Source organism: Bacteroidota bacterium (assembly GCA_016183775.1).
Lineage (GTDB): Bacteria > Bacteroidota > Bacteroidia > JABDFU01 > JABDFU01 > JABDFU01.
This window is the reverse complement of the sequence record JACPDY010000023.1, coordinates 57672-153596: the sequence shown is the minus strand read 5'-3', so window position 1 is coordinate 153596 and position 95925 is coordinate 57672. Positions and strand designations below refer to the sequence as shown.

Sequence of the window (95925 nt, the reverse complement as noted above, 5' to 3'; positions counted from 1 at the left end):
TTGTTTGCTTAAATGTGGTTTTACTTTTAACTGTAACATGTGGCTTTTTGTCCACAATATTACAAAATTATTTTATATATCTTGATAGCGGTTTAGTATAAGGACTGAAATTTTCACCCTCTCAAAATTATTGGGACATTCTGAATTAAAGACTACGCAGATTTATGCAAAGATTATTGACTCGAAAAAGCGTGAAGCTGTTAATAAAATTCCAAGCATTTCCATATAAGCCATCATCACAATTTATGATGATTGAAAAGCTATATGGTGACAATTTGCAACCTTAAATAAAAGCAACATTATGCAACTGCAAAAAATTGAAACAAAAATTTACGAAGTGAGAAAACAAAAGGTAATGTTAGATTTTGACCTTGCGGAACTCTATGAAGTAGGAACCAAAAATTTAAACCTTGCCGTCAAAAGAAATATAAAACGCTTTCCAAAAGATTTCATGTTTCAGTTAACTAAAGCTGAATGGGAAAGTTTGAGGTTGCAAATTGAAACCTCAAAGAGCAGAGGAGGCACAAGATATTTGCCGTATGCTTTTACTGAACAGGGATTATCCATGTTAAGCGGTGTGCTGAACTCCACTAAAGCCATTGAGGTGAATATAGCAATTATGAGAGCCTTTGTGTTTGTTAGACAGTATGCGTTAACTCACAAAGATTTGACCGATAAACTAAAGGCGTTGGAACGCAAGTACAACAAGCAGTTTAAAGATATACATGCGGCTTTAAATTATCTGATTGATCCTCCGCAACCGAAAAGAAAACGGATAGGGTTTAAAACAGGAAGCGGTAAATAAACTCCAGATTTGAGAGTATGGAACAGGAATTTATTTTTGAAAAGGATTTACAAACCGCTGATGAAATTAGTGGCGAAGCAAATCAAATTGTTTATTATAAAGCACAGTTGGTTAAGTATAAGAGGCTCATAGTCATACTAGTACTGACTGGACAAAAGAAACTCCAAATTATGTAAGCTTAATTGATTTTATGTTTGAACTCACACGAGCCAAATGGAAACTTCTAACATCACAAATTGGGATCTTTGAAAAAGGACAAGGAAAGGGAAAAGTACCCAAAGTATTCATAAATGTATGCGGGGTGTTTTTTAAATAACGGTAAATGCAGGGGTTTGTTGTAAGGGGGGGGTGTCTGCCTCCACTTTGCATTTGGGCAGATAAGAAATTATTCCTTAAATTAGTTTGAATAATGACAAAAATAGGTGTTACATTAGAAAAATAATTTATTTGTTTTTATTTTTGTTTTTGTATTATTTTTTTTGAAATTCGTATCAATTATAGAAATTTACACATGAAAAAAGCAAACAGCTCAAAGAAGGCATCTGCTAAGAAAGCAACGAAAAAGTCAGCTGATGAACCAAAGAAGAAGTCGGTAAAGGTTGCAGCCACTGCCGCTAAATCAAAAAAGGTATCGAAGGCCAAAGTAGCTGATGACGATGAATTCGATGAGTTTGGAGGAGAAGATGATATTAAGTTGGATGATATCAATACCAGCTTTGATGATGACGATGATGACGACGATTTCTATCCCACTGACGATCTTTAATTATAAATGTTGTTATACTAACGAAAGCTGCATTCCGCAGCTTTTTTTATAAATATATACAACCTCCGATATTATCAGCCGCGGCACCTGTAACCGATCTCAGGCAATTTATCTCATTACGCCAGCGCAGCACTCCCAGGAAAGCAAATATCAATGCTTCTTTAAACTCAATGGTATTTTTATCGGGTATAATAATTCTGTTACTGCAGTGAGCTTTTATCCGCTCAATGAGAAAGTTGTTATAAACTCCGCCTCCTGTTATTAAAAGAGGCCCGTTATTTTTGGCTGATACCTCGCATCCTTCCTCAATCTGCATAGCAGCATGTTCAGTATATGTCCGTAAGAGATCAAAAGGATTTACGCCTGATCTCTTTAATATGGGTAAAATAGCAGCCAACACCCATTCTTTGCCCAATGATTTTGGCGGCTTTTGTTTGTAATAGGACAGGGAATTCAATTGTTTTAGTAATAGCCCATTTATTTTTCCCTTGCGTGCAAGGGTTCCTCCCGCATCATATCTTTTACCAAGTTTTTGACTCAGCATATTCATTACAATATTGACCGGGCAAATATCATATGCCATTCGCTTATTTTTGCGGCAGAAGGATATGTTGGCAAATCCGCCCAGATTAAGACACAATGAGTATTGAGAAAACAATAATTCATCACCTATTGGCACCAGCGGGGCGCCTTGCCCTCCCAACGCTACATCTTTTGAACGAAAATCACAAATAACCGGAATGCCGCATTCAGCTGCAATTGCGGCTCCATTTCCAATTTGCGCAGTTAATCCGTTTTCCGGTTGATGAAATATTGTGTGTCCGTGCGACGCGATAAAATCAGGGTTTGCGCGATATTTGTTAATAAATGATCTTACCAGGCTGCCAAGATAATGTCCGTATTTGTGATCGGTAACTGCAAAGTCAAGAGCAGAGGTTTTCTCGGTGTTTTGTAAGCGTTGTAGCCATTTGCGGTCATATTGTATTGTTTCAGCAACCTTAATCTTATATGTCCATTTGTTTTGGTTGTAGGAAAACCTGCAGAACGCTATATCTACCCCATCAAGTGATGTGCCTGACATAAGCCCGATAACATTATATGCTGATGATTTGTTCATTTAAGTGGCCGTAAATCTATAAACAAGATTAGTGATTTTTGACATAAAAAGTTAAATTTGTTTTTCATAATACCATATATGGTTTCAAAACAACTTGTGTGAAGGAAATCATAGATGGTATTATGCCCGGGGGAGTAGAAGTATTAATCATTTAACCGAAGAATTATGGTGTTTGAATTAACAGAAGAGCAATTAGCGGTACAAAAGGCAGCGCGCAATTTCGCAAATGAAGTATTAAAACCCGGCGTTATTGAACGTGATAACCTGCAGAAATTTCCCTCTGAAGAGATAAAGCAATTAGGTGAGCTTGGTTTTTTGGGAATGATGGTCGACCCTAAATATGGTGGAGGGGGCATGGATACTATATCTTATGTGTTAGCCATGGAAGAGATATCAAAGGTAGATGCTTCAGCCTCTGTGGTAATGTCTGTGAATAATTCATTGGTGTGCTGGGGACTTGAAAAATACGGGACCGAAGAACAAAAGCAGAAGTATCTGGTTCGCTTGGCAAAGGGTGAAATTATCGGCGCCTTTTGTCTGTCAGAACCTGAGGCCGGATCGGACGCAACATCACAGCGAACAACTGCAACAGACAAGGGTGATCATTACTTGCTGAATGGCACCAAAAATTGGATAACCAATGGTGGTTCGGCTTCTGTTTACATCGTTTTTGCACAAACCCATCCCGAAAAGGGATCCAGGGGTATCAACGCCCTGATCATAGAAAAGGGGATGCCCGGTTTCCAGGTGGGACGTAAAGAGGATAAACTTGGTATTCGTGGTTCGGATACACATTCTTTAATGTTTACCGATGTAAAAGTTCCTAAAACAAACCGCATTGGAGAAGATGGTTTTGGTTTTAAATTCGCTATGAAAATTCTTTCCGGAGGCAGGATCGGGATCGCGGCTCAGGCTCTGGGTATTGCCAGCGGTGCGTATGAACTTGCACTTGCCTATTCAAAGGAAAGAAAAGCATTTGGCAAACCGCTTTCACAGCATCAGGCCATTCAATTTAAACTGGCCGATATGGCAACTGAAATTGATGCAGCCCGCCTGCTTTGTATAAAGGCAGCCTGGCTCAAAGACAAAGGTCTTGACTTCTCTACTGCAAGCGCTATGGCAAAATTATTTGCCTCACGGGTTGCCATGGAAACCACAACCGAGGCTGTCCAGATACATGGCGGTTATGGTTATGTAAAGGAATATCATGTTGAACGTCTTATGCGGGATGCGAAGATCACACAGATATACGAGGGTACTTCCGAAGTACAGAAGATAGTTATTTCCCGTGCTGTGTTGGCCTAGTATTTAAGATTACTTGCCCTGGTCGTAGTCCACCGTCAGTGTTGGTGTTATTGCATGCGACTGGCAGGTCAGTATATAACCTTCCTCAACTTCCGAATCAAGCAGGGCATAGTTTACATCCATGATCACTTTGCCTTCAATCACCTTTGCCCGGCACGTGCAGCATGAGCCGGCCCTGCAGGCAAAGGGCGCGTCCAGATTGGCTTCAAGTGCTGCTTCAAGTACATTCTGATGTGGTTCAAGAAACACCACGCGCTCATCTCCATCACAGATAATGGTCACTTCGGCCGGAACAATAAGACTTTGACTTACATTGTCCTTTGCGGCATCAGGAGGAGTTCCGAAATATTCAAGGTGAATATTTTTTTTGGGAACTTTCAGTGATTCAAGCGCTTCTTTTGTATTGGTCATCACGTCAGTTGGTCCGCAAACAAAAAACTCATTGAGAAGATACAGATTCACATAATTCCCGATCAGTGTTTTTATTTTTTCTTTTGTCATGCGGCCAGTATGCAGATCGCTCGTGGTATTTTTTGGCCGGCTGAACAGGTAAACTATCTTAAGTCGTTCGCCAAATGTGGCCTGGAGGTTGTCCAGTTCTTTTTTAAAAATGATCTTATTTTCATTGCTGTTGCCATAAAATAAGTTCACTGTCGATTGTAATTCAGAAGCCAACGTGGTTTTAAGTATAGATAGTATGGGAGTTATGCCGCTTCCTGCCGCAAACAGGTTATATACCTTTTTATTATATTGATTAAGGGGGGTGAAAAAATTACCCACAGGTACCATTGTTTCAACCATATCACCGGCTTTAAGTTTATCGTTGATATAAGTTGATACACGCCCACCGGCTACTTTTTTTACGGCAATACGCAGGTCCTGTTCAATTGGCGATGTACAAATGGAATACGATCTGCGCAGTTCTTCACCGTTTATCCTGAAACGTAGTGTAAGGTATTGTCCCTGGATGTAACTGAATTCTTTTTTTAAGGCTTGTGGAACTTCAAAACCCACCGACACGCAGTCGGCGGTTTCCTGTTTAACATCAACAACTTTTAGCGAGTGAAATTTCGACATAAATACTATGGTTTCTTTTCAATTAATACTACTGCATATGCGCAAATACCTTCTTCGCGTCCAACATACCCCATTTGTTCATTAGTGGTGGCTTTGATCGAGACCTGATCTTCCGAAATGCTCATTGCCTGTGCTAATACTTTTTTCATTTCAGGAATACTCGGATTTATTTTGGGTTTTTCGAGTGTCAATGTGGAATCAATGTTGCCGATTGCGTAACTTTTTTCTGATATAAGAGCGACAACCCGCTTTAAGAGCACTTTACTGTCAATGTTTTTAAACTCAGCGGATGTGTTTGGAAAATGCTGGCCTATATCGCCCAGGTTGGCAGCTCCAAGAAGCGCGTCACATATGGCATGGATCAATACATCGGCATCTGAATGACCAACAGCACCCTTGCTGTGCTGTAGTTTTATTCCGCCCACCCAAAGGTCTTTCCCCTCATGAAGCTGGTGTACATCAAAACCAAAACCAATCCTCGTTTTCATATTTATAAACGAATAACCTGCCTGGCTGGGCATTAGCTTGCGCAACGGCAGGCAGGCGAATAAAAAACGAATATACAAATTGCCTGCAAATACAAGTGCGCAAAAATGAAGGGAGATGGTGATTTTATCCGGTATCCGCTGTGACTATTGTGCTGTTTTTGAGGAATCATCATTCTGCGATTTGAAAGCATCGAAGTCGAAGAATAAGGTAAAGCGCAGGGTATTCTCAAGGGGATTGCGTTGTTGAGTGGGAATAAGGTAAGCGAAGTCAAGGCCGAATACATTATATTTAACGCCGGCACCCAGCGTAAAAAATTGACGGTTTCCTTTGGTGGCATCTTCATAGAAATATCCTATACGAACCGCAAATTGCTTGTCGTACCAATATTCAATACCGGTAGCATAATTGATTTCTTTTAATTCTTCCTTGAAGCCTCCCGGTGCGTCACCAAACGAACTGAACATAGCGCTTGGAACACTGCGGTTCGGGTCCTGCCCCGCAAGGATCTGCCTGTTACCTCCTGCATCATATAAAGGGCCGCCACTGGAGTCGGTTTTATAAACGGGTGGAGTAGGCACTAATAATTTATTGAAGTCGAACGCAAACGCAATAGAATTATAATCATCCAGGTTTACAGTAAGTGCGGTTCCCAATCGCATATTGATCGGAAGGAAATCGCGTTTTGCGCTGCTGGAATAAGAGATCTTAGCGCCAATATTGGAAATGTTCATGCCAACAGAAAGTATACTTTTTTTATCACCGAGCTTTAGGTCATCTTTACGGTAAGTTGCCGAAATATCAACGGCTACTGATTTACCTGCATGTGTGGCAGCCCCCAATACATCAACGCCATTGGTTAAGTTGGAGTAAATGTAACGTACAGTCATTCCTCCTGATAGCTCCTTCGATAACTTACGGGCATAAGCCGCATCCAGAGAAAACTCATTTGGCCGGAACTGACCTATCGTATTGCCCACAACATCAGTGAATGTAATATCACCCAACGAAAAATAGCGCAGTGAACCCGCGAAAATCTGGTCTTTCTTCGCTTTGTAATAACCCGACAGGTAAGCCAGATTAATATCGGGCACAAGCGTCCTTAACCAGGGAGTATAAGAAACGGCAAAACCCATTTTTTTATCAACAAAAGCGAGTTTCGATGCATTCCAATGAATTGAGTTGGCATCAGCGCTTGTGGCTACGCCTGCATCTCCCATTCCTCCCGCACGTGAGTCAGGGGTTATAAGTAAAAAGGGAACAGCGGTTGTAATGGTGTTTATACCTCCGGTAATTTGATTGGTGGTTAAATTCTTTTGCTGCGCAAAAGATGAGCTGTTTCCGGTTAGAATACTTCCAGCAGTTAAAAAAACTGATAGTGTAAAAAAGGAATATTTAATAAGTATGTTCATTTTTCCGGACCACTAATGTAAAAAATTAATTTAAGATTACCAGTTTTTCATACTTGTCGGCTATACTGCCATCATCGGATCGGATCTTCATCCGATAAACGTAAACTCCTCTGCCTATATTGTCACCAAAATCATCTTTCCCGTCCCAAACAATAGCATCCGAGCGAAAACCTTCAGTGGTAACCCTTGCATTGATGCTTTTCACAACTTTCCCGGTAATGGTAAATATTTGTATTTGCACATCCAGTTGTTCGCAACACCTGTTGTGTTCAAAGTAAAAGGATGTTTTCGTGGTAAAAGGGTTGGGGAAATTAAGAACGTGTTTAAGTGCAAGTTTTGCGGTTTCAGCAACAACAAACTCTGTATTCACCATGGTTGAATTGTTGTATATATCCCATACTTTAAGCGCGAGAGTGTGTTTTCCTTCACTGAGGTTACGATAAGGATAGCGAATAATTCCGCTTTTGTAACTGTTCAGATCGCTTTGGTAATAATCGTTGAGCACAGCGATCTTTTCATTGTTCCCGTCAAGTGTTGCAACGAGGTCGTGCCCGATACCATTTCCAACTGTATTGATTCCGCTGGTGTCTTTTACAATAGCATAGAGCAGGGGGTTCTCGTTGGTGGTACCTCCCAAAACGAATTTAGTATCGTTCATATATAATCTAACTTCCGGCCCGGCAGCGTCAGTAGCTGCAGTCAGCGATGAGCCGCCGATATAAAAATTTTCACAATAACCGTTCGCGTCATCAACTCCGTTTTCGGCATAATAGCTTATGCGTCCGATACCATATTGGTAGGCAATATCTTTGGGAACAACAAATGTGAAACTGAACAACCCGTTGGTAACACTTATTTTGCCTTTATATAATATATTTTTTTGCAGTTTAAATGTAAATGGAGGACTTGCTGTGGTTCCATCATTTGACAAAGTGGTTATACTTACAGGCTTATCATACACTGTAGGATAAATGACCCCATTAAATGAATCCAATGTGTCGCCGTATTTGTCGGTGAGATGCCCGTGTACAGTAAACGTGCTCAACGCTTTTAGCGTATCAACGGCAGCTATCAATTTCTTTCCATTTATACTGTCAGTGACCACATTATACTTAGGATAAGACAAACGAAGGGCGGGATCTCCAAGCAATGTAAAATTGCGGTTATTTACATTGGGGCCGCTTGCAACTTTTGTGAGGCGAAACAGGTCGCCGATCCGGGCTTTTTGTCCGTCGGGTAAGGTGTCAAAAGCGTGAGCATAAAAATTCATATTCAGGGTGAAGTTAGGCGATGAATAAACCAACCGTACCGTGGTTAATAACCCTATCCCTCCGCCTTTAGGGTTCAGTAAAACAATTTCGCCTGCCGATGTTAATGCCGGATTGTCAAAGCGGCTGAACTCGCAGGTGGCGGTAACAAACAATGGCAATCGATAGAGGTTTTCCCAGTTTTCAATAGTGCTAATTTCAACTACCCTTTCGTGTGATAAACCAATTTCTCCTCCATGGCCGGTATAATTCATAATAAGGGCTCCTTTGGATACGCGTTTGTTGATGGCATCAGTAGCGTCAGGGTAGCGGTTCCCTCCCGGGGTGGCCTGCTGTGCAGTGGCATCGAAATAAACTTTGTCAATGTTGTAGTTTTTGTAATTGGTATTGACAACTGTAGCCATCTGGTCAGCCTGGCTTTCATGCGTGTTGTTGTCCTCATCGTCTCCTATAAAGCAGATCATATTACGCCAGTCGCCATAGGCAGAAGTGTTTTCAAGGTTGTTGCAGGCGGCTCCCTGCCCGGCTGTTGCAGGCGCCTTGCTTGAATATAAAATTATTTTATTGAGCATATCCCGGGCTTCCTTTACACTTTTTGCAGGAAGGCGGCCAACGCCAATGTCAATGAGATCTGTCGATGTTTCGGACCAGGTCCCTTCGTTATTATCGAGTAAGCCATAAAAATCGTCTGATACATATGATCCGGTCGGGTCATGCGAATTGTCGGATTGATAGGTCGGAATAAAGTTGGAATTGTTTAAAAGGCGAAATTTGTTATCATACGATCCGTCACCGAAAAGCAATAAATATTTAGGCAGGTCGGTATAGCCGGTTGATCTGTCGTAGAACATTTTCATAAAATCACGGATGGCCGATACATCCTGTGCGCCGGAAGAAAATTCATTGTATATCTGCTGGGGAGTTACAACCACAACACTCATGTTGTCGTTGGTGCGATGGTGATCCGCAAGTGCAAGAGCTTCATTGAAAAACAAGGGATGTGAAACAATAACAAGGTCGGATTGCGGAAGACTATGCAGATCCTGGTTAGGTACCACCCCAATTGCGGTTGGGGTATAAAAACTATTTCCATTAAAGGCAATGAACTCGCGCAAGGAATCGGAAGCCAAAGTAAATTGAAAAACACCTCCGCTGTTTGCTGCAGACTGAAGTTTGACATTGGTTGGGTCGGTGACTTCCCATATCTGTAAATTATCAAAACTCGATAAATTGAATTGAGCTACTTTACCGGCGCCAACCGATTTTGAATCGCGGAATTGCATTTGATTGCCGGTCATGCTTAATATCCTTCGAACATTCACTTCAATGTAATTCATCCATCCCACGGCATCAGCTGTTTGTTTGGTTGTAGTAACATTAAGGGGGGAAGATGGGCTGTTGACGCTGAGGCAAGTGCTTCCGGCTGCGGCATAGTCGCCATAATAAAGGCTCACAGGCACTGAAGGAGCAGTCAGGGTTTGTGAGGCAGAACCGCAGGTTACAAGATAGGTGCTATTGTTGCTGCAGCGGCTTATCAGGTCCGCCTTGACAACCGCCGGAGTTGAAGTATCCATATTGGGAAAGTTGTAAGCGACATTAAATGTAGTGAGGATATCAAAGTTAAAGCCATACCACTCCCGTCCGGATTTGATCAGGTTAGTCGCATCATCTTCGGTGAAAGCATAATCGTCAAAGGATGTAACATTGTCGGTTGAAGATGATAATGAGGATTGCGGGGTTATTCGTTTTCCGCCTCCAAGGTCGGCTGTAATAAAATAATAGGTAGTATCAGAATATAAATTCTTATTGTGCTGAAAGGCGGGACAAAATCCGGGTTTGTAATTCCATCGGTTAGGGCCCTGACCGTAAAATAAAATGTAGTCGGCAGAGTCAAGTTTTCCGTCGCTTTCGCCTGTTACCTCGATCGCGTTCTCGGCAAGATCATCTTTTCTGTATATGGCATTAGCGAAGGGCAATTGACCGCCTCCGTTTCCATAAATACGAATGTTGCGCGGATCAATGGTAGTTACATCCAGTCCTGCATTTTTCAAAAAATCATAAGTTAGTTTATAGACACCGTCACGTGTCAGTCCTATTCTGAACCATTTGCCGGTTGCAAGTACTGAGTTTGAAGCATAAATTTTTTGATCCGGTGAATATGATTTTGCTGTTGCATTCGCTGTTGTATTGTTTGAACTTGTGCTTAACTGCAGCTTAAACGAAACTAATTTTTCATATTTACCAGATGATGGGTTTTTGCGAATGGGTATAAAACGTATCAGTGCATATGGTACTTTCCTGTCGTAAGCAATTGCCACGTTTGGCTTAATTTCATTGTTGCTGATCGACACCAATTCAATTTCCTCGCTGCTCAATTCTTCATAAACGGCATTCGATAGCTCAGCCCCTACATGAGCTGTACCGTCCGGCAACTTTATGCGTTCAAAATATTCGGGCAAATGGTTTGAATTGTATACAGCACCCTTAAACGACAGGAAGCGATTACTTTCATTCTCCGAGAATTTATTTACTTGTATGGCTTCCCACGCAATTTTTCGGTCCTGAGGAGAAGTACTACCTGAAAAAGCAATAGAATAACTCAAAAACAATATAAAAACGAATAATAATCTCATTTTTCTAAATCATTTAATGTAACGAATATAGTTGCTTAAATCTATATTCCAGGGCATTTTTATACTTTTTACAGACTAACTCATAATGCTTTTCAAAGATTATTTTATTTTGCATTAACATATAGTCATTTATCTCATTGATTAACAATAATTTAAATTATTTTTTGGCAATAAATTGTCTGTTCGGGTTCAATTATTCACGGGTGTATTGAAATTGTAAGTTTTCTTTATCATTATATGTAACAAGCTAATAATTAGCTAATTATTTATTTGTTGGTTGTATACAGGACTTCAAAATTATTTTATTATATTTGTGTTTATCGTTGTTTGGTTTTGTGTGTTAAGTCCGTGTTGATAACTTAGTTATTTTTGGTTTATTGCATAAGTTGATAATTAATAAGAATTAAAGAGGGGAAGTTTTGTAACGAAGCGTGACCGGTCAGCGTTAAATTCACAATAACAAAACTCTATTGCTCATGTTAAAACGAATTACATTTTCAATGGTCTTATTGCTTTCACTGGTATGTGGTGAAGAAGCATTTGCCCAGGATCCGGAGTTCACTCAATTTTATGCTAATCCGTTATATCTTAACCCCGCGTTTGCGGGTACATCCCGTTGTCCGAGGTTTATTTTAAATTATCGCAATCAGTGGCCCGGTATTTCAGGAACTTATGTTACTTATCATGCTTCTTACGATCAGCATATTGATGCGCTTTCAGGTGGGATAGGGCTTATGGCGATGAATGACGTTGCAGGAGCGGGTGGAATTTTAAAAAGAACATGGCTGAGCGGAATATATTCCTATCAACTAAACATTACGCGAGAATTTTCAGTTAAAATGGGTTTCCAGGCAACCTATGCTCAGGTGAGTGTTGATTGGAGCAAACTCACATTCGGAGATCAGATAGACCCTAAGCGTGGGTTTGTTTTCAATACTCTCGAAACAAATTATATTGGTAAACGTTCTTACCTTGATATATCGGCCGGAATGCTTGGATATAGTAAACGTTACTTTTTTGGTTTTGCTGTCCACCACTTAACAACACCCGATGAAGCGCTGGTTGCGGGTCCAAGCCCGTTACCCATGAAAATAACAGCTCATGCCGGTGCGGTAATTCCACTGGACATTGCCAAAGATGCCGAAACTTCAATTTCCCCGAATATATTATACATGAAACAGCAGGATTTCCAGCAAATTCTGTTGGGTATTTACCTTAATAAAGGTCCTGTAGTAGGTGGTTTGTGGTATCGTAATCAGGATTCCTTCATTGCGCTTTTAGGGTTCCAGAAAGATGTGTTTAAGTTTGGTTATAGTTATGACCTTACCGTTTCAAAACTCACTAATATAACAGCCGGTTCACATGAGGCGTCTATGACCTTGCAGTTTGCATGTAAGCCTAAAAAGAAAAAATTCAGAACAATAAGTTGCCCATCGTTTTAGTTTATGTAAGTTAACAAGTACCCGTAAAAAAACAACATAATATGAAAATGAAGAAACTATCAAAGCTGGCTTTTATTACAGGAGCGGTAATTATCGTTTCATGTTCAAAGGAGCGTTCACCGGTTACAGGCTGGGCTTATAACGAGCCCAAAAATGGTGGTTTTGAAGTAGTGCCATACATGGAACAGGAAACCGGGCCCGGACTGATCCTGGTTGAAGGCGGAACATTTACAATGGGCCGTGCTGAGCAGGATGTAACATATGATTGGAATAATGTTCCCCGCAGGATCACGGTTTCATCATTCTATATGGATGAAACAGAGGTGCGTAATCTCGATTATCTTGAGTATTTGCACTGGACCTTCCGGGTGTTCAATGCAAACTTCTATGAGATCTATAAGAAAGCTTTACCCGATACACTTTGCTGGCGCGAGAGAACCGCTTTCAATGAGCCTTATGTAGAATATTACCTGCGTCACCCTGCATACAGGGATTATCCTGTGGTTGGAGTAAACTGGCTGCAGGCAAGTGATTTCTGTGCATGGCGTACAGATCGCGTGAACGAATTTGTTTTAATACGTGAAGGTATATTGGATCATAATCCAAACCCATCTGAGGCCGATTACTTTAACACCGATCAGTATTTTGCAGGTAAATGGACGGGCCAGGTTGTAACTAACCTGCCATCTATTGATCCAAATGGTTCAGGTGAACGTCAGGTACGCATGGAGGATGGTATATTATTACCCCGTTACCGCCTGCCCACTGAAGCGGAATGGGAATATGCATCAGCTGCTTTGATTGGTAATACAATAGGTGAGCGGATCACTGAAAGACGGTTATATCCATGGAACGGACACTCAGTACGTAATCCTGAAGATAAGTTTATCGGACAGTTTTTGGCTAACTACAAACGCAGCAATGGTGATCAGATGGGTGCCGCCGGTTACCTGAATGATGCCGGTGATATAACAACTCCTGTATTCTCTTATTGGCCGAATGATTATGGATTGTATAACATGGCTGGTAACGTCAGTGAATGGGTGATGGATGTGTTTCGTCCGCTTTCTCCTGAAGATAAAGAAGATTTCCGCCCGTTCCGTGGTAATGTGTTTAAAACACAGGTTAAAGACCCTGCTAACGGACCAAACGATATTGTGATCAATACCGATTCGGTATTATATGATAAAGACAGTAATATTGTTAATATTCCGGGCATGGTAAAATGGAGGGATGTAAGTATCTCTAACAATGAGGACAACCTTGATGAACGCAGGAATTATAAGTATGCCGATAACATTAACTATCTTGATGGTGATATAAACTCGAGTGTATATTATGGGGAAGGTGAAGATGCCGCTCAACGGGGAAATAAGATCATGTATGAATATGCAGTGTATTCAATGATCAATGATAAAGCCCGTGTGTTTAAAGGCGGTAACTGGCACGACCGTGCATATTGGATGAATCCGGGCACACGCCGCTACCTCGATCAGCGCCAAACTGCGCCTTGGTTAGGTTTCCGTTGTGCAATGACACGCGTTGGCAGTCCAATCGGCTTAGGCAACTAAAATTATTGTAATAAATTATTTGGCAAAGCCCCGGGTTAGTTTTTAACTTGGGGCTTTGTAATTTATTAACTTGCTTAAAGCAATTTTTGTAAAAATTGAATTGTGAACATTCGAACAATTGAATACCGAATTAAGAAGTAAATTTCGTTTCCTTAATTTTATATTTCTTTCAATTGCTTCACTATTCGTTATTCAAATCTATTATTCATCAAGACTGTTGAGACAGAGGCTGCTGGAATATACAGAGTAATTTTAAATTCGCTTAAACATGTTCACACCTATCGCGCTTCTGTACAAAATTTTTGAACAGCATCCTGTTGTATGTACCGACACGCGTGATATTAAAAAGGAAACCTTGTTTTTTGCATTGAAGGGCGCCAATTTCAATGGAAATACGTTCGCAGAACAGGCTGTTAAGGGCGGATGCGCCTATGCTATAGTTGATGAAGAGCAATATGTGAAAGGTAAACAATTCTTATTTGTTCCGGACGTATTGGAAACCCTGCAGGCCTTGGCTAATTATCACCGGCGAATGCTTAACACTCCTGTCATAGCTATAACCGGCAGTAATGGTAAAACAACAACCAAGGAGCTGATCAGCCTGGCACTCAGCAAAAAATACAATACACTTTCTACAAAGGGCAATTTAAATAATCACATTGGTGTTCCGCTTACGTTGCTTACTCTTACCAACACACACGAAATGGCAGTGATCGAAATGGGCGCGAACCATATCGGGGAGATCGCAGGATTGTGTGCCATTGCAGAACCTGATTATGGAATAATTACAAATATCGGGCGGGCTCACCTGGAGGGCTTTGGAGGACCAGAAGGAGTGATAAAGGCGAAAAGCGAACTCTACGATTATATTAAGAAAAAGAACGGGTTATTGTTCGTGAATGCCGATAACGATCTGCTTGTAAAGCAGGCCGCCGGAAACCGTGTTTTGTTGTATGGTACTACTAACCAGGTAAATGTTCAGGGGACACTTGTTAAAGCCGACCCATTTGTAAAAATGCGTTGGAAAAGAACAGAAACAATCACCCCGTTGATCGACCGGCAATTATTGAATACGCACCTGGCCGGCAGGTATAATTTTGAAAACATTCTCGCTGCTGCATGTATTGCAAGTCATTTTGGTGTTGATGAGCAAAAAATAAATGAAGCGCTTGAAGGATATGTGCCATCGAACAGCCGTTCTCAACTGATAGAAAAAGGTACAAATAAAATTATACTTGATGCATACAATGCCAACCCGACCAGCATGAAAGCGGCCATTGAAAATTTTTCGGAGTTGAACTGGCCTGAAAAGATCCTCATATTAGGTGAAATGCTTGAACTCGGCAATGAGACTGTGGGAGAGCACCAGGCGATCATCGATCTTGTAAAAGACAAAGAGTTTAAAAAAGTGTATTTGGTAGGTAAAAATTTTAAGAAGGTGAATAACACCGTTAGCGCGCAATTATTTGAAACTGCCGATGATTTATGCGTTTATTTTAAAGAATACCCTTTGAAGAATGCCTCCATACTTGTGAAAGGCTCTCGGGGCGTGAAGCTGGAGAAAGTAGTGGAAGTTATAAATTAAAATACATGAGATATGCTTTTCTTTTTTCATGCAGCCTAATTGAACTCGTTTCTTTTGGTAAAAAGATTTTGAATATGATCAGATTTTGTTTCTTTCTTGCGTTTTGTGTTTTAGCTGTGATCAATGCCTTTGGTCAAAATGAAATGGCGACGCTTCCTTCTGCTTCTGTTGACAAAGTGACTTCAATAGACCCGACTGTTTTTATTGTGAATGCATTCACGTATAAAAGGGTCGAGGAGAAGAAAGATAATAACACCCTGCGTTTAGGTATTCATACAGATAAAATTTTTGTTATTGATAGTACTGGAAATATTCAGCCATATATAATTGACAATTTTGATTGTTCTGTATCACTGAAGGGTGGAGGGATAGAAATATTCAGTTGTGTCGGCAATTCAATTGCCGACGAAATACATACTGTGATGGCAAAAAGCGATATTGGTTCAAAAGTTTATTTTGATGGAGTTGTTGTGCGCGACAGCGATCGTAAAAGCCATAAGGATATTGTCAGGCCTTTGGTTATACAGCGGGTAAAGTAATTAAACTTAACCTATTTAGGGTCTGCTGAAAAGACAAGCCCATAGAAAACGTTCGGAAAATGATATTATTTACCCGAGCGCCGGCCACGACAAAACGCGGTGCCGTGTAGCCTTGTGTGTAAGCAATCGTTTTGTCTTGATTTCTTTTGTTACTTTTCTTCATCAAGGAAGAAAAGTAAATGAACGATTTTTTAAATATATGTGATTAAAAAGCTTGCACCTAATTTGATTGTATAGGTGTTCAATGGTTTAATTTTATTGAGGTTTGTACTTTTTCAGTAGCCCCTATTTAATGAAACGACATATTTTATTTTCTGTTTTTTTTATAGCATCAGTTTGTGGCTATGGTCGCCAAAGTTACAGGCAAACAACCACCGACTCAGCCGAAACCGTTACTCGCATTAATCCTGATCTTTTCCCGTTTGGTGTTCATATTTTCAAGCGTGTTGAAAATAAAACCGGAAAAAAAATGTACAAGCTGGGTTTAAAATCGGATAAGCTCTACGTGATTGATGCCAAGGGGAATGTTCAGGACTTTACATTTTTAAGCAGCAACCTGTTGATTCCGGTAAATGGAGGAAATGCGGCAAAAAAGATACAAAACAGAAAACTTAACAACGTAGTAAAAGACATACTTACTCAGGCAGGTACCGGTGTTAAATTCACTTTCGAAAACATTGTTGTGCAGGATAAGGCAGGCAAACAAATGACCGGGTTGGTTGAACCTCTGCAGATGGTGAAGATAAAATAGCCGGAACATCAAAATCCTTATAGATTTACAAATTGCGTATAGTCAGTTATTTAAAATATAATTATCCAAATTAATATTAATTTGGATAATTTATATATTATATTAATATTATTTAGTATATTTATATGTATAAATTAATAATAATCTAGTATATTATGGAAAATGTTGTTCAAGTAGAACGATATATTCAAAAACAATTGGAAAGCCGTATAGGCCAGCAAAAGGTGCTTGTGCTGTACGGTACACGCAGAGTGGGTAAGACTTTTTTATTGGAGCAGTTGGCGAAAAAATACGCAGCAGATAGTTTGTTTCTTTTGGCAGAGGATATTAATGTGCAGGAAAAATTAGCACAACGTACTGTTGCCAATTATAAGGGGTTGTTTGCCGGAAAAAAATTAATAATTATTGATGAGGCACAGAATATTCCGGAAGTTGGAATGGCATTAAAGTTAATGATCGATGGTATAAAAGGAATAACGATTATCGCATCCGGATCTTCCTCTTTCGACCTGGTTAATAAAGTTGGAGAACCTTTAACGGGTCGCAGCTATACACATTTGCTGCTGCCGGTAGCACAATGTGAATTAAAGAAAAGGGAGAATGTATTTGAAACTATCTCAAATCTTGAGAATCGTCTTGTGTACGGCAGCTATCCGGAATTGATCTATTTGGATTCTAATTCAGAAAAAGAAGAATACCTGAAGGACCTGGTTCAATCGTATTTGCTGAAAGATATTTTTATGTATCGCGGTTTGCGTAATTCAGATAAAATTTTGCAGCTGTTAAAATTATTAGCCTTTCAATGTGGACAGGAAGTTTCATTGAATGAATTGGCAAATACTTTGGGTCTTAATAAAGTTACTGTAGAAAATTACCTCGATCTGTTAATGAAAGTATTTATTATATATCCTCTGGGCGGCTACTCCGGCAATTTGCGCAAAGAGGTTGTAAAAAGCAAGAAATGGTATTTTTATGATAATGGAATTCGTAATGCCATCATTAATAATTTCAATATACTCGCCTCGCGGATTGACCATGGGCAATTGTGGGAAAATTATTTCATTAGTGAGCGGATCAAATACAATCAAAGCAGAAAATACAGCCCTGAATATTATTTCTGGCGTACGTATGATGGGCAGGAGATCGATCTTATTGAGCTTGTGAATGGTGGCTTAACAGCTTTTGAATGTAAGTGGGGTATTAAGAAGAAAAAAATTCCCGGCGCTTTTCATAAAGCATATCCGGATGCCTCGTTTACTTTAATTAATAAAGAGAATTATTTAGAATACATTTCGTGATCTTCATAACCACTTCTTCTGCAAAATATCTTTCGCGTGGTAAGTTATAATAATATCCGCACCCGCGCGTGCGAATGCGTACATATTCTCTAGCACTATTTTTTGCTCATCCAGCAGCCCTTGTTTGGCCGCTGTTTTAACCATGCTATACTCGCCCGATACATTGTAGCAGGCCACCGGTAATAGCGTGTTTTGTTTCAGGTTGCGTATAACATCTAAATACGCCAGGGCCGGTTTAACCATTAAAATGTCGGCGCCTTCCTGTTCATCCAGCAGTCCTTCTTTCAATGCTTCATTACCATTTCTGAAATCCATCTGGTAGCTTTTCCGGTCGCCTTTTTGAGGTGATGAATCAGCGGCTTCGCGGAATGGCCCGTAATAAGCAGAAGCGAACTTTATCGCGTACGACATGATCGCAGTGTTCTCAAATCCTTTTTGGTCAAGGAGTTTACGCATAGCACCTATCCGGCCATCCATCATATCGGATGGGGCGACCATGTCGGCGCCGGCTTGAGCGTGGCTCAATGCCATTTTAGCTAATACTTCAACGGATTCATCATTGTGAACATAATCCCCATGCAGAATGCCGCAATGGCCATGAGTGGTATAGGCACACACACACACATCAGTTATTACATACAGGTCATCACCAAATTGTTTTTTCAGTTCAGTTACTGCTTTCGATACAATTGAATTTTTGCTGAAGGACGAACTCGCGTTTTTTGTTTTTTCTTCACCTACGCCAAACAGCAATATTTTGTTGATACCATGTTTTAAACCCTGTTCAACATCTTTGATGAGTTCATCAACCGAAAAGTGGTTGATACCCGGCATAGCCGCAATGGGGTTTATTTGCTTTTTTCCAGACCTGACAAAGTAAGGATAAATGAACATGTTCTTTGATAAACGCGTTTCAGCCACCATCTCACGGATGATAGGTGTTTTACGGGTTCTTCGTGGTCGTTGGTTCATAGTAAATAAATTTTAACCGCAGAGGGCGCGGAGTGTTTTCGCAGAGAAACGCGGAGCGATTTCCGATCGCGTATAAATTTTATTTTTCTTTTCAATTTTCCTGACATTTTAATTTTTCTCTGCAGCCCTCAGCATGTTTTTTCTCCACATTATCTGCGGTTATTTTACACACTCATCACTGCCTGTACCAATCCCAGATCATCAAAAGCAGGTGGCATTGCATTGGCTTTTACTCCCATTTTACGCAATGCGTTAGCTGTAGCATCGCCCATAGCCACAGTTTTTTGCGAAGGGGAGATGTTGTGTTTTTCAAAATAGGCTTCTACATTCGATGGACTTGTAAATACCACTATTTCCGCTGCTTCGAGGTCGTCAATGCTGTTTTTTATTGTTTCATAAACAACCATATCTATTACTTGTCCGGCTTTGAATTGTTGCTGTATGGTTTTCATACTGCCTTTTGCCTGAGGGAACAATACCGTTTTGCTACCAACCACCGAGGCAAATTGTTTGCCGGTTAAGCGTGTATCCGTGGAATAACCTATAAATTCAGCCTTTTTTCCGAATTTGCGCAATTCTTCGGAAGTGCTTTTGCCAACAGCCGCGAATTTTACCTGCTCTAATTGCGGCTCCTGTTCAAAAAAATGTCTTACCGCGTTTTTGCTGGAAAAGAACACCCAATCTGTTTTAGGTAATTTACGTATAGCGATCTGTTTTATTTCTATAAGTGAACGCGCCTGCACTTTAAATCCATTTGCACTGAGTGCTTTTTGAAAATAATCATATTTTTTTGGGTCCCTGGTAATGAATACAGATGAGGGTTTTAGCTCGTTTAGTTTTTTGACTATTTTTTCGGCAAGGCCTTCTGCTTTTCTCGATTCAAAATAAATTTGTTTTGGAAAATTATTCCAGGTTTCGGCTTTTGAAGCCCATACTTTGTAAATGGGGTCTCCATCTTCATTTTCATCTTTCTCACAATAAGCGCCTAAAGGCAGCTGGCAGCCCCCGTCAAACAGGTTAAGTATTTTACGTTCCACACCTGTTGTTTCACGTACTTCGGCTTCATTCAACTGTTGAAGCAGTTGATAAAGCTTTTTATCCTGTTCACGTATCTGAAGAGCAAGTACGCCTTGTGCCGGGGCAGGAATAAATTCTTTGGGACTTATTTTTTCGGAATAAAATTCAGACAGATCAATATTCAGGCGTTCAATACCTGCAACGGCCAGCATAATGGCATCGTATTGTTTGTCGCGTAGCTTTTGTATGCGGGTAGGTACATTTCCCCTGAGATCGTGCAGGGTAATATCATCCCTGAAAGCCAGGAGCTGTGACTTTCTGCGTGCGGAAGAGGTACCCACGCTGGCATTTTTTTTGAATCCGTATTTCAGCCGTTCATCCACCGCGCTTTTATGTACCAGTATTAATTCCGAGGGGTCTTCGCGGTATGATACAGCTGCAATAGTTAAACCTTTTGGATTCTCTGTAGGGAGATCTTTGTGTGAATGTACTGCCAGATCAATTTCGCCGGCCAGCAGAACATCCTCAATTTCCTTGGTGAAAAAACCTTTGCCTTCCAGTTTATCCAGGCTCAGATCCTGAATTTTATCGCCTTGAGTTTTTATTATTTTTATTTTAGCTTCAAGGCCGATCTCTTCGAGTTTTTTTTGAATAAAGTTAGCTTGCCATAAAGCAAGGTCGCTGCCGCGGGATCCAATTATGAGGGACGAGGGGCCATGCCTGCGTGAAAAAGCTTCGGCAGGCTGACGGGGAACGCGGGACGAGGGGGAAAGTGATTTTTTTGACAAATGAGGAGCTTTTTATGAAGGGAAATACTTAATTCTACATTCTTAATTTTTAATTTCTTCAGAGAGAATGTCTTTCGCCATTTTCATGGGTACGCTGATGTATTTTTTTTCAACGTAGGAAAGTATTTTGTTGAGTACCTCTTTCGATTGTTCATCAAGACTTTCAATGTCTTTCGCGAATACGTGATTAAGTGCTGTGTTGTGTATCTCTTTTACTTTTTTTGGCACCTCGCTCATGGCCAGCTCTATTTTGCGTGTTTTCAGAACCTGACGGAACTCCGCAATGTTGCTCGATACAATTTGTTTACAGTTGTCGAGTTCTTTTTCGCGTTCGGTCATGTTTTTATGCGCGATATCCTGTAAATTATTCACGGCAATAAGGTTAATGTCGAAACTGTTAAGAACTTCGGCATCCAGGTCATTGGGGACTGCCAGATCGATCACAATTTTTTTAGAAGTATCATTGCCAACCAGTGCCGTATAAATGGCTTTGTTAATGATGCTTTGAGCGGCACCTGTGCATGTTAAAATAACATCAAAGCCTCCTGTATAATTTTTTAATTCGGTTAAGGCGTATGCTTTGGCATTCAATTCGCCTGCCAGTTTTTGCGCATTTGACAGCGTACGGTTAAATACAACAAAGTTTGTGAACCCGTGTTTCTTCAGGTATTTAGCCATTGTTGTATTGGTAACTCCCGATCCGATGATAATAAAGCGGGCGTCTAATTTTACATTCAGTTCTTTCAGTTTACGATAGGCAAGGGACACAACGGATACAGGATTGCGTGCCACATTGGTTTCCGTATATACCTGCTTGGCAGTTTCAATGGTACGTTTAATGATGATGCGAAGCAGGTCGCCTGTTAAGCCAATTTGTCTGCATTTATCATACGCATTACGCACCTGTGTTATTATTTCACGTTCACCTACAACAAGTGAATCAAGGGAAGAAGCAACATTGAACAAATGATCCAATGCCTGTTCGCCTTTCCATATAAGTACGTTTTTGGCCGCCCAATTTAGTTCTTCATTGTTCCATGTAGGAGCAAACGCTGAAAAGAAACGGGAAATAAATGCTGTATCAATTTCTGTTGAGTTCACCAATAAAAATTCAACGCGGTTACAGGTGGAGAGGTACATCAACTCACTTAATCCGCATTGCTCTTTTATGGCCGAAAGGCGTTCGGCAATTGTGTCGTCCTGCAAATGCAGTTTTCCTATGGCATCTATGCCAGTAGTTTTATGTGTAAACGCGATGATCTTGAAATGATCCATACAAACCCCTCTCTGACTCTCCCAAACGGGAGAGAACTTATTATACTCAGGCAAATATGAGGAATGAACGATTTATAATTGTCATGGAATTGTCAGAAGGGGCCGAAATATGATGAAAATCAGCTTTTTTTATCGAAAGGAGGTATTCCCTATGGTAAAGGAATATTATTCTTTAAAGGTTTTTGGCACAGCTGGATCAGTATATATTACATAATCACCGAGTATTTTATTTTTACCAGAATCAATAGCGTTGGGGAAATCTTTATCGCCGTTGATACATGAAATAACAAGAACTCTCAGTTTGGGGTTATGTTTTTTTAAGTGAGTAACAATTCCCAGTCCTTCATCGCTATGAAAACGTCCGTTAAGCTGGAGTACTTTCGCATTTTTGTTTTTCATAAAAATTCTGCTGATCGAATAGGCCATAGTAGCGTCCCACAGCGACTGCGAGTGTACCACATATTTGGGCATCATGCCGTTGGAGACCGGAACAATTTTATTTGATGTGTCTTTAGACGTGGCTCCTGTACTTCTGCCATCTGCCATTACACTCATGAATTTTTCGTAATATTTACCGACGGCGGTATCATATGGCAGGGGCGGCAAAAATGATTTTGCTGTTTTTGATAGTTCATTGAGTGAATTTCGTCCGTTCCTGGCTGCCATGTTTACATATCTTGCGGGTGAATTTGCGGCAATTACATTTAATTTTTTCTCTTTTGCGAATTCAATTAGTGGTTTATAATCTCTGTAATTTTTCCAGGCGCGGGTTTCTTTAATAAAATTTTTTTCCCGGATAAAGCCCTGTAAATATTCATCCAACACTAACTGGCAATCGGATTCAAACATTTCCATACTTAACACTATTTGATTGCCAAATGAAGTGTAAAGGCCTTTAAAAATTTCCAGTTCGAGGAAATGTCCGACAGAGTCGTTATGTTCTTCTCCAAAAAACACAACGTCATAATTTTTCATTTCTGAAATAATGTCGTTCACAGTACTTTCTTTTAAAGTGTTTGAAGAATATATTTTGAAATTAGCGGGTTTGATGGTGTCTTTATGCAATACGAAGGATAAGAATAATGCCGCTATTATTAAGAGTAATATATTTTTCATGGAGTGAAATTAATATAGCGTATTAATTATGACAAAATATTTTTGAGATGGCCGGTAGGTAATGTAAAATAGAAGATTGCGCCCTCATTTATTTTTGCTTCCGCCCAAACCCTGCCTCCGTGTTTTACAATTATTCTTTGAACGATCGCCAGGCCAATCCCGGTCCCTTCAAATTCACTTTCGCTATGCAGTCTTTGAAAGACTCCAAAAAGTTTAGCAACATATTCCATATTAAAACCTACACCATTATCTTTGATATAATATGTGATTTCATTTTCTGATTTTGTTGAGCCTATTTCCACTACAGGATTTTCTTTTTTACCGGAATATTTTACAGCGTTAGAAATCAAGTTCACCCAGACCTGGTGAAGTAAAGATTTATCTGCATTTGCCGATAATAGCGCATTTATTTTTATGGATGTTTTAGATGGGATTAAATCTCTTATTTCATTTAAGATCAATTCAACTAATTCGTTCATATTTATTTGAGACTTATCCACTTCCTTTTTTCCTAATTTTGAGAATGAAAGTAAATCATCAACAAGCGCCCCCATCTTTTTAGCATTATGTTGAATATTTTCGAGGAGCCGTCTTCCTTCATTGTCTAATACCTGAACATAATCTTCCTCCAGCATTTTAGAGTAGCCGTCCAACGCTCTTAAAGGGGCTCTTAAATCATGAGAAACTGAATACGAAAACGACTCCAGTTCTTTATTGCTTATCTCTAAATCAATATTTTTCTTTTTCAGATTCTCATTGAGGTTATATAATTCTATTTTCTGCTGGTGTTTTTCTATGAAAAACTTCACCTTATTAATTAATATTTCAGGCTGAAATGGTTTTGTAATAAAGCTGAACGCGCCTTGCTCATATCCTTTGAAGATATTAAGATTATCAGTGTAAACGGCAGAAATAAATATGAATGGCAGGTGGGAAGTTTTCTTTTCTTCTCTTAATATACCTGCCAGTTCATAACCATCCATTTCCGGCATTTGTATGTCAAGCAAGGCAAGAGCAAAATCGTGATGCAGCGTTTCCCGGAGAGCTTCATTTCCACTGCTGGCTTTAATGAGCTCTACATCCAGGTCTTTCAGCACTACAGTCAGTGCTACTAAATTTTCAGGCCTGTCATCTACTATTAGTATTTTTGGTTTATTATCCATGACAATACATGATATTAATTACTTACTTAACCATACCCTCATTAAAGACAGTAAGCGCTCTAAGTCTACAGGTTTTGAAATATAATCATTGGCGCCTGCGTCAATACATTTCTGTTTATCTTCTTTCATCGCTTTTGCCGTAAGGGCAATAACGGGCAATTTTTTAAACCGTATTTGTGCACGTATTTTTTGCATGGCTTCATATCCATCCATTTCCGGCATCATTATATCCATTAATACTAAATCTAATTCAGGGTTGTTATTCAGGGCTTCAAGTGCTATTTTCCCGTTTTCAGCTTTGCTTATTTCCATCCCGCGTTCCGTCAGGACCTTAGATAAAGCAAATACATTCCGCATATCATCATCTACTACCAGAATTTTTTTACCATGGAAAATGGTTTCTTTGTCGTATAAGCCGGCAATAATTTTTTGCTTTGATTCAGGTAAATTACGGATGGTTCTATGAAGGAATAAAGCGGTTTCATCCAAAAGCCGTTCTTCTGATTTCACTCCTTTGATGATTATTGTTTCGGCATATTTTTGCAGCTCCTCATTTTCTTCCTTGCTCAACTCCCTTCCTGTATAAACTATAATAGGAGGCATTTGCCCGTCTTTAAGTTTTTCCAATTTATGTATGAGTTCATATCCGTTGATATCGGGAAGCCCAAGATCAAGTACAATACAGTCAATGTGATTTTCCTTAAACAATGTAATGGCTTCTTTTCCACTGGCTGCTTCGAAACATTTAACATCTCCGTTACCGATTAGTTTTTTCATGGCTTTCCTGGAGTTGCCGTCATCCTCGACAATCAGCAGATTCTTCATTTTTCGGCTAATGAAATTTTCAATCCTGTTAAAAATTTCTTCTAGTTGTTTTTTATCAACCGGTTTTGTAAGATATGCAATTGCTCCTTCTTTAATAGCATCCATTGTTCTTTCGTCAATTGAAATAATATGAACGGGAATGTGTCTTATTGAAGGATTGGCTTTTAGATCTGTCAGCACCTCATGCCCGTCAATACCAGGTAAATCAATGTCAAGCATGATCGCATGAGGTTTATACTTTTCTGCCAGCACTAAGCCGTCTTCTCCCGTTGCCGCAGAAATACATTTAAACCCTTTATCATGCGCCTGCTTTAAAAGTATTTCGGCAAATTTCAAATCATCTTCGATAACCAACACAAGTTTGTCATTCTCTTTAATTTTATCCCGGTCATCCTGCAGTGCCGGATAATTAAGAAAGCTGTTGTTTGATGGTTGTATGACGGATGTTTCTTTTTTAGCAGGTGTTCTTATAGCTGTTTCCCCTTCCTGTAATTCTACGGGAATAACCAATGTAAATGTTGAACCTTCATTTATTTCGCTGGATAATTGAATTTCTCCACCCAGGAGCTTTGCGAGTTCCCGCGAAATAGATAATCCCAGGCCTGTACCTCCGTATTTTCTTGAAGTGCCTCCGTCTCCCTGGTGAAATGCCTCAAAAATCAATATTTGTTTTTCTTTTGCAATTCCCACTCCGGTGTCAGCTACGGCAATGGCAAGACTATTATTATCATACCTGCTGATGTTTACGCTCACATTTCCCTTATCCGTAAATTTAATGGCATTTGACATCAGGTTTTTGATGATCTGATCCAGGCGCTTGGAATCTGTTCGAATAGCCTCGGGTAAATCTTTCCCAAGGGTGATACTGAATTTAAGTCCTTTCAAGTCTGTCTGATGCTTGAAATTCCGGTTGAGATTAGTGGCAAAGTCTTTTAAGGCAAGCCGTTCTATACTTAGTGTCATCTTTCCGGCTTCTATCTTAGAGAGGTCAAGCACCTCATTGATCAGTCCGAGCAGATCATGGCCGCTCTTATTAATTATATCTGCGCTTTCTACCTGGTCCTGTGTAAGATTTTTATTTCTATTATCAGCTAAATCTTTTGATAAGATAAGCAAACTGTTCAACGGAGTTCTCAGTTCATGAGACATATTGGCAAGAAATTCAGATTTATATTTGCTGCTTATTTCCAGTTGCCTGGTTTTCTGTTCAATGTCAACACGCGCGGTTTCCACTTCTTTGTTTTTTAATTCCAATGACTGGGTTTGTTCTTCCAGTTCTTCATTTGTTACCTGCAATTCTTCCTGCTGCTGTTTTAAATTTTGTGTTTGCTCCTCCAGTTCTTCGTTCATTTGCTTCAGCTCTTCCTGCTGCGATTGAAGTTCTTCGCTTTGTGTCTGAGTTTCTTCCAGCAACAATTGAATCCGTTTTCTTGCAAGGGCAGAATTAATGCTTATGGCAATACTTTCCATAGAAGAATTGATAAAGTCCTTTTCTGTGTTACTGAATGCTTTTAGCTTGCCAAGTTCTATCACTCCTAATGTTTTGCCTTCAAATATAAACGGAGTAATGAAAAGATGGGAAGGTTTGGCGTTCAGAACAGAAGATGTGATTCGTATTTGCTGCTCTTCTATATTGGCGAGAACGATTTGCTTTTGCTCGAGGGCTGCCTGCCCAATCAATCCTTCACCCAGAGTAAATTTTTCTTTGGTATCTGTTCCCGATGAAAAAGCGTAGTGTCCCGCCAGATTCAGCTCTTTTGTTTTTTCGTCAAGTAAATAAACAGCTCCTATCTGGGAATTAAGGTAATTGGATAAAAATGTTACTGTATTGTTTGTCAATGTTTCAATGCTTTGGTCTCCTTGAAGGGTTTCATTGAGCTGATTTTGGCCGGTGGTTAACCAATTATGTCTTTCATTTGCAGCCGTTGTCTCACGGAGTGAGTTGGTCATTTTTTTCAGTGAGTTGCCTAAAGCATCTTTAGCTGACTTAGGAATAATGTTCACCTCATAATTTCCGGAAGCCACCATAGTGGCATTTTCAGTTACCTCCCGGAAGCTTTCATTGATACCTATTAATGAATTAAAGATGGGTCTCAACTCATCTTTTGTATTATCTTCCATTTTGGTTTCGGTATGTTCTCTGCTTGAAATTTTTTCTGCCTCTTTGGCGATAAATAAAATTCTTTTACTGATGCTTTGTATGATCCAGTACGAAATAATTATTGCGATAATAATGCTTGCAATAGTCAGCGCAATAATCAAATTTAATGCAGAATCATAATTTTTATCATTCAGCACCTTGTCATCTGCCATAGACTTTTCGTTTTTTTCAATTAGCCTGGCCAATTGTTCTAAAGTCTGATCCCTTACTTTTAATCCTTTTTCAACAGATAAAGCAAATGCTTTTTCGTTTTCATTTTTTAGTGCCAGCAGAATAATTTCATCAAGTATGGGCTTGTATTCAAGCCAGGTAAATTTAAACTCATTTAATATTATTTTCCCCTTGAAATCTACAAGGCTTTCCAATTCCGGTATCTTTTTGTCTATGGAAGCCAGTGGGGTATAAATGCGGACTTTATAATATTCTTTTTTAGCAGGATCCTTTTCCAGGATGATATTTTTTTCATGGCGAGTGGCATCAAGTACATCTATTAATATTTCGTGCGACAGGCTTACTTTTTTTCCTGCCGAATTCACAATATTGTTTAACCGTTCGTTGGATTCTGATAATTTATTAGTCATAACCAGCGCAACTGAAACCAGCAGCAAAAGAATCACAATAAAACCGGATAATAATTTTGTCCTGATAGTTAAATTCATGTGGTGTGTGTTTTAGGGAGTTGATTTATTTTTGATAATAACTTCGCTATATTTTCTAAGGAAAGAATATGATCCACCTGCATAGAAGCAATTGCGGAGGCCGGCATATAACTTGATTCTGCGGTAGAAGGATCCTGTGCTATCGTTAAACCGCCATTTTCTTTTATTCGTTTCAGTCCGTTTGTTCCATCGCTGTTTGAACCGGTTAAAATTACACCAATCAGGTTAGCCTTATAAACATCTGCAGCCGTTTCAAAAAGCACATCAATAGAGGGGCGGGCGAAATTTACCCGTTCATCAATGCTGAGTGAAAAAGTTCTGTCTTTTTCTACTAATAGATGATAATTCGGGGGAGCTATATATACGGTTCTTGTTTCTATTTTCTCTTTTTCGTCAGCTTCCTTTATTGTCAGGTGATTTCCTTTGTCTAGCAAGGTTATCCAGGTACTGTCGGAATGCGGACTGGTATGTTGTACAATAATTATAGGCATGTTAAAATCTATATGTAAAGATGATAAAAAAATCCTCAGGGCGTTCATCCCTCCTGAAGAAACCCCAATTACAATAGCCTCGTATTTTTGTTCTGTATTCAAGAGGGATAATGGTATTAGTATTTTTTCTTAAATATTTTTTGTTTTTTGTCCACCTCTATATACTGTGCTTCAAAATCGCAGAAGCGTAAACTTTCTTTTATTCCCAAACAGAGTATACCTCCGTTTACAAGGCTATCAAAAAAAAGTTTTTGCACACGGTTTTGTAAATCTTTATTAAAATAAATCAATACATTCCTGCAAAGGATCAAATGGACCTCAGCGAATACGCTGTCGGTAACAAGATTCTGATTCGCCCATACAATATTCTTTTTCAATGACTGATCCATAATAACCATGTCATATTTGGAAGTATAATAATCTGCAAAAGATTCTTTTCCTCCGGCTCTTTGATAATTGATGGTATATTCTTTAATTTTTTCGTTGGAAAAAACGCCTTCTTTCGCCTGATTTAAGGCATGCTGATTAAAATCAGTTGCATAAATGGTGGTGCGGTCATACAGATTTTCCTCTTTCAAAATAATAGCCATAGAGTAAGCTTCCTCTCCTGTAGCGCATCCGGCATGCCATATTTTAATGAAGGGATAAGTTTTTAAAATTGGTATTACTTTTTCCCGCAAAGATTTGTAAAAGTCAGGGTCGCGAAACATTTCTGTTACCGTTATAGATAAGTCCTGTAAAAGCCGGGAAGCGAATAGTTCATCATGTAAAACCTTATTTTGTAATTCGGAAATACTTACCAATGGAGTAAGAGCGAGCCTGTTCATAATCCTTCGCTTGATATGCGCCTCTGAATATTGACGAAAATCGTAGCCGTATTTCTGATAAATGGCTTCTAATAATAAGGGAAGTTCTATTTCTGATATGTTTCTTATAGTCATAGCCTATATTTTGGGAGTAAAACAACCAAATATACGTTTTATGAAGAGGAAATTCTGTGGAAAGGTGATTTTTTGGGTGTCCATTTTTTTCTGGCTCTCCCCTCTGGGTTTAGTTTTAGGTGGGTGTCTTTAGGTGCGTTAGTCTTCACCTGCTCATTGCAGGAAGTGAACCCAATCGTTAAGGTGAGAGAAACTATCGAGATGAAGAGTTGCGTGTCAATTTATTGGTTTTAAAATTGGTTCTAACGGTTTGCAGCTATTCTTGAAGATGCCCAAATCTTTTATCTTATTTACCTTCGTAATCATTTATGTCTTTTCAGTAGTGTTTTGATATTAATAACGGGCATGTCAGATGTACTTCCCATAATGATACTTACAAGTGGTTTCATGATTTTAGGTTTTTAAATAGTGAATTTATATTTAGTTAGGTGCATACTTGAAAATGGCTTGTTTGATGATTTATATTATAATTTGGCTGAGAGCAATTCATCTTTTTTAAGAAATACCGTTACATTTTCTTTCACTCGTTTTATTACTTGCAAAACATCACATTTAATAAAAGTATCGCCAGTAATGTTTTCGTAGAGTTCAATATATCTCTCAGAAATAGAATTTATAACATTATCCGTCATCTCAGGAACTTGTTGCCCTTCCTTTCCCTGAAAGCCATTTTCCATAAGCCATTCTCTTACAAATTCTTTGGAGAGTTGTTTTTGCGATTCGCCTTTTACGTGACGTTCTTGATACCCTTCTGAATAAAAATATCTTGATGAATCGGGAGTATGTATTTCGTCAATAAGCATAATTTTCCCGTTTTTATTTTTTCCAAATTCATATTTGGTATCAACAAGTATCAATCCTTTGCGGGCTGCAAAGTCAGTTCCTCTTTCAAATAAAGCGTGTGTGTATTTTTCAAGTTGCTCATAATCGTTTTCGGAAACAAGCCCTTGTTTGATTATTTCGTTTTTGGAAATATCTTCATCATGCCCGACTGATTCTTTGGTTGTGGGTGTGATAATTGGTTTGGGGAACTTGTCGTTTTCTTTCAATCCATCAGGTAATTTTACTCCACAGAGTTCACGTTTTCCGGCTTTGTATTCTCTCCATGCGTGTCCGGCAAGATACCCTCGAACTACCATTTCTACTTTGAATGGGGTGCATAAATATCCAACCGAAACCATAGGGTCGGGAACATCTATAATCCAGTTGGGAACAATGTGCGAAGTGGTTGCCATAAATTTTGCTGCAATTTGATTAAGCACTTGTCCTTTGTTTGGAATTCCTTTTGGAAGAACAACATCAAATGCTGAAATACGGTCGCTAACAATCATTACAAGGTATTTATCATCAATGTTGTACACATCTCTTACTTTGCCTTTGTAAAATGATTTTTGCTTCGGAAATGTAAAATCTGTTTTTGTAATTGCGTTCATAGTTTGTTGGTTTTAAATGGCTGTATTTATGAAGTGTTCGTTAATAAGTTCAATAATAGTGTCGCTGTTGAATGGTTTTTTAAAAATGCCAATGGCATTATTTTTTCGTTCATTTATGATCTTATTATCAATTTCTGAAGTAATGTAAATTATTGGGAGTTTCTTTTTTCTGCATTGTTTTTTAAATTCTTCAAGTTCTTTTTTTTGTGAGGTGTCAGTGTCGCAAATAACAAGATGTGGCACATTCTCATTTGGGAGAGCAAACACCCTGAGAACAGCATTTCGGAAAGAAACATAATCAAGAATATTTTTTTTCAGCAGAGCTTGTGCCCGATGAACCGCATAACCATTGCTTTCTAATTTTTTCTGAATGTTCATCCAAAGGGTGCCACCTTGTTCAAAAATCAAAATTTGCTTGCTGTTATTTTTAAAATTTTCCAATTTTAATTGTATCTTTTGTTTGCAAATCAGGTCATTCTTTTTTTTCTAAAATCAATGTTATAAAAAACAGCTGCTTGTAAATATTGTTTTGTAGTAATATTTACTGTTTGAGCAAGGTATCCTATTTGAATATTTGCATTTGGCAAAAACTGATATCCCATTGCTCCGTATAGTCGGTTTCTATCAAATGGTAGGGCTGAAAGATTGATAAATATCTCATCATAAAAACCAAGAAACAAGGTGTTTTTTTCTATTTCTTTTTTATTGAGAGGTACAGTGATTCTAAGCAAATATCTTACCCTGTCAAGGTATCGGTTATTGTTGTTTGATTGTATCCATCTTTGTTCAAGGCGATAACGATGTTCGAATAAACATCTTCCTAAATTGTTACGCATAAGAAACTGTTGCCAAATTCGATTTTCTGTAACTTGAACTCCTGACAATTGTTCTTTATCAAAAGCATAATTTGTAACATAGGCGTATCCAATACTTGTAAAAGCAGAATTGTTTATATGATAATTAATGCCACCACGTAAAAGCATTTGTTCGGTGTTTGGAGTGATTTCAAAGCTGCGGTATTGTGCTTCTGTATGAATGCTCCATTTATTGTTCAGGCGTGTTTGCTTAAAGCACATTAACCAGTTACCGGTTGTGCCTGATGGCGACTGTCCAAACGATGAATAGTTCAATAAAAATACAATAACACAAAAAATATTTATTCGTTTATGCAACGGTTTTCTCATTTATCAATTGGTGATTTAAAAACAAAGTTTCGGAATAAAATGTTACCAAGCCCGTTGTTATGTCATGTGTTCCTCCTACAATTCCTATTGTTCCGGATTCAATCATTTCTTTTAAGATTGGACTACGTTCCATAATGGCTTTAACGGTTCGTTTTACATTGATGGCAGCGACTTTTTCTACAAATTCTGCGTTGCCCGAACTGCGATTGTTTGTTATAGTCTGTTCCTCATCAACGGCAGGTCTTATTTTGGTGAGTAGTGCTGTCAGATTACCCATTTCTACGTGGTCGCAAGCACCTTTTACTGCACCGCATTTTGTGTGTCCCAAAACAAGAATGATTTTTGAACCTGCCACTTTACAGCCAAATTCCATACTGCCCAAAATATCTTCATTGATAATATTCCCTGCAATACGAACACTAAACACATCACCAAGTCCTTGGTCAAAAATTAATTCTGCCGAAGTTCTGCTGTCAATACAACTAAGAATTACCGCAAAAGGGTGTTGTCCGTCCGATGTTTCATTTGCTTGTTGTAAAAGGTTTCGGTTTATTTTAAGATTATTTACAAATCTTTTATTGCCTTCTTTTAATAAATCTAATGCCATAGCAGGTGTAATGGCAGTTTGCATTTCTTTAGTTAATGTTTTCATTTTTTTTGTTTTTTTTAATTGTTAGTAAATCAAGTGGGTTTTATAAAATTGATTTTCTCAACGGTGATGTTTCTTGTTTTGGAATTGTCTTCGAAATTTTGAATTACTTCTATCACATCGTATGCAATTGACTTTGATTTAGAACAGTCGATAATAACTTTTGAGTTTTTAGGTATTGCATCCAAAGCTTGGATAACACTTGCTTTATTAAAAAATGAAACTTCTTCAGCTAAAACAAGATGATGCACTTCCTGCCCCTTTTCAGTTATTGCAATGTCTTTCATGTGATGTGAATTACGATAACTATGGCGTAAGGTGTAGAAGATGCCAAAAAGAACGCCTATTGTAATACCCTTTAATAAGTCGGTGACCAAAATAGCCACAACGGTAGCTGTGAATGGAATAAACTGCTCCCAACCTAATTTATACATTTGTTTAAACAAAGCTGGTTTGGCTAATTTGTAACCAACCATGAATAGAATGGCTGCTAAGCTTGCCAATGGTATCATATTCAAAACACTTCCAATTGTAAGAGCACTTACTAATAGGAAAACACCGTGTAGGATTGCCGACATTTTTGTTTTTCCACCAAAAGCTATATTCGCTGAGCTGCGGACAATTACTTGTGTAACCGGCAACCCGCCAATTAATCCAGAAATTACATTTCCCAGCCCTTGTGCTTTTAGTTCTCTATTTGTGGGTGTAATTCTTTTATCGGGATCCATTTTGTCGGTAGCTTCTACACATAGTAGCGTTTCTAAACTGGCTACAATAGCCAATACAATAGCTATCTTCCAGACCTCAAAATTTGTTATTGCTGAAAAATCAGGTAGAGTAAACTGACTGAAAAAATCTGCAATTGAGTTTGGAACTGGTATAGCAACAACTTGTTTTGCGTTTAAACTAAAATCAAGTACTCCGTTTTGATATAAATTAAACATCACAATTCCAAAAACAACAACTACAAGCGGACCGTTTATCATCCCAAATATTTTATGTTTTTTGGTTAATACGGTGTCCCCAAAAATCAGTATGACTAACGAGATGGCTGCTATTAACAATGCACCCGGGGCTATATAGTCAAGTGTCTTAAAAATTTCAGAAAATGTATTTTCTCCATCGGCTTGAATAAAAGCATCATCTCCTTCTGCATCTTTATCCCAACCCAATGCGTGAGGTATTTGTTTTAATATAATTAATAGACCTATACCTGTTAGCATTCCTTTAATAACAGAAGAAGGAAAGAAGAAGGCAATAAAGCCAGCTTTGGCATACCCCAATATAAGTTGTATGATACCTGCTAAAACTACAGCTGTTAAAAATGCTTCCCAAGAACCGCCCAGGGAAGCGATGGATGTTAAAACAATGACTGCTAATCCAGCTGCGGGACCACTCACCCCCAAGGGAGATCCACTTGCCATGCCAACTACAATGCCACCTGTAATACCTGCTATAATGCCTGCAAACAATGGAGCACCCGAAGCAAGCGCAATGCCTAAGCATAAGGGGAGTGCTACAAAAAACACGACAATGCTTGCCGGTAAATCATTTTTTAGTTCTTTAAATAAATGTTTCATAATTATGTGTTTTAAATATTTTCAGACAAAAGTAGTAATAATATTTAAATAGATAGTATTGCTATCATAAAAAATATACTTACATTTGTTATAAATTAACAAATAATGGACTTATCAATTAAGATTAAGATGAATGAAAAGCTGTTTCTTCGTAACCCTGAAGACACAGAATTAGGAAGGAAAATTATACAGCATAGCATTGTCCTTATTCATAAGATTGGATTTGAAGCATTTACATTTAAAAAGTTAGCGGAAGAAATTGCTACTACAGAAGCAGGCATTTATCGCTATTTTGAAAATAAACATCGTTTACTTATTTACATTGTTGATTGGTATTGGAGTTGGCAGGAGTATCGTTTAATATTTCAAACCAACAATATAAAAAATCCTGAAATAAAAATTAAAAAAGCTATACAGTTATTGTCTGCCCATGTTGAAGACGATATTACAACAGAATACATCAATGAAAAAATTCTCAATGAAATTGTCATGGCTGAAGGCGCTAAGTCATTTCTTACTAAGCATGTTACTGAAGACAATAAGGCAAAACTATTTAAACCGTATAAAGATTTGTGTGCAAGAATTGCAAGTTTCATAAAGGAATACAATCCGAAATACAAATACCCACACTCAATAGCATCCACCATTATAGAAATGGCTCATTCCCAAAAATTTTATATGCAGAATCTTCCATCACTGACTGATTTTGGAGCAACCAAAGATGAAAGGAAACTTGTATCGTTTCTTGAAGATTTGGTTTTTTCAAATATTAAGAGTTGAAGGTTTATAAAAAATCGAAAGGTGATTAAATTAAACCGAAGTATATATATTACAACGTTATACCTTATCCGGACAAGCTCAGATAAAAAAAGGAGCTATTGCAAAAGGAGGGATTCGATTTTAACTATTTCACCCATTACTGGAAGGCCAAAAACGGCAATGTATATTTGTTTTGCTACGGGTATAGCTATCGTGATCTGAAAGATAATGGAAAGTACACGCTTATAACCTGGCAGGATTAATATGAGTAGTAAATAAAACAGCCATCACAGCTTTATCTCATCTTCCGCCTTATTAAGGAAATGGTATTCCATAAAATGATAGGATGAGACAGCCTTGATCTTCATCTTTTTGCCGTACTTGCGTTTCCATTTTCCAAAAATTGAAGTGAACAGACCTTTGGTCAGATAAGCTTCAATAAAGGGGTGTACACAAAGGGTGATCTCTTTTTCGTTCTGTTCTGTAAGTATATAACGTAAATTGTTTTCGATCTGGTCGATAAGCAATACGCTTGCTTGTATCTCACCTGTACCACCGCAGGTAGGGCATTTTTCAACGGTAATAACATTTGTTGCAGGGCGCACACGTTCACGGGTGATCTGTACCAAACCAAATTTACTGGGAGGAAGTATGTTGTGCTTGGCGCGATCGGTATGCATTTCGTCGCGCAGCTTATTGAATAATTTTTTTCGGTTTTCGGCTGAGTGCAGATCAATAAAGTCAACCACAATAATTCCGCCCATATCGCGCAGCCTCAACTGGCGGGCCACTTCAACAGCCGCGTCGAGGTTCACTTCCAGTGCGTTCTGTTCCTGCGATGAACCCGACTTCGCGCGGTGTCCGCTGTTCACATCAATTACGTGCAGCGCTTCGGTATGTTCAACAATGAGGTAAGCGCCGGTTTTCATGGTAACTGTTTTGCCAAACAACGCTTTCATTTGTTTGTCAACATCAAAATGATCGAATATCGGTACTGTACCCTTGTAGAGCTTCGCTATTTTTTCCTGCTCCGGTGAAATGGTGCGTAAATAACTTTTTATTTCCTCAAACATCTTCGGATCGTCAACGTGTATATTCTGGAATGAGGCGTTGAGCATGTCGCGTAAAATAGCAGAAGTGCGGTCAAGTTCACCCAGCACTTTTTTAGGTGGTTGTGCCGTTTTCATTTCAACGAAGCAAGTATTCCATTTGTTGATGAGGTCTTTCAGGTCGGCATCAAGTTCGGCAACACTTTTATTTTCAGCGACAGTACGAACGATCACACCGAAGTTTTTTGGTTTAATGCTCTGCATCAGCCGTTTGAGCCTGTTCTTCTCTTCGTTCTCCGTGATTTTTTGCGATACAGAAATTTTATCTGAAAAAGGAACCAGCACTAAAAATCGTCCGGCAATTGATAGTTCGGATGTGATGCGGGGACCTTTTGTTGATATGGGTTCTTTGGCGATCTGAACAAGAATGTTTTGTCCGGTTGATACCATGCTTGATATTTTGCCATCTTTCGGAATGTCACTCTCGTTACGGAAATTACCAAGATCGGAAGAGTTCAGCTTTCCGGTTTGCGCAAGTTTTGTGTACTTCATTAATGAAGCCGCCTGCGGACCAAGATCGAGATAATGTAAAAAGGCGTCTTTTTCATAACCAACATCAACAAATGCGGCGTTAAGTCCGGGCATCACTTTTTTAACTTTTCCCAGGTAAAAGTCGCCCACGGAAAAATTATTGTTGGTTTTTTCGCGATTCAGCTCAACCAGTCGTTTGTCGCGCAGCAAGGCAATAATAACCTCGTTCGGGGTTGAGTGTATTATTAATTCGTTGTTCAATTTTTTAAAGTTTAGTTAAACATAGCGGCAAGCCATATCCTGGTTAAGGATGGTACCACAGAATAACCCAAGATAACAGATGGTTTTGTCAGAAATCCGTTACGATGTAACGGATGCAGCTTATAGTTACTTTACTATAAGTGATAGCAAAACAAAAAGCATGGTGCTAGCCCGGGGAAGTATAAACAGGTACAGGAAGACAGAGTGACTATATGAGCCCCGGGATGATTGATGCATATAAATCAATTATCCGGAGCTATAATCAGTTGTTTATTTCTTCTTGTGCCTGTTTTTTCTCAAACGTTTTTTGCGTTTGTGGGTTGCCATTTTATGGCGTTTTCTTTTTTTACCGCTTGGCATAATAAGTAAGTTTAAAGTTTAATGCTTGCCTGTCCGTCAGGCAGGTTTATAGTTTAGAGTTTGGTGTTGTACCTCGATCTAACTTTGTTTTAATTTGTTGATATAATTCTTTACTTCATTTTTAATGGTTGTGTCATCCACCAGACTTACATATTTTTCAAGTGTTGCAATTGCCTTTTGTTTATCACCTGTGCGTTCATAAGCATCTGCTAAAAAAAGATAAGCCTCCAGGTAATCGGGCTTTATTACAAGCACTTTATTAAAACGTTCAATTGCCTTTTCAAACTGACCCGATTTAACCGAGAAAAAGGCGAGATTCAGCTGTGCGTTAACATGGGTTGAATCTTTCGCGATCACTTCACGGAGAAGTCCTATTCCTTTCATCGGGTCGGAAGTGCCTTCAACGTAGCAGGCTCCAAGGTTTGTTTTGGCGTCAAGGTTACCAGGCTGTTCACTTAACGTTTTTTCAAAACACCGTATAGCATTTTGATAGAGCAGTTGGTGTTCATCTTTCTTCGCGAAACGAACTGCATTGTAATAGCGTTCACCTGCCTTGTTCCACCATTCCGGTTTGCTTTCAATCAGGGCTTTCTGTTCGGCATAATAAGCTGCTATGTCGGGACGTTTTAATTCATCCCAGGTTTTGATGAGCGAATCCGATAACATCAGTTTCTGCGGATTGGTTGCATGATCAAAAGCTTTTTTCCATTCACTTACACGGGCTTTAGGCTCACCTGTAAGGTTGTCAGAGGCTTCATCAACAATACTCACAAAACTTTCTCCTGTGTTGGCTTCGGCAACTTTAGTCTTATCAACCTTAGGGGACCGGGTATTAGCAAAAAGTAAAAGAACGAATAGGGTGAGGCTGCCTATAATGGCTATGATCTGGCCTCTGGACATAAATTTTATTGGTTATTGCCTTCAGTCGGTTTAACCGGCACGCTTTTCTTTACCTTTTCGGCAAAAGTTTTAGCGGGTTTAAACGACGGAATATAATGTGCGGGAATAATAATAGTTGTGTTTTTTGAAATATTACGACCGGTTTTTTCAGCACGTTTTTTTACAATAAAACTTCCGAATCCCCTGAGATAGATGTTCTTGCCTTCGCTCATGTGATTTTTCAGAACCTTCATGAATGATTCCACTGTAGCCTGAACAGCAACCTTCTCGATCCCTGTCTTTTCTGCTATTTCGTTTACTATATCTGCTTTGGTCATGTTTTAAACTATTTAAAATCAAACAATTGAAATTCACTTTAAGACTGCAAATATACTACATTGTTTTTGAATACATATAAAAAATATTTATTAATTGGCTGATTATGATGAATATAGCATAAATTTCGTAAAAAAGAGGTCGTACTATTGGAAATTTTAAAAAAAACGAGGGTGCCTTGGGAGCTTTGGATGCAATTACCTAGCTGAAATCCTGCCAGATCAAACTAATTTAGAGGCATACTACTGTAAATGAAGAGCTCCCGATTCCATATGGAGAACGAAACGGAAGCTGTTTTGAGAAGCGATAATTAGATATCCGGCTATAATTGTAGTGAAAACAGATGGCCGAAATTACTGAACGGTTGAAAAGTTTAAATAAGCGGCATACTTAATTTTAATAAATTAGTTCCCCCTAAAAAAAGCCTCTCCATTTCAGGCGGAAGGCCGGGTAAGGCAAATGATACCAAAAGACACTATAGATAAAATTTTTGACGCTGCCCGTATAGAGGAAGTGGTGGGTGATTTTGTTACCCTGAAAAAACGTGGAGCGAATTTGCTTGGGTTGTGTCCTTTTCACAACGAAAAAACCCCTTCATTCACTGTGTCCCCTGCCAAAGGCATTTATAAATGTTTTGGCTGCGGTAAAGCCGGCAACTCAGTAAACTTCATGATGGATCATGACCAAATGACCTATCCTGACGCGTTGCGCTACCTCGCCAGAAAATACAATATTGAGATTGAAGAAAAAGAGCAAACACCTGAGCAACTGCAAAGCCAGAACGAGCGCGAGAGTTTATTTGTAGTTTGCACACATGCGCAGAAATATTTTACAAATAATTTATTTAACACCGATGAAGGCCGCTCTGTCGGGCTGAGTTATTTTAAAGAACGTGGCTTTCGCGACGATGTCATTGAAAAATTTCAGTTGGGATATGCTCTTGAAGAGCGCAAAGCTTTTACCAAAGACGCATTGAGTAAAGGCTATAAGCTGGATTACCTGGTTAAAGCAGGACTGACAATTGATAAAACGCAGGAGAATCTGGAACCCGGAACCCGGAACCCGGAACTTGCCTTCGACCGTTTCGCCGGACGTGTTATTTTCCCTATCCACAATGTTACCGGCCGCCCCATTGCTTTTGGCGGACGTATACTGAAGACGGATAAAAAGTTAGCCAAGTACATTAACTCGCCTGAAACCGACATTTACCACAAGAGCAATGTGCTGTACGGTTTGTTCTTTGCCAAGAAATCCATTATAGCGGATGATAATTGTTACCTGGTAGAAGGATACACCGATGTTATTTCCATGCATCAGGCCGGAATTGAGAATGTGGTCGCTTCATCCGGCACTTCATTAACAGTAGAACAGATCAGGCAGATAAAACGCTATACGCAAAACATTACCATTCTTTACGATGGTGACAGTGCCGGTATAAAAGCTAGTTTCAGGGGTATTGATATGATCCTAGAGGAAGGAATGAATGTAAAGGTATTGTTGTTTCCGGACGGCGATGACCCCGATTCATTTTCCAAACGGGTGAGTTACCAGGAACTGAAAAAATTTATTGCTGATAACACCAAGGATTTTATCGCGTTTAAAACAATGATGCTTTATTCGGAAGTGTCAAGCGATCCGATAAAGAGGGCCAATCTTATTAAGGACATTGTTGAAAGTATCGCTGTTATTCCTGAAGCTATCCATCGTTCGGTATATATAAAAGAGTGCAGCCGTTTGATGGAGATGGACGAGCAGATGCTGTTGAATGAACTTAACAGAATAAGGAGAAAGCGTGTGTCGGATAAATACAGATCAGAAGACAGTCCTTCTGAAAATGTAACTTCTACTGAAGTGGTGACCGGAGTGCCGAAAGAATCCATCGATCCCAATGGAATTGAACAACAGGAAAGGAATATTATAAGAATATTGCTGAATTTTGGCGATAGAAATGTGATCGTAACAAATGAAGATGAAGACGGGGAGCCAGTTGAAACTTCGATAACTGCAGCCGAACTTATTTTGCATGAACTCGCTCAGGATAATATCCTGTTCAAAAACCAGGCTTACCAGTTCATCTATAGTAGTTATTCAGTGGGTATCACTAATGGGCAGCTTCCGAATATGAATTCATTTATAAACCAGGATGATGTTAATGTAAGTAAAACAGTCATCGACCTGGTGAGTAGTCCGTATACATTAGCAGAATGGAGCCGGCATAATATTCTGGTTGGAACTGAGGAAGAAAACTTAAAGGCGACTATTTATAAATATGTAAATACGCTTAAAGCTAAATACATTCAGCGTATGATAGATGAAAACCTTAAGCTGCTTAAGGATGCCGCTGATGAGAATGAGATAGTAATGTTTCAGCAAAAACAAAAGCAATTGGACGAAGCCAAATCCTATTTTAATAATTTATTGGGTAGGATAATTGTGAAGTAATTTTTTTTCTTTCTACACACCCCTTCTTTCACGCAATCATTCGCACCCCGGAACTTTGAACTCAAAAAGGAGACTTTACTTTTTTTGCCTTTTGTATAATGTAATCGGCCTGGAGTAATTTGATGTCGTCGATCAGTTTGTTTACATCCGGCATTGATGTGCCATCGTATATACCCCGAATGTGTTTTTCTTTATCAACCAATATCAGCTGTTCGCTATGCAGGAAACCGCCTTCGGCCTGCGCATCTTCGCCGGCAGGAAGTAAATAGCTTTTAATAGCCATATCGTAAAGAGATTGCTTGGTCCCGGTAACGAACGTCCATTTTTTAAGATCGGCATGAACGAGTTGCGCATATGCTTTAAGCACAGAAGCGCTGTCATGCTGAGGGTTTACTGTGTGCGACAAAATCAGAATGGAATCGTTATCTTTAAACTTGTCCTGCACAAGAGCCAGGTTGACCGCCATTTTCGGGCAGATACTCTGGCAGGTGGTAAAAAAGAAATCGGCTACATAAATGCAATCTTCATATTTTTTTTCGGTAACTGTATCGCCATCCTGATTAATGAATTTGAAGGGAGCGATGCTGTGGTAAACTGTATCTGTGACCTCTTTGTTGTTAACTGTTTTTGTTACAGCCTCACGCGAACCATAATAAGGCAGGTTTATGAAGTGATGCTTGCCTGTTGTTAAAAAAACATAAATGAGGGAAGGTAAAAGAAGTATTGCAATTAATATGAGATGCTGTTTCTTCACTTGTGTTCACCTTCTGCGCCGCCATGCTCCTTCATGCCTTCTTCATGGTGTTCTCCAGCAGCATCGTGATGGCCTCCGCCGCCTGGTCTTTTATGGTCGGTAGCCTGTTCAACCACATTATGATCCATATCTGTACGGTGAGGTTGTGAATATCCGCCCTCACCCACAGAAGCCATAACTGCAAGATATACTATGAACACGCAATAGGGCGCAAGTATCACCCATTTTAAGGATTTTTTTTCATCTCCAAGGTGCATAAATGAAAGAACAATGAAAGCTGCTTTGGCTATCGTAAAGAATACGAAAAATATTTTCAAGCCTGTGGTTGTTCCCCTTTGCTCATTTAATAAACCCCATGCTTCTGCTTTAAAACCTACGATCAATTCAAGTATAGTAATGCCGAACATAATCCAGAATACCTGCCATAATTTTTTGCGTTTGCCAACTCCGGCTTCTTCGCTGTGATGAGCCATCATTTCATAATTCGGATAATCATCGTGGAATTCGGACATATCTTTAAGTTTAGAGTTTAATATTCATATGTTTCAAGTTCTCGTTTATGTTTGCATTAGTTTGCAAACGGCGATTGGCAATTTGGAACACTCGTGCCCCGTCTCCTTTCCCTCGTCCCTTATAAAAGGTAAAAGAAAGTAAATACAAACACCCACACCAGATCCACAAAGTGCCAGTATAGTCCGACTTTCTCAACCATTTCATAGTGGCCGCGTTTTTCCATCACGCCTTTCACTACCATAATAAAGATCACAAGATTGATAATAACTCCGCTGAATACGTGGAACCCATGGAAGCCTGTAATAAAGAAGAAGAAATCACCGAACGCCGCAGGTCCGTATTCGTTAGTCACCAGGTTAGCGCCATAAAATATTTTATCTACAAATTTTCCGGCTTCGGGATCCCATACATTTCGCATTGCGCCATGGTTCGTTCCTACTATAAAATGATACCACTCCCAGGCCTGTGAACCAACGAACATCAAACCGCCAATGATGGTTAGAAATAACCAAATGATAACGCCTCTTTTATTGTTGCGATGACCGGCTTCAACCGCCAGTACCATAGTTACCGAACTCATGATAAGTATGAATGTCATCAAACCTACATAAGCCAATGGTATATGTTGTTCTACAAAAGGAAAATGAGTAAACACGTCACCCGGGATAGGCCATACATCAGGGTATTTATGGCGCATAAAGCCATACGCACATAATAAACCTCCAAAAGTCAGTGCATCAGAAACGAGAAAAAACCACATAAATAATTTTCCGTAGCTGGCTTTAAATGGAGAAACACCGCCTTGCCAGCCGTGCTCAACGTCATTCCCGGTAATTTCGTGTGACATAAAAACTGTTGTTAGTTAACTGTTATTAGTTGACGGTTAAAATCTCATGCAATTTTAACGAATTAAATACAAAAATAGAAATAAATATATCCAAAGTGCATCTAAAAAGTGCCAATAAATGGCACAAAGTTGTATCCCGAGGTAATCTTTTGAGCTGTATTTTCCGGCTAAAGCCTTAAAATTAACCACTATTACCGCTATTATCCCGCCAAACAAATGCAGCAGGTGCATAAAAGTGATCATGTAAAAAAAAGAACCTGATGCGTTACTTTCGCGTCCGGCAAAATAAACTTTTTGTTCAACAAGATTCTTCCATCCAAGGTATTGTGATGCAGCAAAAGCAATACCCAGCAGCAAGGTGAGCAACATAGCTGATTTAATATTTTTCAGGTTGTCATCTTTCGCCGCCGTAACTGCCCAATTCATAGTGATACTGCTTACAATAATGATGGCGGTACTGATAAAAAACATGGGAGGAATGGTAAAGTCGAGCCAATCGCCCTTTTCATGCCGCACCACGTAAGCACTGGTAAAGCCGCCAAAAAGCATTACCATACCTACAATACCCAGCCACAAAAGATTTTTAGCAGCCTTTCGCCGGGCCTGGCGCATTTCTTCATCTATTTCTATTCGTGTTGCGTCCATATTTGGTTTCAGGTTCAGGTTTCGGGTTTCGGGTTTCGGGTTTCGGGTTGGGTTTTACTTGAAACCTGCAACCTGAAACCATTTTATTTGCCTATCATTATCGCCAGCTGCACAACCGGCAAATAAACGAATGAGCCAAACATCAGGTTCTGCGCGTATTTTACAGTTAACTGGTTAAATACTTTTTGTGCCTGGTAAATAAATAACAATCCGCAGGCGGTAATAATGGTTAATGATACCGGCCCTATCATGCCGAAGAAATAGGGTGTAAGGCTTATTGGCAATAAAAATAAAGTATAGATCAGTATCTGGAAAGCGCTGGCTTTATCACGTCCGCCGGGCGATGGAAGCATTTTAAATCCCGCTTTTTTGTAGTCATCATCCAATACCCAGGCAATGGACCAGAAGTGCGGGAACTGCCAGATGAACTGGATGAAAAATAAAATCCATGCATGAAAAGTAAAGCTGCCTGTACCTTCTGTTGCAGCAACACAGCCAAGTAACGGGGGTATTGCTCCGGGGAACGCCCCTACAAAAACAGCGAACGGAGTTTTGCTCTTTAATGGTGTGTAAAATATCGTATATAATACAAGAGCTAGTATACCCAACAGGCCGCTTAAAAGGTTGATGAATAAAAACAAAATAGATGCACCGGAAATTCCAAACACTGAAGCTACCAGAATGGCTTCATTCACACTCATCCGGTTTTGCGGTAACGGCCTGTTTGCAGTACGCGTCATTAATTTGTCGGTATCGCGCTCAATAATCTGGTTGAATCCGTTTGAGGAGGCTGTGATCAAAAAGCCTCCCAAAACAAGCCAAAGGAGACGTATCCAATCTACTGAGGATGCAACGGTGATGTATGAAATAGCAGCTGAGAATACAACAAGGCTTGACAACCGGAGCTTGGCAAACTGAACATAATCAGCCATTTTGCTCATAGCAGGGACTTCTTTTTCGAGGGAATATACTTTATCTGCAGACACGGTTCGGAATTGGCGTACAATTTTACCAATTATTCAGCAAAATCCGGTCGATTTATTTCAGAAATTCTGAACAAAGTCCTCATCTCCGCCTGTGCTAAAATGGTTGTGCTGACAGGTCTGTCTGATACTCCTCTTATAACTATCGGTAAGAGAAGGACAATTAAAGTGAAAAACAGGTTGTTCAATTCTATTTTTCATTACTTTCGCCATATGATAACACTTGACCACATTAAAGATCTGAAACAACGTACTGAAGCGTTGGGGAGGCATCTTTGACATACCAGGGAAACTGGAAGAAATACGCGAAGAAGAGGTAAAAACACTCAACCCTAAGTTTTGGGATGATCCTAAAAAGGCAGAGGACATCCTGAAAGTCATACGCTCGAAAAAAATATGGACAGATGGGTTTAAGAGCATCAGCAAAAATGTTGATGACCTTGAACTGCTATTTGATTATTACAAATCGGGCGATGCTACCGAAAAGGAAATAGAAACCCAGTTTGGCATTACTCTTAAACAACTTGAAGAGCTTGAGTTTAAGAATATGCTAAGCGGTAAGGAAGACAGGTTGAATGCCGTATTGCAGATTAATTCAGGCGCCGGCGGTACCGAGAGTTGTGACTGGGCGAGCATGCTGATGCGTATGTATATTATGTGGGGCGAGAAAAACGGTTTTAAAGTAAAAGAAGTTGACAGGCAAAATGGTGATATGGCAGGTATTAAATCTGTTGTGCTGGAATTTGAAGGTGATTTTGCATACGGTTATCTGAAAGGGGAGAATGGGGTGCATCGCTTAGTTCGGATTTCTCCATTTGACGCGAATGCCAAGCGTCATACCTCATTTGCATCGGTATATGTTTACCCGTTGGTGAATGACGAAATAAATATTGAAGTTAAAGACGCAGACATTGAATGGCAAACATCCCGCTCGGGGGGTGCCGGCGGACAAAATGTAAACAAGGTGGAAACCAAGGTGCAGTTAACGCACAAGCCTTCGGGTATAGTTGTGGTATGCCAGGTAGAGCGTTCGCAAAGTGGAAATAAAGAGCGTGCGATGACCATGCTTAAATCGCAGTTGTTTGAAATTGAAATGCGCAAACGCAACGAAGCTCGTGCGGCGGTTGAAGCCGGCAAGAAAAAAATAGAGTGGGGGTCGCAGATACGTAACTATGTGTTACATCCATATAAATTAGTAAAAGATATACGCACGGATCATGAAACATCGAATGCGCAGGATGTACTGGATGGTGACCTGAATGATTTTATTAAAGCGTATTTGATGGAGTACGGGAGTAGTAATTGAAATTGACTAACCGGCCTTGAATAATATTGGTTAAAAAGCTGTAAATTTGATAATAGTAAAAAGTAATAACATGACCGCAGTAAAAATCCGTGAAAAAGTACACAGTATTATAGATAATGCTGATGAACGTATTTTAAAAGTAGTATATGCTATGCTGAAGGAATATGAAAAAGTAGAAGCAGAGCCATCGCTGTTAACTGAAGAACAAAAAGATGAAGTTGATCGTAGATGGGAAAATCACAAAAGCGGTAAGAGTAAAAGCTATACGATAGACGAAGTAAATAAGCATGTTAAAGCTCGTCTTAAAAAGTGAAGTGCAAAGTAGAAGTAAAAGAAGAGGCTCGTCGGGATATATCTGAAGCAGCGGAGTGGTATGAGCGGCAGCAAGCAGGACTTGGCCAGCGCTTCAGGGAGAATGTGATTAACTATCTTGAATACCTAAGTATATCTCCCTTAAATCATCAGCGCAAATACAAAGAAAATGGGGAAGTATTGATTAAAAAATTCCCGTATGTGGTTGTTTACAGAGTAGTCGATCATAATTTAGTTGTCATTTTATCTATTGCGCACTGTAAGCAGAGGCTTTCTAAAAAGAGGGAAAGAAAGTAAATGTAATTCCGGATTCGATCAGCTATTTCAATCAGCCTATGGCCAAACTAATCATCTATCACAACCCCCGCTGCAGTATAAGCCGTGAAGCCTGCAGCATAATTGATACAAAGGGCATTCCTTTTGAAATAATAGAATATTTAATTGCTCCATTGAATGAAAGGGAAATAAAAGTCTTGCTGAAAAAACTTGGGATGAAAGCGGAAGAGATAGTTCGCAAAAAGGAAGACCTGTATAAAACAAAATATAAGAACAAAAAATTGAGTGAAACAGAGTGGGTAAAAGTGCTGACAAAAAATCCTGTTTTAATTGAGCGCCCTATTATTGTGAAAGGTGATAAAGCTGTCATAGGCCGGCCGCCTGAAAACGTCAATTCATTAATTTAATACCTTTATTCATTAAGAACAATTTATTTGATCATGACAACAACAACCACAGCAAATTTCCGTATCGAAAAAGATACAATGGGCGAAGTAAAAGTGCCCGCCGATAAATATTGGGGCGCACAAACCGAACGGTCACGCAATAACTTTAAGATTGGTCCCGAGGCGTCTATGCCTAAGGAGATCATTTATGCATTCGCCTATTTGAAAAAGGCAGCAGCTATGGCTAACTGTGAGCTTGGTGTTTTGCCTGCGGAGAAAAAAGACATGATCGGAAAAGTGTGTGATGAAATAATTACAGGTAAGCTGGATGACCAATTTCCATTAGTGATCTGGCAAACAGGTTCAGGTACACAGTCAAATATGAATGCGAATGAAGTGATCGCGTATCGTGCACATGTGTTGAGTGGCGGCAAACTTACCGATGAGAAAAAAGTATTGCATCCCAATGATGATGTAAATAAATCGCAATCATCGAATGATACATATCCTACTGCTATGCACATCGCTTCTTATAAATTAGTTAGTGAGGTTACTATAAGGGGCATGGAAAAATTGCGCGATACACTTGCGAAAAAATCGGGAGAATTTAAAAGTATCGTAAAAATCGGACGCACGCATTTTATGGATGCTACTCCGCTCACATTAGGACAGGAATTTTCAGGATACGCGCAGCAGATCACAAACAGTATCCGTGCAATAAAAAATGCGTTGGAAGTTGTGTGTGAGCTGGCCCTGGGGGGTACAGCTGTGGGCACAGGGCTGAACACGCCTAAAGGCTATGATGTGTTGGTCGCAAAAAAGATCGCAGAGTTGACCGGTTACCCATTCGTTACAGCGCCAAATAAATTTGAAGCATTGGCGGCGCATGATGCTATGGTTGAACTTTCGGGCGCGCTAAAACGTTCGGCAGTAGCTTTAATGAAGATAGCAAATGATATACGTATGCTTAGCTCGGGCCCTCGCTGTGGTATTGGGGAAATTGTCATACCCGATAATGAGCCCGGTTCTTCCATTATGCCCGGAAAGGTAAATCCTACGCAGCCCGAAGCGCTAACAATGGTTTGCGCGCAGGTCATGGGTAATGATGTGGCTGTTTCAATAGGCGGTGCTACCGGACATTTTGAATTAAATGTGTTTAAGCCATTGATAGCCGCTAATGTTTTACAATCGGCCCGGCTGATAGGAGATGCCTGTGTTTCTTTCAATGATAATTGCGCGATAGGTATTGTGCCGAATAATGAAGTAATCAGGCGGCACCTTGAAGAATCATTGATGCTGGTAACGGCCCTTAATCCACATATTGGCTATGAAAATGCCGCAAAGATCGCCAAGAAGGCTCATAAGGAAGGAACTTCACTTCGCAAAGCCGCCATCGGTCTTGGTTTGCTGACAGATGAACAATTTACTCAATGGGTAAAACCGGAAACAATGGTAGGCTCAATGTAGCCCTGACTCAACTCTCTGAAATGAGTGCACTAATTGATCGGAATGGCAGTTAACCGGAAATATTTAATTCTTTACACAAGCCTGGCCTGCCTGTTGTCAATATCGGCTATTGCCCAAAAAAATAAGCGCTCTGAAGAGCCTGAATGGAAACAGGATACCATCATCGGTAATAATGTTTTCAGAAAACACAATAATTGGTTGAGTGCGGGAGGAGGTGTGGCGAAGAACAGTAAACTTGCAAATGCCCAGTTTGCGGGAGGGGTTGACTATAATTTCCATATCACGAAAGAATATTTTCAGTTAGGTTTGTTTCTCTCGGGTGACGAATTCGGGAATTATAATAATTACCAGTTTCATCTTTGTTATGGAAAAAGAACAGAAAGCATGAGTATAAATTTTTCTTACTTCGGTGGTCTTTCTACCTCTGTGCTTTTTGAATATACCGGAAGTAAGCCGAAAGATAAACCTGTAAGTGATATTGGTTTATATGCCAACGTACAGTTGATAAAAAAGATAAAATTTGATGTCGGAATCGGAGGGAGTTTATTCGCTGATATAAATTTTCATCAATCAATTATCGGCGCAAAGATCGACGTGTATTTTTCGGGAGCGTACAAGGGGAAAGTGGAGTAGAATTGGTATTCGGTGATCGGTAATCAGTTATCGGTAAAAAAGGTAATCAGTTGAACAATCTCACCGAATACCGATTACTGATTACCGAATACTAAGGGGGTTTATGGAAGTTAATTTGGTCATACGAATTTATCTCCCTTACTTACTTTAACATCATTCACAAAAACGCGTATTTGCTGTTCGTCTTCCTTTCGGCATATCAGCAGGATGGTATCTGATTCAACCACAATGTATCCATCGAGGCCCTGTAATACCACTAATTTATCTTTCGGAACATTCACAATGCAGTTTTTTGTATCATACAACATCACTTGTTTACCAACAACGGCATTCGTGTTATTATCGTGCTTTATATGTTCATACAGAGAACCCCAGGTGCCGAGATCGGACCAGCCAATATCTGAAACACGTACATAGACATTCGCCGCTTTTTCCATAACCGCATAATCAATGGATATATTTTTACAGTTGATATATGCACGTTTAATAAAATCTGTTTCAGTGTTTGTGAAGTAGCTTGATCTTCCTTCGGCAAATGTCGCTGCCACTTCAGGTGAATGGTTTTCAAAAGCGGATATAATGCTTTTAACACTCCAGACAAATATGCCGGAGTTCCATAAGAAGTCGCCGCTTTGAAGCAACGATCTGGCCATCTCCAGGTCTGGTTTTTCAGTGAACGTTTTAACTTTTTTAATGTGATGGTCCTGTTCTTTTATTTCCGGATCTTTAAATTGTATGTATCCATATCCCGTATCAGGTCGGGTAGGGGTAATGCCCAATGTCATCAGGCAATCATTCGCCGCCGCTTTTTTATAGCAGGAATTAATGGCTTCAACAAAAGCGTTCTCGTTCAGGATCAGATGATCGGACGGCGCTACTACGGTCACAGCCTTCGGGTTTTTCTGCGCTATTTTATAACTGGCATAAGCAATGCATGGCGCTGTATTTTTCCTGGACGGTTCCGGTAAAATATTTTCAGGTAATATACCCGGCAGTTGTTCGGTCACCAGGCTCATGTAATCAGTATTTGTAACAATAAAAATATTTTCTTTGGGACAAATGCGGAGAAACCTGTCGTATGTCTGCTGCAGGAGTGTTTTGCCGGTTCCCAGTATATCGATGAATTGCTTGGGATGATTGGTCCGGCTCATTGGCCAAAACCGGCTCCCCACGCCACCCGCCATTATTATACAATAATGATTATTCATGTGTATATATTTTTTAGCTTTAAAGGTCACAGGGAATACACCATATTCATTTTCGGTTGGTATGCCGAAGGTATATGGCTATTTCATAACTAAATTGTTGAATTGCTGAATTGTAGGATTGTTGACTTAGGGTATTACCAAGTCAACAACGTATCAATTTTTCAATTTCTTTAACGCTAATCTTAAATTTTCAATAATAACTTCCACTTCCTCTAACTTACAGGTGCCAACTGATAGTCGATACCAGGACGAATCGTCAGCTGATCCGAACGCGTAAAATGGAACCAGTGCAACTTTTGCTTCATCTAAAATATAGCTGGTAACATCTTTGGTTGAGGCAAGTATTTGTCCATTTTCTGTTTTTTGTCCGTGCAGAGCAAACTGAACTGTTAAATATAATGCTGCCTGCGGGGCAACTGCATTCACTTTAAATCCTTCTTTTTTAAGGTCCTGAAATCCTTTATAGAAACCAGCCAGCCGATCATTAAGTTGTTTACGGATATTATGCAGGAAGTTTTCGTACTGTTTAAGATCACTAAGGTATTTTCCGGTTGCAACCTGTTCCGCTTTTGGCGCCCATGCACCAATGTGTGTCAAAATGGATTTCATTTTGTCCATGATCTTTTTAGGACCCATGGACCAGCCCACGCGAACACCTGTGGCCGAAAGTGATTTGGAGATGCCATCAACATAAACGGTGTAATCCTTCATCTCAGGGCGCAATGAAACAGGATCGTAATGCTTTGTTTCACCGTAAGTGAGTTCCCAATAGATCTGATCGTACATTATGTAAAGCGGCCTGGCATCATTTCCCCTGCGATGATTCTCAGCCAACACCATGTCGCATATTTCTTCAAGTGCTTCCTTTGTAAATACAGTTCCTGTAGGATTTAACGGAGAGCACAAGGCGATCAGCGCAGCTTTTTGAATATGCGGCTTTAACTCCGCCGCAGTAGGCATAAAATTATTCTCAAGTTTTGTTTCTACCTCTATAGCTTTAGCCCCATTCAGATAAGTATAATGATTGTTGTTCCAGGAAGGGACGGGAAAAATGACAGTATCATCGGCATCAACAAGAGTCCTGAAAAGGGCGTAAATAACCGGACGGGCTCCACCGGCAATCACGATCTGGTCAGGTTTGTAATCAAGTCCGCCCCTTATCTTAAGGAGATTTGATACGGCCTGGCGAAGATCTGGCATCCCCTCAGCCACCGGATAATTTGTTTCATCGTTGGTATAGGCTGCTATGATCTCTTTTTTAAGTTCGGCAGGGATGGGGAATAGTTTGGAGTTAAAATCACCAATGGTGAGGTTATATATTTTTTCACCGGCTTTTATTTTTGCATTTATCTCCGCGGCAATTTTTATGATCTCAGAGCCGACAATATTTTCAGCCAACTTCGATACTTTAAAGTCATTCTTCTCTGTCATTACACTTGAACTCATTTTTTAGTTTTTTAAACAGTTAATAATTTATCTGAAATATTTTTTTAGCCTTCGTGCCCTCATCGACCAATTACAAACTAACCCGAATGTTTGGTTATATTGAGCTTGTCAAACGAGGTGCTAATTTAATAAAAGATAACGGTGTGGGGCGGGTTTTGAGGTTATTTAATATAACCTGTTTGACTTATTGAGCTTTCTGCTGAATATACTTCCGCCATCGCATTGAATAAATAGTCGCGTTTTGTGCGTAATTCCCTGCATAAAAAGCGGGTTCTGCGTTTTTCACCCTTAATAAAATAGCGATCAGTAGAGGTCTTAAAAACAGCGTTGATAGATAGTTGTTCAAGTAATATCACATCGGGCTTGTTGTCATGTTTTTTAAGGGCGCGCATTAAATGGGCGTCCGAGCAACTGGAGGCCGCCGGGTTTTGCATATACCGTGTGAGCGCATGCAATACATCTGAAGGAAAAATGGTTTCTGACATGAAAGGCCGCATGAGTAGTTTAAACTCCTGTTTCCATTCGGGTCCATGTGGCTTTACTGCATTTTTATACTTGTTCCAATTAACAAGATGAGCTATTTCGTGCACAAGTGTTATTAAAAATGCGTACCTGTTGAGGTCGTGATTAATCGTGATGCGGTGATTTAAACTTTTAATTGGCTGCCTGTAATCGCCATACTTGGTAGCGCGCCCCCGTTTGATCTTCAGCTTAAAATCAAACTGTACGATCCATTGAGCAATGGGGTATACGGCCTGTTCAGGAATATATTTTTTTAGAATAGATGAGTTGCGTTCTAACTGTGACAACATTTGCGGATTACGAATGAAGGCAAATTTACGAAATCGAAGATTTACGCCCCCAACTATTTTGAATAAATAAATTGTGAGTCATTACAAATACTTTCCGGGTGAGATATAGATAAGTATTTGTAATTCGGCAAATGCATAATCCGCAGCAATTTAATTTTGGCCGGTAGTTTTCTCTTTCTCTTTTTCTTTAAATTTTTCGAAGTGAAAGGGATGTTTAGGTTTTTCCACTGTAGTAAGTATTGTTTTATATTTTGCAGAATCATTCAATACGTTAATGGCTTCGCTTACCTCACGGTCACTTTTAAGAGAAGCTTCCAGACGGCCTTTTTGATAGTAGTAACGTGAAGCGATCTCCTCTTCCAGTAATTGTTTTATCTCGTCTTTGTGTTTTTTCAGGTCTTCTTGTTTACTATGGATCAATTTGTTTTTCAGCGCTTCATACTCAGCTTTAGCGGCCTCATAATTTTTTTCTTCTTCAGCGCTTTTCTTTAAATCATCCATTAGCTTTTCGCTTTTGGTTGTATAATCATATTCCTTATCATTTAAGAATGCAACAAAATCAGCATATTCAACATCGGTTAATTTAAGATCGGTCGCTTTCGAAATAGCCGGATGAGCAATGCGGTATTTGGTTGCGTAATCAAAGACGTGTGATTTTGAAAGTAAACTTCCGGCGATATTTGAATATCTTTCAGGCTCAAGAGCGATATCGGGTGCAATGCCGGCTCCATCATATACAATGCGGCCATTCTTAACTGTTTTAAAAGCGGTGATCAATGAATCCGGAACTTTGTCAACGCTGCCATCTTCGTTTTTATGAGTATAGTCAAGCGCTTGTATGCAGCGTCCGCTGGGTATGTAATATTTTGCGACAGTAACTTTTAATTGGGCGTTATAGCTCAGCGGGCGGGTTTGCTGAACAAGTCCTTTGCCAAAACTTTTCTGCCCGATGATCACCGCCCTGTCCAGATCCTGCAATGCGCCCGATACAATTTCGGATGCCGATGCCGATCCGCGGTTAATTAACACAGCCATGGGTGTTTCGGTGTCGACAGGAGGGTTAACAGCTTTGTGTACTTTATCCCACTCTTTAATTTTTCCTTTTGTGCTTACAATATCGTTCCCTTTGTCGACAAACAGGCTCACAATATCAACGGCTTCTTTGAGTAAACCGCCGGGATTTCCGCGCAGGTCAAATACAAGGAACTTGAATTTGGGATTTTTCTTGAGTTCGGTCAACGCGTCTTTTACTTCATTGGCAGCATTTTCAGTAAACCCGCTTAGTTTAATGTACCCGATGTTTTCGTGCAGCATTCCGGAATAGGAAACGCTTTTTACTTTGATCTCTTCCCGGATAACTGTTTTCTCAATGGGTTTCTTCTCTCCTTCACGTTCAAGGATGATCTTGGCTGGCGTGCTGGGTGTGCCTTTGAGCAATTTGCTTACTTCATCTGTTTTCTTTCCTTTTGTTGATATCCCATTCACTTCAATGATCACATCACCTGCACGCAAGTCGGATTTCTGAGCAGGGTATCCTTCGTATGGTTCGGCCACCATTATTTTTTCACCATGCATACGTATAAGTGCACCAATGCCCCCATACTGACCGGTGGTCATGTATCTGTAGTCTTCAATGTCCGATTCGGGAATGTAATTAGTGTATGGATCAAGGGATTCCAGCATCTGGTCAATGCCTTTTTTCATCAGGTCCCCGGGATTCGTTTCGTCAACATAATACATATTGAGTTCACGGAATAAGGTGGCAAAAATATCAAGGTTCTTCGACACCTCGAAATAATTGTCGACAAAGCTGTATGAAATGATGCCATATCCTGCCAATGCTATTATCAGCAGCCACAACTTTGCTTTTTTGAAAATGTTTTTTAGCGTACCCATAGATTTTAAATTTACAATTCTTAACTCTTCATTTATAATTCCTCTTAAGGTACAGGGTCATGTCCATGTCCACCCCAGGGATGGCAGGACAAAAACCGCTTTAAGGTTAAATACCCGCCTTTAAAAGGTCCGTATTTTTTTATCGCTTCCACACCATACTGTGAGCAGGTTGGAGTGTACCTGCAGGACGGCATCAAGTAAGGCGAAATGGCACCCTGATATACTCTTATCATGCCAACAAAAACCATGCTCAAAAATTTATTTAACAGTACTCCCATCTCCTCTCTCTCTGATCAAACGATCAATAATCGTGTTTATTTTAGTATCAATGACCGCCTGGCTCACAGGTTCTTTGGCAATATAAACCAGCATTAGTATTATCGATCTGCTTTGCTCTTTCAAATTGTCATACAGCCTGCTCTTATTCTTTCTATAGGCTTCACGTGCCCGTCGTTTTAACTTATTCCGGTCTACCGCGCGCCTGAAATTTTTTTTAGGGACAGCGAATGCGATCTGTGCGGGATGCCCCGTATTTAAAGAAAATTCAAGCCATGTGATACGAAATGGATCTGTTGTAAAAGAACGCCCGCTTTTAAAAAGTTTTTCAATTAACGTTTTGCTGCCAAGCCTTTCAGCCTTTTTAAAAGTGTATGTCATTAATGCTGTTGCAGAACTAAAGTTAGTAATAATTCATCAGAGCCAATGCTGAAATGTTACGAGTGGATTGGAAAGTTTATAAGCGGTTTGTGTGGATGAGAAGTCTTGCAGGAAATTGAGGTGAAATATTATTTCCTTTTTTTTGCTTTTTTAGATCCGGAAGACTTTCCGGCTTTCCTGGATTTTACAGGCTTTGCCGCCTTTTTAGATGTCTTTAGTTTCTTCGGGGTTACTTTTTTTGCAACCTTTTTTAGTTTTATACCTTTTGAGATCTTTTTTTCCTTCACCGGTTTTATGGTTTTATTGATCTTCAGAGGTTTCTCAACTGTAATGACCTTTTTAGCCCTTATGCTTACTACGGGATGGTCATGAACAGGTTGTACCGGTGGAACTACAATGGTCTCGTTGGGGTTCTTAATGTAATTCTCAAGCGCCATGGTCATAGATGGGGCCTGGGGAGTAGGGGCGTAAATGTTAAGCTTTAAGTGCGCATCTTCAACAGCCTTGGCCGTGGCCGGACCGAATGCGGCGATCCTGGTTTGATTTTGTTTGAATCCCGGAAAATTTTTAAACAAAGATTTGATCCCGGAAGGACTGAAAAAAACCAGTACATCATAATTCACATTTTTCAGATCCTGCAGGTTGCTTGAAACTGTTTTGAACATGACAGCTTTTGTATACCTGATATTCTGAGTATCTAAAAAATCAGATATTTCATCTTTGTGAATATCAGAGCAGGGTAATAAATAATTTTCTTCGCGATGTTTTTTTATCACTTCTGCCAGGTCATGAAAAGTTTGTTTGCCGTTAAAAATTTTACGTTTTCTGTATTGCACATACTTTTGCAGGTAATAAGCCGTTGACTCGGAGATACAAAAATACTTCATGCTTTCAGGAACGCTGATGCGCATTTCCTGGCAAATACGGAAATAATGGTCGGCAGCACTACGACTGGTTAAAATAACCGCAGTATGATCAAGAATACTTATGCGGTCCTTGCGAAAGTCTTTGGCTTCAATGCCTTCGATGTGGATAAAAGGCCGAAAATCAACCTTGATATTATATTTTTGGGCCAGATCGAAATAGGGCGATTTCTCCGTTTCGGGCTTAGGTTGGGATACCAGAATACTTTTAACTTTCATCTGTATAGATTTTAGTTACAAAGCCCGCCCTGCCTTCATAATCTATTCATGATCATTTTAAAAATCACAACAAAGGGCAAAAACTCAAGGGTGCAAAGGTACGCAAAAAAATACAATTTAGAAACCTTTCCTTCCCCGCTGCTAATACTAAATGTTCTCAGAATTCGGTATAAATATATGGAAATCAATATAATGTAGCTTATTGGGATTAGTATTGACTTGGAAGTGGTATTAAAATATTCCATAAAAATCACTATGGGTACCAGCGCTATTCCGCTGATATTGTTCATTAGAAATATATTATAAACGAAGTCGGCCACCTGCTCCGCTTTGCCAAAGAACATGATCCCAAGCAAACGTACAGCTATTAGTTTTAGCAACAAAAACAGTACGACAGCTGTTACTATTTTTGTAAAGAAAATAAAAGGAGTTGGCGTTAATGGAAAAATCAAATACCAGGCATTGATCTGGTAAATAAATACGGAAAGTGTAAGAATAAATAGCGTAACCATTGCAACAGATAAGCTGTTGATCATGGCATATTCTTCGCGAACCACCTGGTAAAACTCCCGTATATTAAAAAAAGCTTTTCCTATACGCGAAAATCTGTTGCTATGAGAATTCCTGGCCCAAACAATAATTAATAAAGAGAATAGTATGACTGAAGGCACCCAGTACTCACGATTTTGAAGATGTATCTTATCGCTTTCCTGATCCGGCTTTAGCAAATGTCCTCTAAAAACCGATACATTGTTGAATTGTTGTGTTGATGGTAATGAATCATTTTTAAGACCGAACGTATGTGATGTGGATTGTTGATTTGTTAATTGTTGACTTGCAGGTGGGTTCTTCTCTTGCTTTGATGTACTTTCTGTTTTTTCCCTGCTTTCCTTTTTCTTTTTTTCTTTTTTCTTTTTTTTACCTGAAGTTGTGTCGGGAGTTGCTGTGGCCGCGGTTTCTTTTTCCTGAGCAGGCGGTGTCTCTTCATTTATATCAAAGAGACGGTTTTTAAGGGAATCTACTTGTTGGGGAAGAAAAGAAATTATATACAGCATGCAGCTGCAAAGTTAAGGGAAAAACAGAAAACCTGTTTTTAAAAATTGAACACCCTGGAAATATTGAACCCGAATTTATAACCACCCTTGCTCCAGCTGTCGGTAGTGTTGGGAATGTAATCGTTTTCAATTATACCAAGGGCATTGGTGAAGTTAAGGTGAAATACATGCCCGCCGGTTTCAATTTCAATGCCGATTGCCAATGGGTCGTAGTAAGCCGTTTGAGGATTGTTTGTGCGATAGTCGGAAAAAATATGGTAATAATCAACCAACAGCGCCATGCGCTTTGTTATCTTGAGTCGTGCGGCGGCACCTATAGCGAAAAGATCATTGCTCTCCTCTTTACCGTTATCCGTATTAATAAGCGCTTTAACAAAGTTACGATGCTGATATGTTGGTAACAATTCGAATGAAAAAGACCGGCTGAATTTCCGGGCGATGATAAGCTGACTCACATAAGAAAAGCGATGTGCTGCTTTTTCGGTAATATTTATTGTACCGGAATATAAGGCAGCCTTATCCACAGGAGTAAAAGCAGCATTCTCATACAGTGCGACCGAAACCGGAATTTTATTATCAGCAGTTTGTTCTATAAAGCGCCATTTAAAGGTGCCGTCAATATTTTCCTGGCGCTTGCTGCGGGCTATCCCAACAGTTATTTTGTCGGTGATCCCGTAATCAAATGATATGCGGACATCCGAAATCGCGTCGAATCCGTATAATGTATGGAATCCTCCTCCTCCTTTGGCGCCTATGTTTCCAAAGCGGTGTGTGACACGGAAATCAAGGCAACGTTTTTTAACTGTTTCTGTAGATTGCGCGTTGATCACTTTAGTTGTTTTGAACGTGGCAAAGACTTTTTCGCGTGCTGCAGGCTTTGAAACCGAATCAAGCATGCTTAACAGATCAGGTTGTGCAAACGAAAATGAGCTTATACAGGTAAAAAGTAGCAGAATTTTTTCTCTCATCGGAAAGGATAAATTATTTTTTAAATGGTTCGAGTGCGGCATTCACTTTAACTTCTATATCTTCCGCAATATTTTTTACCACAACACTTGGAATTTTAATGTTGTAGTCAGCAATATGAATCACGAATTTTGATTCGATCATTACTTGTTGTCCTTTAACAGTTACAGTGCCCTCTATATTTTTATCCTTTTCCACCCCATGCATATTCAGCCTGCCCGTAACTGTGACTTTAGTGACGCCGTCTTTGGTATAATCAACTTTTTCATTGATTTTTCCTTTGTAAACCGCATCCGGATATGTATCACTTTCAAGGTAATTCTCGTTAAAATGTTCCTGCATTAAAGGTTTTTCGAATTGAAAGCCCCTTATGTTGATTTTAACCTGTACGTCGCCGGTTGCGGCATTTAAAATAGGTTTGGCTGCTTTGTTAACGGCTTCAATATTTTCCATCGGGGCCGCTGAAAAGAAGTGTATTTCACAATCTTTTGCCAGGTAAATTTGAGCATTTGCCATTGTTGCAAAAGCCAAAACCGGGAGAGAGAAAATAAAATTTCGCATATTTATATTTTATTGGTTCAGTAAAACAAGGCAACAACTATGCCTTAGTTCTGACAAACATACAGGATTTTGTAGTAAGGACAAAAAAGGGAGAGTTATGGCTAAAAAAAGGTTTTTCCCTTCGCACTAGCTACCAGTTGGCAAAAAGTAATTGGCAGTTTGCAATCCGCTTTCTTTTTCTTCCCTTGCCCCTCGTCTCCTTCACTCGTCCCCTTCTTTACTGCACCCTTATATTGCAATATTTTTCGATCAGGTCATTTGCCATAGCATTCCCCATCCCATCGGCGGCTATCAGGTCGGCACAGGAACTTTTTTTGTCGCCTGAAGCAAATTTTACAGCTGCACGGTTTATGTAGGCCTGTGAATAGTTTTGTTTCAGCTTAATGGCTTTATCGAGGTCCTCAAGGGCACCTTTGTAATCTTTTAAACCGCTTTTAGCGGTTCCCCGAAAATTGTAGATCATTGGATTATAGGGGTCCAATTCAAGCGCTTTGTTGCAATCTTCAATTGCACCTTTGCTGTCGCGTGAATTTATTTTGGCAGCAGCTCTGTTGGTGTATAATTCGGGGTCCTTATTGTTGATCTCAATGGCTTTATCAAAATCGTGCATGGCACCTTTGTAATCCTGTATCTCAAATCGCGTAATGCCGCGGAATTTAAGCAGGTTAAAATTTTTCGGATCAATTTGCTCGGCTTTATTAAAATCTACCATTGCCAGTTGATAATCACCGATTCCGTGACGTGCTTTTCCCCTGTAAATAAAGGCATCGAGGTAATTAGGATTCACCTCAAGTGCTGCGGTGAAGTCATGGATGGCATCCGGATTTTTTCTCATTTTACTTTTAATGATGCCTCTCTGAACCAGGGCATCAACATTCTTTTCATTGAACCCAACTGCTTTATCCAAATCAGAAATAGCGGCTTTAATATTTCCATTGGCAGCTTCTATGACTCCACGTTTGGTAAAGGCTTCGGAATAATCAGGTTTTATTTTTATCGCTTGAGCGAGATCTTCAAGTGCACTTTTATTTTCGCCAAGACTGTATTTTGCATTGCCTTTACCTAACCATGCCGCCGCTAATTCCGTATTTATTTTAGCGGCTTTGGTATAAAGTTTTATAGCCTCCTTATAGTTTCCGAGACTATCCTGCATGTGAGCCTTCTTCATGAGTTCCTCGGTCTCGGTTGTTTGTGCAGAACAGATGCTGAAGCAGATCAGGTTAAAGAAAAGGAATATGGAATACCTTCGGTATAAAGCGAAATCCATTTTCAAAAAACCGGTCAATATGAATTTTCCTGATAACATTGTATGAAAAGGCTGCAAGACTTAAAACGGGAAATGACTTTGCAAAGTTACAAATATCTGCTGTAAAGCGCTGAAAATCACTAAAAGAGAGGAAATAATGCGGTCAGGAGTTGAGAATAAAGCACAAAGTGTGAAAAATCGAGATTAATAGGCAACCACCCTTTTGGCAACTTTTTCCGTACTGTTGGAGATAGATATGATATAAGCTGATTTTCCATAACTCACAAGGTCAATTTCCCTGTTATAGCGACCTGCAAAAGCAGTAAGTGTTTCTTTATATATTTCCTGGCCCAGTGCATTCGCTATTTCAATTGTATAACTATCTTCTTTGTCCTTTGTAGTTTTAAAATCAAGGATATAATTTCCGCTGGTAGGATTGCGCAACAGAACCATATTGCCGAGTGATGGAAATAAAACACTTGGAATATCAGAGTATGTGTGTTTTCCCTCAAAGTCGGTTAATCTTAAACGGTAATAGGAAACACCTGATAGCGGCGCATAGTCAATTGTTTCATAGTTAAGGGTTGCGGAACTTTTAACACTTCCATTCACCCGTTTGATCGCCTCAAAATTTTCGAAGTCGGCGCTGCGCTCAAGGGTGAAATAGCTATTGTCGACCACATTCAGGGTTGCCCAATTAAGAAGTACATGATCAGATGCCGGCTTGGCTGTAAAAAAAAGTAAGCCGGGATTAATGTTGGGAATACCCAGTGCAGGTGGGAAACCAGTATCCTGCTTTACTTGTGGAAAGAGATTGAATGCGGTAATTGAAAGAGTAATACAGAGTAATAATTTCTTCATGAATAACAGTTTAAGCCACACCATTTTATCACCACAACTAATATAACACAAGAATCAACAGGAGGCCACTTTATTTGTAATAATTTTTTATTAACTGTGCTTTTCCCTTCCCAATTGCTTTTGAAATGTCAGTCAGATCCGCTTCTTTAACCCCTTTAACCGATTTGAATATTTTGAGCAGCTTGCCGGCGGTTTTATCGCTTATGCCGGGTATTTGAGTGAGTTCTGTTTTAATTGTACCCTTTGAGCGGCGCTTGCGGTGGTGTGTGATTCCGAAGCGATGAGCCTCATCACGAATATGTTGTATGATCTTTAATGTCTCGGATTTTTTGTCGAGATACATTGGAATTGAGTCGCCGGGATAATAGAGTTCTTCCAGTTTTTTAGCAATTCCTATGATGCCGACTTGTCCCATTAAACCAAGTTTTTCAAGACTATTTACAGCCGAACTGAGTTGTCCCTTACCGCCATCAATAACTATTAACTGTGGGAGAGGCTGCTTTTCATCGATAAGCCTTTTGTAGCGCCTGTAGATCACTTCTTCCATTGATGCGAAATCATCGGGACCTTCAACTGTTTTAATGTTAAAGTGCCTGTAATCTTTTTTACTGGGTTTAGCCTCCCTGAAAACGGTCATTGCCGCGACTGGGTATGCACCCTGTATGTTGGAATTGTCAAAGCATTCTATTACGTGCGGTTCTTCTTTCAGCCGGAGGTCTTTCATCATCTGCTGCATGATTCGTTTCGTGTGGCGCTCGGGGTCCACTAATAGTTCCTGGCGTTCTTTTTCTTTACGGTAGTAATGTGCATTGCGTTCAGAAAGTTCCAGTAACTGACGTTTATCACCGCGTTGAGGCATGGTATATTCTATACCGTCAAATTTCAGTTCCGGCGCAAACGGTACAATAATCTCTTTCGAATCGCTTTTGAAGCGTAAGCGTAATTCAGCTATAGCCAAAGTAAGAAGTTCTTCAGGACTTTCATCCAGTTTCTTTTTCAGCTCAAGCGTATGACCCTGTATGATGGCTCCATTCATCACTTTCAGGTAGTTTACATAGCCATGGCCTTCATCAGTAACTATGGAAAATACGTCAACATCTTCAATGGTCGGACTTACAACAGTTGATTTGCTTTGGTATTTTTCGAGCAGGTCAGTTTTTTCTTTTATAAGTTGAGCTTTTTCAAATTCAAGATTTTCGGCGTAGGTATTCATCAGCGTTTTCATTTGTTTTACAGCGGCTGAAATATTTCCTTTTAAAATAGTTTTTATTTGCGCAATATTGTTGTTGTACTCTTCTTCGCTCTGCAGATCTTCACAGGGTCCTTTGCAATTTCCTATGTGATATTCCAGGCAAATCTTGAACTTCTTCTTCCTGATATTTTCTTCCGTTAAATTAAGGCTGCAATTCCGCAAAGGATAAAGTTTGTGAATAAGTTCGAGTACAGTGTTCATCATTTTTACCGAAGCGTAGGGGCCAAAATAGTCAGAGCCGTCTTTTGTGAGTGTACGGGTTGAGAATACGCGGGGAAAGCGTTCGTTTTTTATACATATCCACGGATATGTTTTGTCGTCCTTCAGCATTACGTTATAGCGCGGCTGATGTTTTTTTATCAGGCTGTTTTCAAGCAAAAGAGCATCCAGTTCTGTGCTGACAATAATGAAATTGATGTCGCTGATCTTTTTAATCAGCACCGTAGTTTTGTTGTTCTCGTGCTGGTCACGGTTAAAATAAGAGGATACTCGTTTTTTCAGGTTTTTGGCTTTGCCTATATATAATAATTTTCCTTCCTCATCATAATATTGATAAATGCCCGGCTTGTCAGGTAGTGATTGAAGAATGGATTGTATTCGGTCACTTTTATTCATTGAGATGTAAAGTTACTAAAGGTTCTCATTTCAGAATATTTGATCATATTGATTTCCTTATTCTAACTGATTTTCAGCCATTTTAACTGTCAAAAAAATAATATATTTGTGAGATATGTTATAAGGGTAGTAGTTATTTTTTTTAACGCATAAGGCTAAAAAATAGATCATGATAAAACCTATACTTATTAATACAAAAGTGATGATCCTCGCTTCTGTATTACTTACCGCGCAATATGTCAATGCCCAAACAGGGCCGGGTGGTGTTGGGAACGCCGCCACCAATGTTATATGGTTAAAAGCCAATGCAGGCACTTCCACAACTATTGATGGCGCTGCTGTTAGTGGTTGGAACGATCAATCGGGGAATATAAAGAATGCGGCGGCCGGTGCAGGGCAAGAACCTGTCTATAAGGCGAATATTATTAATTCAACTCTTCCTGTATTGCGGTTTACTGCGGCCAGTAATCATCGTATGCTTTCAACAGGTGTCAGTTCCAGCTCAACACTGTCATTATGGGCAGTTGTTCAATATTCCTCTTTGCCTTCTGCGAATCCTGGAATAGTACAGGGTTCGCCTGCAGGCCTTGCATTTTCTACAATAGGTCCTGATAAATCTGTTGGGCTTTGGGTTGAAAATACCGGCAAGGTGTGGGGGAGAGGAGTTCAATCTGATGGTATTCCCAGGAACCTTACTAAGGTTACCACGTTGAGCCCGGGAACATTTTACATCATTAACACTGTGTATGACGGAACAAACATAAAACAATACGTGAATAATGCTATTTCAGGTACCGCTGCATATAATGGAACCTTAAAGTCGTGGTCGGATTTTGGTGTTGGAAGGCAAGGCTCGGAAACCTGGAATGGGGATATTGCTGAGGTGTTTGCATTTAATTTCGCTGCAAATACAGCACAGCGGTTAGTTGCAGATAATTACCTGTCGAGCAAGTATAACATTGCGCTTAGTTCCAATGATAAATATTCCGGTGATATAGCTGGAAATGGTGATTATGATTCGGAAGTGACAGGAATAGGACGGATGGATGCCTCCAATACATATGCAACAGCATATTCGGCCGGCTTGCATTTAGCCCAAAGTGCAAATTTTGGTGATGGCGATTATTTATTTGCAGGACATAAGACGGTTTCTAATTCTGTTAACGCAAGTGATATTGGCGGGATGAGTGGCAGTGATAACGCGCGGTGGGAAAGAATATGGTATTTTGATGTAACAGAAACAAGTGCGCCTGCAAGTGCGACCAATATTACATTTGATATGAGTGAAGGCGGAATGTCTGCAACTCCTGCAACCCCTGCAAATTATGTGTTATTATACAGGGCGGGTCAGGCCGGTAATTGGACCGAATTAGCTGTCGGTTCATCAATAGCGGGGGATCAGATCAGTTTTACCGGAGTGACGTTGAGCAGTGACGGATACTATACTTTAGGTACAAAAAATAAAGCAAGCTCGCCGCTACCCATACAACTTCTCAGCTTTGATGCCAGGCTGGTTGATAAAGTAAAAGTAGAGTTGAATTGGAAAACGGCAACGGAAGTGAATAACGATTATTTTACAATTGAAAGGAGTAAAAATGGCGCAACTTTCGAAGATATAGGTCATGTAAAAGGTTCAGGGAATAGTTCTTCTGAAAAAACATATTCACTTGTGGATGATGGTCCGTATGAGGGAAATTCATATTATCGTTTAAAGCAAACAGATTTTGACGGGAAGAATGAGACGTTTGAAATGGTCGCTGTTTATTATGAAAAACAACCCGGCGGCGGTTGCATATTAAAAGTATTTCCGAATCCTTGCGCAGGTCAATGTACGGTAGCTTTAACTGATTGTATAAGTGCGGAGGATCCTGAGATCAATGTTGAACTGATTGATGCCGCAGGAAATAAGGTATATTCTAAAATACCATATCGTGATGATAAGGGTTCGTTCAACTTTCAGATCGATACCGAGAACAATCTTACTCCCGGGGTTTATATTGTCCGCGGTATAAACAAAAAAGAAAGTTACGCTCAAAAATTACTTGTAAAATAATTTCAGCTATGAAGGTTAAGATATTCCCTCTTTTTTTTATTGCCATTTCAGTCTGCACTATGTTTTCCTGCAAAAGCAGTAAGTCTGAAGATGGTGCAGGCACATCCGATTCAACTTCGTCTGTCGGTCCCCGTCTGGATTCCAACGACCTGCGTGTATTTACTTTGCCGGCTCCACTGCAGGTCGCTACATTACTCAAGACCGAGGATCTTAAGTATAACGAAAAAATATTGATGCCTTCAAAAAAGGCGGCGGCAGTGTATTCATCACATTACTTAAGGGCTCTTAATCTGGGCATATATACGATCGATCTGGGTTATGCCACGGTTTATGAGCAGCATCAAACAGCATTGAACTATGTTAAAATAATGGAATCACTTGTTCAGGATCTGGGTATTTCAAGTGGCATAAGTGGTCAAACCGTAAGACGTTTTGAGAATAATATCCGGAAGCAGGATTCTTTGTATCACATTATTCTTCAGTCATACAGCCAGGCGAATGAATATTTCCAGACCAATAAGCGGGAGGAGATCGGGATGTATATTTTAAGCGGCAGCTATATTGAAGGATTATACCTCTCCCTGCATTTCAAGGAAATACCTGAAAACAGGGTGTTGCGCAATCTTATCGGTCAGCAGAAATTATTTTTAGAGAATATTATTGAGCTGCTCCAATATACTGAAGAAAAACCTGAAACGGTTGCCCTCCTTGTGAAACTGATGAGCATCAAAAAAGAATTTAATGCTATTAGCGTGGTGTATGATGATTCTGGTAATGGTAAAATTGCGGTAAAGTGTTCTGTCGACCTGCATCAGCTTGCCTCTTTATTGAATAAAGTAATCGAGGTGAGGAATAAAATTATAAACAATTAAAGATCCGGTTTTAGGTGAGTCAGGTGTTTTTTCGTTATTCTTCAGGATAAGGCGTCATAATTAGGTCAAAATCCTCCCCCCTCAGAATTATTTCCTTTTTAGTTCTTTTTATTGTAACCCTTTTCTGTCAGTTTCGTTAAAGGGGGAGGATATTTAACAAAGAATTGTTATGATAAAATCAGTTACAAAACAAATTGCGTTTATTTTGCTTACGGTTGTTGCAGAAATACTGAACGCACAATGCTTATTAAAAGAGGTTTCACTTGCTGATCGTGCTAATGCATCTGATCTGATCATAGAAGGTAAAGTTATTTCTAAGGAATCCTATTGGAATGCAAGGCATAGTATGATATATACGATGAATACCCTTGAGGTATATAAGATTTTTAAAGGCTCACTCAGCACAACAAGCATTAACATAATTACTGAAGGCGGAATTGTGGGCTTTGACAGGATAACGGTTGAGCCGGGGCTGGAGTTGAATGTAGGTGATATAGGGGTGTTTACAAGTGTTTCAAATACATTGCCTGTTCCGGCCTATCAAAATAATATATTCCCGCATTATAATACCTATGCAAGCGTTCAGGGATTTATAAAGTATGATCAAATCTCCGGCAGGGCAGGTGACGGATTTAAATCATATGACAATATAGATAAACAAGTATACAAGGTAATTGAAAGTCAAACGCAACAGGCTTTTAAAATAATTCAGTCCTTCAGCCTTGATATTTATTTTAACAATTCGGCCAAATTGATGGCGGGCCCCAGTATTACAAATTTTAGTCCCGCTACTATCACAGCGGGTACCAAATCGCAGTTAACAATTAATGGTACAGGATTTGGAGCAACAAGGGGTTCCGGGACTGTTGGATTTAAAAATGGAAACGATGGAGGCGGTACATATATTAATCCCATAGCAACCCAGTATATATCCTGGTCCGATACTCAGATCATTGTTGAAGTGCCATCAAATGCAGGTACCGGAACTATAACAGTAAATCAAAGCGGGACAGGAACAAGCGGCTCAACATTAACGATCAGTTATTCGGAACTTAACGCGACCTATGATCCGGGCACGGGAACGCAAAAATATAAAACACATCATGTAAGCGATAATGGAAGCGGGGGCTATACATGGCAAATGCATACGGCGTTTGATGGAAACGCTTCGGCAAAAGCAAGTTTTATACGAGCCTTTGATACCTGGCGTTGCAATACAGGTGTTAACTGGACAATAGGTTCAACAACATCTGTAAGTGCTCATTCAAGTGATGGAACTAATGTTATCGCCTTTGATGACAATGATGCCCTGGGAGCGGGTGTTTTAGGAACATGTTACAGCTATTGGTCTTCCTGTGACGGCTCGGACTGGTACGTGAATGAGCTGGATATTATATTTGACAATGGAAGTAATATTACTCCAAGAACCTGGCAGTATGGAACTGCATTGCCTTCAACAAATGAGTATGATTTTGAAACCGTTGCAGTTCACGAACTGGGTCATGGTCATCAATTGGGACACGTAATTAATGCCGGAGCCATTATGCATTATGCTATCTCTAATGGTACCTCAAACCGTTCCCTTAGTACGAACGATCTGAATGGGGGCAACGATGTTCAGAGCAGGAGTACGGCGGGTAATGCCTGCGGTACAGCAATGACAAATTACCCGGGTTGCGGAACTCCTCCGGTAGCAAATTTCACTTCCAATAAAACTTCAGTTTGTGCCGGTGGATCGGTAAGTTTCACTGATCAAAGTACAAATACACCCACTTCATGGGCATGGACGTTCAGTGGAGGTACGCCTGGTACGTCAACTTTGCAAAATCCTAGTATTACTTATAATGCAGCAGGAACTTATACGGTTTCATTAATGGCCACAAATTCAAATGGCAGCGACACCAAAACTGTTACTAATTATATAACTGTAAATATTAATCCTTCAGCGTCGTCTTCCACTACAGATATTTCCTGTAATGGAGGCAGTGACGGAAGTGCTTCTGTTTCTGCCAGTAGTGGAGCAAGCCCATATACCTATTCTTGGAGCACCGGTTCGACTGCTATTACTATTGCAAGTCTTGCAGCGGCCACCTATACCTGTACTACTACAGATAACAAGGGATGTTCTGTTACTACAACCGCGGTTGTTTCGCAGCCATCAGCATTAAGTGTTTCACTTACTCCAACCAACACAGGCACATGTGGTGGAAGTGATGGGTCTATAACCAGCTCGGTTAGCGGTGGAACACCAGGTTATACTTATTCATGGCAGAATTCGGCAACTTCTGCTAATATTAGTAGTCTTGTCGCTGCTACTTATTCTTTAACAGTTACAGATAATAAAGGTTGTGTCAAATCAGGTTCAGCTACTGTGAATAATACCGGATGCGTGGTAGGAATAACCAACCTTTCAGCCGGGTATTGTGGAATTACGATTAGTAATTTTAATCAGTTAATTTATTGCGACCAGGTAACAGGAGCTTCGGATTATGAGTATCGTTTTGTAAACGTGGGATTGGCTTTCAGTAAATCTGTTCAACGTGGAAGTGGGTTAACAGACTTCAATGTTGCTGCTATTGCAGGTCTATCGTATGCAACGGTCTACAATGTTGATGTTCGTGCTTATGTATCAGGTTCATGGGGTAGTTATGGAACTGTTTGCACAGTAACTACACCTTCGTTCCCAACTACCCAGTTATCAGGGAGTTCATGTGGGGCAGTATTTTCTTCATTGAATCAGGTGATTTATTGTGATCAGGTAAGCGGAGCCTCGGACTATGAATATCGTTTTGTAAATTCCGGTACCGCTTATAGCCAAACTGTTCAGCGCGGAAGCGGCCTGAATGACATTAACCTGCTTTCAGTACAAGGTTTAAAATATGGATTATCTTATAATGTTGATGTTCGTGCATACGTTGGAGGAGAATGGGGTAGTTTTGGAAATGTATGTGCAATTTCAATATCCTCGGTACCTTTAACACAATTGGCAAGTACTTATTGTGGTACCACATTTACTACACTTAATCAGGTGATATATTGTAACCAGGTTAGTGGAGGTTCAAATTATGAATATCGCTTTGTAAATTCAGGTACGGGCTACAGTCAGACTGTTCAACGTCAAAGTGGCCTGACCGATCTTAACCTCCTTGTTGTACCGGGATTAAAATATGGTTTAACATATAATGTCGATGTTCGTACTTATGTTGGAGGCACTTGGGGATCTTTTGGTACCGTTTGTACAATTACAATGTCATCTATACTTTCCACCAAGGTTGCAAGCTCTTATTGTGGAAGTAGTGTTTCCAGTTTTGCTCAGGCATTGTATTGTGATCAGGTTCCCGGTGCGAGTAATTATGAATACCGAGTTACTAATTCCGGATTGGCATACTCTCAAACAAAACAACGCTCCAGCGGACTCACTGATTTCTATATGGGCTGGTTTTCCGGACTTTTACCTGGAACCACATATGATGTCGAAGTGAGGGCATATGTTGGAGGCACCTGGGGAAATTTCGGTGCTATTTGTACGGTAACAACTGCAGGAGGCTACCAAATAGTGGCGCATCAACGCAATCCGGATTCTTTTGAAAATTCTGTTATAAATAGGAATCCTTCTTCGGATATGCTTATATATCCCAATCCCATATCAATAAATAACATGCTTTCAATTGATCTAGGAGATATGTTGGATGATGAATCATCAGGTGAAATAAAAGTATATAATATTTTAGGTGGAGAAATAACCGCAAAAAAAATCGTCAATGTCCGTCTTGTTGAGCTGAATATAGATGAACGTTTCACTCCTGGTTTATATTTTGTGGAAGTCGCTGCAGGAGAGAAGAGGCAGAGCAAGGTGATAGTAATTCAATAAACCTGAGTTTTTCCAATATACCGGGAGCCCGATTTATCAGGGCTTTCTGTTTTTACTGATAATAATGATATAAATATAGTATTTTAGCAGTGCGCCCGGATGAAGTTAGAGCAGCTGCTTAAGAACTATTTTGATAGTGATAACACTTTACAGATCCTTGAAAAGTTAAGATCGCCTGGGAATGCTCATGTCCAATTGAAAGGACTGGTGGGTTCCTTTCCTTCATTTGCGTTAACAGCCGTTGCCGCGCAACTAAAAAAGGTCCATTTATGTATACTTCCCGATCAGGAAGGTGCCGCCTATTTTTTAAATGATCTTGAAAATATTCTTGGTAAGGAATCTGTTTTATTTTTTCCTTCTTCAGGTCGTAAGCCTTATGAACATTCACAGGGCGATAGCTCCAGTATTTTATTGAGGGCGGAAGTGTTAAATCATCTCTTGCAGCGATCTGAAGATGCCTGTGCACCTGTTGTTGTTGTCACATATCCTGAGGCACTTGCTGAAAAAGTAGTGACCCGGTCACATCTTTCAAAAAATACGCTCCAGGTATTGAAAGGAGAAAAGTTGTCGGTTGATTTTGTAATTGATGTGTTGTTAGAATATGGTTTCAGCCGTGTTGATTATGTTGTTGAGCCCGGACAGTTTTCTGTACGGGGCGGGATTATAGATGTATTTTCATTTTCAAGTGATGATCCGTATAGAGTAGAATTATCGGGGGATGAAGTTGAATCCATTAGGTCATTTGACACTGTTAGCCAGTTGTCTGTTGAACAATTGGACAAAATAAATGTTGTTCCCAATATTCAGACTAAATTGCTCAGAGAGAGCAGGCAAAGTTTTTTAGAGTATATACCTGCTGAAACAGTTTTGTGGCTGAATGACCTTGAATTTATTTCTGAGACAATTCATAAAGAGGTTGAGCGGGCCACAGGCGCTTTTGAAAAGCTCGAAGCATTGATTGATCAGCTCCCGCCATCAGAATTGTTTATTGATCGGGAAATATTCATTAAGCAGGTATCTGCTTTTTCAACGGTAGAATTTGGTAATCGATTTTACCTGAATGCGGATCTGACCATTACGTATGACCTTTCTCCTCAGCCTGCCTTTAGGAAAAATTTCGGCTTATTAATGGCTGATCTTGATGAAAAAGGCAAAACCGGATTTAGCAACATCATATTTTTCGATACTGTAAAACAAGCCGAAAGATTACACAATATTTTTAAAGACATTGCTGTAAAAGGCGAAGTCTCTGATCCTCTCTCTGTTCAAAGCAACTGGGAAGGAGCTGATTTTTCCATCCATGAGGGTTTTGTTGACAAGCAGAATAAAATCGCCTGCTATACTGATCACCAGATATTTGAACGCTATCACCGTTTTCGGTTAAAGAATGCTTTCAGTAAAACCAATGAAGCGATTACCCTGAAGGAGATAAAGGGACTTAATCCGGGTGATTATATCACACATATTGATCATGGCATCGGTCGTTATGGCGGACTCGAAAAAATGGAAGTGAATGGCAAGTTGCAGGAAGCGATCCGATTGGTATATAGGGACAATGATATTTTGTATGTAAGCATACATTCCCTGCATCGTATTTCAAAATACGGAGGGAAAGAAGGCGCTATTCCCAAGATAGACAAGCTGGGAAGTAATGCCTGGCAAAATCTGAAGCAAAAAACAAAGAGGAAAGTTAAAGAGATCGCGTTCGACCTGATAAAATTATATGCTGAACGCAAAGCAAAAAAAGGGTTTGCTTTTGCACCGGATAATTATCTGCAGAACGAATTAGAAGCATCCTTCATTTATGAAGATACCCCGGACCAGCTTAAAGCCACACGTGATGTAAAAAAAGATATGGAAGATCCGGCACCTATGGACAGATTAGTTTGTGGTGATGTTGGATTCGGAAAAACGGAGATCGCCATACGTGCTGTTTTTAAAGCAGCAATTGATGGGAAACAATCGGCAGTGCTTGTTCCGACAACAATACTTGCCTTACAGCATTACCGGACATTTTCAGACCGACTGAAAGGGATGCCATGCACTGTAGATTATATAAATCGTTTTAAGTCGGCCAGGGAGCAGAGAGAAACATTGGAGAAACTCGCCGAGGGTAAGATCGACATTATTATAGGCACCCACAGGATAGTTGGTAAGGATGTAAAATTCAAAGACCTGGGCTTGCTGGTGATTGATGAAGAACAAAAGTTCGGTGTCGGAGTTAAGGATAAACTGAAAACTATCAAAACGAATGTGGATACCCTGACACTGACGGCGACTCCTATTCCACGTACATTGCAATTCTCGATGATGGGAGCGCGTGACCTGTCTATTATTAATACTCCGCCTCCCAATCGTTACCCTGTGCAGACCGAATTGCATTCATTCAACCATGAATTGATTCGCGACGCAATTATGTATGAAGTTTCGCGGCGCGGACAAGTGTTCTTTATTCATAACCGTGTTGGAACTCTTGCCGAGATCGAATTACTGATCAATAAGCTATGTCCGAATGTAAGGGCGTTAACCGCCCACGGGCAAATGGATGGAGATAAACTGGAAGAAGCAATGATGCATTTTATTGATGGCGACTATGATGTACTTATATCAACCACCATTGTTGAATCGGGGCTCGATATACCAAACGCCAATACAATGATCATTAATGATGCTCATACTTTCGGGTTAAGTGATCTGCACCAATTACGTGGCCGGGTGGGTCGTTCCAATAAAAAAGCATTTTGTTATTTGCTTGCTCCGCCCCATTCAGTGCTGACGAGTGAAGCTCAGAAACGTTTGCGTGCCATATCCGAGTTCTCCGACCTGGGAAGTGGTTTTCAGATCGCGATGCGCGACCTTGATATAAGAGGTGCCGGAAATTTATTAGGTGCCGAGCAAAGCGGTTTCATTACGGAGATCGGTTACGAAATGTACCAGAAAATACTGGACGAAGCTATGGAGGAATTGCGGGAAGAGATTTCTGTGAAGGAGGAGGGACAGGGGATGAAGGACAAGGGAAATACAGGGGATACAGGCTCTTCTCTTCCTGGTCCTTCGTCTCCAGCCTCTCAAAACTTTATAAAAGATTGCCAGATCGATACCGACCTTGAAATACTTATTCCGGATAGTTACGTGAGCAATATTACAGAACGGCTTGGTTTGTATCGTGAACTCGATGATAGCAAAATTGAAAATGACCTTGCTGCATTTGAGAATAAATTGAAGGATCGTTTTGGTCCCGTTCCCCTCCAAACAATGGAATTAATAAATACTGTGCGTTTGCGTTGGGCGGCACTTCAGATCGGTTTTGAGAAAATAATACTTAAGAATAATAAGCTGGTCGGTCACTTTATTTCAAAACAGAATTCGCCTTATTATCAAAGCCTTGTTTTCCATATAGTTTTAAAATATGTGCAACAAAATCCAAAAATTTGCAGAATGAAAGAAAATAATAATAAACTTACCCTGACTTTTGAAAATATTAAAACAATTGATATGGCAATAGTGGTTATCAAGAAAATAGTTTCGAATACGTAAGTGCAATTGTCCGAAGTTGGACTCAAGTATAAGTCTCCCCAAATATCGCTTTTGCGCCGTATTATTATTCGACATTGTGAAAAACAAGCAAAAGACGAACAATAATATGATGGATTCCAACAAGGAAGCCAGGAAAATACCATTGTTTAATGAAACTATATTATTGGCCGAATCGTATAACAAGTGGTTTATGAACTTGAAAATTGCGAATACTATGAAGAAAATGAATTTTGGTGCTGGTATTCATTTTTTTTGTTGCCTTTTTATCTTTGGTAGCATATCCTATAATGCATCCGCCCAATTTACAAAGGTGTATGATTTTCAGGCAGACAATTATTTAAAGGCTCCCAGGTATGGTGAGCTGGTTACAGATGGGACCTATTTGTATGGAACCGCTTCATCCGGGGGCGTGTATGGAGCCGGAGGTATTTACAGGATAAAAACAGATGGTACATCATATTTGTGTTTATATGATTTTAATGGAACAACGGATGGCGGAAGCTGTAACTCAGGTTTAGCCATTTCGGGAAGCATATTGTATGGAGCAACTACTTCAGGTGGCACTATCGGACATGGTACTATTTTCCAGGTTAACACGGACGGTACGGGATATACGGTATTGTATAATTTCAATAATAACACCCCGAATTTCGAAGGACGGAATTGTTGGACACAAATGATAATTTCGGGGAACGTACTTTACGGAGTTACTTATACAGGGGGTGCCACAAATAACGGAACTTTATACAAGTATGATCTGGGTGGAGGAGGATATACAAAACTGCGGGACTTTGATAACACTAATGGTAAGGGGCCAATTGGCACATTAGCTATTTATGGCAGTACGTTATTTGGAACAACCTATAATGGAGGAACTTCCGGCTTAGGTGTTGTTTACAAAATATTAACCGATGGAACCGGATTTACCAAATTACATGATCAGACATCTGCACTTGGGTCCAATCCAAATGGTGGAGTTGTTTTAATAGGAAATACATTATATGGATCAACTTATTTTGGAGGAGCTTCAGGTGTTGGAGTAATTTTTTCAATTGATACTACCGGTGGCAGTTATACCATTCTAAAAGAGTTTACAGGACCACCTGGACCAGACCGGAGTTTGTGTCATTTCCAGGTTTCAGGAAACGTATTATATGGTACCACAAATTATGGCGGAGCTTTCCAAAGTTCGGGTAATGGAGGTACTGTTTTTAAGTATGATCTTGGAGCAGCTCCGGGATCAGAGTTCACAAGCCTTCATGATCTGGTAGCAAGCGTTTCAGAAGGGAACTGGATATGGGGCTCTGTAAAGCTTATTGGAACCGAGTTATTCTGGATAACAGCTATCGGAGGAGCGAGCAATCAGGGCACTCTTGCAAAAATGAATACGGATGGTACCGGTTATATCAAATTACTCGACTTTAACAAGGCACCTAATGGAAGCAGCCCTTTTGGAGCTTTAACATTGGTTGGAAATGTGTTTTATGGCGTTACAAATAGCAGTGGCTCGAACGCGGCAGGGTGTATTTTTAAGTACGATCCGGCGAGTGGAGTGTATACCAATCTTCTCGATTTTACGGGTAATACCGGAGCTGCACCCGGAAGTGGTTCGCTTACAACGTTAACTCCTTCCGCGGATGGAACCATTTTGTATGGCACCACCCGGTTTGGTGGAGCTAATGGGAAGGGTGTTATATTCCAGGTAAATACTGATGGTACCGGTTACACGGTATTGCTTGATTTTAATGGTAATACGGGGACTATGAATGGCAGCAGTTGTCGGGGTTCATTGATACGTTCGGGGAGTATGTTATATGGAATGGCTTATGATGGCGGGACCAGTAACCTGGGGTGTGTATTTCAAATGGATCTTACACAGCCAGTAGGCTCACAATATACGAAATTGCTTGATTTTACCGGGGCCGCTAATGGCAGCAATCCGCGAGGTGCGTTAACAATTTCAGGAACTAAGTTATATGGAATGACACTTAATGGCGGAGCCTCAGCAAAGGGTTCTGTTTTTCAGCTTGACCTTACCCAACCTATCGGTTCACAATATACCAAGTTACTCGATTTTACAGGGACTGCAGGAGTTGCTATCGGAGCTAATCCTTGGGGAACACTACTGCTGAATGGCACAAACTTATACGGAATGACGCAGTTAGGTGGAGTTTCAAATATTGGCTGTATTTTTAAACTGGATCTTACCCAGGCAATTGGTTCACAATACTCAAAACTATATGATTTTACCGGCGCTGCCGATGGCTCTACTCCAATGGGATCATTTACTTTGGTAGGAAATGTTTTGTATGGAATGACCCAGCTAGGAGGAACGAGTGCTTATGGTGTACTTTTTCAGTACGACCTCGGGGGAGGAGGCTATACTAAATTATTCGATTTTGATGGTACCGCAAATGGCCGTTATCCGTATAGCGAAGTAACTTTTTATAATCATTATCTATATGGAATGACAAACACGGGAGGAACAGGGAATATCGGTACCATATTTAAGTTTACAAATACCCTGTTGCCGATAGAATTGGTCTCATTTAATGCAACAGGTTCTGATGGAAAAGTTTTTACTTCATGGGTGACCGCCAGCGAAACCAATAATGATTATTTTACTGTGGAAAGATCAAAAGACGGAATAAATTTCGAATCATTTGCTATTGTTAAAGGTGCCGGAAACAGCAGCCATAAATTAAGTTATTCCGCAGTTGATGAGAGGGCATACAATGGCACCTCATATTACAGGCTCAAGCAAACTGATTTCGATGGAAAATACTCGTATTCAAACATAATACCTGTAGATTTTAAGTCTAACAGTAAAGCTGAATTTTCGGTTTATCCAAACCCTGTAAAGCTATCCGATAATGATAAATACGCTCTTACACTTTCAGGTCTGAGGCAGGAAGTCCCTGTGTTGGTTGTGTTATATGATCTAATGGGCAAAGAATTTTATTCAAAAGTTTTGATGACCTCAGATAGCGGCCAAACAGAGTTTCTGATCGAAAGCAGTGAACCCCTGCCGCGCGGTGTTTATTTAATAAGGGCATCGGGTAATGATAGATTGTTGAGTAAAAAAGTTGTAGTAGAATGATTGATATTAACTGTTTCGTGCCAATTTAAATTAAAATTATTTTCTCATATCTTTTATTATGCACGCTAAATCCATTTGGAGTGATAAAGCGATACTTCACAGCGCATATCAATTACTTAAACAATTAATTCAACTCCTTCTGCTTATCACTAATCGCCTCCAGCACTTTCTTCTGGGCCTCAACTTCCTTTTTCTTGTCCTCTATTTTACTTTTGTTCACTTCAATATCGCGCTCGGCATCGGTTATTTTTTTCTTGTATTTTTCAATATCACCGGCCAGGTTCTCATTTTCCTTCACCAGGCCATCGCGCAGCTTTTCGAGTTTGTCAAATGCCTTTTGCGCGTCTTTTACCTGCTCGCCAACCGATTCACTGCTGCGCTTGTAGGCGAAGTCTTTCACAATATCTTTCGCCCCGCTCATGTACGATGAACGATCCGGAGTTTTTGATTCGGCTGTAGCAATAGGATCAAACACTACAACCAATTTAACTTCCCCGTCTTTTATTTTTTCCATGGTTGCGGTCACATTAAATTTTCCGCTCGACAAGCTCTTTATGTCAGCATCTTTCGCCTCTATTTTATTTTTGCTTACGTCAACTCTGGCATCGTACTTTTTCATTAACGATTTCCAGTCTTTGGTTATATCATCCTGTTCGGTTTCATAAATGGTGGTTACAAGTGCATCGCCCGATTCTTTAACCGTAACTTTTTGTGCAATAAGTTCTGTAAGCGTCATTACACTTAACAAGGTGATCAGTAGTTTTCGCATGGTTTATTTTGTTTGTTGATTATGGTCATCTATATCTGTAACTCCGCCCGAAACAATAAACTTCATTACTTCGGACGATCCGGCATTTAGCGGAGTTACATTTTCTTTAGGCGCTATCAATAAAACCCCCGAAAAAGCATAAGAATGGGGCATATACACCGCCACCTTGCCTTCGGAGATCGACAGGTACTTCAGGTCGGTTTGTGTGATAAAACCAAGCTGCTGGTTACCCGTTTCCTTATTAACAAGCACTAATACCGGCTTATCGAATTTCTTTTTGCTGCCCAAAAATGCCGAAAGCAGATCCTTAACAGAGGAATAGATTGTTTTTATAAAAGAGGTGCGCACAAGAGTACGGTCGATCACCAGCATAATGGATTGGAACACCAGGCTGGAAGCTAATATCCCAATCAAAATAACGAGGACAATAACGCCAAAAAAGCCAATTAAAGAATCAATATAGGGATGGATCGTAATTCCCAGTTCATGCAGTACAGAACCCACTTTATTGAACAAAAGAGCCATTATGTAAAAGGTAATGAACAGCGGCGCTGCGGTTAATATACCTTGTATAAAATATCGAACTATTCTTTTCATTTTTACATCACTATATCAACGATAGTAAAGGTAAAAAATTTGTTGATGAACCATTAAACCCTGGCTTTCATTTTGCGTCTAATAATCAGAACACAATAAAGAGCAATACATATGAAAGCAAAAATTTTAATGCTGATATTGGGCTTAATGCTTGGCACAGCAACTGTAAAAACGCTAATGCACAACGTCACAGGCATTGCAGGCCGCACCTGGGAGTTATTGTCACTCCGCACCCCGTTATCATACCAGGTCCTGTTTATCGCAGCGCATGCCGTCCACACAGGGTATGGATAGAGGGCCATTGGAGATATAACCGTTACGGGCAAGCCCGTTGGGTACCGTCGCATTGGAGAATGGCATAGAGAAAATGCAGTTTAAGATACTGAATGAAGCACGCAGGATAGTAACGATAATATGAAGTCCCTGTTCTTATTGTCCGGCATCCTGCAGCTTCATTCTATCTTTTTTGGAAAGTCCAGTTACAACCATATCATACGAATGATCGATCCATGCCATTAATAATTTATCACTTACCGATCCGTCGACTTTTATCGTATTCCAGTGCTTTTTATTCATATGGTAGCCAGGGTGAACACAATCATATTGCTCACGCAACTCAATGGCTTTTGCAGGATCGCATTTGGCATTAAATTGCAAAGGAGTTTCATCCAGACTCACAAGTAAAAACACTTTCCCCGCTACCTTATATACAACTACCGAATCACCAAAAGGCATTCCTTCCGTCACTTCTCTTTTGTCCATGCAGTAATTATGTATCTCCTCAATGTTCATTGTGATAACCCTGAAAAAAATTGTATATTTAGCTGTATAATTTCAGTTCTAAACTATGGATAAAAATCAAATCAGGAAAGATATTGAAAACCTTATCGCTAACATCAAAGAACATTTTGATAATGCCCTCGATCACGATCATATACCACAGCTTGAACTCGAAACAATTGTAAACAAGATCGAAAAACTGCATCAAAAAGCTATAATTCTTCATTTCCTGAATGAAAAAAGTCATGATGGTGCCAGGGATCATAAAACCCCGGCAGCAGATCCTGAAACCTCTGCTACACCTAATGTTCAAACCGATCTGTTTGGAGCAGCCATCAGCCCAAAACCCGTAATGCAAGTTGCTCAAAAAGCGGAAAAAATAACTGATAAAAAGGTCGATGCCATTGCTGATATCCATACTGCTATTGGTATCAATGAAAAATTTCAATTTATAAATGAACTGTTTGAAGGCATTACGAATGAATATACAGCAGCCGTTAACCAATTGAATAATTATACCTCATTTACTGAAGCCGAATCGTTCTTAAACAGCATCAAAGAAATTTACAAGTGGAAAGATGATGATCTGGTGGTTGAAAAATTTATGAACATTGTTAAGCGGAAATTGAAGTAGTTGTTTGGTTAATGAGTTATTAGTTATGGGTTATTAAGTTAATGAGTTACTAAGTTATTCAGGTAGTTTATGTTTATCAATGAACTGTACCGAATAACTACACCATCAGAATGAAATTCTTCCCAAGGTACTTCTGTCTTCTTACTTTTTACTTCTTACTTCAGATTCTTTCTTCCCAGGATATTAAGTATGCCCGCAAGATTGTTGATACTCTTGCTTCCCCTTCCATGCATGGGCGCGGGTATGTAAACCACGGGGAAAAAATCGCGGCAAAATACCTGGCCGGAGAGTTTGAAAAATTTAAGTTGAAGTTCTGGGGTCAAAACTATTTCCAGAACTTCCAATTAAACATAAACACGTTTCCCGGTAAAATGTTTGTTTCAATTGACGGAAAACAACTCAGGCCTGGCAAAGATTTTATAATTGGAGGTACGAGTGCCGGCAAAAAAGGATCGTTCGGAATTAAAAATGTTTCCGCAGCGGATTTCACAGGATCAAATTCCAGAAAAAAATCACGCGTCGCTTTTGTGATAAAGGAAAACGTACAAATTACTCCTGATTGCAGCAATTGCCTGCTTCTATTCATTGAAAAAGGCAAGCTTATCATGGATATCGCTACTGTTTCCAGTCGTATTCCAATGTTACATATCTCTACTACAGCCTTTGATTCATTATCAAAAAAAATGAAAATAAATATTGAAAACAAAATGATCAGGGATTATCCAACACAGAATGTAATTGGCTATATCCCCGGCACACAATACCCCGACAGCTTTATTGTCTTCTCAGCACATTACGATCACCTGGGTCACATGGGCAAAAATATTTATTTCCCCGGCGCGAATGATAATGCCAGCGGATGCGCGCTGATGCTTAACCTGGCCAGCTATTACTCACAACACCCGCCAGAATATTCCATTGCATTTATGGCCTTTGGCGCGGAAGAGGCAGGTTTACTCGGCTCAAAATATTATGTTGAGCACCCTTTGTTCCCGTTAAAACAAATAAAATTTCTCATCAACCTCGACCTGCTTGGCACAGGCGATGAGGGTATAACTGTAGTGAACGGTGCTGTATTTAAACCCGAATTTGATGAGTTTGTAAAGATCAACGAGGGAAAAAAATATTTGCCTCAAATAAAAATACGAGGCAAGGCCACCAACAGCGATCACTATTTTTTTTCCGAAAATGGTGTCAAATGCTTTTTCATTTACACACTTGGAGGTATAAAAGCCTACCATGATATTTACGACAAGCCGGAAACATTGCCTCTTACTAAATTTGAAGATGTGTTCAGGCTGTTGACTGATTTTACAGAATACTTGCAAAAGTAATCTGTCTAAATTCGTAATTTGTGGTGTTGAACCAGAAACCTGAAACTTGAAACTTTTTATAATCCCCACGCCCATCGGAAATCTCGAAGACATAACACTTCGGGCACTACGCATTTTAAAGGAGGTAGATCTGATCCTGGCTGAAGACACGCGTACAACAGGCAACTTACTTCGCCATTATCAAATTGAAAAACCATTGCAATCGCACCACCTGCATAACGAACATAAAACGGTAGAACAGGTGATCGAACGCATTAAAGCAGGGCAAACAATAGCATTGGTAAGTGATGCCGGCACACCTTCCATTTCCGATCCCGGGTTTTTGCTCGTTCGTGAATGCCTGAAAGCCGGAATAGATGTGGAGTGTTTACCGGGGGCAACAGCCTTTGTGCCGGCATTGGTGAACAGCGGTTTACCCAGCGAGCGCTTTTGTTTCGAGGGATTTCTGCCACAGAAAAAAGGACGCCAGACCAAATTGAACAATTTAAAAGAAGAAGAACGCACAATGATTTTTTATGAATCTCCGTTCAGATTGGTAAAAGCACTTGAAGAATTCACCATTGCTTTTGGACCTGAACGCAAAGCCTCTGTTTCCCGTGAACTCACAAAAATGTTTGAAGAAACGAAACGCGGAACATTGCAGGAACTGGTAGATTATTTTAAGAGTAAAACTGTTAAAGGCGAGATCGTGATTGTTGTAGAAGGGAAGAAATAAGTCTCACCTAAATCCTCTCCAAAGAAAGAGGACTTTAAAATCCCCTCTGTGTATATGCCAGTGCGCAAGTGAGAGGGGTAAGCGGTTTGCAAATGCGCAAGCATGGGTATATTTAGTTCTTTAATATGCCGGTACTTATTGAGTTTGCGTCGCAAACGAAATTAGAACCGGCTATACCAGCAGCGTTGGCCAGTTTGTCTTCCGCAAACTTATGTAGCCATGGTATACTGTAAAATTTCAAAATATACGCACCTTTTATTCGTAAATTAGTACAAATTCCTGCCTGCGGTCAGGCAGAAACAATTCGTTGATATGACCCCAGATCATAAAAAAGGTTTGCCTCCCGGAACTCCGGTATACTCAGGCGAAAAACATCCTGAGAAGGTCAAGATCACCCTCATTGAATACAACGAACAGGAACTTATTGAAAAAGATTTTTTTGACATTCATGAATGCATGATCCATATTAAACCCGATATGGTGAAATGGATCAATGTGGATGGTATACACGATGTAGCTCTTATTGAACGTATCGGTAAGCTGTTCAATATACATCCTCTTACCCTGGAAGATATTGTAAATACCGATCAGCGGCCCAAATTTGAAGACTACGATCATTATGTAGTTTCAATAATGAAAATGCTTTATTACAATGGTGATCTGCAATCTGAACAGTTGAGTATTCTGTTGCTTGAGAACAACACGGTTATTTCTTTCCAGGAGATTCATGGCGGAGATGCGTTTGACCTTATACGAACCCGTATACGTCAGGGCAAAGGGCGTATCCGGAAATTCGCTGCCGATTATTTAGCCTATTGTTTAATTGACGCGGTGGTTGATTGCTATTTTTCAGTTCTCGAAAAAATCGGTGACCGCATTGAAGTGCTGGAGGAAGAGCTGATAGGTGAGCCCACAAGGCATACCCTTACCCGTCTCCACCACATGAAACGGCAAATGATATACCTGAGAAAAGTTGTTTGGCCGTTGCGGGAACTCATCAACAATATTGAACGAAGCGAAACTAAACTTATCATCCATTCTACCGCCATATATTTGCGCGATGTACACGATCACACCATACGTGTTATTGATTCTGTTGAAACGTTCAGGGATCTGTTATCAGGTATGATGGATATATATCTCTCAAGCGTAAGTAACAAAATGAATGAGATAATGAAAGTGTTGACCATTATTACAACCCTTTTTGTTCCTGTAACCTTTATAGCCGGTGTTTACGGAATGAACTTTGACTATATGCCTGAACTCCGCTCTCCATGGGGCTATATAGGAGTGTGGGCCGTCATGCTTACCATTATAATCTCGCTTCTTTTCTATTTCAAGCGTAAGAAGTGGCTCTGATATTTTCCCCGTTCGGAGTATTGTAAAACCACTCTAAAATTGACATATTTGTATGAAAAAATATTAAAATAAAGTAATATGAAACGTCTATTTGTCTCTATGTATTGCTTTGCTGCAATATCAGCATCAGCCCTGAATTTTGTAAGCGGCGATACAAGTAAAACCGATGCAGCAGGTAAAAAACAAGGTCTATGGAAGGAGATCATTAACGGACTGGAGTGGTATGGAAATTATTATAACGCCCAGAAGAATGGAGCCTGGCTTAGTTATCACCCAGGTACTGATCCTCCATTGATCAGCAGAACGGACAGCTACATCAACGGAAGAAAGAACGGACCAAGTATTGAAACTGACCGCACCGGCTATATTACAAAACAGGAAAATTATGCCAACGATACACTGGATGGCACCTCAGTTATTTACGCAAATGGCGGACATGCAAAATGGGTAGCCGTCTATCGTAATGGCAAACTTAACGGAGTAAAAAAACTCTATAACCAGGAAAATTTCAAAATCCAGGAAGAAGGAAATTATGTTAACAACCTGCGTGAAGGTATAACCTACTGGTACTTCCTTGAAGGTGAAAAAAGCATTCAATACACATACAAAAATGGTTTACTTGAAGGTAAAATGAAAACATTTTACAGGAACGGTAATATCAATTCAGAAGGAACGTATAAAAACAATGAATTGGAAGGAGATTATTTTGAGTATTATGAAGATGGCAAACCCAAAAATATCGGCAAATATGTAAACGGAAAAAAAGAAGGATTGTGGAAAGAGTATGATGAGGCCGGCAAAGTAAAACAGGTAAAATATAAGAATGATGTGGTGAAGTAGAGTTTCAATTATTGGGTTATTAAGTTATTTATGCTCAATCCAATTAACCCGCGAGCCTTATAACCCAATAACTTAATAACTCATTAACTTAAAACAATGATCGAAGCAAATACAAAAACTATTACCATCAACAAACGCTGGAAAATAAAAGAGAAAGCAGACACAGCTATCATCCGTAAATTAACCGCCGAACTTGGTGTTGATGCCACATTGGCAAATATACTGGCACAACGCGGCATTAAAGACTATAATACTGCCAAATATTTCTTTCGCCCCTCACTCACTCACCTGCATGATCCACTCCTGATGAAGGATATGGACAAAGCCATTGCGCGCATAGAAACTGCAATTAAAAAAGACGAGAAGATATTGATCTATGGCGACTATGATGTTGACGGAACTACAGCTGTAGCATTGGTATTTACTTTTTTTAAAAACATTCATAAAAACATTGATTACTATATTCCCGATCGTTACGGCGAAGGATATGGTATATCTTTCAAGGGAATTGATTGGGCAAAAGAAAACGGTTACTCACTTATCATTGCGCTTGACTGCGGGATAAAATCAATTGATAAAGTTGAGTATGCCAATCAGCGCAATATTGATTTTATTATTTGTGACCACCATCGTCCCGGGGGAGAACTCCCTGAAGCCATTGCGGTACTTGATCCCAAGAGAAGCGATTGCAATTATCCCTTTAAGGAATTATCAGGCTGCGGCATTGGATTAAAATTAGTGCAGGCTTACCTCGTTAAAAACAATTTGCCTTTTGAACAGTTGGGGCCTTATTTAGACCTGGCTGTTGTAAGTATTGCTGCCGATATTGTTCCGGTTACAGGCGAGAACCGTGTATTGGCTTATTACGGACTTAAACGTTTCAACAGTGATTCCCGTCCCGGTTTTAAAGCCATGCTCGAACTGGCCAATATCAAACGTGAACTTACCGTCAGCGACCTGGTATTTATTATAGGTCCCCGTATAAACGCTGCGGGACGCATAGAAAACGGAAAAAAAGCGGTTGAGCTTTTAATATCTGACAATAGCGCTTCTGCCCTGCTTTCCGGGCAAAACATAAATATTACAAATACACAGCGACGCGATCTTGATGTAAAGATCACCGAGCATGCCCTGAGTATGATTGACAACAATGATGCCCTGATCGATCGTAAAACAACAGTGCTTTTTCATAACGAATGGCATAAAGGAGTTATCGGAATTGTTGCGTCACGACTTATTGAAAAATATTACCGTCCTACAATCGTGCTTACTGAATCCAATGGCATGGCCACCGGCTCGGCCCGCTCAGTTAAAGACTTTGATGTGTACAAAGCAATAGAAGCATGCAGCGAACTACTTGAACAATTTGGTGGCCATAAATACGCGGCCGGATTGACACTCAAGCTGGAAAATGTTGCTGCCTTCCAAAATAAATTTGAAGAGGTAGTGAACGCGACTATTGAAGATCATATGCTCATCCCTGAAATCGAGATTGATGACACACTAAAGTTTAATGATATTAATCAGAAATTTTTGCGCATACTTAAGCAGCTGGCTCCTTTCGGACCCGGCAATATGTCACCTGTATTTTTAACAACAAATGTTGTTGACTCCGGCAATATATGTATCGTCGGGAACAACCATCTTAAAATGAACATACAGGATGCTAAAGATCCAAAGGAAACATTCGCCGCGATCGCTTTTGGAATGGGACATTTATTTAACGATATCTATCAACGTAAACCATTTAATGTTTGTTATACTATTGAAGAACATGAGTGGAATGGGAAGACCACCCTGCAACTGAATGTAAAGGACATTAAATTTATGTAATACAACCAAACTCTCTTCTTTGGAAAGGGTTGGGTGATGGCGCATGGATTTCACAAAAACTATTATTTCCTGGTACAACAAGAACAAACGGGATTTGCCCTGGCGCAATACTCGTAACCCTTATTTTATCTGGCTCTCGGAAATTATTTTACAGCAAACGCGTGTTGATCAGGGCATGAGCTATTACCTGAAATTTATTAAAGAATTTCCGACGATAAAAAAAATGGCTGCTGCACCGGAAGAGCGTGTAATGAAACTCTGGCAGGGACTTGGATATTATTCGCGGGCGCGCAACTTACATGCAACAGCAAAACACATTGCATTAAAACAAAAAGGGAAATTTCCGGAAACATACGAAGAGATAATTAAATTAAAGGGCATTGGTCCCTATACAGCCGCCGCGATCAGTTCCATTGCTTTTGATCAGCCTCATGCTGTTGTTGACGGCAATGTGTTTCGTGTGCTTGCCCGGGTGTTCGGGATTAAAACACCTATTGATTCTACAAAAGGGAAAGCGGAATTTTATGAATTAGCGAATGAATTGCTGGATAAAAAACAACCTGCTCTTTTTAATCAAGCCATGATGGAGTTTGGAGCTACCTGGTGCAAACCGAAAAATCCTGATTGCGCTGATTGTGTATTTAACAGTATTTGCCTGGCTTACAGTAAAAATTCAGTCGATATACTCCCGGTAAAAGAAAAAACAACCAAAGTTCGCGACCGATACTTTAATTACATTGTATTGAGACACAAGAACGATATTGTAATAAAAAAACGTACCGGAAGCGATATCTGGAAAAACCTGTATGATTTTCCGCTTATTGAAACAAAAATTAAATTAAATGAGCAAGCTCTATTAAAAACCGCTGAATGGGAAAAGCTATTAGCTAAATATGATCATACGATTCGATCGGTTTCAAAAACATATAAGCATGTACTCAGTCACCAGAATATTTTCGCCAGATTTTGGGAAGTGGAAACAAAGAGATCACTGAAAATCACGAACGAATACTTAGTTGTCGATAAAAAAAGATTTAACAACTATGCCATACCACGGCTGGTTGATATATATATAAAAGATTCGCTAAAATAATCGAGGGTCTTTACGGCGCACTCAGATTAATATTCACGCTGCAACCATTTTTATCTTTAATATTCACGTTATAATTTCCGGGGCAAAGTTGGTTTTTATACCTGTTCGCATAACCATCCGGCCAAAGATAAGTATATGGACTTGTGCCCCCTGTGGCATTTACCACTAACCATTCTTTGCAGCCGCAGCCGGTACAATTGGCAGCTCCCTTTGCAAACTGCCCACCTAAAGGAGCGGGCGTTACAATAGTTGCAGTTGCAGTTTTTATGCAACCTTTGTTATCGGTCACTGTTACAGTATAATTACCGGCAGAGAGGCCCGTAATTGCTTGTACAGTTTGGCCATTGCTCCAGCTATATGTATATGATGGTGTACCACTGCCGGGGTTTGCAAGAGCAGTTCCGTTTGCTCCTCCGTTACAGGTTATATTTGTTGGAGTTGTTGTTACACTTATCGCAGGATTGACTGTTACAACTGCTGTCGAACTTGATGTATTTCCCCCGGAATCTCTTATTGTTACCGTATAAGTAGTATTTGATACCGGACAAGGACTTATATTCTGTGTTGTGGCACCATTACTCCACGAATAAGTATATGGTGCTATTCCACCCGATCCGGTTGAGCTTATTGTACCACATAAACCCGGACATACCGAACTACCTGTTGCTGTTACTGTTGGTGAAGAACAATTTACAACAGTAAGATACCTATACTCCGAGGCTGTACAGCCGGAATTCGTGGTAATATGCCGAATTTCGTATGTCCCGACTGATAAAAAAGTATAAGAGAAATTTGCCGTTGTACCAGTAACACTTGTTGTTGTGGGTATTGTGTTTATTAACCAGCTATAAGGTGAGCCGGCTCCCGTAGAACCGGTATTGGTAAAATTTACCGTTGTCCCCATACAAATAGTGCCGCCAGGGGATTGTGTAAATGTAGCCGATGCCGAACTACTTCCTGTTATTGTAAATGATCTCGTTTCTGTACATCCATTGCCATCAGTAATAGTAACCGTATACCCACCTGCGGCCAATCCATTTATGGCCGAAGTTACACCACCATTGCTCCATGTATATATAAAAGGAGCTAATCCGTTGGTAACAGTTACTGATGCCCTTCCGGCTTGTGTGCAGGTAATATTACCGGATGATGTTGTTATTACCATAGGTATAACAGAAACAGAGGCACTACTTGTTTTGATACAGCTCTTTGAATCAGTTATAGTTACTGTGTAAGTTCCTGTAACCAGCCCTGAAGCAATAGAACCTGTCTGCAAATTGCTCCACAAATAATTGTACCCCGGGCTTCCACCTGAAACAAGTGCAGTAGCCGACCCTAAATTTGCAGGGCATACCCATTGAGCAATGACTCCAACATTTATTTCAGAAGGCTCTGTAACGTTGAAGTCTTGTACCGATTTGCAATTATTTACATCTGTTACAGTAACAGAATAGGAACCGGTACAAAGTCCTGTTGCTGCATTTATTGTTTGAGAATTATTCCATACATATGTGTATGGCATTACGCCTCCTGTAGGATTTATTGCAATACTCCCATTGCACAATCCTTTGCATGAAGTATTGGTTATTGTATTATTTAATGTGAGGTTGCCAGCTCCGCCACCAAGGGTAAAACTTTGAATCCCTTTGGTAGCATTACAACCTGTTTCAGTAATGGTAACTGAATAATTTCCGGGACAAAGTCCGGTAACAGTATTTGACGTACTTGTTGTTAAAAGTGTTTGAGTTCCATTGCTCCACACATAATTAAGAACTGAACCGGCACAAACATTACTTACATTGACAGTTGCAGAACCATTACAAACACTGCATCCTGTCGGATCAATTTTAGATTTCGTATATGTCGGAATGGTTGGATTAAACCTTGCAATAAAGGAATCATCATTTCCATTGGGACTATTATCAAAATATGCTCCTGAGCCTGGATTAACAAAAGGAAGCGCTCCATATGTTTCGCCGCCAACAAAAAGAGTTTGGCCATCTATGGGAGAAATAGCAATTGGGCCCCTGAAATTACCGTCACCGATATAACTTGACCAGGTCAACACACCTGCATTGCTAAAGCGGGCAATAACTATATCACTGCGGCTCATTGTTCCCTTAAAATAGGTTGAACATCCGGGATTAATTGTAGAAATATCCGGAGAATCTGTTTCGAACACTGCATAAACATTTCCGCAGTCATCTACTTCAGCTCTGTCGTAATCACCTGAATTAGTAGATAAAACACTATGATTACTTCCGCCAAAAAAAACGCTTGTCTCATCATTATTGCCTCCAAAATAGGTTCCCCATATCCTATTTCCCAGGTTATCAAACTTAAGAATGAATCCATCGCTCCAACCATTAAGTAAGCCGTCGTAATAACTTCCGGCACTATTTTGTAGAGGAAAATCTGCGGAAGTTGTGATGCCGTTGATAAATATATTTGATCCGTCGCACACTATGCCGGAAATATCCTCTGTTCCGCTTCCCCCATAATAAGTTGCCCAAAGGCGATTGCCCAAATTGTCAAATTTTAAAAAAAACAAATCCCTTCCACCTCCGGGGGGTGCCCCTAGAAAAAATGTTCCTGAATTGAAGGTATCAAGACCAATGGTACCAACACCGGCAATAAATACATTGCCCGAATTATCAATTGCAATTGCTGAACCATCAGCCTGAGCGCCCGGATACTGGGTTCCCCAAATATGATTTCCGGTATTATCAAATTTTAAAATAAACAGATTAAGCCCGGTTAATCCTGACTGATAATATGTTCCTGCATTTTTTGTAGGAAAGTTAGCAGAAGCAGTCCAGCCCGAAACAAAAATATTTCCGGAAGCATCTGTAGCTAAACCATAAGCAACTTCACTGGATAATCCTCCAAAATAAGTGGCCCAAAACCTGACACCGGCATTATTGAATTTCAATATGAATGCGTCTGAACCTGATGGCCCTTGAAAGCTTAGTGTCCCTTGAAAATACGTACCGGCATTTTGAACCGGAAAATTTGTTGAAGTTGTTTGTCCAACAACAAATACATTACCAAAAATGTCAACATTCACCATTAAAGGATGGTCGATACCGTTACCGCCATAATATGTACGCCAAATCAATGTACCAGTAGCAGAAAATTTTAGAATAAATGCATCGCCTCCTCCTCCGGCAGGTCCCTGAAAATATGATCCTGCATTTAAAACCGGGAAACCCGGGTTTGTATTCGTATAACCTGTTACAAATAAATTGCCTGAGGCATCACAATCAAAAGCTGTAAATCCATCCACGTCATTTCCTCCGAAAATTGTACACCAAACCAATTGCGGGTCAATAATTATTGTCTGGGATTTTAATTTTTCTGCTTCCACGCCCAAATTAAATTTAACAAGTGCTTCATAACCATCGTCTGTTTTACCTCGCGTACACCTATTTACATTTTTAATTGCAAAAATTGTGGGGATGTTTTCTTTGTTTTCCGCAATATAACTTACAGGAGCTTGTTCGGTTAAACTACCATAAGATGTATTAATCTTAATATTGCCCTGCTCATTGATATCGAGTATCTTCTTCGATCGGTATAATAATTTAATTTGATCGGGATCTGCTCCGGGATGAACTACAAAATCATATTTAAATCCCTTTGCATCTGAATTGTAAAACACCCAGTCAATACCCTGATACACATCCTGAATAGTTAATTTATTATAGCTATGTACATCAGATATTCCATTAGGACAATTCCCTAAAAAATATTGATTAAAATATTCTGACCGACCTTCTGAAACTACTTTTTCTCTTTTGATCGAAGCTCCTTTAAGCTCCATATCGATTCGCGTCCATTTCACTTCGCGACGCTCTCTATCATATGTTTTACTTGGTTCTACTACCTCCATCTCACGATCTTCATCCGCTTCAAAGAAACAATAAGTCAGACCCTTCTCGGTAATATAAAAATTCATACCCGGTGCTTCCGCTTTGAACAAAACAAAGGGAACGGGGCTCCCATTCATATCGGTCATGTGCCCTTTATTTTCAACAAACTTAACCGGCTTATTTTTTATAAAATCAGTTGCCCTGTTTTTTAAATCCGGGTCAATGGGTTTATTGCCGGCCGCAAAAAAACTTCCTGCAATTAACAAACCAAGCAGAGTATGAATAATGTTTCTCATCATAGCAATTAACATTAAAATAATTAGGGAGTACTCAAATTAATACTCACGCTGCACCCGTTTTTATCTACAATATTAACATTGTATGTACCCGGGCAAAGCTGATTTTTATATCTGTTCACATATCCATCCGGCCATGAATAATTGTACGGACCTGTGCCGCCTGTGGCACTTACCATTAACCATTCTTTGCAGCCACATCCTGCACAATTGGAAGTCCCTTTGGTAAATTGTCCTGTTAAGGGCAGGGGATTCGTTATTGTGGTGACCGAAGTTTTTATACACCCTTTGCTATCGGTTACAGTAACAGTATAGTTCCCTGCCATCAACCCCGTCGCAATTTTGGCAGATTGTCCATTACTCCAATTATAACTATAGGACGGGCTGCCGCTTCCAACAACAGCGTCCGCCGACCCAACGCCACCACTACAGCTGATATTTGTTGCAACAACTGTAACAGTAACGGCCGGGTTGACTGTTATGGCTGCAGTAGAAGTGGCGGTCTCCCCGGTCGCATCTCTTATAGTGACCGTATAGATAGTAGTTGATACCGGACAGGTGTTGACATTTTGTGTTGTAGCACCATTGCTCCACGAATAAGTATAGGGAGCAACTCCACCAATGGCATTTGAAGTAACATTTGCACAGAAACCCGGACACATTGAACTGCCGGCAGCGGTTACTGTCGGATTAGAACAATTGACAACGGTAACGGTTGATGTAACCGTTTTTAAACAGCCGCTTGTAGTAACAGAATGCGAAACGGTATATGTTCCGGCCGTTAAAAATGTATAAGAGAAATTTACGGTTGTTCCGCTTACCGCCGGATTTAAAGGAGAAATATTCCAGGCATAAGTGCCTGTTGTACCCGTATTAGTAAAGGTTACAGCCGTACCTATACAAATTGTTCCACCCGGCGATTGCGTAAATGTGGCCGAAGAGGGGATCGAACCGGTGATACTGACCGACCTCGTCATTGTACATCCTTTATTATCAGTAACAGTAACCGAATAAGTACCTGCTGAAAGATTTGTAATTACGGGACCGGTCTGACTATTACTCCAGGTATAGGTAAACGGAGGAGTTCCGCTATTAAGTGCAACTATGGCACCCCCAGCAGTGTTACAATTAATATTTGTGCCTACCACATTTCCCGCGGGTCCCTTAGGAAGTACAATGTTTACAGCCTGGCTGGCGGTACAACCATTATTATCCGTAATAGTAACGACGTAATTACCGGCAGTCAGACCGGTAGCTATTTGAGCTGCTTGTCCGTTATTCCACAAATAAGTATATGGTGTTGCACCTCCGGCAACTGTTGTGGCAGCGGTGCCGCTTGCACTATTTGTACAGGTGGCTGGGTCGGTAGGAGTAACTGTTAATGTTAATCCATTTCCCGGACCGGTTAACGTATAATAAACAGTATCCCTGTTACAGGCTCCATCCGTTACTTCCACCCAATAATTTCCTCCGCATAATCCAATACTGTTGGTTACATTCGATGTATTAATAAGTTGGCTCCCATTACTCCACCTGTAATTATAAGGAGGAGTTCCGCAATTCACCTGTATTGTGGCACTGCCACAGGCACAGCCGGCAGGATTTGCCTGGGACTGAGTATAAGTGGGAATGACAGGGGTAAATTTCGCGACATACGCATCATCATTTGTATTAGGGAGGTTGTCATAATACGCCCCGCTGCCCGGATTTGTAAACGGATATCCTGTTCCGGAAGTCGCTCCTGATATTTCACCGGTAATAAACATATCACCCTGTTTATCCAGGGCAATTGCTGTTGCAAAATCAGAGCCCGCCCCTCCCCAATATGTAGCCCACTGAACAACACCCGATAAATTAAATTTTACGTAGAAACAATCTCTGCCTCCCCCATGGGAGCCCTGATAATAATTGCTGCATCCCGGATCGAATGTGTAAATATTTGCTGAAAGTGAATATGCTCCGAATCCCATATATATATTGCCGCAATCATCTATTTCCAGGTTGTCACCGGAATAATTATCCTCAATACCAGCTCCTCCATAATAAGTTGCCCATGTCCGAACTCCACTCGGATCGAAACGAAGAATGAACTCATCGTCATTTCCGGCATTTGATGGCTGATAATAAGCCGCACCCCAGGCCTGAACCGGAAGATCTGTTGACCCGGACAAACCGACAGCAACTATATTTCCCGGAGTGTCTGTACGTATCGTAATTATTTTATCCACTCCGGTTCCACCATAATAAGTTGACCAGATCAAAGTTCCAGTTGAATTAAAGCGGGCTAAAAATCCATCGTTATTACCCGCGTTCGCAGCCTGATTATAAGCCCCGCCCCACGCTCTTAAAGGAAGATCAGTGGAACTGGTTTGTCCACCAATATATATATTGCTCCCGACATCAGTAAAAACAGAAAGTCCCGTTTCGCCATTCGACCCTCCAAAATAAGTAGCCCATAACAAATCTCCGATATTACTGAACTTTAAAATAAAAGCATCGTTTCCTCCTCCAAAAACGCTTTGATTATAGGCCAAAGGGTTTCCCGGAAATGGCTGGGTGGGAAAAGCCGCCCCAGCACTGCCTGTGACATAAACATTACCTGAAGCATCTGTAGTAACTGATTGGGGATTGCAATTCGGATAATAGGTAGCCCATATCCTGTTTCCCATATTGTCGAACTTTAAAATAAAACCTCCGGTGTTTGTATTGTTGAAATATGCCAGTGGATTTCCGGTATGTGCCTGAGTTGGTATACTCCCGGCAGTTCCAACGACAAACACATTTCCTGACAGATCGGTTTTTATTGAATATCCTGTTGCCCAATCGGCCCCTGTACTTGCATAATATGTACCCCAGAGACGGACACCAGTATTACTGAATTTTAAAATGAAAATATTCCTGGCAATTCCACCCCCATTAGGGCCCAACGAATTATTATAATAGGAAGCCGGATTTCCAATATGTACCTGTGTTGGAAAACCATTAAACTGCTGAGTATAGCCTGAAATATACAGGTTACCATTGCTATCACAATCGGCACTTTGCGGACCGTCCGCTCCGGTACCGCCGTAACTGGTGGCCCATACTAATTGAGGATCTATTATAAGGGTTTTTGAAGGATCATATTCTTTAAAAGAAAACTTAACATGCGTATCGTATCCCGAATGTTCGTTTTTTAAAATATCATTTCGAATAAAGCGGGAAGTGATCTCCTTATTGCTTTGAAAAGAAACTGGTGAGTGCTCAGTAAGTTCGCCATCCCTTGTCTTTATCAGAATATCACCATTATCATCAATGCTTAATCCATCCAGCGAAGAATAGATCAACTCTATTCTATCGGGGTCAGCACCGGGGTGTACAATAAAATCATACTTAAATCCTTTTTCTCCCGCGTTGTAAAATACCCAATCAATACCGGGATACACATCCTTAATAGTCACTTTTGCATAACTGCGTATGTCAGTAATTCCACTTGGGCAATGGTTTAAAAAATACTGCTCAAAATATTCCGACTTCCCTTCTGCATCAATATTCGCCTTTTTTATTGAAGCGCCTTTCAGCTCCATATCGATCCGCGACCATTTTACCTCCATCTCTTCACTTTCAGGATCATATATTTTCCCTTCTCTTTTGGATTCGTTTTCCTGAGCTTCCACATGCTCATATAAACAATATGTAACTCCTTTTTCAGTTATAAAATAATTCATCCCTGACGTTTCCACTCTGAATAAAACAAAAGGAATTGGCTTGCCATCCAAATCCGTCATTTGTCCTTTATTCTCAACAAACTGAACCGATTTGTTTTTCAGGAAATTGGCGGCCTTATTTTTAAGCGCTATGTCAATAGTTTTACCGTTAAATTAAGATTCACACTACAGCCATTTTTATCTTTAAGATTTATAGTGTAGTTGCCCGGACAAAGCTGGTTCTTGTACCTGTTTACATAACCATCAGGCCATGAATAACTATAGGGACTTGTGCCTCCTGTAGCATTTACCATTAACCATTCTTTACATCCACAATTTGTACAGTTAGAAGTGCCTTTGGTGAACTGTCCTGTTAAAGCGGGCGGTGATATTATTGAGGCAGTAGAAGTCGTAACACAACCTTTTGAATCAGTTACTGTAACAGTATAAATTCCTGAACCCAAACCTGAAACTGTTGAACCTGAAACCAAATTACTCCAACTGTAAACAAAAGGTGAAGTGCCGCTTGTCGGATTAGCAAACATACTGCCATTAGTGCCTCCGTTACAGATAATGGATGAAGTTGTAATATTAACACCAACAGCAGGATTCACGGTTACTGTAGCGGTGGCGGTAGATGTGGCGCCTCCCGAATCAGTAATTTTAACCGTATATATTGTTGTTGAAGCAGGACATATATTTATATTCTGAGTAGTGGCTCCCGTGTTCCAGGAGTAGGTATAGGGAGCTGTTCCGTTACTTCCTAACGCAGATAGATTTGCACAAGTTGTGGGACAAACGGACATACTGTTTACTGATACAGTCGGTGAAGTGGAACAGGTACTAACGTTCACAGTTACAGTATCTGTTAAGATACAATTATGAATCCCGCTTAACGTAAGTGTATAAGTTGTAGTTGAGGCAGCTCCTGATCTGGGATTAGCAATAGTTGAATTACTTAAAGTTATTGGAGGAGTCCACGAATAAGTCGGGGGAGGTGTGCAAAACGTAAATAAGGTTGTTATTCCACTGCCACCTCCGGAGCTTGTAGCAGTGGAGGTTGAACAATTCACTCCTGCCCCGGAATTAGCAATATAACTTCCGACAGTACCTGAAGTGTAAACCACATCTGCTCCTGAAGTGGTTGCATTTGACCAGCATATTTGTATACTTAAATTACTTACCCCATCCCATTCATAAGGCATATCAAAAATAAATGAATTCCATCCGGTCGTCGTACTAATAGGTTTGGCGTTAAATACAGTAACAAAGGCAGGATCATTATAGGTAGCTGTCCCGCACATCATTTTAATTGTAAAATTATTGAACGGCTGTGTACTTGCTTTTGACTGAACATTAAATGCAAGTTTTGTGATGACAGAACTGCACTTAAGGCCGCTGGTAATTAATTCGCTGGCACTGATAATATGTATTTGTTTCAAACCCGTTACACTGCCGTTAAAAGGTGTGGGCGTATTAAAAGTTGATGCTAAAGTTCCTACTTGGGCTGTTTGTGTTGCCCCGGAACAACCGGAAGGCCTTGTCCCGCATTTACATAATGGACCAATAACGGAAGAATTCAACTGAACACTATCACCTTTGCACATTGAGGAAACTGCTGCGATTGCATCCACTTTATTTACTGCATCTATAGATATTAATGCGGTTGAGGAACATCCTTTAGCATCAGTAACCGTAACCGTATGATTACCCGTCGTCAGACCTGTTACTGTATTTGCCGTTTGCCCGTTACTCCACAAATAAGCAAATCCGGGAGTTCCTCCCGCTGTATTCACTATTGCCGAGCCATTACTCCCGCCTCCACAGGATGCGTTTGTAAGTGAATTTATTCCAACAGTAAGATTTGCCGGCTGCGTTAAAACAATTGACGTTTGAGGAGAACAACCGTTGGCATCTGT

Annotated in this window: 76 protein-coding genes (1 of these 76 cut by a window edge); 31 read left to right on the top strand and 45 right to left on the bottom strand. The window is 40.0% G+C overall.

Features of this window, described 5'->3' with window-relative positions; translation table 11 throughout:
* Positions 1–301: 301 nt before the first annotated feature.
* The 3 genes from HYU69_03655 (at position 302) to HYU69_03645 (ending at position 1571) form a co-directional block, all read left to right on the top strand.
* Positions 302–805, top strand: a complete 504-nt coding sequence (locus HYU69_03655) for an ORF6N domain-containing protein (protein ID MBI2269434.1) — start codon at positions 302–304, stop codon at positions 803–805.
* Positions 806–822: 17 nt separating this feature from the next.
* Complete coding sequence (locus HYU69_03650; GenBank protein MBI2269433.1) at positions 823–981, top strand: hypothetical protein; 159 nt, start codon at positions 823–825, stop codon at positions 979–981.
* A 335-nt stretch (positions 982–1316) separates the two neighbouring features.
* On the top strand, positions 1317–1571 hold the full coding sequence (locus HYU69_03645) for a hypothetical protein (GenBank protein ID MBI2269432.1): 255 nt from the start codon (positions 1317–1319) through the stop codon (positions 1569–1571).
* Between the two features lie 46 nt (positions 1572–1617).
* Here the strand turns inward: HYU69_03645 and HYU69_03640 are convergent, their stop codons facing one another.
* Positions 1618–2688, bottom strand: coding sequence for an anhydro-N-acetylmuramic acid kinase (locus tag HYU69_03640; protein ID MBI2269431.1), 1071 nt, complete (start codon positions 2686–2688; stop codon positions 1618–1620).
* 165 nt (positions 2689–2853) lie between these two features.
* On the opposite strand from HYU69_03640, the gene HYU69_03635 reads away from it, so the two are divergent.
* Positions 2854–3993, top strand: a complete 1140-nt coding sequence (locus HYU69_03635) for an acyl-CoA dehydrogenase (protein ID MBI2269430.1) — start codon at positions 2854–2856, stop codon at positions 3991–3993.
* Between the two features lie 9 nt (positions 3994–4002).
* On the opposite strand, the gene HYU69_03630 is transcribed toward HYU69_03635, so the two are convergent.
* The 4 genes from HYU69_03630 to porU form a co-directional block, all read right to left on the bottom strand.
* Positions 4003–5070 (bottom strand): 2Fe-2S iron-sulfur cluster binding domain-containing protein, encoded by a 1068-nt coding sequence (locus HYU69_03630; GenBank protein MBI2269429.1) that lies wholly within the window; start codon positions 5068–5070, stop codon positions 4003–4005.
* Positions 5071–5075: 5 nt separating this feature from the next.
* Positions 5076–5558 carry a 2-C-methyl-D-erythritol 2,4-cyclodiphosphate synthase gene (locus HYU69_03625; protein ID MBI2269428.1) on the bottom strand — a complete coding sequence of 161 codons (483 nt, stop codon included), beginning with the start codon at positions 5556–5558 and terminating at the stop codon, positions 5076–5078.
* A gap of 144 nt (positions 5559–5702) precedes the next feature.
* On the bottom strand, positions 5703–6968 hold the full coding sequence (gene porV / locus HYU69_03620) for a type IX secretion system outer membrane channel protein PorV (protein ID MBI2269427.1): 1266 nt from the start codon (positions 6966–6968) through the stop codon (positions 5703–5705).
* 25 nt (positions 6969–6993) lie between these two features.
* A complete protein-coding gene (gene porU, locus HYU69_03615; protein ID MBI2269426.1) occupies positions 6994–10869 on the bottom strand; it encodes a type IX secretion system sortase PorU in 3876 nt (1291 codons plus the stop codon).
* Positions 10870–11345: 476 nt separating this feature from the next.
* Here porU and HYU69_03610 point away from each other — a divergent pair, with 476 nt between their 5' ends.
* The 6 genes from HYU69_03610 (at position 11346) to HYU69_03585 (ending at position 18055) form a co-directional block, all read left to right on the top strand.
* Positions 11346–12311, top strand: a complete 966-nt coding sequence (locus HYU69_03610; GenBank protein MBI2269425.1) for a type IX secretion system membrane protein PorP/SprF — start codon at positions 11346–11348, stop codon at positions 12309–12311.
* 47 nt (positions 12312–12358) lie between these two features.
* Complete coding sequence (locus tag HYU69_03605; GenBank protein MBI2269424.1) at positions 12359–13882, top strand: SUMF1/EgtB/PvdO family nonheme iron enzyme; 1524 nt, start codon at positions 12359–12361, stop codon at positions 13880–13882.
* A 268-nt stretch (positions 13883–14150) separates the two neighbouring features.
* Positions 14151–15467, top strand: a complete 1317-nt coding sequence (locus HYU69_03600; protein MBI2269423.1) for a UDP-N-acetylmuramoyl-tripeptide--D-alanyl-D-alanine ligase — start codon at positions 14151–14153, stop codon at positions 15465–15467.
* A gap of 74 nt (positions 15468–15541) precedes the next feature.
* On the top strand, positions 15542–16006 hold the full coding sequence (locus HYU69_03595) for a hypothetical protein (protein ID MBI2269422.1): 465 nt from the start codon (positions 15542–15544) through the stop codon (positions 16004–16006).
* A 292-nt stretch (positions 16007–16298) separates the two neighbouring features.
* Complete coding sequence (locus tag HYU69_03590; GenBank protein MBI2269421.1) at positions 16299–16757, top strand: hypothetical protein; 459 nt, start codon at positions 16299–16301, stop codon at positions 16755–16757.
* A 155-nt stretch (positions 16758–16912) separates the two neighbouring features.
* Complete coding sequence (locus HYU69_03585; protein ID MBI2269420.1) at positions 16913–18055, top strand: ATP-binding protein; 1143 nt, start codon at positions 16913–16915, stop codon at positions 18053–18055.
* A 3-nt stretch (positions 18056–18058) separates the two neighbouring features.
* Here HYU69_03585 and hemB read toward each other — a convergent pair whose 3' ends face one another.
* From hemB to HYU69_03520, 13 genes are all read right to left on the bottom strand, one after another.
* Positions 18059–19027, bottom strand: a complete 969-nt coding sequence (gene hemB, locus HYU69_03580; GenBank protein MBI2269419.1) for a porphobilinogen synthase — start codon at positions 19025–19027, stop codon at positions 18059–18061.
* A gap of 164 nt (positions 19028–19191) precedes the next feature.
* Positions 19192–20832 carry a hydroxymethylbilane synthase gene (gene hemC, locus HYU69_03575; GenBank protein MBI2269418.1) on the bottom strand — a complete coding sequence of 547 codons (1641 nt, stop codon included), beginning with the start codon at positions 20830–20832 and terminating at the stop codon, positions 19192–19194.
* A gap of 42 nt (positions 20833–20874) precedes the next feature.
* Positions 20875–22107, bottom strand: coding sequence for a glutamyl-tRNA reductase (gene hemA / locus HYU69_03570; GenBank protein MBI2269417.1), 1233 nt, complete (start codon positions 22105–22107; stop codon positions 20875–20877).
* Between the two features lie 165 nt (positions 22108–22272).
* Positions 22273–23223, bottom strand: a complete 951-nt coding sequence (locus HYU69_03565; GenBank protein MBI2269416.1) for a ChaN family lipoprotein — start codon at positions 23221–23223, stop codon at positions 22273–22275.
* A 26-nt stretch (positions 23224–23249) separates the two neighbouring features.
* Complete coding sequence (locus tag HYU69_03560) at positions 23250–24386, bottom strand: response regulator (protein MBI2269415.1); 1137 nt, start codon at positions 24384–24386, stop codon at positions 23250–23252.
* Between the two features lie 18 nt (positions 24387–24404).
* Positions 24405–28031 carry a response regulator gene (locus tag HYU69_03555; GenBank protein ID MBI2269414.1) on the bottom strand — a complete coding sequence of 1209 codons (3627 nt, stop codon included), beginning with the start codon at positions 28029–28031 and terminating at the stop codon, positions 24405–24407.
* Positions 28028–28570, bottom strand: coding sequence for a chemotaxis protein CheB (locus HYU69_03550; protein ID MBI2269413.1), 543 nt, complete (start codon positions 28568–28570; stop codon positions 28028–28030). The genes HYU69_03555 and HYU69_03550 overlap by 4 nt, the downstream gene beginning before the upstream one ends.
* 68 nt (positions 28571–28638) lie before the next feature.
* Positions 28639–29463, bottom strand: coding sequence for a protein-glutamate O-methyltransferase CheR (locus HYU69_03545; GenBank protein MBI2269412.1), 825 nt, complete (start codon positions 29461–29463; stop codon positions 28639–28641).
* Between the two features lie 464 nt (positions 29464–29927).
* On the bottom strand, positions 29928–30896 hold the full coding sequence (locus tag HYU69_03540) for a phosphoribosylaminoimidazolesuccinocarboxamide synthase (GenBank protein MBI2269411.1): 969 nt from the start codon (positions 30894–30896) through the stop codon (positions 29928–29930).
* 12 nt (positions 30897–30908) lie between these two features.
* Positions 30909–31337, bottom strand: coding sequence for a hypothetical protein (locus HYU69_03535; GenBank protein ID MBI2269410.1), 429 nt, complete (start codon positions 31335–31337; stop codon positions 30909–30911).
* A 26-nt stretch (positions 31338–31363) separates the two neighbouring features.
* On the bottom strand, positions 31364–32080 hold the full coding sequence (locus HYU69_03530; GenBank protein MBI2269409.1) for a DUF2490 domain-containing protein: 717 nt from the start codon (positions 32078–32080) through the stop codon (positions 31364–31366).
* Positions 32061–32732 carry a carbonic anhydrase gene (locus HYU69_03525; protein MBI2269408.1) on the bottom strand — a complete coding sequence of 224 codons (672 nt, stop codon included), beginning with the start codon at positions 32730–32732 and terminating at the stop codon, positions 32061–32063. The genes HYU69_03530 and HYU69_03525 overlap by 20 nt, the downstream gene beginning before the upstream one ends.
* 29 nt (positions 32733–32761) lie before the next feature.
* Entirely contained in the window at positions 32762–34309 is a 1548-nt protein-coding gene (locus HYU69_03520; protein ID MBI2269407.1) for a SulP family inorganic anion transporter, read from the bottom strand.
* Between the two features lie 105 nt (positions 34310–34414).
* Here HYU69_03520 and HYU69_03515 point away from each other — a divergent pair, with 105 nt between their 5' ends.
* Together HYU69_03515 and HYU69_03510 are read left to right on the top strand one after the other, a co-directional pair.
* A complete protein-coding gene (locus HYU69_03515; protein ID MBI2269406.1) occupies positions 34415–35089 on the top strand; it encodes a TetR/AcrR family transcriptional regulator in 675 nt (224 codons plus the stop codon).
* 98 nt (positions 35090–35187) lie between these two features.
* Complete coding sequence (locus HYU69_03510; GenBank protein ID MBI2269405.1) at positions 35188–35331, top strand: hypothetical protein; 144 nt, start codon at positions 35188–35190, stop codon at positions 35329–35331.
* A 24-nt stretch (positions 35332–35355) separates the two neighbouring features.
* Here HYU69_03510 and HYU69_03505 read toward each other — a convergent pair whose 3' ends face one another.
* From HYU69_03505 to HYU69_03495, 3 genes are all read right to left on the bottom strand, one after another.
* Complete coding sequence (locus tag HYU69_03505; protein ID MBI2269404.1) at positions 35356–36909, bottom strand: Rne/Rng family ribonuclease; 1554 nt, start codon at positions 36907–36909, stop codon at positions 35356–35358.
* Positions 36910–37347: 438 nt separating this feature from the next.
* On the bottom strand, positions 37348–38169 hold the full coding sequence (locus HYU69_03500) for a tetratricopeptide repeat protein (GenBank protein ID MBI2269403.1): 822 nt from the start codon (positions 38167–38169) through the stop codon (positions 37348–37350).
* A 5-nt stretch (positions 38170–38174) separates the two neighbouring features.
* Positions 38175–38486: an integration host factor subunit beta gene (locus tag HYU69_03495; GenBank protein MBI2269402.1), complete on the bottom strand. Its 312-nt coding sequence runs from the start codon at positions 38484–38486 to the stop codon at positions 38175–38177.
* Between the two features lie 457 nt (positions 38487–38943).
* Here HYU69_03495 and HYU69_03490 point away from each other — a divergent pair, with 457 nt between their 5' ends.
* On the top strand, positions 38944–40926 hold the full coding sequence (locus HYU69_03490; protein MBI2269401.1) for a DNA primase: 1983 nt from the start codon (positions 38944–38946) through the stop codon (positions 40924–40926).
* 61 nt (positions 40927–40987) lie between these two features.
* Here HYU69_03490 and HYU69_03485 read toward each other — a convergent pair whose 3' ends face one another.
* The 5 genes from HYU69_03485 to cyoE all read right to left on the bottom strand — a co-directional run bounded on the left by HYU69_03485 (position 40988) and on the right by cyoE (position 44626).
* Entirely contained in the window at positions 40988–41593 is a 606-nt protein-coding gene (locus HYU69_03485; GenBank protein ID MBI2269400.1) for an SCO family protein, read from the bottom strand.
* 83 nt (positions 41594–41676) lie between these two features.
* A complete protein-coding gene (locus HYU69_03480; GenBank protein ID MBI2269399.1) occupies positions 41677–42192 on the bottom strand; it encodes a cytochrome C oxidase subunit IV family protein in 516 nt (171 codons plus the stop codon).
* A gap of 119 nt (positions 42193–42311) precedes the next feature.
* On the bottom strand, positions 42312–43040 hold the full coding sequence (locus HYU69_03475) for a cytochrome c oxidase subunit 3 (protein MBI2269398.1): 729 nt from the start codon (positions 43038–43040) through the stop codon (positions 42312–42314).
* A 54-nt stretch (positions 43041–43094) separates the two neighbouring features.
* Complete coding sequence (locus HYU69_03470; GenBank protein ID MBI2269397.1) at positions 43095–43685, bottom strand: cytochrome c oxidase subunit 3; 591 nt, start codon at positions 43683–43685, stop codon at positions 43095–43097.
* 83 nt (positions 43686–43768) lie between these two features.
* Complete coding sequence (gene cyoE / locus HYU69_03465) at positions 43769–44626, bottom strand: protoheme IX farnesyltransferase (GenBank protein MBI2269396.1); 858 nt, start codon at positions 44624–44626, stop codon at positions 43769–43771.
* A 255-nt stretch (positions 44627–44881) separates the two neighbouring features.
* Between cyoE and prfB the strand changes: the two genes are divergently transcribed.
* The 6 genes from prfB (at position 44882) to HYU69_03435 (ending at position 49048) form a co-directional block, all read left to right on the top strand.
* Positions 44882–45974, top strand: a protein-coding gene (prfB, locus tag HYU69_03460; protein ID MBI2269395.1) for a peptide chain release factor 2 whose coding sequence is annotated in 2 segments (ribosomal slippage) — positions 44882–44932 and positions 44934–45974 — 1092 coding nt in all. Because the reading frame shifts where the segments join, the coding sequence is not laid out codon by codon here.
* A gap of 70 nt (positions 45975–46044) precedes the next feature.
* On the top strand, positions 46045–46287 hold the full coding sequence (locus tag HYU69_03455; protein MBI2269394.1) for an addiction module protein: 243 nt from the start codon (positions 46045–46047) through the stop codon (positions 46285–46287).
* A complete protein-coding gene (locus HYU69_03450) occupies positions 46284–46583 on the top strand; it encodes a type II toxin-antitoxin system RelE/ParE family toxin (protein MBI2269393.1) in 300 nt (99 codons plus the stop codon). The genes HYU69_03455 and HYU69_03450 overlap by 4 nt, the downstream gene beginning before the upstream one ends.
* Before the next feature lie 38 nt (positions 46584–46621).
* Positions 46622–46969, top strand: a complete 348-nt coding sequence (arsC, locus tag HYU69_03445; GenBank protein ID MBI2269392.1) for an arsenate reductase (glutaredoxin) — start codon at positions 46622–46624, stop codon at positions 46967–46969.
* 33 nt (positions 46970–47002) lie between these two features.
* Positions 47003–48415 carry a class II fumarate hydratase gene (gene fumC, locus HYU69_03440; protein ID MBI2269391.1) on the top strand — a complete coding sequence of 471 codons (1413 nt, stop codon included), beginning with the start codon at positions 47003–47005 and terminating at the stop codon, positions 48413–48415.
* A gap of 42 nt (positions 48416–48457) precedes the next feature.
* Positions 48458–49048: a hypothetical protein gene (locus HYU69_03435; protein ID MBI2269390.1), complete on the top strand. Its 591-nt coding sequence runs from the start codon at positions 48458–48460 to the stop codon at positions 49046–49048.
* Positions 49049–49167: 119 nt separating this feature from the next.
* Here the strand turns inward: HYU69_03435 and HYU69_03430 are convergent, their stop codons facing one another.
* The 13 genes from HYU69_03430 to uvrC all read right to left on the bottom strand — a co-directional run bounded on the left by HYU69_03430 (position 49168) and on the right by uvrC (position 62765).
* On the bottom strand, positions 49168–50256 hold the full coding sequence (locus tag HYU69_03430) for a mannose-1-phosphate guanylyltransferase (GenBank protein ID MBI2269389.1): 1089 nt from the start codon (positions 50254–50256) through the stop codon (positions 49168–49170).
* Between the two features lie 153 nt (positions 50257–50409).
* On the bottom strand, positions 50410–51687 hold the full coding sequence (locus HYU69_03425; protein ID MBI2269388.1) for an aminotransferase class I/II-fold pyridoxal phosphate-dependent enzyme: 1278 nt from the start codon (positions 51685–51687) through the stop codon (positions 50410–50412).
* Positions 51688–51863: 176 nt separating this feature from the next.
* Positions 51864–52514, bottom strand: a complete 651-nt coding sequence (locus tag HYU69_03420) for a SprT-like domain-containing protein (GenBank protein MBI2269387.1) — start codon at positions 52512–52514, stop codon at positions 51864–51866.
* Positions 52515–52664: 150 nt separating this feature from the next.
* A complete protein-coding gene (locus HYU69_03415) occupies positions 52665–54410 on the bottom strand; it encodes a S41 family peptidase (protein ID MBI2269386.1) in 1746 nt (581 codons plus the stop codon).
* A 44-nt stretch (positions 54411–54454) separates the two neighbouring features.
* Positions 54455–54688 (bottom strand): membrane protein insertion efficiency factor YidD, encoded by a 234-nt coding sequence (yidD, locus tag HYU69_03410; protein ID MBI2269385.1) that lies wholly within the window; start codon positions 54686–54688, stop codon positions 54455–54457.
* Entirely contained in the window at positions 54669–55067 is a 399-nt protein-coding gene (locus HYU69_03405) for a ribonuclease P protein component (GenBank protein ID MBI2269384.1), read from the bottom strand. Before HYU69_03405 ends, yidD begins: the two co-directional genes overlap by 20 nt.
* 128 nt (positions 55068–55195) lie before the next feature.
* Positions 55196–56209 (bottom strand): uroporphyrinogen-III synthase, encoded by a 1014-nt coding sequence (locus tag HYU69_03400; protein ID MBI2269383.1) that lies wholly within the window; start codon positions 56207–56209, stop codon positions 55196–55198.
* 35 nt (positions 56210–56244) lie between these two features.
* On the bottom strand, positions 56245–57264 hold the full coding sequence (locus HYU69_03395; protein ID MBI2269382.1) for a DUF4271 domain-containing protein: 1020 nt from the start codon (positions 57262–57264) through the stop codon (positions 56245–56247).
* Between the two features lie 38 nt (positions 57265–57302).
* Positions 57303–58232, bottom strand: coding sequence for a hypothetical protein (locus tag HYU69_03390; GenBank protein MBI2269381.1), 930 nt, complete (start codon positions 58230–58232; stop codon positions 57303–57305).
* A 13-nt stretch (positions 58233–58245) separates the two neighbouring features.
* Positions 58246–58791, bottom strand: coding sequence for a YceI family protein (locus tag HYU69_03385; protein MBI2269380.1), 546 nt, complete (start codon positions 58789–58791; stop codon positions 58246–58248).
* Between the two features lie 217 nt (positions 58792–59008).
* A complete protein-coding gene (locus tag HYU69_03380) occupies positions 59009–59959 on the bottom strand; it encodes a tetratricopeptide repeat protein (protein ID MBI2269379.1) in 951 nt (316 codons plus the stop codon).
* Between the two features lie 282 nt (positions 59960–60241).
* Positions 60242–60898: a T9SS type A sorting domain-containing protein gene (locus HYU69_03375; GenBank protein ID MBI2269378.1), complete on the bottom strand. Its 657-nt coding sequence runs from the start codon at positions 60896–60898 to the stop codon at positions 60242–60244.
* 70 nt (positions 60899–60968) lie between these two features.
* A complete protein-coding gene (uvrC, locus tag HYU69_03370) occupies positions 60969–62765 on the bottom strand; it encodes an excinuclease ABC subunit UvrC (protein ID MBI2269377.1) in 1797 nt (598 codons plus the stop codon).
* A 169-nt stretch (positions 62766–62934) separates the two neighbouring features.
* Between uvrC and HYU69_03365 the strand changes: the two genes are divergently transcribed.
* The 5 genes from HYU69_03365 (at position 62935) to HYU69_03345 (ending at position 76198) form a co-directional block, all read left to right on the top strand.
* Positions 62935–64818: a T9SS type A sorting domain-containing protein gene (locus HYU69_03365; protein MBI2269376.1), complete on the top strand. Its 1884-nt coding sequence runs from the start codon at positions 62935–62937 to the stop codon at positions 64816–64818.
* Between the two features lie 8 nt (positions 64819–64826).
* The gene (locus HYU69_03360; GenBank protein MBI2269375.1) at positions 64827–65690 is read left to right on the top strand and encodes a hypothetical protein; all 864 of its coding nucleotides are present in this window, start codon (positions 64827–64829) and stop codon (positions 65688–65690) included.
* Positions 65691–65859: 169 nt separating this feature from the next.
* On the top strand, positions 65860–69561 hold the full coding sequence (locus HYU69_03355; protein ID MBI2269374.1) for a PKD domain-containing protein: 3702 nt from the start codon (positions 65860–65862) through the stop codon (positions 69559–69561).
* A 99-nt stretch (positions 69562–69660) separates the two neighbouring features.
* Positions 69661–73098, top strand: a complete 3438-nt coding sequence (mfd, locus tag HYU69_03350) for a transcription-repair coupling factor (protein MBI2269373.1) — start codon at positions 69661–69663, stop codon at positions 73096–73098.
* Between the two features lie 190 nt (positions 73099–73288).
* On the top strand, positions 73289–76198 hold the full coding sequence (locus tag HYU69_03345; GenBank protein MBI2269372.1) for a T9SS type A sorting domain-containing protein: 2910 nt from the start codon (positions 73289–73291) through the stop codon (positions 76196–76198).
* A gap of 124 nt (positions 76199–76322) precedes the next feature.
* Here HYU69_03345 and HYU69_03340 read toward each other — a convergent pair whose 3' ends face one another.
* The 3 genes from HYU69_03340 to HYU69_03330 form a co-directional block, all read right to left on the bottom strand.
* Positions 76323–76967, bottom strand: a complete 645-nt coding sequence (locus HYU69_03340; GenBank protein ID MBI2269371.1) for a hypothetical protein — start codon at positions 76965–76967, stop codon at positions 76323–76325.
* 3 nt (positions 76968–76970) lie between these two features.
* Positions 76971–77564, bottom strand: a complete 594-nt coding sequence (locus HYU69_03335; GenBank protein ID MBI2269370.1) for a DUF502 domain-containing protein — start codon at positions 77562–77564, stop codon at positions 76971–76973.
* 429 nt (positions 77565–77993) lie between these two features.
* On the bottom strand, positions 77994–78356 hold the full coding sequence (locus HYU69_03330) for an MmcQ/YjbR family DNA-binding protein (protein ID MBI2269369.1): 363 nt from the start codon (positions 78354–78356) through the stop codon (positions 77994–77996).
* 55 nt (positions 78357–78411) lie between these two features.
* Between HYU69_03330 and HYU69_03325 the strand changes: the two genes are divergently transcribed.
* The 7 genes from HYU69_03325 (at position 78412) to mutY (ending at position 86152) form a co-directional block, all read left to right on the top strand.
* Entirely contained in the window at positions 78412–78978 is a 567-nt protein-coding gene (locus HYU69_03325; GenBank protein MBI2269368.1) for a hypothetical protein, read from the top strand.
* 110 nt (positions 78979–79088) lie between these two features.
* The gene (locus HYU69_03320) at positions 79089–80312 is read left to right on the top strand and encodes a M28 family peptidase (protein MBI2269367.1); all 1224 of its coding nucleotides are present in this window, start codon (positions 79089–79091) and stop codon (positions 80310–80312) included.
* Between the two features lie 46 nt (positions 80313–80358).
* Positions 80359–81027 (top strand): 16S rRNA (cytidine(1402)-2'-O)-methyltransferase, encoded by a 669-nt coding sequence (gene rsmI / locus HYU69_03315; protein MBI2269366.1) that lies wholly within the window; start codon positions 80359–80361, stop codon positions 81025–81027.
* 312 nt (positions 81028–81339) lie between these two features.
* Positions 81340–82386 carry a magnesium/cobalt transporter CorA gene (gene corA, locus HYU69_03310; GenBank protein MBI2269365.1) on the top strand — a complete coding sequence of 349 codons (1047 nt, stop codon included), beginning with the start codon at positions 81340–81342 and terminating at the stop codon, positions 82384–82386.
* Between the two features lie 78 nt (positions 82387–82464).
* Positions 82465–83226: a toxin-antitoxin system YwqK family antitoxin gene (locus HYU69_03305; GenBank protein MBI2269364.1), complete on the top strand. Its 762-nt coding sequence runs from the start codon at positions 82465–82467 to the stop codon at positions 83224–83226.
* A gap of 96 nt (positions 83227–83322) precedes the next feature.
* The gene (gene recJ / locus HYU69_03300) at positions 83323–85059 is read left to right on the top strand and encodes a single-stranded-DNA-specific exonuclease RecJ (GenBank protein MBI2269363.1); all 1737 of its coding nucleotides are present in this window, start codon (positions 83323–83325) and stop codon (positions 85057–85059) included.
* A gap of 43 nt (positions 85060–85102) precedes the next feature.
* Entirely contained in the window at positions 85103–86152 is a 1050-nt protein-coding gene (gene mutY, locus HYU69_03295; GenBank protein MBI2269362.1) for an A/G-specific adenine glycosylase, read from the top strand.
* A gap of 10 nt (positions 86153–86162) precedes the next feature.
* Here mutY and HYU69_03290 read toward each other — a convergent pair whose 3' ends face one another.
* From HYU69_03290 to HYU69_03280, 3 genes are all read right to left on the bottom strand, one after another.
* Entirely contained in the window at positions 86163–90323 is a 4161-nt protein-coding gene (locus HYU69_03290; GenBank protein MBI2269361.1) for an SBBP repeat-containing protein, read from the bottom strand.
* A 20-nt stretch (positions 90324–90343) separates the two neighbouring features.
* Positions 90344–94087, bottom strand: a complete 3744-nt coding sequence (locus HYU69_03285; GenBank protein MBI2269360.1) for a hypothetical protein — start codon at positions 94085–94087, stop codon at positions 90344–90346.
* Positions 94088–94155: 68 nt separating this feature from the next.
* Positions 94156–95925 carry the final stretch of a SprB repeat-containing protein gene (locus HYU69_03280; protein MBI2269359.1) on the bottom strand. The gene runs 2925 nt beyond the window's last position, so the window shows 1770 of its 4695 coding nt (coding positions 2926–4695); its start codon lies beyond the right edge, outside the window; it ends in the stop codon at positions 94156–94158.

Excerpts from the sequence above, each read along its gene's own strand:
- HYU69_03655 (MBI2269434.1), top strand. The coding sequence starts at position 302 with ATGCAACTGCAAAAAATTGAAACAAAAATTTACGAAGTGAGAAAACAA.
- HYU69_03650 (MBI2269433.1), top strand. The coding sequence starts at position 823 with ATGGAACAGGAATTTATTTTTGAAAAGGATTTACAAACCGCTGATGAA.
- HYU69_03645 (MBI2269432.1), top strand. The coding sequence starts at position 1,317 with ATGAAAAAAGCAAACAGCTCAAAGAAGGCATCTGCTAAGAAAGCAACG.
- HYU69_03640 (MBI2269431.1), bottom strand. The coding sequence starts at position 2,688 with ATGAACAAATCATCAGCATATAATGTTATCGGGCTTATGTCAGGCACA.
- HYU69_03635 (MBI2269430.1), top strand. The coding sequence starts at position 2,854 with ATGGTGTTTGAATTAACAGAAGAGCAATTAGCGGTACAAAAGGCAGCG.
- HYU69_03630 (MBI2269429.1), bottom strand. The coding sequence starts at position 5,070 with ATGTCGAAATTTCACTCGCTAAAAGTTGTTGATGTTAAACAGGAAACC.
- HYU69_03625 (MBI2269428.1), bottom strand. The coding sequence starts at position 5,558 with ATGAAAACGAGGATTGGTTTTGGTTTTGATGTACACCAGCTTCATGAG.
- porV (MBI2269427.1), bottom strand. The coding sequence starts at position 6,968 with ATGAACATACTTATTAAATATTCCTTTTTTACACTATCAGTTTTTTTA.
- porU (MBI2269426.1), bottom strand. The coding sequence starts at position 10,869 with ATGAGATTATTATTCGTTTTTATATTGTTTTTGAGTTATTCTATTGCT.
- HYU69_03610 (MBI2269425.1), top strand. The coding sequence starts at position 11,346 with ATGTTAAAACGAATTACATTTTCAATGGTCTTATTGCTTTCACTGGTA.
- HYU69_03605 (MBI2269424.1), top strand. The coding sequence starts at position 12,359 with ATGAAGAAACTATCAAAGCTGGCTTTTATTACAGGAGCGGTAATTATC.
- HYU69_03600 (MBI2269423.1), top strand. The coding sequence starts at position 14,151 with ATGTTCACACCTATCGCGCTTCTGTACAAAATTTTTGAACAGCATCCT.
- HYU69_03595 (MBI2269422.1), top strand. The coding sequence starts at position 15,542 with ATGATCAGATTTTGTTTCTTTCTTGCGTTTTGTGTTTTAGCTGTGATC.
- HYU69_03590 (MBI2269421.1), top strand. The coding sequence starts at position 16,299 with ATGAAACGACATATTTTATTTTCTGTTTTTTTTATAGCATCAGTTTGT.
- HYU69_03585 (MBI2269420.1), top strand. The coding sequence starts at position 16,913 with ATGGAAAATGTTGTTCAAGTAGAACGATATATTCAAAAACAATTGGAA.
- hemB (MBI2269419.1), bottom strand. The coding sequence starts at position 19,027 with ATGAACCAACGACCACGAAGAACCCGTAAAACACCTATCATCCGTGAG.
- hemA (MBI2269417.1), bottom strand. The coding sequence starts at position 22,107 with ATGGATCATTTCAAGATCATCGCGTTTACACATAAAACTACTGGCATA.
- HYU69_03565 (MBI2269416.1), bottom strand. The coding sequence starts at position 23,223 with ATGAAAAATATATTACTCTTAATAATAGCGGCATTATTCTTATCCTTC.
- HYU69_03560 (MBI2269415.1), bottom strand. The coding sequence starts at position 24,386 with ATGGATAATAAACCAAAAATACTAATAGTAGATGACAGGCCTGAAAAT.
- HYU69_03555 (MBI2269414.1), bottom strand. The coding sequence starts at position 28,031 with ATGAATTTAACTATCAGGACAAAATTATTATCCGGTTTTATTGTGATT.
- HYU69_03550 (MBI2269413.1), bottom strand. The coding sequence starts at position 28,570 with ATGAACGCCCTGAGGATTTTTTTATCATCTTTACATATAGATTTTAAC.
- HYU69_03545 (MBI2269412.1), bottom strand. The coding sequence starts at position 29,463 with ATGACTATAAGAAACATATCAGAAATAGAACTTCCCTTATTATTAGAA.
- HYU69_03540 (MBI2269411.1), bottom strand. The coding sequence starts at position 30,896 with ATGAACGCAATTACAAAAACAGATTTTACATTTCCGAAGCAAAAATCA.
- HYU69_03530 (MBI2269409.1), bottom strand. The coding sequence starts at position 32,080 with ATGAGAAAACCGTTGCATAAACGAATAAATATTTTTTGTGTTATTGTA.
- HYU69_03525 (MBI2269408.1), bottom strand. The coding sequence starts at position 32,732 with ATGAAAACATTAACTAAAGAAATGCAAACTGCCATTACACCTGCTATG.
- HYU69_03520 (MBI2269407.1), bottom strand. The coding sequence starts at position 34,309 with ATGAAACATTTATTTAAAGAACTAAAAAATGATTTACCGGCAAGCATT.
- HYU69_03515 (MBI2269406.1), top strand. The coding sequence starts at position 34,415 with ATGGACTTATCAATTAAGATTAAGATGAATGAAAAGCTGTTTCTTCGT.
- HYU69_03500 (MBI2269403.1), bottom strand. The coding sequence starts at position 38,169 with ATGTCCAGAGGCCAGATCATAGCCATTATAGGCAGCCTCACCCTATTC.
- HYU69_03495 (MBI2269402.1), bottom strand. The coding sequence starts at position 38,486 with ATGACCAAAGCAGATATAGTAAACGAAATAGCAGAAAAGACAGGGATC.
- HYU69_03490 (MBI2269401.1), top strand. The coding sequence starts at position 38,944 with ATGATACCAAAAGACACTATAGATAAAATTTTTGACGCTGCCCGTATA.
- HYU69_03480 (MBI2269399.1), bottom strand. The coding sequence starts at position 42,192 with ATGTCCGAATTCCACGATGATTATCCGAATTATGAAATGATGGCTCAT.
- HYU69_03475 (MBI2269398.1), bottom strand. The coding sequence starts at position 43,040 with ATGTCACACGAAATTACCGGGAATGACGTTGAGCACGGCTGGCAAGGC.
- HYU69_03470 (MBI2269397.1), bottom strand. The coding sequence starts at position 43,685 with ATGGACGCAACACGAATAGAAATAGATGAAGAAATGCGCCAGGCCCGG.
- cyoE (MBI2269396.1), bottom strand. The coding sequence starts at position 44,626 with ATGAGCAAAATGGCTGATTATGTTCAGTTTGCCAAGCTCCGGTTGTCA.
- HYU69_03455 (MBI2269394.1), top strand. The coding sequence starts at position 46,045 with ATGACCGCAGTAAAAATCCGTGAAAAAGTACACAGTATTATAGATAAT.
- arsC (MBI2269392.1), top strand. The coding sequence starts at position 46,622 with ATGGCCAAACTAATCATCTATCACAACCCCCGCTGCAGTATAAGCCGT.
- fumC (MBI2269391.1), top strand. The coding sequence starts at position 47,003 with ATGACAACAACAACCACAGCAAATTTCCGTATCGAAAAAGATACAATG.
- HYU69_03435 (MBI2269390.1), top strand. The coding sequence starts at position 48,458 with ATGGCAGTTAACCGGAAATATTTAATTCTTTACACAAGCCTGGCCTGC.
- HYU69_03430 (MBI2269389.1), bottom strand. The coding sequence starts at position 50,256 with ATGAATAATCATTATTGTATAATAATGGCGGGTGGCGTGGGGAGCCGG.
- HYU69_03425 (MBI2269388.1), bottom strand. The coding sequence starts at position 51,687 with ATGACAGAGAAGAATGACTTTAAAGTATCGAAGTTGGCTGAAAATATT.
- HYU69_03420 (MBI2269387.1), bottom strand. The coding sequence starts at position 52,514 with ATGTTGTCACAGTTAGAACGCAACTCATCTATTCTAAAAAAATATATT.
- HYU69_03415 (MBI2269386.1), bottom strand. The coding sequence starts at position 54,410 with ATGGGTACGCTAAAAAACATTTTCAAAAAAGCAAAGTTGTGGCTGCTG.
- yidD (MBI2269385.1), bottom strand. The coding sequence starts at position 54,688 with ATGGGAGTACTGTTAAATAAATTTTTGAGCATGGTTTTTGTTGGCATG.
- HYU69_03405 (MBI2269384.1), bottom strand. The coding sequence starts at position 55,067 with ATGACATACACTTTTAAAAAGGCTGAAAGGCTTGGCAGCAAAACGTTA.
- HYU69_03400 (MBI2269383.1), bottom strand. The coding sequence starts at position 56,209 with ATGAAAGTTAAAAGTATTCTGGTATCCCAACCTAAGCCCGAAACGGAG.
- HYU69_03395 (MBI2269382.1), bottom strand. The coding sequence starts at position 57,264 with ATGCTGTATATAATTTCTTTTCTTCCCCAACAAGTAGATTCCCTTAAA.
- HYU69_03390 (MBI2269381.1), bottom strand. The coding sequence starts at position 58,232 with ATGAGAGAAAAAATTCTGCTACTTTTTACCTGTATAAGCTCATTTTCG.
- HYU69_03385 (MBI2269380.1), bottom strand. The coding sequence starts at position 58,791 with ATGCGAAATTTTATTTTCTCTCTCCCGGTTTTGGCTTTTGCAACAATG.
- HYU69_03380 (MBI2269379.1), bottom strand. The coding sequence starts at position 59,959 with ATGAAGAAGGCTCACATGCAGGATAGTCTCGGAAACTATAAGGAGGCT.
- HYU69_03375 (MBI2269378.1), bottom strand. The coding sequence starts at position 60,898 with ATGAAGAAATTATTACTCTGTATTACTCTTTCAATTACCGCATTCAAT.
- uvrC (MBI2269377.1), bottom strand. The coding sequence starts at position 62,765 with ATGAATAAAAGTGACCGAATACAATCCATTCTTCAATCACTACCTGAC.
- HYU69_03365 (MBI2269376.1), top strand. The coding sequence starts at position 62,935 with ATGATAAAACCTATACTTATTAATACAAAAGTGATGATCCTCGCTTCT.
- HYU69_03360 (MBI2269375.1), top strand. The coding sequence starts at position 64,827 with ATGAAGGTTAAGATATTCCCTCTTTTTTTTATTGCCATTTCAGTCTGC.
- HYU69_03355 (MBI2269374.1), top strand. The coding sequence starts at position 65,860 with ATGATAAAATCAGTTACAAAACAAATTGCGTTTATTTTGCTTACGGTT.
- mfd (MBI2269373.1), top strand. The coding sequence starts at position 69,661 with ATGAAGTTAGAGCAGCTGCTTAAGAACTATTTTGATAGTGATAACACT.
- HYU69_03345 (MBI2269372.1), top strand. The coding sequence starts at position 73,289 with ATGAACTTGAAAATTGCGAATACTATGAAGAAAATGAATTTTGGTGCT.
- HYU69_03340 (MBI2269371.1), bottom strand. The coding sequence starts at position 76,967 with ATGCGAAAACTACTGATCACCTTGTTAAGTGTAATGACGCTTACAGAA.
- HYU69_03335 (MBI2269370.1), bottom strand. The coding sequence starts at position 77,564 with ATGAAAAGAATAGTTCGATATTTTATACAAGGTATATTAACCGCAGCG.
- HYU69_03330 (MBI2269369.1), bottom strand. The coding sequence starts at position 78,356 with ATGAACATTGAGGAGATACATAATTACTGCATGGACAAAAGAGAAGTG.
- HYU69_03325 (MBI2269368.1), top strand. The coding sequence starts at position 78,412 with ATGGATAAAAATCAAATCAGGAAAGATATTGAAAACCTTATCGCTAAC.
- HYU69_03320 (MBI2269367.1), top strand. The coding sequence starts at position 79,089 with ATGAAATTCTTCCCAAGGTACTTCTGTCTTCTTACTTTTTACTTCTTA.
- corA (MBI2269365.1), top strand. The coding sequence starts at position 81,340 with ATGACCCCAGATCATAAAAAAGGTTTGCCTCCCGGAACTCCGGTATAC.
- HYU69_03305 (MBI2269364.1), top strand. The coding sequence starts at position 82,465 with ATGAAACGTCTATTTGTCTCTATGTATTGCTTTGCTGCAATATCAGCA.
- recJ (MBI2269363.1), top strand. The coding sequence starts at position 83,323 with ATGATCGAAGCAAATACAAAAACTATTACCATCAACAAACGCTGGAAA.
- mutY (MBI2269362.1), top strand. The coding sequence starts at position 85,103 with ATGGATTTCACAAAAACTATTATTTCCTGGTACAACAAGAACAAACGG.
- HYU69_03290 (MBI2269361.1), bottom strand. The coding sequence starts at position 90,323 with ATGATGAGAAACATTATTCATACTCTGCTTGGTTTGTTAATTGCAGGA.
- HYU69_03285 (MBI2269360.1), bottom strand. The coding sequence starts at position 94,087 with ATGACGGATTTGGATGGCAAGCCAATTCCTTTTGTTTTATTCAGAGTG.